Origin of the sequence: Streptomyces sp. NPDC050418 (assembly GCF_044458745.1) — a bacterium.
Classification (GTDB): Bacteria; Actinomycetota; Actinomycetes; order Streptomycetales; family Streptomycetaceae; genus Streptomyces.
Genome location: NZ_JBITIG010000009.1, coordinates 1 through 115343, shown reverse-complemented (window position 1 = coordinate 115343; position 115343 = coordinate 1). Strand labels below are relative to the sequence as shown.

Below are 115343 nucleotides of genomic sequence, written 5' to 3'. Positions count from 1 at the left end.
TGGGCCTTCGCCCGCTCGTCGAACACGTCGGGCTTCTCGTCGTAGAGATTGAGCAGCCGGGCGAAGACGACGGGGGACTTACGGGGTTCGGAGCCGTATGTGTACGCCTCCTGCAGTTCGAGCAGGGCGTCGATCAGTACGGCCGGGTCGTCGAACTGCTCGGCCAGGTCGGCGAGTTCCTCGGCCGTGACCGTGCGCGTGCGCCCGTAGGGGCGCTGGTCGTTCTCCCGGAGCGCGTCGTAGAGCGCGTCGATCGTCTGGGGCAGGGGTGCAGTCGGCATCGTCAGCTGTCCTTGCGCAGGGCGTGGGCGAGGAGGTCGAGGAAGGAGCGGTTGATCAGGCTCGATTCGGAGGGCCGGAGCGGGCGCCGCGAAAGGAGGGCCGCCTGCCCGTAGAGGGCTTCGGCGCTGGTGCGGGCGAGCTCGGGCTCCTCGATGGCCACGGCCGTGCGGACCAGCGGGTTGAGCTGGTTGAGGATCAGCTGGGCGCGCGGGGCCTCCTGGCGCAGATGGCCGAGGATGCCGCCCCACAGGCCACCGTCCTGCTCGCGGGCGAGCTGGGAGCGGGTGCGCTCGTGGCGGGCCTCGCGGCTGTCGACGAGCAGGGCGGGGGCCGAGGCCGGCTGGAAACTGCGCAGGGCGACATCGCAGTCGAAGACGGCGAGGGCGTCGCGGGCGCGGGCGAGGTAGGCCGCGGCGGCCATCTCCGTCTCCCGGTCGACGGGGTCGAGGTGCGCGGTCAGCGTCTCCGGGTCGAGGTCGGCGACGGTCACCTCGGGCCGGACCTCGGGCAGCCGGTGGACCAGGTCGCGGTCGTACGTGTAGCCGCCGTTGACGACGCCGAGTCCGGCGGCCGAGGCGATCGCGGCGACCTGCCGGAACTCCTCGACGCTGGACGTGACGAGCACGGTGCGGTGGCTGCGGGCGAACTCGTCGAGGGTGGCGTGCCCGTCGGTGGTCTCGAACGGCAGCCAGGGAAGCAGCATCCGCAGGATCTCGTCGTCGTGCACGGCGAGGGATTTCACGGCCAGGTGGTGGACCTGCAGGAAGCGGCCGAGCAGCTCCGGGTCGCTGGCGGCGGCCCGTGCGATCCACTCGCGCAGCCGGTCGGCGAGTGCGTCGCGTACGGCGGCGAGGGTGTCGTCCTCGTACAGCGCCTCGCGGGAGGCCGTCGGGCGCAGGCTCTCGGCGTCGACGACGCAGCGCACGAAGAACGCCCAGTCGGGCAGGATCTCGGGGGCCTGCTCGGAGAGCAGCATGCCCTTGACGTGCACGCGATGCCCGTGGCGGCGGCCGCTCGGGACGGCGTCCGGCAGGATGCAGGCGATGCCCTTCAACCCGACGGCGGGCAGGTCGAGTTCGATGGTGTCGAGCGGCTTGAAGCCGAAGACCTCCTCGCCGTACGCGGCGAGGGCGCGGTGGCGGGCGCCCGGCGTGGGGTGGGTCTGCGACCAGGGGGCGGGCTCGGGGTTGACGGCGGCGGGCGCGCCCGGCGCTCCGTCGTCGAAGGTCACCGGGTGGCGCAGGAGCGAGCCGAAGTGCCGGGCCAGGGAGTGCACCCGCTCGGGGCGGGTCCATTCGGCGGCGTCGGCGCGGGGCGTCAGGGTCACGGTGGTGCCGGGCCGCGGGCGGGCCGAGGCCGGGAGCGTACGGACCGTGTAGCTGCCGTCGCCGCGGCCGCGCCACTCCACGGCCGGGGCGTCCGGCGTACGGGCGCTGCGGCTGACGACGTGGATCTCGTCGGCGACGAGGAAGCAGGAGAGCAGACCGATGCCGAACTGGCCGATGAAGTCGGCGCGTTGCTCGGCGATCTTCTCGGCGCGCTTGCTGGAGCGGCCGATGGTGGCGAGGAAGGTGTGCACGTCGGCCTCGGTGAGACCGACGCCGTCGTCCTCGACGCGGACGACCGAGCCGTCCGCGAACACCCGGATGCCGAACGTGCCGTGCGGCTCCAGGGCGTGCCGGGCGGTGAGGGCGTCCACGGCGTTCTGCAGGAGTTCGCGCAGGTAGACGCGAGGGCTGGAGTAGAGGTGGTGGGACAGGAGGTCGACCAGGCCGCGCAGGTCGACCTGGAAGGTGCGGTCGGTGGCGGGGGTGCTGTCGCGCTGGGGCATGAGGCAGTCCGAGGGTGAAGAGGGGTGACGGGAGGGGTGGGGCGCGGGCCGGCGGAGGCGAGGACGGGAGGCGGTGGGGCGGGCCGCGGAGGGCGGACGGCGGGATGCGGTCCGCCGGGCCTTGTTCCGCGGTGCCGGGACCGGCCGGTGGCTCAGAAGGCCTTGCGGAAGCGCGCGTACGCCTTCTCCGGGTTGGCCATGAACGTCCAGGGCCACTCGGTGTACACGCCGTCCAGCTCGCGGAAGACGTTCGAGGCCGTGCTGCTGCCGGCCAGCGAGAGGGCCATCGCGAAGATGTTGTAGTCGCCCTGCCAGCCGAGCCGGCGCTCGTACGCGTGGTGCAGGATGCTGCGCTCGGCCGCGGTCCGCAGCTCGGTGCGGATCCGCGGGTCCTGCAGGCAGTCGCCGTCGTCCGACTCCACCCACTGCTCGACGTACGCCATGGCGACCACACAGCCGAGGCGGTGCCCGTCGGGCGCGGCCGCGAAGGCCCGGCGGGCGAAGTCCAGGGCCTGGCCCGGCTTTCCGCCCCAGCGGGGCTGCAGATGGCCCACCCATTCCAGGTGCACGTCGACGTCGAGCGGGTCACGGCGCAGACCGGCCGCGAGCCGGGCCTCCTGGATGCCGTCGTCGAGGGACATGCCCCGGCCGGAGGTCAGCAGATGGCGCCAGGGCGTGACCCAGCCGGGCCGCAGTTCCGCGGCTTCGAGCAGGTGCTCCTCGGCGATCCGCAGCCGCGCGTAGAACGTCTGCCACTGCTCGCGCGACACGTCCTTGGCGTAGGCGGAGGTGCGGGCGTCCCAGCCCCACTGGATGTGGCGGGCGCCCGAGATGAGGAGCGCGGTCGCCCGGTGCTCCTTGTCCTCGTCGGCGGCCCGGACGATCCACTCCTCGACGCCGTCGATGGCGGCGATCTGCCCGAGCACGGCCTGCTGGTGGCCGAGATCGAAGGGTGCGAGGCCCGCCTTCAGACCGGCCCAGTCCCCCGCGTCGGCGGCCTCCACGAGGGCGAGCACCCGCGGGTCGCCGAGCGCCCGCAGGGTGCGGACCCCGTGCTTCCCCTTGACCGGGGCGAGGACCTGCGCATCCCCCGCCGGTCCGCCCTCACCCCTGCCGAACAACTTCCCCAGCATGCCGCGCCCTCCCCAGGTACCGCGTGATCGTCCGCGCAGCATAAGCGGGGGGTACGACAGTGCGTCCATAGGGTATCCGCGGAAACTCCACAAGGGAGCCGGGCCGTTCCGCGGCCGGTCAGCGCCAGTAGCCGGTGAAGGTCACGGCGTCCTTGGCGAACCCGCGCTCCCCCACCAGATGCCGCCGCGTCTCCGTCGCCAGCCTGCGTCCGCCGGCCACCCACGCGTACCCGGGTCCGTCCGGCAGCGCGGCCGCCTTCACCTCGGCGAGCACGCCCTCGCCGGAGGGCGCGCCGTCCTTGCGCACGACCCAGTGCAGGGTGGTGGTGTCGGGCACGTCGAGCTGCTGCACGTCGTCCTCGTGCGGGACCTCGATATAGGCGTGTACGGGGACATCGCCCCCGGCCGTGGACGCGATGATCCCCGCGATGGCCGGGAGAGCCGTCTCGTCGCCGACCAGCAGGTGGACCCGGGCCGTCGTCGGCGGGACGAAGGTGATCCCCTCGTCGAGGATGCCCACCTCGTCCTCCGGGGAGCCGTCCCGCGCCCAGGCGGAGGCGGGGCCGAGGGAGCCGTCGGCGGACTCGTGCAGGGCGAAGTCGACGTCGATCTCCGGGCCGTTGCTGTGCAGGCCCTGCGAACGGTGGGAGCGGACCGTGTAGTTGCGGCCGACGGGCCGGGTGCCCTTGGACATCAGCATGTACTCGGCCACCCACAGGCCGCCGGTGCGGGTGGGCAGGCGCAGGCCGCGCTCGGACGGCAGGAAGAGGCGGAACCACTGGTCGTACCCCATGGGCGCGAAGGCGCGCAGGGCGTCGCCGCCGAGCGTGACCCGGACGAATCCCGGGCTGATCCGCTCGCGTGCGACGCCTCGCACGACGAGGAAGTCCCGCTGTTCCGGCTTGAGATACTTCCCGCCCTTGGCCACCGCGCCCACCCCTCACCTCGTAAAGTTAGGTAACCCTAACAAGAGCGGTGACCGGCCGGTAGCCCTTGGATGCGAGGAGGGCCGGCCCGCAGTGCGGACCGGCCCTCCTCACCCGCGAAGCGCGGTGATCAGCCGGTGATCAGTCGTCCAGCGTCAGCCGCTGCACGCCGCCTTCGTTCGTGCCGGCGTACAGGGCCTTGCCCGACGGGTCCACCGCGAGCGAGAGCACGTCGGTGTTCTGCATGCCGCGGGCCACGCTCTTCCAGGTGCGGCCGCCGTTCTCGGACGTGAGGACGCCCCGGCCTCCGAACGGGAAGCCCCAGTCCCAGCGGCTCTGCGTACCGGCGTACAGGGTGTCGCCGACCTTGACGATCTCCGAGACCTTCATGCGCAGGCCGCCCGAGTCACCGGTGCGGAAGGTCTTCCCGCCGTCGGTGGAGTACCGCAGCTCCTGGCCGCCCGCGACGATCCGCGAACCGTCGAGGAGCAGCGAGGTGGTCTCCTTGCCGTCCACCTCGGTGAGGGTGCGGCCGCCGTCGTCGGAGTACCACAGGCCGAGCGCGCCGCCCAGCCACAGCCGGTCGGAGCCGGGCTTCTTGGCGAGGGCCCCGATGAACAGCTTGTGGTTGTACGAGCGCCACTTGGCGCCGCCGTCGGTGGTGACGTACACCCCGCCGTCGGCCCGGTTCGCGTAGCCGACGGTGACCTTGTCGGGGTTCTCCGGGTCGATCATCAGCGAGGTGAGGGTGCCGTCGAGGCGGCCCCGCTCCTCCCAGGTCTTCCCGCCGTCGGTGCTCTTCTGCAGGAGGCTGCCGCCGAACTGGCTGGCGAACACCCGCCATACGACGGAGGAGTCCTTGGCGTACGACTCGATGAACGGGATGTCCGTACCGATCGAGCCCTCGTTCTCCCCGGCGCCCCAGTCAGGCCCGGCCACCGGCAGTTCGGTGCGGTACTGGCCGTGCGTGCTGCCCGCGAGGAGCGCGCCGTCGGAGTAGGCGAGCGAGGGGATGCTCGCCCCCTGGACGCCGATCCGGTCCGGCGCGCCGTCCTCGGCGCCGCGCAGGATGCCGGAGGAGGAGGCCTCCATGGTGTACGAACCGTCCGCCCAGCGGTCGAAGTCGCCGATCACGGAACCGCCGTTGGGCTGCGGGGTCTCGGTCCAGGTGCGGCCCGCGTCCTTGCTGAGGTAGATCGTGCGGGCATCGTCGTGCAGGATCTCTCCGCCGGACAGGGAGACCGAACCGTTCGGGCGGTGGCCCGTGTTGCGCCAGTTCCGGCCGCCGTCCTCGCTCACGTACAGGCCGGAGGCGCCGCCCTGCACCTGGACGGTGACGAGTTCGTCGCTGACGTCGTAGCCGAACAGCGCCTGATTGGCCTCGGCCGCGTACACCTTCTCGGCCGGCTTCGGCGAACCGGTGACGAAGTCACGGATCACGTAGATGTTCTTGCCGTGCCAGCCGTAGAGGTCGTCACCGCCGATCTGCACCGCGGTGATGTAGTCCGTGCCGAAGCCGAGGTCCTCGACCTGCCACGTCTTGCCCTTGTCGCGGCTGACCGTGTGCCGTCCCATGATGTCGGTGGCGACGAAGACGTTCTGCCCGGTGTCGGTGATCAGGTCCTCGTACGGGGCTTCTGGCGCACCGGACTTGGTCCAGGTGCGGCCGTTGTCGCGGGTCTCCATGATCATGCCGCCGTTGCGGACGGGCGGGTGCACGGAGTAGACGGACAGCCACCAGTGCTCGGCGTCGTCCTTGTCGACCACGATGACCGGGGGCCGCTTCACGCCGCCGAACGGCAGCCGGGTGCGCTGCTTCCAGGTCTTGCCCTTGTCGGTGGTGACCCAGGCGCCGCCGATGGTGCCGTTGGAGACCACCGCCTGGCCGGGGGCGGACGGTGCGAGGGTGAGCTGTCCGCCGTCGCTGTACGGGCCCACCGGCGACCAGTTACTGCTGTGCTCGCCCTCCGGGGTGACCTCGAAGGCGCCCTCGCCGTAGGTGTCGCTGCCGTAGGCGGTACGGCCCTCGACGCTCAGCTCGTACGTGCCGGGGCGAAGGTCCTTGAACGCGGCCTCGTAGTGCGTGTCCGCGAGGCGCTTCATCTTCACCTCGTACGACCGGCCGTGACGCGGGTCCACGGTCAGCGTCGGGGCGCTCGCGAACGGCGCGTCCGAGTAGGCGTAGACGGTCGCTGTGCCGTCCGACGGGTCGGGAGTGGCCTCGACCGTCACGGGCATCGCGGTCAGCTGGTAGGGGACGGTCATGTCCGGGCCGCGGTCCGGGTCGACGGTGAGGCGGCCGGTGATGTCCTGGTAGCCGGCGGGCCGGTCGGCCTCGACCTCGACGGTGACCTTCTTGCTGCCGCCGGCCGGGATCCGGACGGACGAGGGCGAGACCTCGGCCTGACCGTCGCCCTTCACGCGGGCTTCGAGGGTGCGCTTGCTGTTGTTGTGGAGCGTGACCGTACGGCGCTCCTCGACCTCGTCGTCCTCGGTGAGGTCGGGGTGGCCGAAGGCCAGGGTCGCCGGGGACGCGGTGAGCGTCGCGTCGGCGGCCGCCTCCGTGTCCAGGCGTCCGGCGCCCTGCGCGGTGATCTCCGCACCGGCCAGCGGCTTCGCGCTGCCGGTCAGCTCGTCGCGCAGCTGCGCGGCGGGCTTCTCCGGGTGCAGCTGACGCAGCAGCGCGGCCGAACCGGCCACGAGCGGGGTCGCCATCGACGTACCCGAGAGCCGGAAGTACCCGCTCTCCACAAGGGACTTGGGCACAGTGGAGCGGATCTCCACGCCGGGCGCCACGATCTCCGGCTCCAGGCCGAAGCGCGGGCTCGGGCCGCGCGAGGAGAAGGAGGCGATCTGGTCGCTGGAGTCGGTGGAGCTGATGGTGATCTCGGTGTCGGTGCCCGCCAGCGTGGCGAGCTCCTTGCCGGTCAGCGCGTCCACCCCGAGGATCGGCAGCTTGTCCATGCGCCAGTGGTCGGTGCCGAGGGTGCCGCTGGTGGGCGCCACGCGCGCCTCGCCCTTGCGGTCCTGCTCCGGCTCCTCGGCCTGCTCACGGCCGTGCTCGGCGGCCACCGGGCCGCTGTCCGAGGTCACTCCGCCGATGACGGCGAGGGCGCCGCGCTTCTCGGCCTCCGCGTAGAACTCCTGCTCGAAGTCGGTGACTCCGTCCTCCTCGGTGCGGCCGGGCGGCATCGCGTAGAGCAGCACCTTGCCCTTGACGTCGCCGGCCCGCTCCCAGTCCGCGGGCTCGCCCCAGCCGAGGTCGACGACCTTGCCGGTGCCCGCCTCGGCGGGACCGTAGGCGGTCATCAGGCCCGGGTACGTCTGGATCTCGTCCTTGCCGACGGCGGCGTGCGGCACGCGCGTACGGGAGGTGGAGGCGCCGACGGTCAGGACGCCGTCCGCGGAACCGGGCGAGCCGATCGCGTACTGCGCACCGTCGTTGCCCGCCGCGGCCACGACGAGGATCCCCGCCTCGGTGGCGGCCGTCGCGGCGAGCCCGACGGGGTCGGTTCCGTCGATGCCTTCGCCGGTCGCGCCGATGCTCATGTTGATGATGTCGGGACGATGCGGGTTGGCCGGGTCGGCGGCGGCCTCGATGGCGGCGATGATGTCGGACATGTCGCCGTAGCCGTCCGCGTTCATCGCCTTGTAGGCAAGAAGCCTGGCGTCCGGCGCGGCGCCGGTGACGCCGCCTTCCTTCGCGGGCTTGGCGGCGACGATGCCGCCGACGTGCGTGCCGTGCCCGTTGTCGTCCATCGGGTCGGCGTCGTCGTTGACGAAGTCGTAGCCGCCGACGACCTTGCAGTCCGCGCCGAGGCAGCCGCCGAGATCCGGGTGGCTGTAGTCGATCCCGGAGTCGATGACGGCGACGGTGACGCCCTTGCCGGTGGCCTTGCGCCCCTTCGCGTCCTCGCGCTGCCAGACCTCGGTGTTGCCCACGAGCCGATTCGCGTCAGCCATCGTGATCTTCATCTTCGTGTCCGGCACGACGGCCTTGACGCCCGGCAGCTTCTTGAGCGCCGCGACGTCCGCCGCATCGACGGTCATCGCGACGGCGTTGACCAGCAGTCCGAGCCTGCGTACGGACTTGCCCTCGACACCGGCGCTCCCGGCCCGCCCGAGGAAGTCCTTCTGCCGCTTCGCGATCCCGGCCTTCTCGGCCTTCACCTCGGCGACGGACGCGTCCTCGGCCTTCCCGGCAGGCGCCTGCATCGCGGAGGCACCGTCAAGCATGACGATGACCTTCTGCTTGCCGGTGCCGGCGGCGACGGACGGCTCTGCGGATGGCGCTGCGGCGGCGGTCACGGACGGCACCGATGTGAGCAGCCCGCCGAGCACCGCGGCCGACAGGCCTATGTGCACAGTTCTTCGATTCACGTACCCCATGGGGATGCACACTCGCCCCGAACCACTGCGGCGGACAACGGGGTGGGGTGACCCACCCGTGCCGGTGGCATGGTTGGGCCAGAGGTCAGGTGGGCTGCACCTGTCGCCACCGCGTCAGCGCGTTCCGGGGCCGGCTCCGTCGGGCGGCAAGGCCCATTCAGGGCTGTTGACCATGTGCCATTCGCTGCCGGAGTCCGCCGGGATGCCGGCGTCCGGCGGCAAGGTGCCCAGGAGGAAGTCGCCGACGGAGGACTCGGTCAGGTAGTCGAGGCCCAGAACGCGGGCGGACAGGTCGGCGTCGCCGTTGCCGAGTCCGCAGGGCGCCAGGTTCATGGCCGTGGCCACCAAGTACATGGTCTGGTAGAGGACTCCGGTGTGGCGCAGGGTCGTCGCATACGCCATGGCCCGGTACTTCCACGCCATCCGCTGGAACCGCGAGGTCACGGTGAACAGCACATCGGGGTGCACCTCGAAGCCGGCCGAGCGTGACGCGACGCCGAGCATCGCCCGCCGGTCGGCTTCCGCTTCGTTGACGAGGACGAGGCGGTGTGCGTACGAGTCGTAGAAGTAGATGCCGGGTGTGAGGCCTTCGCAGCGCAGGACGGTGGCATACAGCTCGAGCTCGTAGAGGGAGCCGCCGCTCGGGTAGGGCCGCGAGACGATCTCGTCGCCTTCGGCGGCGGGCGTGTGATGCACGCGGATGCGCTGGACCCGGTAGAGGAATTCCCCCAACTCGTCGGCGGTCATGGCCCGTTCGCCGAAGGTGCGGCGGGTGCGCCGGGTTTCGATGGCCGCGGTGAGGGACGGGTCCTTGCGGTCCAGGTCCGCACGCCGCGGACGGTGCAGTGGGACCGTGCGGCCCTCGGGCACGGGTTTGACCGCAGGCTGCGGGTCGATCACACCCCGGTAGGGGTAGACGGCCCCGAAGGCCGCGTCGTACCGGCCGGAACGGACGCGCGAGTGGAAGAGCAGGTCATGGAAGTCCCACTGGCGCAGCCTCGGTTCGGTGTCGGAGGCGAACGAGCCGTCGGGCAGGGCCGGTTCGACAAGCCCGGCGCCGACGAGGTGCGCCAGGGCGTCGAGCGTCTCCGCCTCGCTCAGGCGCGCGGGCTCGCCCGCCTCCGCTGCGGGGACGGGCTGCCCCAGCGCGGCCACCAACTGGCGGGCCGCGGCGTCGAGAAGCACGGCACGGAACTTCGCGAGCGGTGACTCGAGGACGAGCACGCCGTCGCGCGTACGGCAGAGCGCGAACCGCGACAGCCGCACCCGCGTGTCCGCGGCCACCGGAACGGTCCGGTGCCCGGCGTCCGGTGCGGTCGGTTCGAGCCGCAGCACCTCCCTGCGTACCGGCGGCTCCTGGTGGGTGAGAACGCTGTGCGCGAGGAAGAACCCGACCCGTTCCACCACCGCGTCGACCAGTTCGCGTTCCGTGTCGTCGAGCCCTTCGTACAGCTCCTCCTGCGGCAGCGGCCCCTCGGCAAGGCGCTGCAGCACCGTGCGCAGGGCGCCGCGTACGGGCCGCAGGACGAGGCTGCCGCCGGGGCCCCGCAGGTGGACGGCGTCCCCGGCGGCGAACACCGCCTCCGCGTCGGTACGCAGTGTGCGGGCCTTGTGCGCGGGCGGATGCTCGGCCGGCGGGGGGATCATCGGGCCTCCGGGGGGATCGCGGGAACGGGAACGGGAACGGGAACGGCAACGGTGTACGCGCACAGACTCGGCCCTCTCCGCGCTCTCCCGCTACATCTCCGGCTCCCGCAGCCGGCGTCCGGGCCCGTGGGTCCGGCCCGCGATCCGCGCCAGGTGCTCCGCCACCTGCAGGGACTGGTCGTGGTTGAGGCGCGGGTCGCAGGCCGTTTCGTAGCGCAGGGGCAGGTCGGCCTCCGTGACCGGGCCGCCGACGCACTCCGTGACGGCGGTGCCGGTGAGTTCGAGGTGCACGCCGCCCGCGTGGCTGCCCAGGGTGCGGTGGACCGTGAAGAAGCCGTCGAGTTCATCGAGTACGGCGTCGAGATGGCGGGTCTTGTGGCCGTCCGCGGCCCGTACCGTATTGCCGTGCATGGGGTCGCAGACCCATACGGGCCGCAGCCCGGCTGCCATGACCCGCTCCACCAGGGGCGGCAGCACCTCCCGTACGGCGTCGGCGCCCATACGGGCGATCAGGGTGAGGCGGCCGGGATCGCGGTGCGGGTCGAGCAGGCCGGCGAGCGCGAGCACCTCGTCGGGGGTCGTGGCCGGGCCGAGCTTCACACCGACCGGGTTGCGCACCTGGCGCAGGAACTCGATGTGGGCGCCGTCGGTCTGCCGGGTGCGCTCACCGGCCCAGAGCAGATGCCCCGAGGTCGCGTACAGCGCGCCCGTGCGCTCGTCGACGTGGGTCAGGGCGCTCTCGTACTCCAGGATCAGCGCCTCGTGGCTGGTGAACAACTGCCTTGCATCGCCGTCGGATCCGTCGAGGCTGCCGCTCGCGGTGCGCGAGCGCAGGAAGTTCAAGGTGGCGGCCGAATAGTCGTAGACGCGGCCGAGCCTGCGCGGGTCGGGGGTGCGGGCCTGCGCCGTGAAGGCACGGCCGTTGACGGCGTCGCCGCGGTACGCGGGCAGGGCGCGCGTCCCGCGGGTCTCGGTGTCCTCGGAGCGCGGCTTGGCGTACTGTCCCGCGATCCGGCCGACGGTGACGACCGGCCGCCGGACGCCTTCGGCGAGCACCGCGGCCATCTCGCCGAGGGTGCGGAGCTTGCCGTCGAGCCGGTCCGCGGTGACGGCGTCGAAGGTCTCCGCGCAGTCGCCGCCCTGGAGCAGGAACGCCTCTCCGCGGGCGACGGCCGCGAGCCGGGCGCGCAGTGCGTCGCACTCGCGGGCGGTCACCAGGGGTGGCCGGACGGTCAGTTCGTCGGTGACGGCGTGCAGTGCGACGGGGTCGGGCCAGTCGGGCTGCTGTGCCGCCGGCCGTGCGCGCCACGAGTCGGGCCTCGGGTCGGCGGGCAGCACGGCCGGCCGGGCGGCGGCAATGCGGGCGGGGGGCGTCATGGTGGGCCTCGCTCGGGTCGGGCGGCCGTCGGCGGACGGCAGTCGGCGGACAGCAGTCGGCAGTCGGCGGACCGCAGTCGAAGACCCGCTCAGGCTCGGCCCCGGTGCGTGAAAGCCGGTCAAGGCCGACTCGATACGCGGCCCGGTTCAGACGATCTTCATCGTCGCCATCATGCCCATCGCCGAGTGGTCGAGCATGTGGCAGTGGTAGACGTACTCGCCCTGATACCTGTCGAAGGTGGCCTGGAGCCTGACCGTGTCACCGGGCATCAGGACCACCGTGTCCTTCAGCCCCTGCTCGGCGGGCCCGGGCGCCGCCCCGTTGCGCTCCAGGACCCTGAACTGCACCAGGTGCATATGGAAGTTGTGCGGCACCAGCTTGTTGGCGTTGGTGACCGTCCATATCTCGCTGGCTCCGAAGCGGACGCGTGCGTCGACCCGCCCGGGATCGTAGACCTTCTCGTCCATGTACCCCTGCGGATCCGGACGCCCGTCCTCGTCCATCCGCAGCACGATGGCGCGTTCGGCGGTGGGTGCGGGCAGGCGCGGCAGCGTGCGCAGGACGGACGGTACGGACGAGGCGTCGGACGCGGTGCGCACCACGTCGAAGCGCAGCACCTCGCCTATCTCCTCCACGGGTCCGTAGCCGGTGTTCTTCAGGACGATCTGCGTGCCCACCGGGTAGCGCGAGAAGTCGATGACGACGTCGACTCGTTCACCGGAGGACAGATGGACGGACTTGGTGGTGTGCGGCCGCTCCAGGAGTCCGCCGTCGGAGCCGATCTGCACCATGTCGCCGTCGTCGGCCAGGCGCAGTTCGACAAAGCGCATGTTGGAGTGGTTCGCCAGGCGCAGCCGGTAGGAGCGCGCGGCGACCTGGAAGTACGGGTACGGCGCACCGTTGACGAGCAGGGTGTTACGGGCCCGGTCGCCCATCTGGTAGACGAGTTGGCCCGTGCCGGTGTCGAAGTGCGCGTCCCGTATCCCGATCACGACGTCGTACTCACCCTTGGGCAGCGGCAGCGCCTCCTCCGCCTCGTCGGTGAGCAGGTAGCTGCCGTGCAGACCGCGGTAGACGTTCTCGGACTCCAGGTGGTGGGCGTGGTCGTGGTACCAGAGCGAGGCGTGTGCCTGTGTGTTGGGGTACACGCACAGGCGCCGGCCGCCGGGCGCCAGGGTGTCCATCGGGGCGCCGTCGTATTCCGGAGGCAGCTCACCGCCGTGCAGATGGACGGAGGTGTCCACGTCCAGGGAGTTGATCTGGCGGACGACCACGGGCCGGCCGCGCCGGGCCTTGATGGTCGGTCCGGGGAACTGGCCGTTGAAGGTGCGCAGTTCGGTCCGCAGTCCCGGCAGGATCTCCTTGCTCGCGGTCCGCATGGTGACCGTGTAGAGGTCCACACCCCCCATGGTGGAGTCCGGCTTGAGCACCGGCACCCGGGGCATCGCGGTCGCGAACCGCGGCACCGCGGCGGCGGCCGGGCCCGCGGCGGGCCGCTCCGCGGGCTGAGCGGCGGCGTGCAGCACGGGGAGCAGCGAACCCCCTGTGAGCCCCACACCCGTGGCAGCAAGTCCGGTGCCGAGCACGCGGCGTCGGGTGACCATCGTTCCTCCTGGATACGCGAATGCCCTGCTCCGTCGCCGGGGCGGCGGGAGAGCGGTGAGCGGCGGTGCGGGGCCGAGTGCAACAGCGCCTCCTCGCGGGCCGCTCAAGCCGTCCTCGAGCGCAACTCGCTTTCCTGGAAAGGAACTTCACTACCCTGGACACTATGTGGGTTATCGGAGGTATCGGGGCTTTCGTCGTGATTGTGCTGCCGGCGCTGGTCGGGCGGCGGCTGCTCGGCATGGACGCCGGTGTGCTGCGGGTGCTGCTCGCCGCGCTGGTCGGCGTCGCCGTGTCCGGCGCGCTGATCGGCCCCGGACTGCAGAGCCCCGGAAGCGGCGTGGTGCTCCTCACGCTGATGCTCGGGGTCGGACTGCTGACCGCGATGGTCTGCCTGTTCGTCCTCGACCTCCTCGTGCCGCCGCTGCGGATCCGCCCGCTGGCCTGGGCACGGGCGGTGCGCGGCCGGATGGCGCGGGCCCGCCGCTACTCGCAGATCGTCTCGATCCTCGGCCGGCACGGCCTCGGCCCGTACCTCAACGGCCGCGCCAGGAACGGGGACACCCGGCACACGCGGCTCGCCCGTGAGCTGCGCGAGGCGCTGCAGGCGGGCGGCACCACCTTCGTGAAGCTGGGCCAGCTGATGTCCACCCGGCGCGATCTGCTGCCCGAGGCGTACATCACCGAGCTCGGTGAGCTCCAGGACCGGGTGCAGCCCGTGCCCTGGCCGCAGATCGAGTCCGTCCTGACGGAGAGCCTCGGCGCACCGCCGCACGAGGTGTTCGCCGTGTTCGACCGCGAACCGCTCGCCGCGGCCTCCGTCGCGCAGGTGCACGCCGCCGAACTGCGGGACGGCTCCCGGATCATCGTCAAGGTGCGCCGCCCCGGCATCCGCGAGACCGTCGAACGCGACCTGGACATCGTCGCGCGCCTGGCCCGGACCCTGGAGAACCGCACCGAGTGGGGGCGCAGTCTCGGCCTCACCGGCCTGGCCCACGGGTTCGCCGTGGCGCTGCGCGAGGAGCTGGACTTCCAGGTGGAGGCGCGCAATCTGACGGCCGTACGCAAGGCGGCCGAAGCCCGCCGCGACGGCAGCGTCCTGCTGCCCGCTCCGCACGAGGAGCTGAGCGGCGAACAGGTCCTCGTCATGGAACGCATCGACGGCACACCGCTCGGGCAGGCCCGCCCCGACAGTCCCGAGCACGGCGCGGACCTGGCGCGGACGCTGCTCACCGCGCTCCTCGACCAGATCATGTACGACGGGATCTTCCACGCGGACCCGCATCCGGGCAACATCATGCTGCTGCCCGACGGGCGGCCCGCGCTCCTCGACTTCGGCTCGGTGGGCCGTCTCGACGGCGGGCTGCGCTCGGCGATGGCCGAGCTGTTCCTCGCCGTGGACAGCGGCGACCCGGCCGCCCTGCGCGACGCGCTCCTCGAAGTGACCGACCGGCCCGAGGACGTGGACGAACAGCGCCTCCAGCGGGCGCTCGGCCAGTTCAGCGGCCGCCATCTCGGGCGCGGTTCGACCCCGGACGTGCAGATGTTCACCGATCTGTTCCGCCTGGTGGCGGACTTCCGGCTCGCGATCCCGCCGGAGATCGCGGCGGTGTTCCGCGCGCTGGCCACCATGGAGGGCACGCTCGGCCAGATGTCGGCCGGCTTCGACATCCTGGCCGCGTCGCGCTCGTACGCCTCGAAGCGTTTCGCGCGCCAACTGGAGCCCGAGACGGTGCGGGACGCCGCGCGCGACGAACTGCTCACGCTGCTTCCGGTGCTGCGCCGGCTGCCGCGGCGTATCGACCGGATCGGCGGCGCGCTCGAGGAGGGGCGGCTCGCGGTGAATGTGCGGCTGCTCTCGGATCCGCGTGAGCGCCGCGTCATCGGTGAACTGCTCAGCCGGGTCGTGCTGACCGGGCTCGGGATCTTCTTCGGTGTCCTGGGTGTGCAGTTGCTCGGCACCGAGGGCGGCCCCGAGGTCACCGGCACGCTGTCCCTGTACGGTCTGCTCGGCTACCACCTGCTCGTCCTGTCCGCCGCCGTGGTGCTGCGCACGCTGTATGTGCTGACCAGGCCGATTCGCTGAGGGGCGGGCCGGCCCGGTCGCGGGGATGCGCCTCGTCACCCTCGTACGGTCTGCACTTGAGGTGGCCGAGGGCTCGTCAGTTGCGGCAGGACGTCCGCCGGTGTGCCGCGGCGGATGACCCGGCCTGCGGCCATCACCAGGATCTCGTCCATCGCTTCCAGACCTTCCGTGCGATGGGTGACGAGGATCAGGGAGCGGCCCCGGGTCGAGGCGAGCACGTCCGCGAGTACGGCGTCGGCGGTGGCCCGGTCCACGCCCTCGGTGGGTTCGTCGAGCAGCAGCACGGACGGTGCGGCGAGCAGTGCGCGGGCCAGGATCAGCCGTTGCCGCTGGCCGCCGGAGAGCCGGCCGCCGTCGGCGCCGACCACCGTGCCGAGCTGCCCGGGCAGGGTGAGCACCCAGTCGAGAAGGCCCGCGCGGCGCAGTGCGTCGTGCAGTTCGGTGTCGTCCGCGTGCGGCCGGGCGGGCAGCAGGTTGTTGCGTACGGAGGTGTGGAAGACGTGCGCATCCTGCAGGGCGCCGCTGACGGTGCGGCGCAGGACGGCCTCCGGGACCTGGTTCAAGTCGGCTCCGTCAAGGAGCAGTTCACCTCGCTCGACCGCGACGAGCCGGGCGACTGCGGCGAGCAGCGTCGACTTGCCCGCGCCGCTGGCTCCGACGATGGCGACGCGGTGACCGGGCGGCAGGTCCAGGTCCACGCCGCTTACCGCGTAGGGGTCGGTGGGGCGGTGGCGTATGTGGAGGTTGCGGAGGGAGAGGTGGACCGGGGGTGGCGGGTTGAGGGTGCTGTCCGTGAAGTGCCGGTCACTGCCGGTCTGTTCGAGGTTCGGTGCGCTCGTCGGCGCATCCGTGGGTGCGCTCGTCGATGCATCCGCGGGTGCGCTCCTCGGTGCGTCCACGGGGGCCTCTGCGGGTGCCTCTGCCGGCACGTCCAGCAAGGCGCGTACGCGGTGGGCGCTCGCGGGCAGGGACATGAGCTGCTGCGCGGCCGCGGGCAGCGGAGCGAGCACCTCGAAGGAGGCCAGTGCGAGCAGCGGCAGGACCACCTGCCACACGCCGGGCGCCCGGTGCGCGCACACCAGGGTGACCGCGATGACCGTCACCCCCTGCACGACGGTCAGGGCGGCCGTCGCGCACGCGGCCGCCAGCGCCGCGCCGCGGTCGTGCGCGCGCAGGCGGTGAGCGGTGTCCGCGGCCCGGCGCACCTCGCGGCCGGCCGCGCCGAAGGCCCGCAGGTCCGCGGCTCCGTCCAGCAAGTCGACGGTTCTCACGGCGAGTTCGGCGCGGAGCGCGGCTCCGCGGCGTGCGGCACGTGCCGATGCGAGTGCGGTCAGCGCGGGCACGAGGAGGCCGCCGGCGGCCAGGCCGGTGAGCAGGACGAGGGCGGCCGGCGCGGAGACGAGCGCGGCGCAGCCGACCGTCGCGGCCGTGACGGCGAGCGCGGACACGGCCGGCAACAGCACCCGCAGCAGCGCGTCCTGGACCACGTCGACGTCGGCCACGAGCCGGGACACCGCATCCGCGTCGCGGACGGCACGGACGTCGCGGTGGGTGGCGGGGCGCCGGGCCAGTGCGCCGAACACCCTGCCGCGCAGCCTCGCCACCGTGCGCAGCGCCACGTCGTGGCCCGCGAGGCGCTCCCCGTACCGGAAGAGGCCGCGGGTCACGGCCAGGGCCCGTACCGCGACGATGGCCACGGACAGTGCGCCCATCGGGGGCATCTGCGCGGCGCGCGCGATGAGCCAGGCGGCCAGGGTCATCAGCGCCACGGCGCCCAGGTCCGCGGCGAGCGCGAGGCAGGCGGCGGGGAACAGCCGCCAGGGCGAGGCCCCCGCGGTCCGCAGGACGAAGACCAGGTCCCTCACCGCACCGCCTCCCAGGCGCGCACCCGCGCGCCGCGTACGTCGAGCCGCCGGTCGGCGCCTTGGACGAGGCGCTCCCGGTGGGCGACCACGAGGACGGTGCGGCCCGCCATCAGGCTGCGGCTCGCGGTGAGCACCTCCTCCTCGGTGCCCGCGTCGAGCCCCGCGGTGGGTTCGTCGAGCAGGACGAGGGGGGCGTCGCGCAGGAAGGCGCGGGCCAGCGCGATGCGCCGGCGCTGTCCGGCGGAGACGGTGGTGCCGCGCGCGCCGAGCCGGGTCGCGTACCCGTCGGGCAGGGCGGCGATGAAGTCGTGGGCCGCGGCGGCGCGTGCGGCGCGCTCCACCTGTTCGTCGCGGGCGTCGGGGTCGCCGAGGCGGATGTTGCCGGCGACGCTGCGGTCGAAGAGGTGGGGCCGCTGCGGCACCCATGCGGTCTGCCGCAGCCAGGCGTCCGGGTCCAGCGCCGCGAGGTCCTTGCCGTCGACGAGGATCCGGCCGGACTCGGGTCGTACGAGGCCGAGCAGCAGCGCGAGCAGGGTGGACTTGCCCGCGCCGCTGGGGCCGGTCAGGGCGATGTGCTCTCCCGGTTCGACGCCGAACGAGACGTCGCGCAGGACGGGTTCGGGGCGGCCGGGCAGACGGACGGTGACGTGCTCGAAGCGAAGCTGCGGCAGGTGGGTGCGGTGGGCGTCACCGCTCGGTATCCGGGCGTCACGGCTCGCCGTGCCGACGGTGCGGCTCGCGGCGGTTCGCGCGGGGTCGGCGTCGGCTCCCGTACGAGGCGGGCCGGAGGGCGGCGCGGAGTTCTGTGGTGGCCTCGGGACGCTCGGCTCCGGTGGTTTGGCGACGTCTCGCCGTACGCTCGACTCCCCTTCTGAAGCGGATGATTCCTCGCGCGGCGCGCCGACGCCCGCCGGAGCGTCGAGTGACGTCAGCGCTTCCCGCGCCGTCGCCATCCCCTCCGTGCCGGCGTGGAAGCGGCTGCCCAGCGCACGCAGCGGCTGGAACGCCTCCGGCGCGAGGAGCAGCACGGTCAGGCCCGTTGTCAGGTCGAGGGAGCCGCCGAGGAGGCGCAGTCCGACCGGGACCGCGATCAGGGCGATCGACAAGGTGGCCACCGTGTCGAGGACCAGCGTGGACAGAAAGGTGATCCGCAGCGTCCGCAGCGTGGCCCTGCGGTGGGCGTCGGCGACCTCGGCGACGATGCCCTCCTGGGCCGGCGCACGGCCCAGGACGCGCAGCGTGGTCAGCCCGCGCAGCGCGTCGAGGAAGTGTCCGCCCAGGCGCGCGAGCGCCGCCCACTGGCGGGCGGTGGCGTCCCGGGTGTGCAGCCCGACGAGCGCGCCGAACACCGGCACGAGTGGCAGGCTCACCAGCAGGATCAGCGCGCTGACGGGGTCGTGGACCAGCATCGCCACGAGCACCGCGGGCGGTACGAGGCCGGCCACGAGCATCTGCGGCAGATAGCCGACGAGGTAGGGGTCGAGCGCGTCAAGTCCCCTGGTGAGCAGGGTGCTTGTCTCGCCGGCCCGACGGCCGTCCGGGTCGTACGGGCTACGGCGGGCGGCCGCGTCGAGCAGACCGGTCCGCAGCGCGAGCTTGATGTCGGACGCGGCCCGCTGCGCGGCCGTGGCCTGCGCCCAGCCGGCGATGCCGCGGGCCGCGACGGCGGCCGCGGCCCAGGCGACCGCGCCGCCGTCGACCGCGTTCCCCGCGAACACCCCGCCGAGCAGCCGGGCGAGCGCCACGGCCTGGACGACGGTGCCCGCCGCGCCGAGCAGTGCGGCTGCCGTCACGAGCAGCCCGGTAGTGCCGGCGCGCGGGGTCAGGCCGAGCAGCCGACGCCGGATCGCGCGGTCACTGTCCGGATCCGCGGCGGCGCGCCGTCGGGCCGCCCGCCCGCCCGGCGGATCCGCCACCGCACGCCGGCCCGCCATCAGAAGTACACCGGCGAGCGCTCATCCGACTTGGCGCGGAAGGCCCACCACTGCATCGCCTGGAACGCGAGCAGTACGGGCAGGACGAGGAGCACCACGGGTCCGACGACGCCGAGCGTGCCGGGGTCCGCCGCGGCCTCGGCGACCGACAGGTGCTCGGCCGGACCCGCGGTGGCGACCACGGCCTGCGGGAAGTGCGCGGCGCCGATGACCAGGACCGGGGCCAAGGCGGCGAAGCCGCTGACGAGGAAGGCCCGCGGGCTCGCGGCGGACGCGAGCCGTGGCGCCCACAGCAGCGCGCCGACCGCGGCGAGGAACAGCAGCGCGGCGGGCAGCGGGTTGAGCAGGCCGTCGCGTGCGCGGCCGTCCACGAGGACCGCGAGGGCCGTGACCGTGGCGAGCCCGGCCGCCACGGCCGTGAGGCGGCGGGCCAGCTCCGCGGCCCGCACGGCGACGGGTCCGTCGGTGCGCACCGCGAGGAACACGGCCGCGTGCAGCGCGAAGACGGCCACCGCCGTGAGCGCGGAGAGCAGCGGCACCGGGCGCAGCAGCCCGCCCACGTCGATGCCGAGGTGCCCGTCCTCGGCCGGTACGGCGCCGAGCACCGCACCGCCGAGGGCGCCCCACATCAACGCGAGGACCACACACGTCAGGTGGACGAGGGTCTCCCAGCGGCGGCGTGCGCGCGCACCGGACACCCGGCGCCGGAACTGCATCGCCGCCTGCCGCACGAGCAGGGCGGCGACGGCACACACGATCACCGGGTACATGCCGCTGATGACGGTGGACTCGAGGCCGGGGAAGCCGCCGAGGACGATGCCGGCACTGGCGACGAGCCAGACCTCGTTGCCAAGGAAGAACGGACCGGTCGCGGCGGCCACGGTGTGCCGCTCGGCCTCGTCACGGGCCAGCCGGCGGCCGATGATCCCGGTGCCGATGGTGATGCCGTCGAGCAGGAGGTAGCCCGCCAGGAGCAGCCCGAGGAGCGCGTACCAGATGTTGTGCCACACGTTGGACTCCCAGTGTGTTGGCGCCGTCGAAGGGGCGGTCAGAAGGCGGGCGTCGAGGACGAGGAGGAGGACGAGGCGGCCGGCGTGGCGGGGTCGCCTTCCCTGCCGTCCCTGTCCCCGTCGCCCTGGTCCCTGTCGGCCTGGCCGGGGAGGTCCACGGACCGTGCGGCGCTCTCTCCGGGCGAGCGCCCGAGATGCGAGCCGTCAGGTCCGCGCTTGGCGAACCGGATGAGCAACGTCCAGTCCACGACCAGGAGTACGACGACCAGGAGGCCGAAGACGAGCAGCGAGCTCAGGACGGCGCCATAGGAGAGCCCGGGTGTCACCGCGTCCTCGGTCTTCAGGAGGCCGTACACCGCCCAGGGCTGGCGCCCCACCTCGCGGAAGATCCAGCCGGAGATGTTCGACAGGTAGGGCAGGAAGACGGCGGCGGTGAGCAGCCACAGCAGGACCCTGCGGCGGATCAGGTTCCGCCGGAACATGAAGAGCGCCGCGATGACGACGACGAGCATCATGAACAGCGCCGGGATGATCATGACGAATTCCGCGGTCTGCGCGAACCCGGGGGCGAAGTAGTTCCCCGGCCCGAACTGCTGGGTGAACTGGTCGGCCAACGCCTGGGCCCGGTCCGAGCGTTCACCGTATTTCGTGGGCGTCTGCTTCACCGAGTAGCCGATCTGCAGACCGCCGAGCGCGGCGGTCGCCAGGACGAGCACGGGCGTGAGGGGCAGGGCCAGCTTCATCGACGACCAGAAGAATTCCTCGTGGCCTGTGCGCCGGCGCAGATGCCAGGCGCTCACGGCGATGATGAAGAAGGATCCGGTGACGACGGACGCCGCGACGATGTGGAAGGACGCGGACAGCGCGTTGGAATTGGTGAGCAGTTCCGTGAAGTCGGTGAGCCGGATCTCGCCGTCCTTCTTCTCGTATCCCACCGGATGGTTGAGGAAGCCGTTGGCCGTGAGGACGAAGAAGACCGAGGAGTACGCCGTGAGCGCCACCAGCCAGAGCATCACGGTGTGCAGGACCCGGCCCATCCGGTTCCAGCCGAAGATCCACAGCCCGAGGAAGGTGGACTCGGCGAAGAACGCGACGAGGGTCTCGATGGCCAGCGGGGCTCCGAAGACGTTCCCGACGAAGTGCGTCAGGCCGCTCCAGGTGAGTCCGAACTGGAACTCCATCACGATGCCCGTGCCGATACCCAGGGCGTAGTTGATGACGTAGAGCTGGCCCCAGAAGCGCGTCTGCCGCCGGTGCGCTTCCTTGCCGGTGATCGCCCACCTGGTCTGCATCACCACGAGGTAGGTGACGAGGCCGAGCGTGAGCGCGACGAACAGGAAGTGCGCGATGGCGGTGATGGCGAATTGGAGCCGTGCGAGTACGAGCACGTCGTCCACGGTGGTTCCCCTCGTTCGGCCTGCGGGCCGGATGTCGGTTGGTGTCCTGCGGGCCGGATGTCGTGTGGTGTCCTGCGGTCCGGAGCGGTGGCAGACGGCCCTTCCACTCCAGCCGACGCCGGTCGCGTGCCGCTCGCGCCGTGCTTGACCGCCGCTTGAGTGCCGCGGTGTCCGGGGCGGCGGTCGCCGCCCCGGATCCGCGGGTCAGAGGTGTCCTGAGTAGGTGAGTCCGTCGTGCTCGAACGCTGTTTCGTCGGTGTAGACGAGGTCGAGGTAGCGCTCGCCGCGGTCGGCGAGGAGGGTCAGGACCCGGCTGGGTCGCGGGAGTTCGGGCATGAGTTCCTCGACCGCGGCCACCACCGAGCCGGACGAGCCGCCGGCGAAGATCGCCTCATGGCGCAGCAGCCGGTGGCAGCCGTGGATGGCGGTGGCGTCGTCGATGTGCACCACCTGGTCGATCTCGGCGGGTGTGAGCAGCTCGGGCACCCGGCTCGATCCGACGCCGGGCAGCATCCGCGGCCCGGGCGGTGTGCCGAAGATGACCGAACCGACGGCGTCGACGGCCACGACCTTCAGCGCGGGCCAGGTGCGGCGCAGTCCGCGGGCGAGGCCGTGCAGAGTGCCTGCGGTGCTGACGGCGGCCACCAGGACGTCGACGGGCTCGGGGCAGTCGGCGATGACCTCACGGGCGGTGGTGGCCGCGTGGGTCTCCCAGTTGAGGTGGTTGGCGTACTGGTTGATCCATACCGCGTCCGGGTCGTCGGCCAGGAGATCCTGGACCCGGGCGAGGCGGGTGTGCAGATAGCCGCCCGCCGCGTCGCGTTCGTCCACCATCTCGATACCGGCGCCGAACTGGCGGAGTATCCGCAGGTTGGTACGGGAGGCGTTGGGGTCGACCACCGCGGTGAAGCGCAGACCGTAGCGGACCGCGACCATGGCGAGCGCCACGCCGAAGTTGCCCGAGGTGCTCTCGACGATGCGGGTGCCGGGGCGGATCATCCCGTCCCTGATGCCCCGCTCCACGATGTAGCGCGCGGAGCGGTCCTTGACGCTGCCGCCGGGGTTGAGCATTTCGAGCTTCGCGAGTACCTCGACGCCCGGTTCGGGGAAGAGGCGGCCGAGCCGGACCAGCGGGGTGCCGCCGATGCAGTCGGTGATGGAGTCATGGATCACGTCGGCTCCTGTCGCACGGAAGGGGTTGCCTGCGGCCGGGCGCCGAACAGGGCGCGGCAGGCGTCGAGTCCGTGGCAGGACACGCGGACGCCGGCGGCCGGGCTCAGCTCCCACTGCGGGGCATCGATGCGCCAGCGGGTGAGCACCGCCGCCTCGCCCTTGCGGGACTGCACCTCGATGCCGTCCGGCTGGTAGCCGAGCTTCTTGTTGACGGCGAGTGCGGCGGCGTTGTCCTCGTACACGGCGGATGTGGCGTACTTGGCGCCGAGCCCGGCGAAGGCGAGGTGGAGCGCGGCGGCGCGCATCTCGGTGCCGAGGCCCTGGCGGTGCTTGTCGCGGACCAGCCAGCTCTCGGTGGCGGCCTCCCCCAACTGCGGGAAGCCGCGCGCCTGCAGGCCCTGCACGCCGACGGGACGGCCGTCGAGGAGGGCCACGAGGCCGAGGTTCCAGTAGTCGGGGCGGCTCAGTGCCAGACCCTTCCACAGGTACTGCATGACCCGGCCGGCCGCCGCCCTCGGCGGTACGTCGCTCCAGGCGCCGGGGAAGGGTGAGTGGCCGGGGTCGTGGATGCCGTGGGCCGCGACGTTCTCCGCGAGCGCGAGCAGGTCGTGCTCGTCGGGTACGCGCAGTTCGAGACGGGGAGTGGTCAGCCGGAGGCCGAACTGGGGTGCCCAGGCCGCGAGGGCGGCCCGGCGCCGGTCTGCCGGTCCGGCCGGGGGTCCGGGGGTTGTCTCCCGGGAGAATGCAGCAGCGTTGTTCTCAGCCATGGGGGAATGCTCCGAGGGCGTTCTCAACGAGTGGTGGAAGAGGTCTCGACGTGCGCACGGGGCCGCCGGTGCGGGGCGCGTTCCGCTCGGGCCGGGGACTTCAGCCGTACGAGAGCGATGACCAGACCGGTCAGGATCGTCACCGGCCACAGGACGTCGGGGACGGCTCCGGCGATGCCGCCGAGGCCGAGCAGCACGAACGCCGCGGCGCTCAGCCGCCGCAGCCCGGACGGTCCCGCCGCGGGCACGGCGAACAGCACACCGGCCGCGAACACGGCCCCGCCCGCCACCGGGTCGAGTCCGCTCAGCGCGTCGAACACGTCGCCGGCGCCGCCCGATACCGAGGCCAGCGGCCCCACCACCCAGAACCAGCCGAGACCGGCCACGGCGAGTGCGCCCGCGAGCCGTTCCGGGGCGGCGTGCCTGCGGCGCCGCATGGCCCGCTCGGCGAGGTCCACCGCGGTGAACGGGCCGTAGAGCAAGGGCCGTTGGCGCAGGATCAGCGCCGGCAGGGCGGCGAGTTCGATGCCGCCGTAGCCGCTCAGCCCGGCGATGAGCAAGGAGCACTCCACGTACAGGGCGACACCGAGCGCCGGCGCTTCGGGCAGCACTCCGATCGGGTAGAGGAGCATCGGCAGCAGGAAGAGCGCACCGCCCGGCCACCCCGAGAGGCCGCGGCGTGCACCCCGGGTGAGCAGCGGCCGCACCGCCGCGAGCAAAGCGGTGTACGCGGCGGCCAGGACGAGCGCCGTGCCCACCGCCGCGAGCACCTCGGCGGTGCTGTGGTCGGGGATTTTGGTGGTCAGGATGTGCGTCAGCGCGGCGGCGCCCGCCAGGACGCGCACGGCCCGTCCGGCGGGTCCCGCGTCCCGCCCGATGACGAGGGTGCGCACGGGCGCGCTCACAGTTCCACCCGTACGCCATAGCGGCGCAGCCAGTCGTTCAGGCCGAGCAGCATCTCGACGTTGGCGCGGGCCACCCAGGCGCGCATACCGCTGTCGAGGACCGACGGATCGTCGATGAGGGCCCGTACGCCCGCGGTGTCGGCGAGCGGTGCGGCCGGTGCGGCCGGGTCGGCGAGCAGGGCGGTCATGCCGTCGCACAGCGCGTGGCCGTAGGCCGGGTCCTGCGTGACGGGGTAGGGGCTCTTGGCGCGGTTGACGACGTCGTCGGGGAGCAGATCGGCGACGGCGGCGCGCAGCAGGGCCTTCTCCTGGCCGCCGAAACTCTTGAGGTCCCAGGGCACGTTGTAGGCGTACTGGACAAGTCGCCAGTCGCAGAACGGCATCCGGGTGGCGAGTCCGGTCGCGGAGCCGAGGGACTCGTCGTGGCTGAGCAGAGTTTCCAGCCAGCGGGTGAGGTGGAAGTAGGTGATCTCCCGCATGCGCAGGTCCTGGCCGCTCTCGCCGTCGAGCCGCGGCACCTTCCGCATGCTGCTCGTATAGGCGTCGCCGCAGTACGCGTTGAGGTCGAGCTTGTCCAGGAGGTCGGGCGCGAGCAGGTCGCCGCCGAGTCCGTGCCGGCCGCCGCCGAAGCGGGCCATCGCCACCCAGGGCAGGGTGGGGGCCTCGACGAGCTCCTTGTTGTGCACCCAGGCGAAGCCGCCGAACACGGCGTCGGCGATCTCGCCGAGCAGCACCGAGCCGACGTGCTCGCGCACCGCGCGGCACAGCAGGTACAGCGAGGTGTTCATGTTCCCCAGCGGGCTCGGCACGTCCTTGGCGCGCAGCACCGCGGCCCTGACCGCCGGGTCGATGATGTCGGCGGTGTCGAGCACCAGGTCGGTGTGCTCGGTGCCCAGGTGCCGTACGACGGACTGCACGAACGGTGCGTCGGGGCTGCCCCAGATCTCGTCCTGCTTGAAGTCCTCGGCCCCGCCGAAGGAGACGGTGAAGGTGCGCACGGGGCCGCCGCCGCGCCGGGCGAGCGCTTGGTGCGCGAGGGCGGTGACGGCGCTGGAGTCGATGCCGCCGGACAGCATGATGCCGGGCACGGCCCCGGTGCCGAGGGTGCGCGTGACGGACGCGGAGAGCAGGTCGCGTACGCGGGCGACGGTGTCGGCCTTGCTGTCGGTGTGCTCCTGCGCGGTGAGCTGCCAATAGCGGTGGGTGGTACGGCCGTTGGGCGTGCAGCGCAGCACGGTGCCGGGCGCCACCTGGTGGAAGCCCTTCAGGATGCCGTGGCCCTCGGTGCCCGCGTACGAGAACAGTTCACGCAGTCCGTCGGCGTCGATGACCGGCTCGACGGCCGGATGCGCGAGGATCGCCTTGCGCTCCGAGCCGTACAGGACGCCCGCCGCCAGCGGGTAGTAGAACAGCGGCTGGTTGCCGAGCCGGTCACGGGCGAGGACGAGTTCCCGCTCGCGCTCGTTCCACAGGGCGACGGCGAAGGCGCCGTCGAGGTGTGCGGCGAAGTCCTCGCCCCAGCGCAGCCAGGCGCGGCCGACGAGTTCCGCCTGGGTGACGGGTTCCGTGAGGCCGAGTTCGCCCCGCAGCGCGTCCGTGTCGTAGAGGACGCCGGTGACCGTGGCGGCGAGCACGGTGCGCCCGTCGTGCCGGTACTCCCAGGGCTGCTGCGGGGAGCCGGTGCCGTCGGCGTCGGACCAGCGGGTGCCGAGGCCGGCCTGCTCACCGAGCCACAGTTGTTCTCCGTCGGGGCCGCGCTGGGCGAGCGCCGCCGTCATGGCGAGCAGCGTGGGCCGCTCCCGCCGCAGGTCCCTCGCGTGATCGATCCATCCTGCGATTCCGGACACGGTGTGGGGCTCCTCTCGGTGGTGGAGCCACAGGCTGGCCGGTTCACCTCAAGCTTGACTGGACGGTCTCTCCAGGCGTCGTACGGACGATGCAGCGCGTACGCACGATGCTGCGCGGACCGGACCCGGGATGCACCGCGGCCCGGCATCGGCACCGGAAGGGAGAGTGGCCGTGGGCAAGGAGCCCGAGGAACTTCAGGAGCTGCCCGGACAGACGACGGATGCACAGACGACGGACGTCCTGATCGCAGGCGGCGGGATCACCGGACTGAGCTGTGCGCTGTTCCTGCGGCACCACGGCGTGCGGTGCGTGCTGGTGGAGCGGCACGCGTCGACGTCCGTGCACCCGCGGGCCTGGGGGTGGTATCCGCGGACGCTGGAGGTGCTCAGGTCCGTGGGCGTCGAGGAGGAGGTGCTGCGGGCCGCCGCGGGCTATGCGGGTCATCGCCGTCAGGCCACCGTGGAGTCGCTGACGGGCCGTGAGCTGAAGGCGGCGATGCTGCCCGAGCCGGGCGACCTGAGCGCGCTGACGCCGTCCCGGCAGATCTCCCTCGGCCAGGACCGCATCGAGCCGATCGTGCGCGAGGCCGCCACCAGGGCCGGGGCCGACCTGCGGTTCGGCAACGAGCTGACCTCGTTCGAGCGGCCCGCCGGTACGGACGGGCCCGTGATCGCCACGGTGAAGGACCGGGCGACGGGCGCGGAGCGGCGGATCGAGGCCCGCTGGCTGGTCGCCGCGGACGGGGCGCGCAGCCCGGTACGCGAGACGGTGGGCATCGCCCGCGCCGGTGCCGGAACGCTCCAGCACCAGGTGAGCATCCTGTTCCGCGCGGACCTTCAAGGGCCGCTCGGCGGACGGCGGTTCTCGATCTGCCAGATCGAGAACGGCGACATGAGCGGCGCGGTGCTCGGCCATGACGACACGCTGGGGCGCGGGACGCTCATCCTCCAGTACCGCCCCGAGAACGGCGAACTCGCCGCCGACTTCACCACGGAGCGCAGTGTGCGGCTCGTGCGCTCGGCGATCGGTGACCCCGAGGCGGCCGTGGAGATCATCGGGGTGCTGCCGTGGGAGCTGGCCGCGCTGTCGGCCGAGCGGTTCAGGGACGGTTCGGTGTTCCTCATCGGGGACGCCGCACACGTCATTCCACCGATCGGCGGCTACGGCGCCAACACCGGGGTGCACGACGCGCACAACCTGGCCTGGAAGCTGGGCGCGGTGCTGCACGGCGAGGCGGACGAGCGGCTGCTCGACAGCTATGACGCGGAGCGCAGGCCGGTCGCCGAGGCGACCATCGAGCAGGCCCGGCTGCGGCTCATGGTCCGCTCGGGGCGGGCGAGCGAGGAACAGCGCGCGGCCACCGCGGAGGTGCTCGACGTGATGCTGGGGCACACCTACCCGGCGGCGGCCGGCGCGGACGCGGCCCTGCCCCGGTTCAGGGCGCCTGCCGAGCTGACCGGTGAGCCCGGGACGCGCGCGCCTCATGTGCCCGTCCTGATCCGCGCGTGGGAAGGCGAACGCTCCGGCTCACTCCTCGACGTCTACGGAGAGACGCTGGTGCTGCTCTGCGACGCACGCAACCCGGCGTGGCGCGCGGCCGCCGACACCGCGGCGCGGCGCACCGGGGTGCGGCTGCGCACGGCCGCGTTCGGCAAGGAGCTCGGGGACCGGTCCGATGACGGCTGGCATGAGCGGTACGGGGTGACACCCGACGGGGCCGTGCTCGTACGCCCCGACGGTTTCGTCGCCTGGCGGTCGGCGGGCGCGCGCACGGACGGGGCCGCCGCCGTGGAACGGGCCGTACGGGAGACGCTGGCGCGGGCCTGAGCCCCCGGAGTGCGGACGGGCTCCCGGGAGACCTCCCCGGGAGCCCGTCACGCACGCGGGACGTCGTCCGCGAAATCCCTACGACACGCGGAAGTTGGCCATCATCGCCATGTCCTCATGCTCCAGGTTGTGGCAGTGGAAGACGAACGTGCCCGCGTGGTCGTCGAAGCGGACGAGGAGGCTGAGCTTCTCTCTCGGCTGCATCCGCGCGGTGTCCTTCCAGCCGGTGTCCTCGGGTTTGAGGTTGGTGGAGCCATCGCGCTTGTACACCTGGAAGGGCGACAGGTGGATGTGGATGGGGTGGTGCGTGGTCGACTCGAACTCCCAGATCTCGATGTCGCCGCGCCGTACGTCCGCCCAGCTGCGGTCGGTGCTGAACGGATGGCCGTTGATCTTGTAGATGTTGTGGCCGTCCTCCCGGTGCCGGGCGAGGGTGAACGAGCGGGTGCGCACCGCCTTCGCCGGGTCGAGCCGTTCGACGGTGGAGAGCCGGGACGGCAGCGAACTGTCGTCCGCGGCCTTCTCCCCCACCACGAACTGCATGATCTCGCCGGTGGAGCCGTCTCCGAGACGGTTCTCCAGGGTCACCTCGGTACCGGGTTCGTACGCGCCGAAGTCGACGATCACATCGAAGCGTTCGCCGGGTGTCATGTAGAGCGAGTCCATCGCCTGCGGCTTGGCGAGCAGCCCGCCGTCGCTGCCGATCAGGGTGAACGGATCGCCCTTGGGCGGCTCCGGGTCGAGCCGCACCCGGTAGCGGCGGGCGTTGGAGGCGTTGAGCAGCCGCAGCCGGTGGCGGGCGCCGGGCACCTTGAGCCTCGGCCAGGGCACACCGTTGACCAGGATGACGTCCCCGGTCATGCCGTTGTGCGCGTCGCCGGTGACACCGGGAGTCTTCTTCAGCGTCGGGTCGATGGACGGATAGGAGAGCGAACCGTCCTTGCCGAAAGCCCTGTCCATGATCATCACGGGGACGTCGCGGTCGCCCTTGGGCAGCGGCAGCGCGTCCTCCTCCTCGTCGGCCACCAGGTAGAACCCGGCGAGCCCGCGCCAGACCTGCGGTCCCGTGAAGTCCATGCGATGGTCGTGGTACCAGAGCGTGGCGGCACGCTGGGCGTTCGGATACGTGTAGGTCCTGGCGCCCTCGGTGGTGTCGCCCTTCATCTCCTTGCCGCCGTGGTGTGCATGGGCCGTCCAGCCCGACGTGGGCAGGATGAGGTCGGTGGGGTAGCCGTCGCTCTCGGCCGGTGTGGCGCCGCCGTGCAGATGCGTGACGATCGGCACGGGCAGGTCGTTGCGGGTTCTGACGACCGCCTTGCGGCCCTTGCGCACCTTGAAGGTGGGGCCCGGGAACGTTCCGTTGTAGCTGAAGACCTCGGTCCGCAGACCGGGCAGGATCTCGACGTGGGCGGTGTGGGCCCGTACGTCGAAGTAGTCGGTGGTGCCGTCCGACGAGGCGGGTTCGATGACCGGCGGCCTTCTGAAGTCCAGGCTGAAGCGCTCCGGGAGCTCGGCTGCGGAGGACACCGCCGCACCGTCACCGCCGCTGTCGCAGGCGGTGACGGTGGTCAGCAGGAGTCCCGTCGAGGTGACGCCGGCGGCCCTGATGAAGCCGCGTCGTGAAAGAGTCATGTGCCTTCCTGGTCGATGACGATGAGCGAGCGGTCGAGCGTCGTGAGCAGCCGGTTGCCGTCGGACGTGACGACGAACGGGTCCTCCACGTGGACGCCGCCCAGGCCGAACTCGTAGTACGGGGTCTCGGAGTTGACGACCGTGCCCTCCTCGATCACGTCCTGGTTGCCCGGGGTGATCAGGACCGGTTCGTAGATCTCCACGCCGATGCCGTGGCCGACGTGGTGTCTGCGGTAGTGCGGCACTCCGGCGTCCCTGACCGCCTCGACGGTGCGGCCGAAGAGTTCGCCGCCCGTCATGCCGGGCTTCGCCGTTTCGAGCGCCGTCTGTTCGCCGGCCAGCATCGCCCCGTACAGCGCGACGAGCCGGGGCGACGGCTCGCCGAGGACGGCGGTCCGCGCGATGTCGGACCAGTAGCCCTCGTGGGTGCAGCCCACGTCGAACCAGATGGAATCGCCGCGCCGCAGCGGCGTATCGGTGGGCCGGGTCTGGCCGAGCACCCCGCCCCGGCCGAACTTGATCAGCGTGAACCGGGGACGGCCGCCCGCGCGGGCCACCGCCGTCTCGAACTCCCGCGTCATGTCCCGCTCGGTGACCCCTTCGGCGGCGATGCCGAGCGCGGCCTTGATCCCCGTCTCGGCGATGGCGGCGGACTCGGCGATCCGGCGCAGCTCCGCCTCGGTCTTGACCTTGCGGACCTGCTGGAACACGGCGGCCGCCGGGCGCACCTCGGCGGCCGGCAGCGCCTCGGCGAGCCGGGCCAGAAAGCCGGGCGGTGCGGCGTTCTCGTCCACGCCGATGCGTGCGCGGGTGAGGCCGGCGCCGGACAGGATCCGTATCAGGGCGGAGAGCGCGTCCGGTGCGGCCGGTACGTCCACGGCGATCTGCCGGAACCGCTCCTCGCGCTCGGTGAGTTCGAGGTCCTCGGGAAGGACCCGGTGGAACGTTCCATAGGCGACGACGCCGCTGAGCGCGGTGGTGGCGTCGAGGAACTGGTCCACGTCGCCGCTCGAACTCGCGAAGTACGGGGCACCGGTGCGGTCCCTCGTCACCACCGCGAGGGCACGGCTGCTGTACGGGTGGTTCTGGCCGCCGACGCTCGAGATCCCGGTGAGATACCGGACGTTCTCCACCGACGTGGCGACCAGGACGTCCAGGCCCGCCTCGTCGAGATGGCGTGCGAGGCGCTGCGGACGCGAGGCCGCCGCGCCGGTCACAGTGCCAGCCTCACCCGGTAGTGGTCGAGCCACAGGTTGAGCTGCAGCATCAGCTCGACGTCGGCGCGGGCCATCCGGTCCTTGGTGAGCCGGTCCAGACTGGCCGCGACCGCACCGGCCGCCTCCACGTCCATGATCTGGCGCACCGGGGCGCCCGGGTCGGCGAGCACGGCCTTGATGGCCCGCTGGAGGCCGGCCGGATAGTCCGGGTGGTTGGAGACCGGGGACGCGCTGCGGTGCCGGTTGAGCACCGACTCGGGCAGCAGGTCGGCCACCGCGGCCCGCAGGATGCCCTTCTCGATGCCACGGCGGTTGTGCATCTCGTTGGGGATGTTGTACGCGTACTGCACCAGCTCGGGGTGGTTGATCGGGGTGCGCAGCTGCAGTCCCGCCGCCGAGTAGGAGCCCGCGTCGATGCCGAAGCGGGTGTTCATGAGGTAGGCGACCCGCCTCATGTGCCGCTGCCAGTCGTCCTCCTCGGGCAGGTACTCGACCTCGCCGACCGCCGTCGCGTACACGTCGCGGTAGTACGTGGGGAAGTCGAGCGCCGCGAGCGCCTCGGCGTTGAACAGACCGGTGCCGAAACCGTTGGCGGCGCCGAACTTCTGGGCGAGCGCCACCCACGGGAAGGTGCCGGAGGTCACGAGGTCCTTGTGCGTGAACCAGGTGGCGCCCTGGAAGTACTTGTCGCCGCCGTACCCGGCGAAGACGACCTTGCAGCCTTCCTGCGCGGCGCGCTGCACCGTCAAGTACTGGGCCGTGTCCATGTCGTACTGACGGGTCGGGAAGTCCTTGGACTTGAGCATGCCGAGCCGTACGAGGGGGTCGAGGATGTCCCCGGTGTCCAGCTCGACGAGCGTGTGGTCGGCGCCCATGTGCGCGGCGACCTCCTCGGCGAACGGGGTGTCGTGCGTGCTGCGCATGACGTCGGCCTGGAAGCTGCTGCTGCGGAAGTCGATGGTGAAGGTGCGCAGATTGCCGGACTGCGAACGCGCAAGGGCGTCGGCCGCGAGTCCCGCGACGGCGGAGGAGTCGGCGCCGCCGGAGAGCATCACGAGCATCTGCGTGGGGTCGTCCGTGAGGTTGTCCTCGACACTGCGTGCCAGGATCTCGCGGACCTTCGCGACCGTGGTGTCGTAGTCGTCGGTGTGCGGCTGGGTGCTGATGCCCCAGTACTTGGTGCGCTTGACGCCGTCGCGCCCGAAGCGGGCGATCTCCGCGGCGCCCACCCGGTCGAAGCCGGAGAAGATGCCGCCGTGCGGCAGCGCCTGGGAGACCGCCTCGCGCAGCCCGGCCGCGTCGACGACCGGGTCCACCTCGGGATGCGCGAGCAGCACCTTGCGCTCGGAGCCGAACACCACTCCGCTCGGGGTGCGGGTCAGATACAGCGGCTGGCCGCCGAGGTGGTCGCGCGCGAGGACCATCTCCTCGGCGCGGCCGTCCCATATCGCCACCGCCCAGGAGCCGTTGAGCCGCGGCAGGAACTCCTGCCCCCATTCCCGGTAGGCGTACGCCACGAGTGCGCCGAGGCCCGCCGTCGCGGGCACGCGGACGCCGGCCGCGGCGAGATCCGCGCGCAGGGCGGCGGTGCCGGTGGGCCAGCCGGTGACGCAGGCGACGACGTCGTGTCCGCCGGTGGACAGTACGTACGGCTGGTCGTCCCGGGCACCGCCGATGTCCAGCAACCTGGCGCCGAGCATGGCGTGTTCGCCGGTCCACACCGCCTCACCGTCGGGTCCGCGCTGCGCCAGTGTGGCGGCCAGCGCCGTGGCGACGGGGCGATGCCTGCGCAGGTCCCTTTCGAAGTCGATCCATCCCACGAGCCCGGACATGCGGCCACCTCTCGTCCTACGCCGGAAGACACAAATGCCGTGAAGCCGGTCGCAGTGTCGGACGGCACGGTCGTGCGGCGCCAGCGCGTCGCTCGAGAACCGGTCGAGGCGCGGTCGAGAGGGGGGCGGCGTCTCGCGTTCGGCGGACCGCGGCGGGCCGTGCCCCGGGCGCGAGGCGGGCGCGATGGATCCTCGAGCGGTTCTCCGCACGCGGCGGCGACAGTCGCCGCGCCGTCCGGACGGACGCGCGGACTTCGAGGAGGCGTACGTGACCACCAATTCGAGGAGGCGTACGTGACCACCAAACCGACCGTGCCGCGCAGCTCCTGGCTCGCCCTGGGCGCGGTCCTGCTCGCCGGCTTTCTGCACACCTTCGACGTGACGGTGGTGAGCGTCGCGGCGCCGGCGATCAAGGACGGGCTCGGCGCATCCGACGCCGACGTGCAGTGGCTGCTCGCCGGATACAGCCTGGCCTTCGCGGTGCTGCTCGTCACCGCGGGCCGGCTCGGCGACGCGTACGGGCGGCGGCCGCTCGTGCTCACGGGCATCGTCGCCTTCACGCTGGCATCGGCGCTGTGCGCGGCCGCCCCGAACCCCGGTGTGCTGATCGCCGCCCGGGTGTTCCAGGGCCTGTCGGCGGCGCTGCTCGCCCCGCAGATCGCCCCGGTGATCATTCTCCTCTTCCCCAAGGAACGGCGTGGTGCGGCGTTCGGTGTGCAGGCCGCCGTGATCGCCGCGGCCACCTGCGGCGGCCCGGTGATCGGCGGACTGCTCGCGCACGCCGATGTGTTCGGCCTCGGCTGGCGTGCGGTGTTCCTCGTCAATCTGCCCATCGGAGCGGTCGCCCTGGCGCTCGCCGCCCGGCGGCTGCCGGCCGAGCGTTCCGGCCAGGGCCCGGCCATGGATCCGACGGCCGTCGGTGTGGCGACGGCCGGGCTGCTGCTGCTGCTCGTCCCGCTGGTGGAGTTCCGGGAGACGGGCGGCCCGCTGCTGCTGCTCAGCCTTGCGGGCATCGCCGTGCTCGCCCTGCTCGTTCCCTTGCAGCGCCGGGCCGAACAGGCCGGGCGCACCCCGCTGTTCGCGCCGGGTCTGTTCCGTGGCCGTGCCTTCCCCACGGGCGCCGCGGTGAACTTCATGGTGCTCGGCGGGGTCGCTTCCTTCTTCCTCGTCTACGTCGTGCACCTCCAGGACGGTCTTGGCCTCACCGCGAAGGAGACAGGGTTCACGCTGCTGCCCTTCGCCGTGTCCGCGGCGCTTGCCTCGGGTGCGTCGGTGCCGCTGACCGGGCGGCTCGGCCGCCCCATGCTGGAGTGCGGTGCGCTCCTGATGGCGCTGGGCACGGGGGTGCTGCTCTGGGCGAGCGTGGCGCAAGGCGCGGAGCTGCGGCCCGCGCACATCGTGCCGGGCCTCGTGCTGTGCGGTGCGGGCATGGGCCTGCTGAGCCCGCCGCTGTACAACCTCACGCTCTCGGCCATGGCGCGCGGCGGCATCGGCTCGGCGAGCGGGGTGTTCTCCACGTTCGGGCAGGTCGGCAGCGCTGCGGGAGTGGTGCTCGTGGGGTCCGTCTTCTACGCGGCGGGGGGTGGCGGAAGCGGATCTGTTACGGGGGTGGGGTGGGCGCTCGGGTGCCAAGTTGCCTTGTATCTGGGGGCGTTGGTGCTGCTCCGGTTCGGGCTGCCCCGGCCGGCTCCCCGTGCCGCGTCTGCGGAACCGGCCCGTGAGGCGCCCGCGGCGGAGCCGGAGCGTCTGCGTCGCTGAACCGTCGGCGGAGGCGCCTCCGGCGGGGGTGCGCCTCCGGCGCGGGGGTGCCGCTGTGCCCACCCGTGCCGCCCTGCGGCACGACTGCCCACAGCTGGGTGGGAAAGAAGGCGGCACGACTGCCCACGGCTGGGTGGGAGAGAAGGCGGCACGACTGCCCACGGCTGGGTGGGAGAGAAGGCGGCACGACTGCCCACGGCTGGGTGGGAGAGAAGGCGGCGCGACTGCCCACGGCTGGGTGGGAGAGAAGGCGGCGCGACTGCCCACGGCTGGGTGGGAGAGAAGGCGGCACGACTGCCCGCGGCTGGGTGGGTGGGTTTAGCGGCTCAGCAGGCTGGTCAGTGCGGCACGCAGTGTGTCCTCGGGGAATGCGGGAGTGTCCGCGCACCGCCAGGCGACCACGCCGTCGGGGCGTACGAGGACGGCTCCCTGCGCCGTCACCCCGTACAGCTCCGGCCAGCGGTCCTCCACATCTGCCAGGTCCGTACCGATGCCGTACGTCTCCAGCGGGAGCCCCAGTTCGGCCGACACCGCGCGGGCCGCGTCACCCCACGCCCGGCCGTCGCGCCCCGTGAGCAGCACCGGCCGTGAACCGAACAGGTCGAGGACGGACAGCTCGGCACCGTCCCTGCGCAGCCACAGATGCGGGGCGCGGCTGCCCGGCCGGCCGTCGTGCTGCGCCGACCAGACGCCGTGTCCGGGCAGTACGCCCTCGTCCCAGGGCATCACGGCCGACGAGCGGTAGCGCCAGGACAGCCAGACCGTCGAGTCCTCGACGATGTCCGGGTCGACGGAGGGCCGCTCCTGTGCGGTCGCGTTGAGCCGGGGCCGGTCCTTGGAGCGCAGCGCGGCCTGTTCGACGGTGGCCCGGGAGACCGTACGGCGCTCCTCGTCATAGCTGTCGAGCAGCGCGGGGCCCGCCCACCCGTCGAGTACGGCGGCCAGTTTCCAGGCCAGGTTGTGCGCGTCCTGGATGCCGGTGCTCGAACCGAAGCCGCCGCTGGGCGGCATCACATGCGCGGAGTCCCCGGCCAGGAACACCCGGCCGGCACGGAACCGGTCCGCGGTCCTCGCTGCGCCTTCCCAGGGGGAGACGTCGAGGATCTGCGGACGGAGACCGTCAACTCCCGTGGCGGCCCGCACCAGTTCGGCGCACCGCTCGTCGGTGAAGGACGCGAGATCCGTCGTGGCCGGGTCGTACACGATGTGCAGCAGCCACTCGGACGCGTTGTCCAGCGGAAGCAGTGCACCCCGCACCCGTTCGTTGAACGTGTAGCACAGCAGGAAGCGCCTCCCGGCGAGCTGTGTCCTCAGGTCCGCGCGGAAATGCACATTGACGTAGTGCCCGAGGACCTCGCCGTCGAAGGGGATGCCGAGTGAGCCGCGGATGCCGCTGTGCGCGCCGTCGGCGGCGATCAGATAGCGGGATGTGAGGGTCCGCTCGGCCCCGGTGGCACGGTCCCTGACCCGCGCGGTGATCTCCGCGCCTTCGGGGCCGTCCTGGGTGAAGCCGAGCAGTTCGGTGCCGAAGCGCAGGGCCGCGCCCAGCCGTTCGGCACGGGCCCGCAGCACCTCCTCCATCTCGCCCTGATGGCACAGGCACCATCCGGCCGGCGTCAGCGAGCCCACGTCGGCGCCGACGTCCATCACGTATTTCTCGTCGAGCGCGCCCCGTTCGGCGCCGGTCAGCGAATCGGCCGCGATCACCCCCGAGTTGTCCGCGAGGAGGCGGGCCGACGGCAGCGACCGGATCTCCCGCTCGATCCCGGCGGCGCGCATCAGCTCCATGGCCCGCGGGTGGATACCGCGGGAGCGCGGATGTCCGGAAAGACCCTGCTGCCGTTCGATCAGCAGGCAGTCGACCCCTTCCTGTGCGAGGAAGAGCGCGGCCGTGAGCCCGGCGACGCCCGCGCCGACCACCAGGACGTCGGTATTCCTCAGCATGTTGAAGTCCGTGTTCGGCACGGCGTTCGCCTCCTCGGGGATGTCGGTGCCCGACGGGTGTTCCTCAGCGCACCAGCGCGCGGGCCGCCGCCTCGACCCGCTCCTTGATGAGGCCCATCTGCACCTTGGTGCTGCGGTTGAGGTACTCGGCCATCGCGGCGTCGGTGGCGGGGGCGATGGTCTTCATACGGAAGTCCTGGACCCAGCGCAGACGGACACCGCCGCCCGGCTCCTCCGTGTACTCCCAGTAGATGTCCATGAACTCGAACGGGCCCGTCTCGACGCGCGCGGCCCGCACCTGGCGGTTCGCCGGGTCGCTCGTACGCCGGGAGACCCAGCTCCAGACGTTGCCGGCCTCGTCGGGGGGCATGGTGAGCCGGAACAGGACGGTGTCCCCGCCCTGTTCGAGCACCTCGGCCTTGGCGTACTCACTGAACAGATTCGGCCAGTTGGGGATGTCGTTGGTCATATCCCAGACCACGTCCATGGGTGCGTCGATGACGATGTGGTTGTCGGTGCGGCCGGCCATGAGGGCTCCTCGGTGCCTGTGCGTCGATCGGTTGCTCACTGCGGGGGGTTGCCGTGCTTGCGCGACGGCAGGCCGGCGTGCTTGTTGCGCAGCATCGCCAGGGCCGCGATGAGGAGGGACCTGGTCTCGGCGGGGTCGATGACGTCGTCGACGAGGCCGCGCTCGGCCGCGTAGTACGGGTGCATCAGCTCGGCCTTGTACTCCTTGACCATGCGCGCCCGCATCGCCTCCGGGTCCTCGGCCGCCGCGATCTGCCGGCGGAAGATGACGTTGGCGGCACCCTCGGCGCCCATCACAGCGATCTCGTTGGTGGGCCAGGCGTACGTCAGGTCCGCACCGATGGACTGCGAGTCCATGACGATGTACGCGCCTCCGTACGCCTTGCGCAGAATGAGCGACACCCTCGGCACCGTCGCGTCGCAGTACGCGTAGAGCAGCTTGGCGCCGTGGCGGATGATCCCGCCGTGCTCCTGGTCCACTCCGGGCAGGAACCCCGGCACGTCGAGGAGCGTGACGATCGGGATGTTGAAGGCATCACACATCTGGACGAAGCGCGCGGCCTTCTCCGATGCCTCGATGTCGAGCACACCTGCCAGGGACTGGGGTTGGTTGGCGACGATGCCGACCACGCGTCCGTCGAGGCGGGCGAGGGCGCAGACGATGTTGCGGGCCCAGCGCTCGTGGATTTCGAGGTAGTCGCCGTCGTCGACGAGTTCCTCGATGACCTTGTGCATGTCGTACGGCCGGTTGCCGTCCGCGGGCACCAGGTCGAGGAGGACGTCCGAGCGGCGCTCGGCCGGGTCCTCGGAGGCGACGACCGGGGGGTTCTCGCGGTTGTTGGAGGGCAGCATCGCGATGAGGTAGCGGACCTCGGCGATGCAGGTCTCCTCGTCGTCGTACGCGAAGTGCGCGACGCCGGACGTCTCGGCGTGCACATCCGCGCCACCGAGCCCGTTCTGCGTGATCTCCTCGCCGGTGACCGCCTTCACGACGTCCGGACCGGTGATGAACATCTGCGACGTCTCGCGGACCATGAACACAAAGTCGGTCAGGGCGGGCGAGTACGCCGCGCCGCCCGCGCACGGGCCGAGCATCACGCTGATCTGCGGGATGACACCGGACGCCTTGGTGTTGCGCTGGAAGATGCCGCCGTAACCGGCGAGCGCCGAGACGCCCTCCTGGATCCGGGCGCCCGCGCCGTCGTTGAGCGAGACCAGCGGCGCACCGGCCGCGATGGCCATGTCCATGATCTTGTGGATCTTCGTGGCGTGAGCCTCGCCCAGCGCGCCGCCGAAGATCCGGAAGTCATGCGCGTAGACGAAGACCGTACGGCCGTCGACCGTGCCCCAACCCGTGATCACACCATCGGTGTACGGCTTCTTGCTCTCCAGACCGAAACCGGTCGCCCGGTGCCGGCGCAACTGCTCGACCTCCTGAAACGAACCGGGGTCAAGCAGCAGCCCGATGCGCTCCCGCGCCGTCAGCTTGCCCTTGGCGTGCTGCGCCTCGGTCGCCTTCTCGCTCGGCCCGGCCACCGCCTGCACCCGTACGGCGTGCAGTTCGGCCACCCGGCCGCGGGCGTCGGCGGGCTCCATCCGGACCGGAGCGATGTCATCGATAACCGTCACGACAGGTTCCTCCTCGTCACTGCCAGCTGTACGGCGCCTGGTACGGCGCATCGTGTTCCCAGCGCGCCCGGCTCTCGGGGGTGGTGCCGTCGGGCGGCTCGTCCGCGCTCCGCGCGGCACGGGCGGCGGCGAGCCGCGCCAGCAACACCGCTGTCAGCGCGGCGACTTCCCACGCGTCGGCGCTCCCGCGCTCGATCCGGATCACACCGCTGTCGTCGGCTGCATCCACGGCGCCTCCTCGGCCTGTTTCGGCCACGGTCGGCGCGGGGGCTCAACTGGCGCTCAAGAGCGCCTCACAACCGCTTCGATCACTCCGGCGTGCGGTGTGGCGTCCACGACGGACCGGACGGCGAAACCCGTCCTGTCCAGGAGCGACTCGTATTCGGCGCGGGTGCGGCCCTTGCCGTTGAGGACGCTCATCATCACCATGTCCATGGTCTTGCCGGGGTGCGGAGCGTTCCCTTCCGGGATCAGGGAGTTGATGACGTAGATCCGGCCGTCGCCGGGCATCGCGGCGCGGCAGGAGCGCAGTATCCGCAGGCAGTCGTCGTCCGGCCAGCCGGCCAGGACGTGCTTGAGCAGATACGCGTCGGCGCCGGCGGGCACGGACGTGAAGAAGTCGCCGCCCTCGACCCGCCAGCGACCCTCGAGGTCCGGGGTGTCCAGGACATGGCCGCCGACCACGGACTCCAGGTCGAACAGGGTGCCCGTCAGATGCGGCCGGCGGCGCAGCACGGCCCGCAGGAGGCCGCCGCGGCCGCCTCCCACGTCGACGACGGTGCGGGCGTCGGCCAGCTCGCAGACCTCGGCGACGTCGTTGCTCAGGGACTCGGAGAACGCCGCCATGCTGGAGTGGAACGCCGCTTCGAGCCGGGGCTCGGCCGCCAGGTGATCGTAGAAGGGGACGTCGTAGAGGGTCTCGAAGGCCGTGCGGCCGGTGCGTACCGCTTCGTGCAGCCGGCCCGCGGAGCTCCAGAAGATGTCCTCGCCGCGCACCATCACGTAGTCGCGCAGGGAACCGGGGACGCCGGTGCGCAGCGGCTCGGCGCGTGGTGTGAGGTGGAAGCGGCCTTCCGCGTCCTCCCTGAACACCTCCTTGGTGGCGAGGAAGCGGAGCATCCGGTGCAGGTGCGGGGCCTGTACGCCTGCCTCGTCGGCGAGTTCACCGGGAGTGCGCGGTCCTTCGGCGAGCAGGTCGGCGATCCGGAAGCGGGCCGCGGCGTGCAGGGCCGCTGAGTACAGATAGCCGAGGGAGAGTTCGATCAGTTCCTCGCCGGGGCTGCCATCGGTCATCGTCGGACTCTTCTCTCATGGGTGTCGGGATGGATCGGGCGGGCCGGCGGTCCCGGCCCGCCCGATCCTGTGCCGCCGTGCATCGCACCCCGGTCGAAGTCTTCTCGAGCAGCCTGCGACCGGCTGCCGAGACGCCCCGCGCACCTTTGCCGCGTATCCGCGACCGCAGGGAAGAACCCATGGACCGGAGGGAAGAACCCATGCCGGACAGTGCACCGCACGGCTTCGCCGACGCCACCGATCTGCGCCGCCGCAATCGCGCCACCGTCGAGAAGTACCTGGAGTACACCAAGGGAGAGAGCAGGCTGCGCCGCCATGAGCTCTTCGTCGAGCACGGCAGCGGCGGCCTGTGGACCAGCGACACCGGCGCGCCCATCGTCATCAAGGGCCGTGACCGCCTCGCCGAGCACGCCGTCTGGTCGCTGAAGTGCTTCCCGGACTGGGAGTGGTACAACATCCGGATCTTCGAGACGCAGGACCCGGGCTTCTTCTGGGTGGAGTGCGACGGCCACGGTCTGATCCGCTATCCCGGCCACCCCGAAGGCCATTACGAGAACCACTTCCTGCATTCCTTCGAACTCGACGACGGAAAGATCATCCGCAACCGCGAGTTCATGAACCCGGTCGAGCAGATGCGCGCACTCGGACTGCCCATTCCGAAGGTCAGGCGTGACGGCATCCCCGCCTGAGGACCACCCGAGGACCCCTGAGGACCATCTGAGGACCACCTGAGGACTTCCGCTGATGACAGGCATCCCGGCCATCGCGCCGTACCCGCTTCCCGCCACCGGCGAGCTGCCCGCCAACACCGCCCACTGGAGTTTCGACCCGGCCCGCGCGGTGCTGCTCGTCCACGACATGCAGCGCTACTTCGTCGGCGCCCTGCCGGCCGGACTGCGCCGCGATCTCCTGGGCAACGCGGCGCTGCTGCGCGCGCATTGCGCAGGGCTCGGCGTCCCCGTCGCGTACACCGCACAGCCCGGCGGTATGAGCGAGCAGCACCGTGGGCTGCTCAAGGACTTCTGGGGTCCGGGCATGCGCACCGCCGAGGCGGACCGGCAGATCGTCGCCGAACTGCGGCCCGCACCGGGCGACTTGGTTCTCACGAAGTGGCGCTACAGCGCCTTCCACCGCTCCCGGCTGCTGTCCTGGATGCGCGGACAGGGCCGCGACCAGCTGGTCCTGTGCGGCGTGTACGCCCATATCGGGGTCCTCGCCACCGCGGTGGACGCGTTCAGCCATGACATCGAGACGCTGCTCGTCGCGGACGCCGTCGCCGACTTCTCGCAGGAGCGCCACCGGCTCGCCCTGCGGTACGCGGCGGAGTGCTGCGCCACCGTGGTCACGACCAAGGAGGTGACGGCGTGAGCGGACTCCTGGAACGCGTCCTGTCCGACCCGCCGCCCGCGTACGCGCTGCTGCACCGCTCCGACGCGCCCGATCCCGACCGGATCGACGTACTGACCGGCGACATGACGCCCCTGGCGTCGCTCGGCGACCTCGCGTCCCTCGAGGCGTGCGGCGGCGGACCCCACGAGCACCTGGTCATGGTCCCCTACCGGCAGCTCGCCGAACGCGGCTACGCCTGCCCCGACGACGGGGCGCCGCTGCTGGCGATGACGGTCACCGGACAGGAGACCCGGCCCCTGTCCGAGGCGCTCGCCCTGCTCCCCCGGCTGCCGACACCGCTCACCGGCAAGCACTTCGACACCGACGACGAGACGTACGCGGACCTGGTCCGTGCCGTCCTGCGCGATGCCATCGGCACCGGCGAGGGAGCCAACTTCGTGCTGCGCCGGTTCTTCGTCGCGGACATCACGGACTACGGGCCACGCAGCGCGCCGGCGTTCTTCCGGCGGCTCCTGCTCAGCGAGTCGGGCGCGTACTGGACCTTCCTCATCCACACAGGGGAGCGCACCTTCGTCGGGGCCTCCCCCGAGCGGCACATCAGCGTCGACCGCGGCCACGCCGTGATGAACCCGATCAGCGGCACCTACCGCTATCCGCCCGGCGGCCCGACCCTGCCCGGCGTACTCGACTTCCTCGACGACCCCAAGGAGACCGACGAACTCTCGATGGTCGTCGACGAGGAACTGAAGATGATGACGAGGATCTGCCCGTCCGGCGCCCGGGTGCGCGGCCCGTATCTCAAGGAGATGGCGCGGCTCGCGCACACCGAGTACTTCATCGAGGGCGTCACGGACCGTGCACCGCACGAGATCCTGTACGAGACGATGTTCGCGCCGACCGTCACGGGCAGCCCGCTGCAGAGCGCCTGCCGGGTCATCGCACGCCACGAGCCCGGCGGCCGCGGCTACTACAGCGGTCTGGCCGCGCTCATCGGGCGTGACGAGGACGGCGGCCGCGCCCTGGACTCGGCGATCCTGATCCGTACGGCGGACATCGGCCGTACGGGACGGCTGCGGATCGGCGTCGGCTCCACGCTGGTACGGCACAGCGATCCGGCCGCCGAGGTCGCCGAGACCCGCGCCAAGGCGGCCGGGCTGCTCGCCGCGCTCGAACCCGGTGCGGGTGACACCTCACCTGCCCATGGCAGCGAGCCCGTTCCCCGTCCGTCCCTCGCGGCGCACCCCCGCGTACGCGCGGCCCTGGAGCAGCGCAACGAGCGTCTCGCCGGATTCTGGCTGCGGCCGCGGCAGCCCGGGGCAGGCCACCCGCCCCAGGCGCCTGCTCTGCCCGGACTGGACGGACTGCCCGGACTGCCCGGGCACACCGTGCTCGTCATCGACATGGAGGACACCTTCACCGCCATGATCGCCGAGCAGCTGCGCTCACTCGGGCTGCGCGTGACGGTACGGCGTTACGACGAGACGTACACCTTCGACGGGTACGACCTGGTGGTGCTCGGCCCCGGACCCGGCGACCCGGCCGCGCCCGGGCGGCGGATGACCGCCCTGCGCGCATCCGTACGCACCCTGCTCGCCACGCGAAGGCCCTTCGTCGCCGTGTGCCTGAGTCATCAGGTGCTGTGCCGTCAGCTGGGCCTCCGGCTCGTCCGCAAGGACACACCCAACCAAGGCGTGCAGCACGAGATCGACTTTTTCGGCGAGCGCGTGCGGGTCGGCTTCTACAACACCTACGCCGCGCGCAGCAGCACCGACCGGCTGCACACCGGCGGTGCCGGGGCCGTGGCGGTGTGCCGTGACGCCGCCACCGGCGAGGTGCACGCCCTGCGCGGGCCGCACTTCGCCTCGGTGCAGTTCCACCCGGAGTCGGTCCTCACCGAGGACGGGCCGCGGCTGCTCGGGCAGGCGGCGGGCGTCGCACTGGGCCACCTGTCCGAGCAGCCCGCGCTCCTCGAACCGCCCACGCGCGCAAGGCCGTCGCGGCACCCCGTCCACGCTTCGGCGCCCGGACCCGACTCGGCCTGAGGGCCGGTGCAGGAGGAAGTCACCATGCATGCGTATGTCGTCGTGGACGCGTTCACCAGGGAACGGCTGCGGGGCAACCCCGTGGCGGTCTTCTTCGACGGCGACGATCTGTCGGCCGGCACGATGCAGCTCATCGCGCGGGAGATGAACCTGTCGGAGACCACCTTCGTGCTGCGGCCCCGGCACGGCGGCGATGCCCGGATCCGGATCTTCACCCCGGTCAACGAGCTGCCGTTCGCGGGGCATCCGCTGCTCGGCACGGCCGCGGCGCTCGGTGAGCGCACCGAGAACGGCACGCTGCGCCTGGAGACGGAGATGGGCACCATCGCGTGCGCACTCGACCGCGAGGGCGGCGAGGTGACCGGCGTGCGGATGTGGCAGCCGGTGCCGACCTGGGAGCCGTTCGACCGGTCCGGTGAACTCCTCGCCGCGCTCGGTGTGACGGAGTCGACGCTGCCCGTGGAGATCTACCGCAACGGGCCGAGGCATGTGTTCGTCGGCCTGGAAAGCGACGCGTCGCTGTCCGCACTCCGCCCCGACCACCGGGCGCTCGCCGCCTTCGACGACCTGGCCACGAACTGCTTCGCGGGCTCGGGGACCCGCTGGCGCACACGGATGTTCTCCCCGGCGTACGGGGTCGTCGAGGACGCGGCGACCGGCTCGGCCGCGGGCCCGCTGGCGATCCATCTGCTCCGCCACAAGGTGCTCGCGCAGGGCCTCGGCATCGAGATCACGCAGGGCGTCGACATCCGCCGCCCGTCGTGCATGCGCGCCCGGATCGAGGCCGCCGGAAGCGACATCAAGGCGGTCGAGGTCGGCGGCGACTGCGTGATCGCGGCCCGGGGTTCCCTGCTCGTCTGACGGAGGAATGTGATGGCCACGAACCGGTCGGAGAGTCTCACCGGCACACTCGACCTGCCGTTTCCCGAGTACGCGGATCCGCCGCCCGAGCCGCTCGGCCTGCTGCGCCGCTGGCTCGCCGAGGCGGAGCGGCTCGGCGTGCGGGAGCCGCGGGCGCTGGCCCTGGCCACGGCCGACCCGCGCGGCCGCACCTCGGTACGGAGCATCGTGCTGCACTCGCTCACCGACCGTGGCCTGCTCTTCACCAGCCACGAGGGCAGCCGCAAGGGCCGCGAGCTGCGCGCGAACCCCTGGGCGTCGGCGCTTCTGTACTGGCGCGAGGCGGGCCGGCAGATCAGTGTCAGCGGTCCGGTACGCCGGGTGCCGGACGCGCTGTCGGACGAACTGTGGGCCGGACGCCCGCTGTTCACCCACGCCATGACGGTGTCCACCCGGCAGAGCGAACCCCTCGCCGACCCCGAGGAGCTGCGCGAGCGGGCCCGCGCCGTCGCCCTGGCCGGCCCGCAGCCACGCCCGGCCGCGTACATCGGTCTCGAACTGAGCGCCCAGACCGTGGAGTTCTGGTCCGACGGCTCCGACCGACTGCACGAGCGGCTGCACTACGAGCGCACGCCGCCCGGACGCTGGACCGCCACCCGGCTGCAGCCCTGACCCACGGACCGCGGGCAGGTCACACGATGAGCGATGAGGAAGGGACCGTACGCCATGACCGAGCAGATGGACGCCGTGGGGCGCACCGCGCTGATCACCGCGGCCATGAGGGCCGTCGAGTACCGCCGGGCCGACCGGCTGCACAACGACCAGTACGCGGAACTGCTCAGCGGCGAACTCGGCCCCGCCCTCCTCGAGGAACTCACGGGCGACATGACCGGGGTCCAGAAGCAACGGCTCCTGAGCGTCTTCGACCTCAACGCCGTCCGCACCCGGTTCTTCGACGACTGTCTGCTGCGCGAGGCCCGTACGGTGACCCAGATCGTGTCGCTCGCCTCCGGCCTCGACACCCGCCCCTACCGGCTCGACTGGCCCGGCCACGTGCGCTACTTCGAGGTGGACCGTCCCGCCGTCATGGCGTACAAGGCGGACCGGCTCGGCGAGGTGCCGGCCAGGGCGGAGCACCGGATGATCGCGGCCGATCTCACCGACGAGGACTGGGCCGAGCAGCTCATCGCGGCCGACTACGATCCCGGCCTGCCGTCGGTCTGGCTGATGGAGGGCCTGCTCTACTACCTGCCCGAACCCGATGCGCACTGGCTGGTGTCACGCGTCCGCGCCCTGTCCGCACCCGGCAGCGTCCTGACCGCGGACATCGCGTCGGCGGCGGCCGTGGCCGGCCAGATCGGCGCGTTCACGCGCTGGGGCTGCCCTTGGGTGTTCGGCACGGACGAGCCCGAGGCGTTCCTCGACGGGCACGGCTTCACCCCGGACGAGGCCGTCGTCCCCGGCCAACGCTCCACCGCCTACGGCCGTTCGGCCCCGGCCGGGCGCGGCGCGGCAGCGAGCGGACGCCCCGTCTATCTCGTACGGGGAAAGCGCCGGTGACCTGGTAGGTCCCCGGCGCTTTCCCCTGGTGGTCCGCTCGGCCGGCCCGCTCACACGCCAAGGCGGCGGGTGAGCGGGCCGCGGCACAGGAGCAGCACGATGCCGGTCACGAGGGCGGCCGCGCCCAGTGCGAGGAAGTAGCCGACGCCGGGTACGCGGTCGCCGGAGACCTTGAGCGCGTTGCCGCCGATACCGCCGCCCAGGGCGCCGGACAGCCAGAAGAGCGCGACCGTACGACTGACGAAGCCGGGCGGTGCGATGGCGGTGGCGGCGCTCATCCCCACGGGCCCGAAGGAGATCTCGCCGGCCGCGAGCAGCAGGAAGGCGAGGACGAGCCACAGCGGTGACACCAGGGTCCCCTCACCGGCCCTGGTCGCGGCCAGTGCCATGACGAGATACGCGGCGGCGACGGCGGCCATGCCCGAGGCGTACTTGACGGCGGTGGGCATCCGGTCGCCGGCCCGGGTCCACACCGCGGCGAGCAGCGGCGCGAGGAGCAGCACGAACAGGGGGATCGCCGCCTGGAACCAGCTGGCGGGGACGGTGTGCCCGAGGATCTCGCGGTCGGTGGCGTGCTTGGCGAAGAGCGCGAACGCGGAGCCGCCTTGCAGGAAGAGCGCCCAGAACACGGCGGAGGCGGCGAACAACGCGATGTAGGCGCGGATACGGACCCGGTCCGCGGCGGTGAGCAGCGGATTGCGCAGCATCCGCCAGAAGCAGACCAGCGGGGACACGACACACAACAGGCCGATCAGCGCCATGAGATGGGCGATACGGAAGGTGCCGGCCGCGGCGTCGGCGCCGTAGACCACCACGGCGACGGCGGTGGCGGCCAGCGCGAGACGGAACACACGGGTGCGCTCTGGACGCGGGGCGGGCTCCTTCGGGGGTCCGCCCGCGGTGCCGAAGTGGCGCTGCCCGCGCACGTATTGGAGCAGCCCGGCACCCATGCCGACCGCCGCGGCACCGAAGCCGAGGTGCCAGTTGACGCCCTCGCCGAGCACGCCCACGACGATGGGCGCGAGCAGGGCGCTGACCTGGACGCTCATATAGAAGACGGCGAAGCCCTCGTCGCGTCCCGCCCGGTCGTCGCGGTCGTAGAACTCGGCAAGGAGGCTTGCCATGTTGGGCTTGAGCAGGCCGGTGCCGGAGGCGATCAGGACGAGGCCGGGGTAGAGCGCTCCGGCGACGGGCACGGCCATCGTGGCGTGCCCGAGCGCGATCAGTACGCCTCCGTACAGGACGGCGCGGCGCGCGCCGAGCACCCGGTCGCCGAGCCAGCCGCCGGGCACGGAGGCGAGGAACACCGAGGCCATGTACAGGCCGTAGAGGAGGGCCGCGTCGCCGGATGACATGCCGAGGCCGCCGTCCGCGCGGTCCTCGGTCAGATAGAGGACGAGGATCGCGGTCATCCCGTAGAAGCTGAACCGCTCCCACATGTCGGTGCCGAAGAGCGCGGTGAACCAGCGGGGGCGACGCCAGCGGCTCGGCCGCGGCGCTCCGGCGCCGGCGGTGGGGCCGGATGCGGTGACGGGGTGCGTATGCGGGGCTGTCATGGCTCCTCCGTAGGGGCGTTCAGGACGTCGCGCGGCGCCCGGCCGGGGGAGGACCGGGCGCCGCGGGGAGAAGGGAGCGGCCGGACCGCAATGCCGCGCCGAGGTCTCGCGCGCGACGTCGGGGGGCGGCCTGGTGTCCGGACCCTCACACCCGGCGCCGTTCCCCTCACGTCCTCAGGGAACCCGGTGGCCCTCGAAGTCCGCTCGGGATGCGGTCGCCCCCCCCCGGACGCGGACTTGCCGGCGTCGTCCGCGCGGCGGGCAAGGGCGGAGCCCGGACGCTGTCAGGGGACGTCCGGGCTCCGGTCGGTCCGGCGGCCGGGGAGGTGGCCGCCGTGGCGCGGGCGGCCGGGGAGGGGGCCGCCGTGCAAGGGGAGTGCGCCAGGGGACGTTCAGTCGTGCTTCTCCAGCTCGACGTCGGGCAGGATCCGGTCGAGGCCGGCCGGGAGCCACCACGCCCTGGGGCCCATGAGCTGCAGCGCGGCCGGGACGATGAGGCAGCGGATCACCACGGCGTCGACGAGGACGGCGACGGACATGCCGAAGCCGAACTGCTGGAGCATCCGGTCGCCGCTGAGGATGAACGAACCGAAGACGGCGACCATGATGGCGCCGGCGGCCAGGACGACGGAGCCGGTGCCCGCGAGCCCTTCACGGATGGCGAGCGAGGCGTCGTGGCTACGGTTCCACTCCTCCCTGATACGGGAGACGAGGAAGATCTCGTAGTCCATGGAGAGGCCGAAGACGATCGCGAAGATCATGATCGGCAGGTAGGCCTCGATGGGGCCCGGCTCCACACCGAACAGGCCCTTCTGGAAGACCAGGGTCATGGCGCCGAGTGCGGCCCCGATGCTGAGCAGATTGAGCAGCGCGGCCTTCAGCGGCACGAGGACCGACCGGAAGACCAGCACGAGGAGCAGCAGCGAGACGCCGACCACGATCGCGATGAACACGGGCATACGGTCGGACACGGTGTCGGCGTAGTCGATGACGGCGGTCGTGGCGCCGCCCACGAGGTACTCGGCCCCGGTCTCCCGGCCGAGTGTCTCCAGGACGTCGTCGCGCAGGGTGTGGACGAGATCGGTGGTGCGCTCGTCCTGCGGGGAGGTCTCCGGGAAGGCGATGACCGTGAGCGCCTTGCCGTCCTCAGCGGGGATCGGCGGGGTCGCGGCGGCGATGCCCTCGGTACGCCCGAGCTGTTCGGTCAGCGCGGTGCCCACCTCTCCGCTGCCCTCGGCGACCACGATGAGCGGCCCGTTGAAGCCGGGTCCGAAGCCCTGGGCGAGCAGGTCGTAGGCCTCGCGGCTGGTGGTCTTCGCCGGGTCGTTGCCCGCGTCGCCGAAGCCGAGCCTGAGGTCGAGCGCGGGCGCGGCCAGTGCGCCGAGCGCGACGACGGCGACGAGGAGGGCGCCGAGCGGCCGGCCCTGCACGAGTCCGGCCCAGCGGCGCCAACGGGCCCCGCCCGCCGCCGGTTTGCCCTTCGCGGTGCGCCGGGCGGCCTTGGCCGTGAACTGCCGCGCGAAGCGCCTGCCGAACACGGCGAGCAGCGCGGGCAGCAGTGTGAGCGACGCGGCCATGGTCACGGCGACGGTGAGCGCCACGGCGACCGCGGTGCCCTGCAGGGAGCCGAGGCCGAGGGCGACCAGGCCGAGCAGGGCGACGATGACGGTGCAGCCGGCGAAGAACACGGTGCGTCCCGCGGTCTCGAGGGCACGCCGGCCGGCTTCCTCGGGGGGCGCGCCGCGGACGAGTTCGGCCCGGTAGCGGGCGAAGATCAGCAGCGCGTAGTCGATGCCGACGCCCAGACCGACCAGCATCATGATGTACGGCGTATAGCTGGCGATCTTGAAGACATGGGACAGCAGGATGATCGCACCCAGAGTGCTGCCGACCGCGAACAGGGCGGTGACGACGGGCAGTCCGGCCGCGATGACCGTGCCGAACATCAGGCCGAGGACCACGAGGGCGACCAGCATGCCGATGCCCTCGGCGCCACCGCCTTCCGCCTCGGCGAGCCGGCGCGCGGCCTCGCCGCCCAACTGCACGTCCAGGCCGTCGCCTTGAGCACTGCGTGCCGTGTCGTAGATCGTGCGGGTGTCCTGCGTGGACAGTTCCTCGGAGGTGCCGTCGAGGACGACGGTCGCGTAGCCCACGGTGCCGTCCTCGGAGACCGCCTGCCGGTCCTCGTACGGACTGCGCACCTGTGCCACGTGCGGCAGCCGGGCGACCTTGTCGAGCATCTCGGTCACGGCGCCGCGCGGACCGGCCCCGGCCAGGCCCTGCGCATCGTGCAGCACGATCTGCAGGGAATCGCCGGCCTGGGCGGAGCCGTGCCGTTCCATGGTCTGCAGCGCCTGCTGGGTCTCGGTGCCCGGCAGTGAGAAGTCGTCGCGGTAGGCGTCCCCTGCCGCTGTGGCGCCCGCCCACACACCGGCGAGCACGAGGACCCACAGGACCAGGGCGGTCCAGCGGTGCCGCTGGGCGAAATCCGCGGTACGCGTGAGGATCGGGCGCCGGCGCGGGGGCGGCGGCGACGAGGTGGGGGAATCACTCCGGACCGGGCTTGTGGTCACCATGCTCTCCTTGTCGAGACGATCGCCCCGTTGTCGGTCAGCCCGCTCGGGACTCGCTCGAAGCGGGATCGAGCCGGTGCACGATCCCGGTCACGGCCATATCGCCGCCGCGTCGGTACGGCTTGAGTTTCTGGCGGTGCAGAAGATGCCGGCTGCTGGTCTCGAAGGCGCGGAACGCGGGTTCGTCCGACCAGTCCGTCAGGACGTAGTAGAGCCCCTCCGCCTCCGTCGAACGCACCAGCGTCTGGCCGAGGTTGGCGGGTTCGCGGGCGATGGACTCCCCCACGGACAGCCATACCTTCTCGAAGTCGGCGGCCATGTCGGGATGCACCTCCATGCGCAGGATCACCCGCACGGCCCGGCTGCCTTCCATCCCGTCGGTACGCGTCATCGTGTCCTCCTCTGCGCGGGCCTGCGGTCGAGCCGGAGCACCCGCTTGCTGATACCGCGCAGGACGGTCCTGGCGAAGATGGGCGTCTCGGTGCAGCGCCAGGCCACCACTCCGTCCGGCCTGACGAGTACGGCACCCTGCGCGGTGACGCCGTACCGCTCGGGCCAGCGGTCGTCGAGATCCTCCAGGTCGGCGCCGATCCCGTAGACCTCGATCTCCGTGCCCAGTTCGGCGGAGAGCGAGCGGGCCGCGTCCTTCCAGGCCCGGTTGTCGGGCCCGGTGAGCAGCACCATCGAGCGGCCGAACAGGTCGTGCACGGATATCTCGGCCCCGCCGCGGCGCAGCCGCAGATGCGGGGCGCGGCTGCCGGGGCGTCCGTCGTTCTCCGCGGCCCACAGGCCGTAGCCCGGCAGTACGCCCTCGTCCCAGGGCATCACGGCCGTCGAGCGGTAGCGCGAGGACAGCCAGACCAGTGGGTCCTGCACGAGCTCGGGGTCCGGGGGCTCCGGCTGCGTGGACCGCAGCCTGGCCCGGTCGCCGGCCCGCAGCTCCGCCTGTTCGACGGTGGCCGCACACACCGGGCGCCGCTCCTCGTCGTAGCTGTCGAGCAGGTCGGGGTGGGCCCAGCCGTCCAGGACCGCGACCATCTTCCAGGCGAGGTTGTGCGCGTCGATGATGCCGGTGCCCGCGTCGAAGCCGCCGCTGGGCGGCATGACGTGCGCAGCGTCCCCCACCAGGTACGCCGGTCCTTCGGAGAAGCGCTCCGCGATGCCCGCCACGCTGTCCCAGGCGTGCACCGACTCGACCCGTACGGAGAGGTCCGCCACGCCGCTCGCGGCCCGTACGAGCTCGGTGCAGTGCTCCTCGGTGAAGGACTCGACAGGCTGGAGCCCGGGGTCATGCCGTACGTGCAGCAGCCAGTCCGACCCGTTGTCGAGCGGCATCAGGGAGCCGCTGACGCCGGGGTTCTCGACGTATCCCATGATGAAGCGGCGGCCGCGCAGCACTCCGGTCAGGTCGGCGTCGAAGCGGACCGTGATGAAGTGGCCGAGGGTGTGGCTGTCGAAGCCGATGTCGGCCGCCTCGCGGACGATGCCGCCGGTGCTGCCCGCGTCCACCAGGAAGCAGGTCCTGACCCGGTGTTCGTCGCCGGTGTCGCGGTCCCGGATGTGCGCGAGGACGCCCTCGTCGCCCCAGCCCTCGCGCTCGAAGGAGACCAGCTCGCCCTGGGCCCGCATCCGTACGCCGAGCCGCTCCGCCCGTGCGAGCAGGGCCTGCTCGAGCTCGCCTTCCTCGCACAGGCACCAGCTCGTGGGCGACAGATCACTCAGGTCCGCGCCGGTGTCGACGACGTACTTGGCGTCCAGGGCACCGAGTTCGAGTCCGGCCAGTGACTCCATCATGAGCACGCCCGAGTTGCGGGCGAGGGTCCGGGCCGACGGGCTGTCCCTGACGTCCTGCTCCACTCCCAGGGAGCGGAGCAGTTCCATCGCCCTGGGGTGGAGGCCGAGGATGCGCGGCGGCCGCGGCCGCTCGGGCCGCCCGCCGAGCAGATAGCAGTCCACTCCCTGCTCGGCGAGGAACAGGGCCGTCGCCAGCCCGGCCGGTCCCGAACCGGCCACCAGGACATCGGTTTTGCGGAGGGTGCTGCGCGCTGTACCGGACACTGCCCTCACATCCCTTCTGGGTCCTGCTACGACTGGTGCTCGACCAGCACGGACGCGTCCTTGTCGCCGTCGCCCGCGGCCACCACTGCCTCGAACTGCTCCCGTACGAGACCGAGGACCGGCATCTTCGTGCCGTGTCCCGCGGCGTCGTCGAGGGCGATGCGGATGTCCTTCTCCATCAGGGCCGAGCGGAAATAGGCGGGTTCATAGGAACCCTTGATCATCAGGTCCGCGCGGAAGCGCATCACGAGCGAGCTGAAGCCGCTGTTCGAGACCGCGCCGATCAGCTGGTCACGGTCGAGGCCCGCGGCCGTTCCGTACGCGACGGCCTCGGCCAGCGAGGCGACCTGGGCGCCGAGCAGCAGGTTGAGGATCAGCTTCATGGAGGCCGCGTTCCCGGGGCTGCCCAGATGGACGACCTCGGAGCCGATGGCGTCCAGGACCGGGCGTACCTCGTAGAGGTCGGCCGGGTCGCCGGCGACGAAGACGCGCAGCTCCCCCTTGCGGGCCTGCAGGGGGTTGCCGACCACGCACGCCTCCACGCGGCGCATGCCCTTCGCCTTCAGGCGCTCGGCTGCTTCCCGTGCGTACGACGGCGAGACGGTGGAGGTGTCGACGATGACGGAGCCGGTCTCGAGGACCGGCACCACACGGCCGAACAGCACCTCCTCGACGGCCTTCTCGTCGCTGAGGCTCAGCAGCACGACGCGGTGCCCCGCGGCCGCGCGCTCGGGGGCGTCGGCGAGGGTGGCCCCCGCGGCGACCAGCGGGGCGGCCTTGCTCGCGGTCCGGTTGTACACGCTGAGCCGGTGCCCGGTCTCCAGGAGACGGCGGGCCATCCCGCCGCCCATGTTGCCCAGGCCGATGAAGGCCAGCTGGGTGGTGGTCATCGTGGGGTTCTCCTCGTTCTCGGCGGGGCTGGGTGATCCGGATCAGTACGCGGCGTCGACCTCGTAGATCGCGAACGGAGCGGAGGTTCTCGTGTCGCGGTAGGGGCGCAGCGGGGCCGTGTCCGCGCGGTGTCCGGCGCCCGACTCCCACTTCTGGAAGGCCTCGAGGGACTCCCAGCGGCTCATCACCGCCAGCGCGCTCGGGTCCAGCGGGCTGCGCAGGAGCTCGTTGCCGAGCATCCCGGGCACGCCCGCGAGCCGCTCGCTGACCTCGTGGTACGCCGCCCGTACGGCTGCGAGCTGGGCCGCGTCGAGGGCCGCCTGGTAGACGACGACGCGCACCTCGCCCGCACCACGCTCACCGGGCACCGATCTCCGCCGATCCCCGTATGGAGTGCAGGACCTCCATCACATGGAAGGTGCCGCCCGTACGGAACGGATGCAGGGTCGCCCGGTGTTCGAGGTGCGCGGCGCTCTCCTCGAACTCGCGGAACCAGGGCTCGTCGACCCAGTCGCTCACGATCACGTAGGTGCCGTCGGCCTCCTTCGACAGCGACTGGCCGAGATTGGCGGGGTGGCCGGTCACGGCGTCCGTGCCGGACAGCCATGCCTTCTCGAACTCCTCCTCGCGCCCGGCCTCGATCTCGAGCCGGAGCATCACACGGAAGGTCATCAGGAGATCCCCCCGTCGACACCGATGGTGTTCCCGGTGACATAGCGCGACAGATCGCTGGCCAGCCACATGACGGCACCGGCCACCTCATCGGGCCTGCCGAGCCGGCCGAGCGCGGTCTTCGCCCCGTAGCGCTCGCTCATCATGCGCTTCTGGTCCTCGGGCAGCATGTGGAAGTTCTCGGTCTCGATGACGCCGAGTGCCACGATGTTGAAGCGGATGCCCTTGGCGCCGAACTCCTTGGCGAGGGACCGGTTGAGGCCGACGAGGGCGGCCTTCGTCGCGGTGTAGTGCGAGCGCAGCGGCACTCCCGCGTCGACGGCGCGCGAGCCGATCGAGACGACCGACGAGCCCTCGCCGAGCAGCGGCAGCGCGTGCTGGATGACGAGGTGCGCACCGGTCAGGTTGGTGGCCACGATGCGCTGCCACTCCTCGAGGCTCAGGTCGCCGTACGGAACGTGGCTGATCGCGCCCGCGTTGTTGACCACCAGGTCGAGACGGCCGCCGTGCAGCTCGCGGACCCGCTGCAGCAGTCCGGCGATCTCCTCGGGCTGTGACAGGTCGGCGCGCAGGACGTGGTGGTCGCCGCCGGTCTCCTGCAGCTCCTTCTCGAGGCTCGTGACGTAGTCGCCCGGGTGCACGTAGCAGGTGACGACGTCGACCCCGGCGCGTGCCAGGGCGAGCACGATGCCGCGGCCCACTCCTCGCGTGCCGCCGGTGACCAGGGCCTTCTTGCCCCGCAGTTCGAGATCCATTCTGTGTCCTTACGTGAAAGGTCCGGCAGATCAGGGCAGTTGCCGATGCACGGCTGTCGGTGGTTCAGAGCAGGAAGCCGAGCGCCGCGCAGTTGAGGACGAGCGCGGCGATGGTGAGCCAGCTGCGCACGCTGTTCCAGGCGCCCCACTGGCGCCTCGGGTCCTTGAAGTCGTCGGGCAGGTGGTCCGGGTCGAGCGTGCGCATCCAGCGGTTGACCGGCGCGTTCTTGGTGAGGGCGATCACCGGGGTGATGGCCGCGATCAGTCCGGCCGCGGCGAACAGCGCCCGGGCGCCGGCCTGTTGGGCCTCGAAGGCGAGGACGGCGTCGAGGACGATCGTGCCGAGCAGGCAGAGGGGCATGGCCGGGTCGTAGCGCTGACCCATGAACGCGTGGGCGTGCACATAGCGGTCGACGGGCAGCACCGCGAAGTACGGGAATCCGCCGAGCAGGGTGCCCAGCATCACTCCGGCGGCCAGGCCGTTGAGCAGCAGTACGAGAGGGGCGAGGACGGTCAGCACGTCGTCCCCTCAGCCGGTCAGGGCCCGGGCCGCGGCCTCGACCTTCTGCTTGATGAGGTCCATCTGCACCAAGGTGTTGCGGTTGAGGTGCTCGGTCATCTGCTCGTCGGTCACGGGCGCCTGCGGCTTCATGTGGAAGTCCTGCACCCAGCGCATCCGGATGCCGCCTGTGGGCTCCAGGGTGTACGCCCAGTTGATCTTCATGTACTCGAACGGTCCGGTCTCCACGCGCTCGGCGTGCACCGTGCGGGTCTCGGCGTAACTGGTGCGCCGTGAGACCCAGCTCCAGACCTGGCCGTCCTCGTCGGGGTGCATCGTGAGCCGGAAGAGGACCGTGTCGCCCTCACGCTCGATGACCTCGGCGGAGGCGTACTCGCTGAACAGTTCGGGCCAGTTGGGCACGTCGTTGGTCATGTCCCATACGACGTCCAGAGGTGCGTCGATGACTATGGCGTTGTCGGTGTGTCCGGCCATCGCCGGCTCCTTCCAGGGTTGTTGTGTGCCGCCGTGTTCAGCGGCCGAGCACCAGGGCCGAGGTGAACCCGCCGTGCCCGCGGGCCAGCACCAGCGCGTGGCGCAGGTCGCCCTCTCGCGGGTCGCCGGTCACCAGGTCGATGTCCAGGCCGGGCGCCGGTGTCCGGGTTCCGGTGGTCGCGGGGATCACGCCGTCGCGCAGGCCGAGCAGGGCGGTCGCCACGTCGAGCGGTGCGCCGCCTCCGTACAGCCGGCCGGTGAGGGTCTTGGGCGCGGTGACGGGTACGCCGCGCGGTCCGAAGAGCGCGGTGATCGCCTCCGCCTCGTCGCGGTCGTCGGCCGGGGTGCCGGCGGCGTCCGCGTACACCACGTCGATGTCGGCGGCGGTGAGCCGCGCGTCGCGCAGCGCCGCCTCGGCCGTGCGCCGCAGCGCGCGCGGCCTGCCGGTCTCCGGCGCGGGGTCGAACCCGGCCGCGTAGCCGAGGACCTTGCCGTACCCGCTGCCCGCGCCCCGCTCGGCCGCGGCCTCGGCGCTCTCCAGGACGAGGATCGCGCCGCCCTCGCCCGGCAGATACCCGGAGGCTTCCGCGTCGAAGGGCAGATAGGCGCGCTCGGGGTCCGCGACCGTGGACAGCCTGCCGTTGGTCAGCTGGGCGCTCAGTCCGTACGGGCACAGCGAGGCGTCCGTGCCGCCGGTGACCACGAGCCGCGCGCCCTTGCGGGTGAGACGGCGTGCCTGGCCGATGGCGTCGAGTCCGCCGGCCTGCTCGCAGGCGAGCACACCGCACGGGCCGCGCATCTTGTGCTTGATGGACAACTGGCCCGTGGTGGCCGCGTAGAACCAGGCGATCGACTGGTAGGCGCCCACCCAGCTCGGGTCGTTCTGGTAAAGCGCGGTCATCTCCTTCTGGCCGAACTCGGTGCCGCCCGATGAGGCGGCGGTGACCACGGCGCTCTCGTACTCGGGGATGGCGGAGATGTCGGCCCCGCTGTCCTGGATCGCCGCGTCGGCGGCCGAGAACGCCAGGTGGGTCCAGTGGTCCGTCTGCGAGATCAGCCGGCTGGGCACATCGCTGTGCGCGTCGAACCCCGGGACCTGACCCGCGTGCCGCACCGGGTAGCCCTCCGGGTCGAAGCGGGTGATCCGCGTGATGCCGGTCTTCCCCGCGAGCACCGAGGCCCAGTGGTCGCTCACGCCGATCCCGGTCGGCGCGACGACGCCGAGTCCCGTGACAACAGGGGCAGTTGACGAGGTCACCGCTCGCTCCTTCCGGCCGCCGCGGCCGCCGTCCCGGGCCGGGTGAGCAGCATCGCGGTCTGGAAGCCGCCGAATCCGCTGCCGACGCTCAGGACGGCGTCCATACGGTGCTCCCGCGCGGTGACCGGGACGTAGTCCAGGTCGCACAGCGGGTCCTTGGTGCGCAGGTTGGCGGTGGGCGGCACCACCTGGTGCTTCAGGGCGAGCGCGCAGGCTGCCACCTCGATGGAGCCGATGGCGCCGAGCGAGTGCCCGACCATGGACTTGATCGAGCTGACCGGGATGTCGTACGCGTGCGCACCGAGACTGCGCTTGAACGCGGCGGTCTCGTGCCGGTCGTTCTGCTTGGTGCCCGAGCCGTGCGCGTTGACGTAACCGATCGCGGTCGCGTCCAGCTTGGCCTGGTCGAGCGCGACGGTGATCGCCTCGGCCATCTCGCGGCCGTCCGGCTTGAGTCCGGTCATGTGGTACGCGTTGCTGCGTCCCGCGAAACCGGAGACCTCGGCGTAGATGTGCGCGCCGCGGGCGAGGGCGGCCTCGCGTTCCTCGATGACCATCACCGCGCTGCCCTCGGCCAGGACGAACCCGTCGCGCTCACCGTCGAAGGGACGGGAGGCGTGCTCCGGGTCGTCGTTGTTCGGCGTCGTCGCCTTGATCGCGTCGAAGCAGGCGGAGGTGATCGGGGAGATGGGCGCGTCGGTGGCGCCGGCCACGGCGACGTCGACGGAACCCTCCTCGACCAGCTGCACCGCGTGGCCTATGGAGTCGAGGCCGGAGGTGCAGCCGGTGGAGACCAGCGCGACCGGGCCCTCGGCGCCCACCTCCCAGCCGACCTCGGCGGCCAGCGTCGAGGGCACCATGTACCCGTACAGGTGCGGCACTCCGTACTCGTGGTCGACCAGCCACTTGCGGCCGCTGTCGGAGAGGGTGACGTACTCCTCCTCCAGGCCCATCGTGCAGCCGACCGCGCTGCCGATGGCGACACCGACCCGCTCGGGCGCGAGGGCCGCGAGGTCGAGACCGCTGTCGGCCACGGCCTCGCGGGCGCTGACGACGGCGAACTGCGCGGCGCGGTCCATGCGCCGGATCTGGCGCGGGGTCAGGCCCGCGGCCGCCGGGTCGAAGTCGACCTCGGCGGCGACCTGGGAGCGGAACGCCCCGGGGTCGAACAGGCTGATCCGCCGGGTGGCGGTGCGGCCCTCGGACAAGGTCCGCCAGAAGGCCTCCCGGCCGACCCCGCCCGGCACGACCGCACCGACGCCGGTGATGACGGCCCGTCGGGTCACGGCGCGCCACCCACGTCCGGGTTGGCCTGGTCGGGGCGCTGCGCCTGCTCGGTGTCCACGTGGCCGAGCTCGGGCCTGGGCGCGAGCGGGGACAGATGGAACGCACCGCGCGCGGTGACGTCGCCCGTGTTGACCAGGCGGTGGCGGACTCCGATCGGGACGAGCAGTGAGTCGCCGGCGGCGAGCGTCATCGTCTGGCCGTCGAGGCTCATCTCCAGGGTGCCCTCGATGATGTGCAGGAACTCCTCGGAGTACGGGTGGTAGTGCTCGGTGATCCAGTCCCCGGGCTCCAGGGTCAGCACGCCGCCGAACCCGGAGGTGCAGCCGACGGTCTTGGGGCTGAGCGTGACCCGCAGGTCACCTCCGCGCTTGGTGTTGGCCTCGACTTCCTGGGCCGCGACCTTCACGGTGCGGCTGATGGCGGTGGTCACTTGATCCGCCCTCCGTCCTTCGTCCAGATGTAGAAGGGCTCGGCCATCGCGTCCTTGGGCTCTTTCCAGTCCGGGTCGTAGGGCTCGACGCACTGGGCGAGCTTGGTGTTGATGTCGTCGTAGAGCGGGTGGCTGCGGGCCTGGTAGAGGGAGGTGTTGATGTCGTCGTCGGCCTCGACCAGGTGGAAGTAGAGGCCGTGGAACTTGAACAGGGTGCGGCGGCTGACACCGATCATGTGCGGCAGGTCGGTCGCGTCCGACTCGCCGAAGATCTTCGCGATGTCCTCGGTCTTGTCCGGCCGCAACTTGGCGACGATCAGGGTGCGATGCACGGAAACCTCCTGGTCTCGGTCGACGGCGAAAGTCCCACCGGGGACTACAGATCCGCTCGAATCGGCCTTCAGGCGGCACGGGTGCGGGTTCGAGCCGTTCTCGTGCGGTCCGTTGTCGGCTGGCGGGGAATGCAGTCCACCGGCCGGCGACCACGAGGTGAGGAATCGCGATGCCCTTCGCTGCGATCACGTATGACATCAAGCCCGGGTGCGAGGAGGAACTCGCGGAAATCTTCGGGAGTTTCAGGCGCGTCAAGTCGGCCCAGGTGCGCGACGAGGCCGGCGAGGCGGCCGGCACGATCCTGGCCACGGCCGTGTTCCTGCGCGACGACACGCTGGTCAGGGTCATCGAGTACACGGGTGACCTGGACGCGGTGGCCCGGCACATGGCGACACAGCCCGGGGTGCGTGAGGTGGAGGCCAAGCTGAAGCCGTATCTGACCCGGCCGCGGGACACGGACACGGTGGAGGGCTTCGTGGCCACGTTCCGGCGCAGCCTTCTTCGGACGGTGGCGCAGATCTCCGTACGCGACGGCGCGCCTGTCTGAGGCGGGACATGCCAGTTGGGCCGCGCGTGCTGCATGCGCGGCCCAACTCATGTGGAATCAAAGGGCGGTGACCGCCGCGGCCGTGGTCGCGAGGGCGAGCACCGAGAGGGCTGTGCGCAGATAGTGGAAGCGGCGCCACAACGGCCTCGGGTCCGACCAGTCGGCCGGGATGTCGGTGGGGTCGTCGATGGACTTGACCCGCCGGTTGATGGGCACGTTGCACAGGTGCGAGACGCCCGAGACGCCGAGGAGCAGCGCCGCGGACAGGGCGAACAGGCCGCGTGCGCCGCCGCCGGCGAGCACCGCGAGCACCACGTTGGCCAGCATGCTGCCGAGCACGATCACGGGCATGGTGGGATCCCAGTTGCGCCCGATCAGCTTGTGCGCGTACACGTACGTGCCGGTGTCCATCGCGAAGAGCGCGGGCAGCACGCTCAGGGCGACGGCGAACAGGACGCCCGCCGTCACGCCGCCGCCGAGCAGAGCGGCGACGGCGATGACCGACTCGGCGCCGCTCATGACGTGCCGACCCCCGAGGGGTGCGTCTCGGCCGTGAGCTGGGCGATGGAGCGCATGGTCGCGTCGCGGAAGTGCGCGGCGAAGCCCTCGGGCGAGGTCGTGTCGGTCGTACGCGGCGTGGCGAGGAACGGGGCCAGCTTCTCCTCCAGGATGTGCACGCCCTTCTGCCGTGCCATGTGCGCACCCACGGCGGCGAAGTCGCCCTCGTAGTGGATGACACGGACCAGGACGTCGTCCTTGATGAACACGCCGGTGCCCAGCAGCCGCCCCGCGGCGCTGCCGTCGTCACCGGCGAAGTCCGGGGTGTCCACCCGCTGGAAGCCGGCGAATATCGCGGCGATCTCCTCCTCGTACCCGGGCTTCATCCGGTAGGTGATGGCGGCGTAGGGCATCAGATTCCTCCGTCTACTTCGATGGTGGTGCCGGTGACATAGGCGGCCGCGTCCCCGGCCAGGTAGAGGACGGCCCCGGCGACGTCCTCGGGCCTGCCGAGCCGGCCGAGCGCGGTGAGCGCCGTGAGCCGGGCGGCGAGCGGCGGCGGCAGCGGGTCGCCTTCGGTCTCGGTGACACCCGGGGCGACGAGGTTGACCCGGATACCGCTCGCGCCGAGCTCCTTGGCGAGCGCGCGCGTGAAACCGACGAGGGCGGCCTTCGACGTGCTGTAGTGCACGCCGAGCGGGCGGCCGCGCAGCGCCACGGACGCGCCGATGTTGACGATCGCGGCGCCCTGCCCCAGCTGGTCGAGCAGTTCCTGTGTGACGACGTAGGCGGAGGTGGTGTTGTGGTCCATGACCCGGCGCCACTCGTCGTCGGTGAGCTTCTCGAACGGGACATGTCCGTCGACGCCGAGGTTGTTGACGAGTACATCGAGGCCGCCGAGCCGTTCCCGTACCGCCTCGGCGAGCATCTGCGCCCCGGAGCGTGCGGTCAGGTCGGTGGCGATGAGCGTGAAGTCCGCGCCGAGCGCCTCCAGTTCGGCGGTGAGCCCGGTGGCGGCGTCGCCGTCGCCGCGGTGGGCGACGGCCAGGGTGGCACCGGACCGGGCGAAGGCGAGCGCCGTCGCCCGGCCGATCCCCCGGGTTCCTCCGGTGACGAGGACCCGCCGGCCGGCGAAGCCGGTCATCGCACCGCCCCGGCCTTCGGGGCGGCGGCCACCATCTTGAGGAGCATGCGCGGGGTCTCCGCCTCGGCCACCGCGTCATCGTCGAGCGTGACGCCGTACTTGCGGTTGATCACGCTGGTGACCTGCAGGAGCGCGAGGGAGTCGTAGCCGAACTCCAGGAAGGGCGTGTCCAGGGCGTCCTCGCCCTCGAAGGCCATGCCCTCCTCCGGGGCGCCGACGCATTCCAGGAGCAGCTCGCCGAGTTCGGACAGGGTGATGTCGCTCACGGTGGATCCTTTCGTTCTTCCGGCGTGGTGTGTGGGACTGGGAGCGGAAGCGGTCATTGGGTGCCCGTGGGCCCGGTCAGGGCCGGCCCACGAGCGGCCGGCGGCCGTCGGGTGCGGCAGCGGCCAGCTCGAGCTGCGGCGAGGAGTCGAGCAGTGCGCGGTGCAGATACTCGATGCCGGGCGACGGGTCGAGTCCGAGCGTCTGGTTGAGCGCCCCGCGCAGCGAGCGGTAGGCCCGCAGGGCGTCACTGCGCCGTCCTGCCCGGTACAGGGCGAGCATCAACTGTTCGTGCAGGCCCTCGTGCAGCGGGTGACGGGCGGCGAGACCGCTGAGTTCACCGACGAGTTCACGGTGCCGGCCCAGTCGGAGGTCCGCCTCGATGCGGCCCTGCAGGACGCTCATGCGGGACTCGTCGAGACGGGTCGCCTCGACCTCCAGGAGCGCCCCGCACTGCACGTCGGCGAGGGCGCTGCCGTGCCACAGGGCGAGTGCCCGCGCGAAGTACGAGGAGGCGTCGGCCCATTCGCCCTGTTCGAGGGCCCGGTGACCGACGGAGGCGAGGGCGTCGTACTCCTGCGCGTCGATGAGGCCGCCCTGGGTGTCGAGGCGGTAGCCGCCCGGCTCCGTGATGAGCACGCTCTTGGCTCCGTGCGGCAGGGCGGCGGCCCCGTCGCCGAGCGCGGCGGCGATGACGTTGCGGATCTGGAGTATGTAGGTCTGCAGCGTGGTCTGCACACTGCGCGGCGGTTGCTCGCCCCACACCTCCTCCACCAGTGCGCCGACCGAGACGGACTGGTCCGCCTGCAGCGCGAGCAGGGCGAAGACCTTGCGCGGCTTGACCGCGGTGAGATGCACCGGCATTCCGGCGAGTGTGGCCCGGAAAGGGCCGAGGACGCTGATGTCCATCCGCAGAACTCCTTCGGGAACGATCTGGTCAGCGGGCGGGCACCGGCGTGGTGGTGAGCAACGCCTGCCCTACGGCCCGGGGCGCTTCGCGCCCGCGGACGAAGAAGTGGGCGCCGGGAACGGTCTGGAGCATGAAGCCCGCTCCCGCGCAGTACCGCCATTCCCCCACCTGTCCTGCCGGTGCGATCCGGTCCCGCCGGCCGGCGAACGCCCAGAGCGGGCTTGCCAGTCGGCGGACGGGAAGGGCGCGCAGGGCACGGGCAAGGCGCAGGTCGGCGCGGAGCGTGTCGAGGGTGGCCCTCAGCCGCTCGGGGCTGCGCAGCAGCACCGGGGGCAGGCTCTCCTCGTCGGTCATCGCCGCCATGAGGTCCGTATCGGTGAGGTCGTCCAGGTCGGTGCGGTCGAGCAGTTCCGAGCCCAGCTGCGGTGCGCTGCACGCCCCGACGAGCAGCGCGCTGGGCGGCCGTTGGCCGGTGTCGGCCCGGTACAGGGCGAACCGGTAGGCGACGAGCGCGCCCATGCTGTGCCCGTAGAACGCGTACGGTCCCTCGTCGAGCAGCGGGCCGAGGTCGTCCTGGAGGCCGGCGAGCAGCGTGCCGGGGTCGGTGAGGTGCGGCTCGCCGCGCCGCGTCTCCCGGCCCGGCAGCCGCACGGGCAGCACGTCCACCTCCTGGCCGACTCGCTGCCGCCAGCCGGCGAAGGCGAGGGCACCCGCTCCGGCGTGGTGGAAGCAGAGGAGCCGCATGCCGGCGGGTTCGGCCTGCGGCCGTACTGCGAGATAACGCTGCACCTCGGCCTCCTCGGGTCGTGCTCCGCCGGTCGGCGGGCTCCGAGCGTCACCGCACCCACTGGAAGGGCGCTCAACGCGTGCTCGAGCCTGGGTCGTGCAGGACGGGCAGCAGCGGACGGCCGGTCGAGCGGCCGCCGAATCCCGGGTCGTAGACGGCCGCACTGACCATGTAGACCTCGTCCACCAGCCAGCTGTGGAAGGTCCACTCCCAGCCCACTCCGGGGGTGCCGTCGGGACGCAGCATCTGCACCTGCCTGTCCTCGGGCGTGAAGCCGAACTCGGTGAAGCGGAATCTGAGGCCCTGTCCGATGGCCTTGCTGTAGGCCTCCTTGAGCGTCCACAGCCGCACGAGTTCGCCGTTGCGCTGCTCCTCGGGAACGCTGTGCACCGCCTCCAGTTCGTACGGGGTGCAGACCTGCCGTTCCGTGCCGAGGCCGAGCATCCTGCGGTCGGCGTTCTCCGCGTCGACCCCGATCCGGCCGGTCCGGGTGAGGCCCACGACGAGGAGGTCCTCGGTGTGGCTGAGGCTCACGTCGAGCTGGTCGACGCCCCTCAGGTGGGGGCGGCCGCCCGGCTTGTAGGCGAGCTCCAGTTCGTCGGTGGTGGTGCGCAGCACCGCGGCGGCGGCCGACTTGAGGAGCAGCCGGGAGGCCACGAACCGGGAGCGGTTGAGCGCGTGGTTCATCTGCAGGAGCCGCTGGTGGTCGCGGCCCAGGGCGGCGGCAAGGCCGGGCGCACCGAGATCGTCGGGCACCCAGTCCGCGACGGCCGCGTAGACCACGGAGACGCCCGCCGTCTCGACCTCGCGGCGGACCGGCAGCCAGGAGTCGGCGGGACCGCGGTTGCGCAGGGGCCGCATCACGCCACCGGCAGTCCGGTCACCCGCACAGAAGCTGTTGCCGGGCCCCGGCCTGGGCCCGAGGGGCCTGCCACCAGGCGCTGCAGCCGCCCGGCCAGGGCTCCGACGGTGTGGTCCCCGACGAGCAGGTCGGGCAGCGGCACGTCACGCAGGTACGGAAGGCGCGTCTCCAGGTGGCCCTTGAGCTGGAGCAGCATCACGGAGTCGAGTCCGAGGTCGTGCTGGAGGTGCTGGTGCGGGCCGATGAGTCCCGGCTCCTTGTCGAGTACCCGGGCGGTCTCCTCGATGAGCAGGGCGAGCAGTTGGGGGTCGGGGGCGGGTTTGCGCGGGCGTGCGTTCATGGTCTTCCTCACTGTTCTCCGGGTCGCGGGCCGGGTCAGCGGCCGAGCTGGGTTGCGTACAGGTCGAAGCTCCGGGCGTCGTCGAAGCGGTCGAGCACCTCGGCCAGGAGATGGTCGGTGCCCTCCTCCGGGGGGTGCACGGCCGTGCGGTCGAGGCGTCCGACGATCCGGGCCAGTGCCATGGCCGCCCACGCGGGGTCGGCGAGCAGTCCGCCGCGGCCGGGCCCCGCGGCGTGGGCCTCGTGCCAGACGCCGAGACAGGCCGCGCCCGCGGCGATGAGGGCGTAGCGGTCCACGAGGGCGTAGACGCGCGGGCTGAGCGCGGTGCCGGGCGGGCGGGCCGTGAGACGTTCGCCGTCCTCGCGCAGCAGCCGCAGTTCGCGGTCGAGCGCCTGAGCGGCCTCGCCGAGCGCGCCGCCGAACTCTCCGGGCGCACTGCGGGCTCCGGCCACCGTGACCGTCAGCGAGTCGAGGAGCGTGTCCTGCAGTGCGGTCCTGGTGAGTTCATCGGGCCGTACGGGCGGCAGTTCGTCGTGGTGCGGGCGGAACAGCGCGGCCGCACCGTCCTCGGCGCCGCGCAGCGTCGGCAGCCGTAGCAGGTGCTCGACGACGGCCTCGCGGCTGCCCGCGGTGCCCGCGCTGCCGAGGCCGATCATCGGCAGGTCACGTGCCGTCTTCTGGAACATGCCGTAACTCCCGGCCGTGGCGTACGACTCGGAGCCGAGGACCACCGACAGGTCGTACACCATCTCCGTGAGGAATGTGGGCAGCAGATACTTCACGACCGCACTGAGCGTGCCGCTCTCACGCGGCAGCAGATGGACTCCGCGGGTGGCGACCAGGGCGAGGCAGTCGCAGATCAGCAGGTCCGTGAAGGCGTCCACGAGCGCGGACCGGGTACGGGCGCTGCGCAGCGACGCACGGCTGCGGGCGCGGTGGGCTCGGGCGAAGGCGACGGTGGTGCGCAGCGCCGTGTCGGCGCAGCCGAGGGCCATCGAGGGTCCGGTGCTGCGGGTGATGGGGAAGGCGCGGCGGGCCAGGAGCGCGCCGCCGCCCTCCGGGCCGAGCAGCAGGGCGGGGTCCACGTGCCGGCCGGTGAACTCCAGGCCGTGCACGGCGCAGCCGCGGATGCCGCTGGTACGGCGCCGGGGCGACAGGGAGAGGCCGTCGCTGTGCCGCGTGGGCCCGGGGAGCAGGAACGCGGTCTGCGCGTCGGGGCCTGCCTCGGGGGTGTGCGCGAACACCACGAGGGAGTCGACCCGTGCGGCGTTGTTGAGTGCTTCCTTGCGTCCGTCGAGTCGGTGGCCGCCGGGCACCCTGCGGGCGGTGAGACGGTTGTGCAGGAAGTCGTTGCCGGGCGTGGGTTCGGGGTAGGCCCCCGCCATCCGGCCGCCGCCCAGGAGCAGTCGGGCGGTCTGCTCCTGCTGTTCGGGGCTGCCGTCGGCCCACACGAGGACCGCGGCCAGATACGAGGTCATGCCGTCGCCGAGGCCGAGGGCCGCGTCCCTTCGGAACACGGCCCTCAGCACCCGGGCGAGGACGTCGAGGCGGTCGAGCCGGCCGCCGAGAGCGGCGGGGACGAACTCGGCGTTGAGCCCGAACTCGTCGAGCAGCCGCTGCGCCGCGGGCAGCAGCTCCTGCCGGCGGTCGGCGGCGAGGAAGTGGTCGGCGCCCAGCGGGTTCCCGGGGTCATCGAGGTCGCCGAGGTCGTGCTCGAGCCGTGCCATGCGTTCCTGCGCGGCTCGCTCGCCGGCCTCCGCCCCGTTCACCGTCGTGGTCATGGCCTTCTCCGTCCTCGTTCGGGTCCCGCTGCGGCTGTGCCTATCGGGTGCGGCTCAAGACGCCCTCAAGCCTCCCGGGGCACGATCCGCAGCGTCCGGGGCGGCCGGCCAGCGCGGAACGGGGGTGCCGTCCACCGTGTAGTCCACGCCGCCGAGCCACATCGACCCGTAGGCCACGAGCGCGTTCCAGACCGGCCTGATCAGGCGGTGGTCGGCCAGGGCCGGTACGTAGGCCGCCTCCAGGGGCGGGTCCTGTCCGGGCCCCGGGCCGGGGAGCGTGCGCCCGGTGCCGCCGGGCGGTATCCCGGTCTCGTCGGTGATGGTCATGTGCGTCCCTTCTCCGGTTGCCCCGGCTTTCCGCCGGGACCCGGAGTGTGCGCACCGTTACTCGGCGGCATCTCGAGGAACTCTCGTGGGCGTCCGTTTCCGGCCCGCTCCGGCGGGACTCGAGCGGTTGTCGAGCGGAGCATGGTCGACTGGCCGGACGCGCAGTCTGCGCGCCGGACGAGCGGGAGGTGAACGTATGCCACAGCGTGATCTCGCCGGCAGCGTCACACACCTGCAGATGTTCCGTCCGGCCTCGGAGGATCCGTCGCTCGGGGACCGGCTGCGCGGATACGTCCGCGGCCAGGAGGGCAGCAAGGGCCTCACCGGAGGGACGACTCTGCGCCTGCTCGCGCCCGGGGCCGGATACGTCCGGCTCGACCGGTGGGAGGGCATGCACGCGCTGCTGCGCTCCACCCACGCCGAAAGCCATCTGCCGCGGCTCGCGGACGCGGCGGGCTCCGCCCGCGTCGACGCCCACCTCATGGTGAGCGTGGGGCGGATGCCCGCACAGGTGCCGCTCACCGACGCCGGCCTCGTCACGCTCATCCGGGCCTCAGTGGCCGAACGGGCCGTCCGTTTCGAAATGGACTTCGGCGCGCTCGTCGGCCGCTGTGTCACGTCCGCGCACTATGGCGGCAGCGAACTTCTGCGCTCGGTCACCGACCCGCGCTCCTACACGGGCCTCCTGTGGTGGCGGCCCGCCACCGGTGACCGCACGGAGTCCGGCGACGCGCAGCGGGCCGCCGGCCTGTCGGCCTCGGCGCGTGTGACGCAGGTGCACGCCGTTCCGGTGGGTGACGCCTAGGCCGCCGGACACCCCCAGGAACTGCCCTGCCACGAGCGGTTCTCAAGCCGGGCCCGGACCTCCGATTCCCTGAATTGCCCTTGCCACCCCGCCGATGGGCCGCATCCGGCCTCCTCGGCGGGTGCCGGGCCGGCCTGATCCGGCCGACGGACATCGAGCTTCTCTCTAGCACATCGGGCTTACGTTCAATTTCAGACGGGCTACGAGCGCCCGGCGAGACGCCGAACGCCCGCACGACGTCCGGACTGGGGGACCACATGCCCGAACACCGCACCTTTGTCGAACTGTTAAGCGATCACATCAAGCAGTCACCCGGCCGTCAGGCCCTGCTCCTGCTGCCGGACAGCGACGGGACCGGCCGCGCGAAGTCCGTCTCGTACCTGGCTCTCGACACGGCCGCGCGGGAACTCGCCGGGTGGCTGCAGGCCCGCGGCGCCGCGGGCGAGCGCGTGCTGCTCATGCACGCGTCCCGGCGCCAGTTCACGGTGTCGCTGCTCGCGTGTCTGTACGCGGGCGCCATCGCCGTACCGGTACCGGCCACCGGACGCGGCCGGCACCATCTGCTGCGCGTGGCGGGCCTCGTCAAGGACGCCGCGCCCTGTGCGACGTTCACCGATGCCGCCCTCGCCCCCGATGTGTCCCGCCTCCTCGCCTCCTGCGGCTACGGCTCCGTGCCCTGTCTCGCCGCCGACGCGGTGCCCGCGCACACCCCTTGGGAGAAGCCCGAGCTCACCCCCGACACGGTCGCCTACCTCCAGTACACCTCCGGCTCCACCGGCGCCCCGCGCGGCGTGGTGGTCACCCACGGCAATCTGCTCGCGAACCTGGCGGCGATCACCTCGCTGATCGGTGCCTCGCCCGGCGAGCGGATCGGCGGCTGGCTGCCGCTCCATCACGACATGGGCCTGGTCGGCCAGTTGCTGCTTCCCCTGTTCGTCGGCGGAACCTCCGTGCTGCTGTCCCCCCAGGCCTTCCTCAAGCGGCCCGTCCGCTGGCTCGAGGCGATCGGCCGGTACGACATCGGCGTCAGCGGGGCCCCCGACTTCGCGTACGAACTGTGCCTGCGCCGAGTGACGGACGAACAGGCCGAGCGGCTCGATCTGTCCCGCTGGCACACCGCGGTCACCGGCGGCGAGCCCGTCTCCGCGGCGACCTCCAGAGCCTTCGGCGAGCGGTTCGCACCGGCGGGCCTGCGGCCCGGTGCGCTGATGCCCTGCTACGGACTCGCCGAGGCGACCCTGCTGGTCTCCGGCGAGCGCCGGGACGCCGGCCCCGTGGTGCGCGGCGTGGACTCGGCGGCCCTTGAACGGGACGCACTGCGGGATGCCGGATCCGGTGAGGGCGGGCGTGAACTCGTGGCGTGCGGCCGGCCGGCCGGCGCCGAGGTGGCGATCGTCGATCCGCAGTCGTTGCGGGCGCTGCCCGAGAGACAGGTGGGCGAGATATGGGTGCGGGGCCCAGGAGTCGCCCGCGGCTACTGGCGCGAGGCGCCCGCACCGGGCGAGGTCTTCCAGGCGGCGACCGCGGACGGCGAGGGCGGTTACCTGCGCACGGGCGATCTGGGCTCCCTCGTCGACGGCCGGCTCCTTGTGACGGGCCGCCGCAAGGACATGCTGGTGGTCGCCGGACGGAATCTGTACCCGAACGACCTGGAGAACGCGGTCCAGCGGATCAGCTCGCTGTTCGGCACGGGCACGGTGTTCTCGATGCCGGGTGAGCGCGAACGCGTCGTCCTCGTCCAGGAGTTGCGCACCAACAAGCCGTACGGCCTGGATCTGACCGGGCTCACCGCCGACGTGGAACGCTGTCTGGCCGAGGAGTTCGAAGTCACGGTGGACGGGGTGCTCCTCGTGCGGCCCGGCACGATACGGCGCACGACGAGCGGCAAGGTCGAACGCGGGGCCACCCGGCGGCTCTTCCTCAACGGCGAGATCAAGCCGCTGCACCAGCGGATCGACGAGGAGCTGCTGCCCACAGGTCGCTCGGGAGTGGCGCACCGCGTCTAGCGCGTGAGAGGAGCAGAAGGTGAGCGGATCCGGACGGGAACTGCCCGACGAGCAGGGCTGTGTGGAGTGGCTCCTTGAACGGGTCGCCGAACACGTCCGCCGCGAGGTGGGCGAGGACACGCCGCTCATCGAGTGCGGTCTCGACTCGGTGGCCCTGCTCAGCCTGTACGGCACGGTCGAGGAGGAGTTCGGTCCGCTGTCGGACGAGCCGGTCGACCTGTGGCCGTATCTCACCGTGCGCACGCTCGCCCAGCGGCTGACCGGCCAGGACGAGCCGGTGGCGGCCGACGCCCGGCCACGCACCGCGCTCGTGTTCACCGGGCAGGGCTGCCAGCACCCGGGGATGACGGAAGGGCTGCACCGGCAGTGCACGGCCTACCGGCATCATCTGGCCGCCGCCGACGAGGCGCTCGCTCCGCACCTCGGGCGCTCTGTCGTCGAGCTGATCCGGGGCAAATCACCCGCGGTGGACGAGACGGCGCTCGCTCAGCCCGCGCTCTTCGCCGTCGGATACGCGCTGGCGGCGACGCTGCTCGAAGAAGGGGTGCGGCCGGTGGCCCTCCTCGGGCACGGTGCCGGGGAGTTCGCCGCGGCCACCGCCTGCGGCGCGCTCTCCCTGCCGGACGCGGCCCACCTGGTGTCCGCACGCGGCGCACTCATGCAGCAACTCCCCTCCAACGGCGGCATGATGGCCACCTGCGCCGACCCGTACGAGGCGGCGGAGGCGGTCGCCGCGGAACCCGGGGTGTCCATCGGCGCTCTCAACGCGGCCCGCGCCACGGTGCTCTCGGGCGATCTGCCGGGTCTGCGCAGGGCATCGGGACGGCTCGGGGAGCGTGGGATCTCCAGCACTTTCCTGAAGGTGACGCACGCCTTCCAGTCGCCTCTGATGGAACCGGTCGCCCCGCTCCTGGAGGAGGCCGCGCGCCGGCTGCCCGCGGCCGCGCCCACCACGCCCTTCTACTCCACGGTGTACGGGCGCCGCTACGACGCCCCGCCGGACGCCGGGTACTGGGCGCGGCACGTCACATCACCGGTGCGGTTCGCCGACGCGATGCGCGCGCTGCTCGCCGAACAGCGCCCCACGCATGTGGTCGAGGTGGGCCCGAAGGCGGTGCTCCTGCCGTTCGTACGGCGGATGGGCGGCCGCACGGGACCGCGCTGCCTGCCGATGTGCCGCGGCCCGCGCACCAACGCCGTCGACCTGGCCGGCATCCTGTCCGCACTCGACGCGGGCCCTCTGGCGGAGGACTCGGGCCACGCCCCGCGCTGGTGATGCCCGTCCACTACGAAGCCGTCTCTCCGTCTCCGTACGGCGTGGCCCGGCAAGCAGGTGCCCTACGGCACCCAGCCCGCCTCCTCCGCGATGCGGATGGCGTCGACGCGGTTTCTGGCGTGCAGCTTGTCCACGATGGCGGTCAGGTAGTTGCGCACGGTGCCCGGGGTCAGATACAGCTGCTCGGCGATCTCCTCGGCGTCCGCTCCCTGCGCCGCGAGCCGGAGCACCTGTGTCTCGCGCGGGGACAGCGGGCTGTCCGGTGCTTCCCAGGCGCTGAGGGCCAGTTCGGGGTCGATGACCCGGCCGCCGCCCGCGACCGAACGGACCGCCTGCGCAAGGCGGTCGGGCGGCGAGTCCTTCAGGAGGAAGCCGGAGACCTGCGCGGCCATGGCCCGGCGCAGTGTTCCGGGCCGGCCCAGGCTGGTGAGGATCAGCGTGCGGCACTCGGGCAGCTTGGTGCGCAGCTCCGCCGCCGCGGTGAGCCCGTCGGTGCCGGGCAGGTCGATGTCGATGACGGCGACGGCCGGGCGCACCTGCAGCGCCGTCTTCACGATGAGGTCCCCCCGGTCCACCGAGGCGACCACCTTGAGGTCCGGCTCCATTTCGAGCAGTGCCACCAGTGCACCTCTGATCATGTGCACGTCCTCGGCGAGCAACACCCGCACCGACAGCATCCGTTCCCCCTGTTTCCCGCTGACCTGTTGTCCGCTGACCTGATGAGCGGTGACCTCTTGCGCGGCGACCTGTTGCGCGGTGACCTGTTGCGGCGTGGACGGTCAGGCCGCGGCTGCGTCCGACGTCCGTACGGCGGGTCCGTCCATGGCGGGCCTGACGGGCGCCTCCGCCACGAGCCTGAACCAGCCCTTGTCGTCCGTCGACACCTGGAGAGAACCGTCGATGCCGCTGAGCCGGGTCCGCAGATTCCCCAGACCGCTACCGCTCGCGTCCGCCACCGCCGGACCCCGCTCTGCCGCCACACCGTCATTGAGCAGCGTAAGCCGCACCCGCTCCCCCTCCGTCACGGCTGTGATGGTGCACGACTGCACCTTGCTGTGCCTGAGGATATTTGTCACGCCCTCCCGAAGGGCAGTGGCGAGCACGGTATCCACCACCGGGTGCAGCCGCCCGCAGGAGATGTCCATGTCCACCCGGACATCGGCGGCCGCCATCACCTCGGCGACGGAGTCGGCCTCGGCCTCGAGCGACATCTCCCGGTAACCACTGGACACCAGGCGCACATCCGCGAGGGCCTGCCGCGAGACCCCGAGCACTCCGGCCACCTCCGCACAGGCACGCTCGGGGTTGGCGGGGATGAGGCGGTGGATGAGCTCGCTCTTCAGGGTGATCGTGGACAGGCTGTAGCCGAGCAGGTCGTGCAGGTCGCGGGCGAAACGCAGTCGCTCCTGCGTGACGGCCATCCGGGCCATCTCGGCGCGGGCGGCGTGCACTTCGAGTACCAGGTCGGTGAGCCGTGTCAGCCCGTAGATGACAAGGCCGGCCAGCGCCGTGGAGATGGTGAGGTAGGCGGTTTCGAGCGCCGCGGAGTGATCGATGGACCAGCCGAGCAGCGAAAGAACCACCAGCCCGTAGGCGGGCCAGGCCAGACGCGGGGGAAGGAGTAGCAGAATCGATCCACCGAGCGGCCCGGCCATGCTGCCCCAGGCGATACCGACCCAGAACATGGGCAGATACGTCAGCAGCGTCACGGCCGCGAGGACAAGGCCGCGACGGCGGGGCGACCAGTGGCGGGCGCCCGAGGCCGCGACGATGAGCTGCAGACCGTAGAGCACGAGGGCGGCCGTGAGACACAGCGCGAACCGCACCTCGCCGGACACTTCGTTGCGAATGTTGAGCAGGGTGATCACGCCGAAGCCCGCGATGACGGTGGCACTGATGCCCTGGGCCAGCCGGGGTGCGGGGACGTCAGGTCGGCCACCCGTGCGTTCCGGTCTCAAACGACTCCGCATCACATTCCCCCTGTGCGCCTGCCGATACCGGGACAGCGATGAGGCGCACCCGTGCCCATCGGCTCACGGATGCGCCGCAATGACGACCCCAACCCCGAAGCACCCCAAGGGGATTCGGGAGCTCTGGATTGGAACTATAGGCCGTGTCGGACCTGTGCAGGAAACATGGTGAGACCACCCATATCAGAAGCGGAATCAGGCCAGGCCGTCCTACACCGGAAGCGGAACCGGGTTGAGCTCATCGAACCGCAGGGGACGCGGCGTGAGCCCCATCCGATGCGGCACGTCGTACAGCCGTCCGGGCGCGAAGCGCGCGTAGAACGGGCGCAATCCGGGCGCCACAACCTTCACCACCGGAATGCCTACATCCGGCCGGGTCTGGTCGAGCACGAGCACGTCGAATCCGTTCCGGCCGGCCAGCGAGCGGACGTACTCGACGTCGTCGAGGAGGTCCTCGTTGTGCGGACGCGACTGCCAGGCGCCAGGCCCACGCGCCGACTCGCCCTGGTCCGCGATGAGTTGCGGCTGAGGGATGGCCGACCCGCCGGGCAACGGCCTCGGGGACGGCGCCAGTTGGGCCGCCTCGGTCACCGCCCGCCGCAGCGCGAGCCGCGGGTCGAGGTGCGCCCCGAAGCCGCAGACGAAGTCGGGCTCCGTGTCACCGGCCGACCGGGAGAGCGCCACCATGACCGGCACACCCAGGTCGTTGGTGAGATCGAGCGCCTCCAGGGTGCGGCCCGCCCGGGCGAACGCATCCCTCAGCCGCACGAGCCACGGTGCGTCGAACGCGTCGAGGTCCACGGCCGGAAGCCGCAGCCGGTTGTACCACCAGACGGCCACCGCGTCCCGCTCCACGAGTTCGAGGAAGCCCTGCACCACGGCGTCCTCGATGCTGCTGCCCGCCGCGTTGCCGTTCGAGTCGGCCCACTGCCCGTCGGCCGCGCCGCCCGAGGCGCAGTCGAAGTACAGCGTCGATGTGGGCAGCAGGCGGTGGGCCCGCTCGGTGAGCGACCACACCGGGGTCCAGTCGGTGGCGGCCGAGGTGTCGAACGGCCTGGCCACCTGGTGGAAGGGCCCGTGCGCGGCGTTCCACCGCGACCGCTCCTCGTACTGCCGCTTGTGGAACAGCTGATACGTATTGGGGTGCACGGCCCGCGCCCCGAGCCCCGTGAAGGTGTCGCGCACGGTCAGCTCATCGCCCTGACGCGCCGCACTGTGGCGTTCCACCGCCTCGCAGAGCGCGCTCGCCCGTGCCTCGACCGCGGTGGCCCCCTTGCCGCCGCTGCGGGCGCGCAGGACGCGGCGCAGGTCGGCGACCGAACTGCCGCGCAACGCAAGGTTGTGCCCGGAGTCGTAGGCGTGCATCCCCTCGGGCAGCCCCGGCAGCGGGCTGATACCCGTCACGATGCCGGTGACCTCACCGATCAGATGCCCATGACGCTCCAGCATCTGCTCCGCCGACAGGGCACGGTCGTTGCTGCCGGTCCCGGTCGCCTTGAGCCGTGACACCAGGGTCACCGGGCGCCGGGTCTGCTCGGCGACAAGTCCCGGCTCACCGCAGTCGGGACACTGCGGACGCCGGGTGACCTCGTGACCGGTGCTGCTCAGCGTGAGGCTGTCGAGGACACGCACGGACCGCTGCGCCGGCATCCGCAACCCTGCGAGCCACTTGGACACTTCGAGGACTGCGGCGTTCAGGCCGAGGGCGCGGACAGCACTCAGGGACGGGGCGGGGCGAGGCGCGGGGGCGTCGAGTCCGAGCGCCCTCTCCATCTCGGTCTCGGCCCTGCGGTGGGCGCGCAGCCGGTGCGCCAGACAGCTCCAGCAGGGGCCGTCCCCGTCCGGGGTGAACACCGGTCCCGTCCATGGCTGCGCCCCGTACGGCTTGGCGATCAGCCATGGCCGTCCGACCCGCCGCAGCCGCTCGGCCACCGCGCGCAGCCCCGGGTGCAGGTAGTCCTCGCACAGGACGAGAGCGAGGGCCGGCCCCGCCCCCTCCCCTTCCTTCCCCTCGGCGGATACGACGGTGAGGCCGGCCGTACGGCATACGGCATGCGCCTCGTCGGAGTCGACGTCGCCGACCAGGATGAGCTCGACCGGCGTGCTGCGCACGCTCCGTTCGGCCGTCGCCCCCTCCAGGCCGGCCCGGTCCCAGTAGGCCTCCGCGGACCGTCCCTCGTCTCCGGCGTCCTCCGCTCGCCGGGCCTCGGGGCGGTATCCGACCAGGTTGGCCTCGGCGAGCCGCCGCACCAGGTGCCCGGCCTCGGTCACGGGTATCGCCGTGCCGGCCTCCTGGAGAAGCTGGGAGAGCGTACGACTGCCGTCGAGGAGCGGAACCAGGGTCTCCACGGCCGCACCCCCGACTCTCGTCACGTCCGTGTCCGACCACATGAAGACGGCTTCTCCGGGCACCGCACGGGCCCGTACGTGGCGCTTGAACGCCACGTACGGACCACTCGGGCCACGCTGATCCGTTGCACTCATGCACGGAACCCGGGAACCGCGACCTCCGGCGAGAAGCAGACGCACCAGGCGGCGTCACCGGCACCCGCACCGCTGCTGAGGCTCTCGAACGCGCCCTCGCCGCCGGCCGGTATGAGGGCCGCCGTCTCGATCGTCAGACCGAACTCGCGCAGCACGTCCCCCTTTTCCCGGCCGAGGCGGACGGCGAGCTCGGGCTCGAGTCCGGCACGGGCGGTGAGCTCTGCGGAACGCATGGTCTCTTCAGTGACGTTCATGACTGCTCCTTCTGCGAACGAGTTGGGCTCGACCGGGATTCCGTCGGCCTGTGCTTCGAGAGTCTGGAGCGCGGTCCCCGACCGGGGACAGTGCGCCGGTCACAGGCGCGCCATGACATTTTCATGACGGAGCGCATGCGCAGCTCACTGGGTGTGCGGGCGGCTCGGTGGGACTCTCGGGAGACCGTCCTAGGGGAGAGACACATGGAGATCAATGTCCTGGGAGCTCTCGCCGCGCATGAGCGCGGGCTCCCGGTGGTACCCACCGCCGCGAAGCCGCGCCAACTGCTCGCCCTGCTGGCCCTGCACGCCGATCGCGTCGTCGCCGTCCCCACCCTGATGGAGGAGATCTGGGGCGAGAACGTCCCCCGCAGCGCCTCCACCACCCTGCAGACGTACATCCTCCAGCTGCGCAGGAAGATCTCCGCCGCGCTGGCGGACGACCCCACGCTCGACGCCAAGGACATCCTGGTCACCAGGCTCGGCGGCTACCTCCTGCGCGTCGAGCCGGGACAGGTCGACGCCCACGAGTTCGAGCGGCTCGCCGACAGCGGCCGAAGCGCGTTCGAGCTCGGCGACCACCGCGCCGCCTCCGACCTGCTGCGCCGCGCCCTCGCCCTGTGGCAGGGGCCTGCCCTCGTGGACGTACCGGTCGGCGCCGTGCTCGAACTGGAGGTGCTGCGCCTCAACGAGGAACGCACCACGGTCCTCGAGCGCCGGATCGAATCGGACCTGCGCCTCGGCCGCTACGCGGAGGTGGTCCCCGAACTACGGGTCCTGACCGCCCGCCACCCTCTCCACGAGGGATTCTGCGCCCAACTGATGCGCGCCCTGCACCGCACCGGCGGCAGCTGGCGCGCCCTGGAGGCCTACCAGAAGCTCCGCAATTCCCTGGTCCGCGAACTCGGCCTCGAACCGTCCGCCAGTTTGCAGGATCTGCATCAGGCGGTTCTTTCGGGTGATGCGGAGCTTGCTTTGCATCGGGTGGCTTCTGCGGAGTGAGGGGTTCGGTACGGCAGCGGGTCCGGACGACGCCAGGTGACGGCGATCCGCCAGTTCATCCAGCCGGGATCAAGCCACGGATAGGCGAACAGGGCCGACCCGAAACCGGGCCGACCCCACCTGAACTGTGCAAATGCAGATGCATCCCGAGACTTCGCCGCCGGAGGATGCGTCTCACGTGATCCGTTGGATCGATCAGTCCCTGGCGGGCTGGGATCCCAGGCGAGCGCCTGTCCGCGTCTTTGCCGAGGGCGCCCGAAGTCGTCACTCTGTTCCCTGTATCTCGTCGGTCCCTGGATCTCATCATCTCGGGGATCGGCAGAATGCAGACAGAATGCCCGCACGCTCACAAGCATGTGGGCGAACATCAACCGCGCTATAGGGGCGTAGGTCCCGACGCCGGTCGCAATAGTCCCACTGGCCCCCTCTTGCACAAATCTCATGTGCCGTACTGCCGAGCGGGAAGCCCTGCCTCGGTACAGCTCGGCGCAACCACACAGTCCTGTCCGCCGACCCAGCGGCCGCGATCTCTCAGTTGCCCAATTCCGTTGGGTCGCCGGAACATTGGCCCGGCGATAGCGCGCGCCGTGAGATACCCTCGTGACTGCTGCGCACCTTCCCGGAGGGTACGAGGCAGAGTCCATGGTCCAGTCCACTGACCGTGAGTGACGGATGGAGCGGATGCCCGGTAGGGCAATCCGGTCCTGCCATCCGAACTCACGCCATGGGATGGGCCTTTATGGAACCGGTCGAGTACAAGCCTGCGCGTCGTCCCTGGATCCGCGAGATCCTGGTCGGCGTCACCGCAAGCGTGATCTCCAACTTCGTGTGGGAGGCACTGGCGGCGGCAGCGCGCCACCTCATCTGAGGTAGGCAGTGGCGGGCCCGGCGAGCCCGCCACTCCCCCAGGGCATGGATCCTTCAGAAGAGCAGCTCCTGGCCGGGAGAGGTGTCATGCCCCTTCCTCTTCGGACTGGACCGATGCGGCTCCCGCGCCTCGGCGGGGAGGCTTTCCCATGTGGGCCGCAGGCCGTGTATCTGCACGTCGCCTACGCAGCTCTTGAGGTACGCCTGTGTCTCCTCATCCGTGGAGTACAGCACCGTCGCGCGGCTCGCCCTGGTCATGAGGACGTGGTAGGCGTGCCGGACACAGCGTGCGAACTCCTCCGCCTTCTCTTCCTTGCTTCCTGTCCCCTCGCGGAGCTTCATGTCGAACGAACCGGGCACTCGGACACGCTTGACCCCGCTCTCCGGGTCCTTGCACCACTGCCCTTTGCGGTAGACCCAGCGATCGCCGCGCCGCACCATGTCCCCGCCGAGGATCACCCCGCACCAGTCCCATTCCAGGCCCTGAGACGAGTAAACGCAGCCGATCTGGTTGATGCCGTAAGGGTGCACTGCCCATTTCGTGGACGGGGGCACCCTTCCGTTATCGCGGAAGGAGTCACCTTTGGCGTTCCACGGCCGGTGCCAGTCACCGATCCGCACGTCTGCCTCCAGGCGCGCGCCCTTGCCCTTCCCCACGGGATCAGTCCACGGCCAGCAGAAGCCGGCCACCATCCGAGCCGTCGCCCCTGCCTCCACCTCTGTCCTGATGATGTGTTCGAGTTCCTGAGGGCTCTCGGCCACCTCGACATGCATCAGACCGTCGGGCGTCCACTCGGTGGTTCCCTCCTCGATGCCAAGGACAGCCCGCACCCAACGGATGTAGGCATCGCTTCCCCCGCAGCGCCATTCCTCCCTGAGCCGGTAAGGAAGTGGCTTGATCTTTCTCGCTGCCGCGGCGTTCTCGATCAGGCTCTCCGTGCCGACTTCCTTCGGCCTTACGGACTGGCTCTCATCGAGAAAGAACACCGTGAGACGGGCAGCATCGAGCAGATCATCCACCTGAGGCTGCTTGCCCCACTCCTCCTCCGGGCGGTACCTGTCGGTGGTTCGCTCTCTCAAGCGATGTGCCTCGTCGCAAATGAGGACGTCCAGCGGAGGGTCAGGGAGTGTCACGAAGTTGCTGAAGTAGGCGAACCTCTCCTTGAACTCCTGCTCCTTGTAGCCCACTTGCTCCTGAAGCGCCCCATTGAAGGCACGGCTGCCACTGGCATATTTCACCGTTCGTCCGGCCGCCTCAAAATCGGCCCTGAGCTGCAGACCTACGGCGCTCTTTCCAGTGCCGGCACCACCCGTCACGATGAAAACGGCTCGTTCACCGTCCGGCGAGGCAGCGGGTTGACCGGGATCGCCGAGAACCATGTCGGCCCGGTGCAGAACACTGTCAGCCACCTTCTTCTGCTCTCTACGCAAAGTGAACACCGTGTCCTCCCCGCGAGATCTGATCATCGCGTCGAGCAGCGGAGTGTTCCGCAGGTTCATGGCCTTCAGGAGTTGCTCGGCCGCGGAATCCGCGCCGTTCTCGGCGAAATGCCGCCGCAGATCCAGAAGGAGCCGGTCACGGCTGTCGCCGGTGTACACCTGCTCATAGGCTCCGGTCGGCGCCAGCGTATCGAGCAGCGGCCGAACCGAGTCATCAGTGGCGTTGTGCAGATACGCGAATCCGCCGCATTCAACCGTGATGCCCCGCAGCGGCCCCTGGTCTCCGGTGAACAGTTGGAATGTTTTTCTGAGTTGCAGCGCAGGGTGCTTCTTCGGCTTCGCGATGCCCGGCACACGGACGACCTGCGCGGTGGCGGCTTCCACCCTCGTCACCATGGACCATCGCTTCAGTTCCACGAGTTGGAACGACGGTTGGCTTGTCTCCGGATGGCGGCCCACGAGCACGACGTCGATAAGGGGCGGATCCCCCTTCCTCGGCGCCTCGACCGTCGCCGCGCACTCGACAACCATCTCGACGTTGCCCCGGCCTGCCTCGACCAGGTCCTCCGCCAGCTCGACAAGGCTCTCGGCCCATGCCTCCCGTTCTGAATCGGACACATCGCGGCCTCGGAAGTAGCGGTATCTGGCGGCGAGATGCGCCACCATGTGCCGTCTCGAATTCAAAGCGAGCAGGTCCTGCGCGGACAGCCTCAGCAGGAGCATGGACACGACGTGGTTCCCCCAGGGCACGAGTGACTCGTGCGGGTGGGGGCATGTCCTTACGCGAAGGAAGCCCGTCGGGCCGCAATTGGTACGGGTGATCTTATGGATCTCAGCAGCTCACGTGCACTCCTCAAGCCGGCTCAGGGCATGCCGGCGGCAAGTTGGCGAAAAATCCGCGGTTCAGTCCGGTCGTTTACGGCGTGACGGCCATGCGCTGCCCGGAACCCACCAGTTCTCGCAGTTTCTCCTGCGTCTCCCGATCCGTGGAATAGACGACCGTACCGACCATTCCGCGGGTGAGCAGCACCTTGTACGTGTTGCGGATCAGGCGGTCCACCTCGGTATCCGGTGTCGAGCGTCTGAATACCGGGTCCTTGGACGCAGTGCGGTCCGTCACCCATCGGTCGCCGCGCCACACCAAGTCGGGGCCGATGATGACACCGGACCAGTCGTACTCGAAGCCCTGGGCGGTGTAGACGCAACCGATCTGGCCGAAGCCCGCCGGGTCCGTGGCCCACAGGGCAGACGGTGGCGCGCCGGAGACAGACCGGTCACCACGCAGGTTCCAGGGGCGCTCCCAGGCGCCGATCCTTACATCTGCCGGAAGGGGCTGTCCCGGCTTGGGTTCCGGGGACCACTGCCAGCAGTAGCCGGCTGACATGCGAGCGCTGCAGCCCTGGCCTCGGCGGTCGTCCAGGAAATCTTCCATCTCTTCCGGGCTGTCGGCCAACAGGAGTTGCATGCGGTCATCCGGGTCCCACACCACCGGGCCCCCGGGGTCAAGTCCCAGAAGCCGCACCACCCAGCGCAGGTATGCATCACTCCCACCACAGCGGAACTGGCTCTCCAGCCGGATGACAGGGCACTTCAGCCCTCTGCGTGCCGCTGCGGCTCGGATGTCCTCAACCGTGCCCATTTCACCTGGGCGCACAACTTGGTGCTCGTCGAGCAGGAAGACGGGCACTTTGGCCACGTCGATCAGTTCGTCGATCTGCTGCTTGCCGGTCCGTTGTGCGGCCGGCGTATATCGGTTGGCGGATGTCTCACGGATACGGTGGGCCTCATCACAGACCAGGACGTCGAGGCTGTTCTTCTCCGTCGCCATGAAACTGTTGAAGTACTTGAAGAGGTCCTGCACTTCGCGCTTCCTGGCACCCGCGACCTTGCGCATCGTCTTGGTAAAGGACTGGGACCCGGTCGCGTGCAGGGCCAGGACGCCTCGCCGGTACAGCTCACCGAGCAGGGAAAGCGCGATAACGCTCTTTCCGGTGCCAGGACCACCGGTGATGACCACGACCTCCTTGTGGTCGGACTGCTGGGCCTTGCGAACCGCATTGAGAACCTTGCGATAAGCGACCTGCTGTTCGTCGAGGAGCACGAACTGCTCACGCTCACGGACTTCGTCCGCAGCAACCGCCATCAGCTGCTTCGAGGGGGCCGCCTTCCCCGCGAGCAACGCGTCAGCGGCTGCGGCGCCCGGGTGCTCAGGGCTGAGCCGCGCACGAACGTAGTCGATGAATCCACCACGTCTGTCGCCCGCGAACAACTGGCCCCACTGGTCGGACTCGATCTCGCGCAGTGCGGCCACGTCGAACTCGGTTGCGTTGTGCAGAAAGGCTACTCCTGCGACCCGTTCGGGGTGGTCGGCTACAGCACCGTTGAAGTTGACGAGGTACTCGCAGTAGCGGCGTACCTGCTCGATGGGGTTGAGGACCGGCTGAGCATAGGAGGTGACGTGGCAAAGCACTGGGTCGTCCTCGTCCGGGACCACATCGCTCCACTGCTTGAGCTCCACCACGACATAGGAGGGCGCGCCCGTGCGCGGGTGGATTCCAGCGAGAACCGCGTCGGCTCTCTTGCTGTTCATCGGGAGTGCGTACTCGAGCATGACCTCCACTTCGCCCAGTCCCGCGTCATTGAGTGCGGCGGTCAGCACAGGGATGCTCCGCTCCCAGGACCGCATCTCCGAGGGGTGGGGCAGGTGGCCGTGCATATGGGTGAACTGCTCGGTGAGATGGAGGTGGAGCGAACTGTCGAACGCCATGGTGGCGGCCGTTTTCGCAGACGCACGGAACAACAAGGACTTCCCCCGGGCAGCACGAAATGGCTCGTGCGGGTGGGGGCATGTCCTTCGAGACTCCACCGGGTGGAGCGGAAGCCCGTCGGGCCGCGTTGACGATGTGTTTGAGGGTACCTGGCAGCATTGCCTGTCGTACTGATGGTCGTAGCAGCGGCAGCACGCATCGCCTTTGGGGTCTGGACTCCCCTGCGGGACCCGGCATGAAGGTACGAGCCGACTTCGGCTGAACGCACCACGCTCCCCGTCGAGCGAGCGGTCGCCCCCATCAGACTCACGGCACGGCCGGAATGCGCTTGAGGCGTTCCTCGCAACGCCTTCCGACTGCCTTCGCCTGCGTGCTTTGTCGGCAGAGGTGCCTCAGAGGCCCGCTTGGCGTACCGCCGACCTCGCACTACTCAGACATGGCTTCCCTCAACTGGTGCGTCACATAGGCCATGTGCTGGTTGTGACCTACCTGGATCCAGGCTTCCGCACTGCCCGTTCCCTCTCTTCCCGTCCCTCGCGCGCAGTGGCTGAGCCACCTGTCGCCGTCGCTGAACTCCGCCCCTCTGTACTCCTGCATCCCGACGATGCGCCGTGCGAGCGTACGGATCCCCGCTGCCCGGCGCTCGCCCTCCGTCGAGGCCTTGGCCAGCAGAAACGTCCGCTCGGTTGTGTACCGCAGGAGCCCCCACGGCGGTCCGCCGCCCCGCCTCTGTGTGGGCTGGTCCGCTCCACGTGTGTGCTGTGCTCCGTAGTCGCCGTAGACGAGAGGGGGCGCCATTGGCGCACCGGCGTGCAGCAGCATGTGCCGAATGTCCCAGTCGAAGCGATGCGGTTCGGTCATCGCCCCTTCGTCCAGGTGTGCCAGGACGCGCGGGACAGAGCCGGCGACCACCACCAGCGTGCGCCAGTGGTGGAGGCTCCCGAACAAGTCGCACGCGCGCAACGCCCATTTGTCGGCCTGATGGTGCTCATCGGTCACAGCTCCCAGGTCGATCAGCAGGTCCAACGGTTCGGCCACGGCTCGCACACGCTCGATCAGTTCCGTGACGGCTTCACTGCTGCGCTCGTCGGGCAGTTCCGACAGCAACAGACGGATGCCCAGACCGTTGCCGCTCGCCTGGGCCACCTCCATGGTCGCTGCCTGCTGCCAGCCGGGGCGCTCGATCCCAGTCACCGGCCTGAGTGGACTGGGAGGAAGGTGGTTCCAGAGGCCGACCGTGACCGGTCCCGGCTCGTCCTCCACATGAAAGGCATCCACCCAGGCCGGGTAAGCCTGCTGCGCGTGCATGATCGCGACTGTCGTGCGGCGTATGTGCGCGGCGAGAGCGTCGCAGTCCCGGTCGTGGAGCGTCGTCGGCCGGCGGCCGATGAGGCGCTCCGGACCCGTCCGCGGCGGCATAGTCCACAAAGGGGTGCTGACCGCACGGGTCCAGGGCTTCAACCGCTCGTACGCGGAGAGCGCGCTTCGACGCGCTGGCAACGCGGGCACGTAGATCGGCAAGGAATCGACCATCCTGAACAGCTCCCGTCATCCCCGCGAGAACGTCCTCGTCGTAGAGTCGCTCGCGACAGCCGGTGACGAAAGAGCGCATCATTGGCCAAGGATCATTTCGCGCCAGCAGGGATCGCCTGAAGCCCGGTTGATCTATGACGGCGCTGTGTGGCGGTCCTCCGCACTAAGCATTGTTTTGTCCCCCAACTGGAGTGCTAGTCAGGCGACTTGTCGGCCACCGCCCAAAGTCAGCCACAGAATCGACAATCACTCGCAGACCTGATCGAGCTGCCACACCACTCCAATGTCAGTGCCCCGCGCTACCAATGGAGTCGCCACAGACAGTTATCTCGGGGGAGGTTTCATGGGTGGGAGTGAACCGACAAGAAGTGCATACATCTCGGTGGCCGGCCTGCGGGCTCGCGGATGGACGGCGGGGATAGTGCGGCAGTTGCTCGGCGAACCCGACCGGCGAAGCGTAAACCCAGTCTTCCGGTCCGCGCCCCAGACGCGGCTCTATCTCGTAGAGCGGTTGAACTCATCGAGCAGTCACCGGTATTCGAAGCCGCCGCAGCTGCCGCGCGGCGGCGTTCCGACGCCGCGCGCGACACGGCGGAGCGCAAACGGCAGGAGGTGCTCACCCGGATCCGGGACGAGCCGATCGACGTTCCGCACTGGAGGCCGGACCGGCTGGTTCAGCAAGCAGTGGCTCACCGCAACCAGCGCGACGAGGAGCACTCGTACGAGCGATGGGGACACATGCCCGATCCCGCAACCGTCGAGAGCTCCGATCGCCCCGCGCTCGACCGCTGGCAGGTCAACTATCTGCGGCATCAACTCACCCACTACGACGAGCTGCTCGACGGCCTGCACGGAAAGACGGGACGCGCAGCGGCCGAGACGCTGCTGCGACAGCGGATCTACACCGCCATCGCCGAGACGTACCCCTTCCTTGCACACGAGTGCGAACGGCAACTGCGTGAACGGGAGGGCGGTCCACCGGCCTGATGAACTGCGCCGCAGAGCCCGCTGCGGCCGCCGGACCCGGATCTACGCTCCGGCGCATGGCCCCAACACCTGCCCACCGCCTGCACGAGCGACTCGCCGTCGAGGCCGGCTTCCGCCCAGTTCTCCTCGGCGAGGGGCGGCAGTTCGCACTCCACGACCTCGCTTCTCTGACCGAGGGCGCGCTTGGTGAGTTCGTCGATCCATGGTCTCTGACGGTGACGCGTGAGCGGGAGCTGAGACTGAGGCTCGGCGAGCGTGGGAGGGAGTCCAGGCACGACGAGTGGTTCAGCACGCGGTACTGGCTGGTGGACAAAGGGCTGAGCGGTCGCCCGGTCGGCACCGTGGCGGTCGACCGGCATCCCTCCGGAGGTAACGCTCTGCGGATCTCCTCGCTGTACGTCCACCCCGTCGCGCGTCGCCGGGGCCTGGCCGACGCGGCACTCAACACGGTGTACGGGGCCTGCCTCGCCGAAGGGTTGTCCGGAGTCCGGCTCGATACGCATTGGACCTGGCAGGCGAGCGTGGCGTACTACCTGCGCCGCGGTCTGTGGGTCACCTCCTGGAAGCGGGCGCTCGGGTTGGCGCGCCTCGCCTACCTGCCCCGGTACGAAGTTCAGGAGGCGGGCGACGAATTGGTCTTCGCCGTGGCGGGAACCGATGGGGCAATGGTGCCGATGCTTGCGGCACGGACCGGCGGCGTCGGTGACGGCGGGCCATGGCTCACCATGCGTGAGACAGCCCAGTACGCGGACCTCCAGTCGGAGATCCCGCGCGGTGTCATGCCCCTGTACGCACGGGCCACCCTCGCACTGCACCTCGCGGTCCGGGGATGGCCACTGGTACCAAAGGAGCTGGCAGGCAAGGAGCTGACCTGGTCGGGCGATATCGGCGGTCCCGCATCGCTCGCGTACATGATCGGAGTCTTCGAGAAGGAGGCCCGCTCGAACGGCTGGCACGCACCTGGCCGGCTCGGTCGAGCGGTAACGCACGCCCGCGACCGCTTCCTTGATTGATATCCACTCCACACGAAAGCCCCGCCCTTGCGACCGGTATCGCGGTACCATCCGATACCGGAGGTGGTACCCGTGCAGCCACAGAACGCGTCAGCGAAGCCCCGTACGTCCGCCCCGCTGAAGGTGGACCTGGAGACGGACCAGCTGATCACCCAGGGCGCCCACTTCCTAGGCGTAACGAAGAAGGACCTCGTGGCCGACGCGGTCCGCATGTACATAAAGCATCAGCGCGAGGAGATCCGGCGCGGGATGGCCGAGTCCATGCGCGTCCTGGACGGCACCACCAAGGCACGGGTCGCACTGCTCACCGAAATCTCCCCCGAGGACCTCGACCGGCTCGGCGGCCTCGGCGAGCAGAGCTGACCCGGGATGGACCGCACCCGACCCACACTGCGCTGCCTCCGCGAAGATCTCCAGTTACCGATCCCGCCCATCACCGCACCCCTCGACGACATCGACCACGCTCTGCTGACCAAAGCGCACGAACAGTTCGACCACGAAGGCGACGGGCGGCACGAACGCATCCGGGCCATCGACGACGAAGTCCTGTTCAAGGTCAAGGTGCAGCGCTGGCGCGGAGCGGTCTGGCAGTCCGGACCGCCCTGCCCCTGGCTCGTCGCGGCCGGCCTCCGCGAAGACGGCTCTGGTGACGACTTCTACGCCGCCCTGGCCACCGAGGCCACTGATGCCCGCAGCCGCTACAACGCTAGCCATTCCCGCCCGCTCACCAGCCAGACCTACACCGGCGCGCTCCTCCCCGACCGCGACGACCACCTGCGCTACCGAGCGGAAGAGGGCACCCGATTCGTCCGCCGCCTGGAAACCGCCCTGCCCAACGCCGTCCGCGCCTCTCTCAAAGACGGCACCGAACACACCCTCGCCTACGACACTTTCACCGTCGGCATCCAAGTTCGCCCCGCCCACGACCACGAGACCTACGTCGCGGTCCGCATCACCGGCTCCGTCCCCGGCAACCTCGTCAAAATCCTGCTCGACATCGTGCCCGGCTGCGACCGCGAGGCCTGGTTCCCCGAAACCACACTCCCCGACCGCGACCTCCTGCCCGCCGAACAAGCCTGGTCCAACCTCATGGACCCCACTGCCCTCCAGCCGTAGACCCGCCCCACCGACGGCTCCACATACCCACCCGGGTATCTGCCGGATCCAGCCAGAATTCCACTACGTTCGGACACGAAAAAGCCCTTCCACCTGCGATAACGCAGGCCGAAGGACTTCCCGTTCGAATCATTCACACGTTGAACCGAAACTCCACCACATCCCCGTCCTGCATCACATACTCCTTCCCTTCCATCCGCGCCTTCCCCTTCGCCCGCGCCTCGGCGACCGACCCGGTCTCCACGAGGTCCGCGAACGAGATGACCTCCGCCTTGATGAAGCCCTTCTGGAAGTCCGTGTGGATGACGCCCGCCGCCTCAGGCGCAGTCGCGCCCTTGGGGATGGTCCAGGCGCGGGATTCCTTCGGGCCGGCGGTCAGGTAGGTCTGGAGGCCCAGGGTGTTGAAGCCGACGCGGGCCAAGGTGGCGAGGCCCGGCTCCGTGGCGCCGACCGACTCCAGGAGTTCCATGGCGTCGTCCGCGTCGAGTTCCGCGAGGTCCGCTTCCAGCTTCGCGTTGAGGAAGATGGCTTCCGCCGGGGCAACCAGCGCGCTCTGTTCCGCCTTGAAGGCGTCGTCGGTCAGTTCGTCCTCGTCGACGTTGAAGACGTAGAGGAAGGGCTTGGTCGTGAGGAGGTGCAGGTCGTGGAGGGGTTCGGCGCGTTCCGAGCCCTGGACGATGCCCGCGGAGAAGAGGGTGTCGCCCTTTTCGAGGATTTCCTTGGCCGCCTCGACCGCCGCGACCTTCGGGACGATGTCCTTCTTGATGCGCGACTCCTTCTGGAGGCGCGGCAGGACCTTCTCGATGGTCTGGAGGTCGGCGAGGATCAGCTCGGTGTTGATCGTCTCGATGTCGTCCTTCGGCGAGACCTTGCCGTCGACGTGGACGACGTTCTCGTCGGCGAACGCGCGGATGACCTGGCAGATCGCGTCCGACTCGCGGATGTTCGCGAGGAACTTGTTGCCGAGGCCCTCGCCCTCCGAGGCGCCGCGCACGATGCCCGCGATGTCGACGAAGTCGACGGTCGCGGGGAGGATCCGCTGCGAGCCGAAGATCTCGGCGAGCTTGGTCAGGCGCTCGTCGGGGACGCCGACGACGCCGACGTTCGGCTCGATGGTCGCGAACGGGTAGTTGGCCGCGAGCACGTCGTTCTTGGTGAGGGCGTTGAACAGGGTCGACTTGCCGACGTTGGGCAGACCGACGATTCCGATCGTGAGCGACACGTTTGACCGACTTCCCGTGCGTGAGGTGTGAGGGCGCAGCCCCTCGCGGGCGGGCCGGTCCACCATTTTAGGGCCGCGGCGGGGTGCGTGCGGTCCCGGCCGCACGGGCGGGCCCGGACCGGGGCGTCGGGCCGTCCGGGGCGTGACGGTCCGTGGTCCGTCGTAACGTGGAGAGATGGAGATCTTCGGCGTGGACATCGGCGGGTCCGGGATCAAGGGTGCCCCGGTCGATCTGGAGCAGGGGGATCTGGCGCAGCCGCGGCACAAGGTCCTGACCCCGCAGCCGGCGACTCCGGAGGCGGTCGCCGGCTGTGTACGGGAGGTCGTGGAGCATTTCGCCTGGTCGGGGCCGCTCGGGGTGACGTTTCCGGGCGTCGTGACCGGCGGGAGCACGATCCGGACCGCCGCCAATGTCGACAAGGGGTGGATCGATGTCGATGCGCGGGCGCTGCTGAGCGAGGCGACGGGCGGGCTGCCGGTCACGGTGCTCAATGACGCCGACGCGGCCGGGGTGGCCGAGATGCGGACCGGCGCGGGCAAGGGCCGCAAGGGCACCGTGCTGCTGCTGACGTTCGGTACGGGGATCGGCAGTGCGCTGTTCATCGACGGGAAGCTCGTGCCGAACACCGAGCTGGGGCATCTGGAGCTGCACGGGCACGACGCCGAGAAGCGGGCGTCCACGAAGGCGCGGGACGACGAGCAGCTGACGTGGGAGCACTGGGCCCGGCGGGTGCAGAAGTATCTGGCGCATCTGGAGATGCTGTTCTCGCCCGAGCTGTTCATCGTGGGCGGTGGCGTCAGCCGGAAGTCGCAGAAGTTTCTGCCGTTGATCGAGGGGATCAAGGCGGAGATCGTGCCCGCCGAGCTGCTCAACAATGCGGGGATCGTCGGGGCGGCGATGGCGGCCCGGGAGGAGCATCTGCCCCGGGCCTCCTGAGAGATCCATGAGGGCATGAGGGGCCTACGAGGGCATACGGCGCCGTGGCGGCCGGTGCTGCAGCGCGCGCTGGGCCCGGCGGCGCTTCATGTCGCGGATCTTGCGGACCGTCGAGATGACGCCCGCGATCAGTGTGCCCCCGTAGAGCCATCCCGCGTTGAGGGCGAGGGCCGTGAGCAGGCCCATCAGCTGGCCGCCGAAGCCGCCGCTGCCGCCCGCGATCGGCAGCAGTCCGACGGCGAAGGCGATGGGGACGGCGACCGGTGCGGTGACGAGGTCGGCGGGCCGTACCCACAGGGCGGCCAGGGCGCTGACCGGCAGGAAGAGGAAGCCGTAGAGCGTGCCGGAGCCGTCGAGGAGCAGCCGGTCCACGCCGGCGACGCAGAGCAGGACCAGGGAGGCGAAGAGTCCGGCGCCGAGGCCCGTCAGGCGCGGGTTCGGCATGGTGCGGACGGCGGTGACGGCGCGGCGCACGGCGAGGACGGTGCCGCGGACCGCCCGCGCCGCGGGCGGGGCTGCCGTGCGCGCCCGGGCGGGGGCGGCCGCGCGGGTGCGGGCCTCGGAGGGTGCGGCCTGCGGGGGAAGCGCGGCCTCGGGGTAGCCGGCGTCGTAGCCCGGGACGGGGCGGGTCCTTTGTTGCTCCACGGGCCCAACGTAGGCGGGCCCACCCCCCGAAGCGGGCGCGGGACACGCGTCCCGCGCCAACCTTGACCGTACGAAAAGGGTGCTGAGGGCAGCCGCCCGTACCCCTACGCCTGCCCGAGCCGCTCCGCCGCCTCCGCCCGCAGGTCGCGGCGCAGCTCCTTCGGGAGCGAGAACGTGATGGACTCCTCGGCGGCCTTCACCGTCTCCACGTCCTCGTAGCCGCGCTGGGCGAGCCACTCGAGGACCTCGTCGACGAGGACCTCGGGGACCGAGGCGCCCGAGGTGACGCCGACCGTGGTGACGCCCTCCAGCCAGCCCTCCTCGATCTCCGAGGCGAAGTCGACCAGGTACGAGGCGGACGCGCCGGCCTGCAGGGCGACCTCGACGAGGCGCTTGGAGTTGGAGGAGTTGCGCGAGCCGACCACGATCACCAGGTCCGCCTCGGCGCCCATCTGCTTGACGGCGAGCTGACGGTTCTGCGTGGCGTAGCAGATGTCGTCCGACGGCGGGGAGACGAGGCCGGGGAACTTGGTCTTCAGGGCGTCGACCGTCTCCATCGTCTCGTCGACGGAGAGCGTGGTCTGGGAGAGCCAGACGACCTTCTCGGGGTCCCTGACCTCGACCTTCTCGACGTCCTTGGGGCCGTCGACGAGCTGGATGTGGTCGGGGGCCTCGCCGGAGGTGCCGATGACCTCCTCGTGGCCCTCGTGGCCGATGAGAAGGATGTCGTAGTCGTCCGACGCGTAGCGAATAGCTTCCTTGTGGACCTTCGTGACCAGCGGGCAGGTCGCGTCGATCGTGGCGAGGCGGCCGCGCTCGGCCTCGTCGTGGACGGTCGGCGCGACGCCGTGGGCGGAGAACATCACGATGTTGCCCGCCGGCACCTCCTCCGTCTGCTCGACGAAGATGGCGCCCTTACGTTCCAGGGTCTGCACCACGTACTTGTTGTGCACGATCTCGTGGCGAACATAGACAGGCGCCCCGTACTGCTCCAGGGCCTTCTCGACGGCGATCACGGCGCGGTCCACACCCGCGCAGTAGCCACGGGGAGCGGCGAGCAGGACGCGGCGGGCTTGGGTGGGTGCAGTCATGTCCCCCATCGTAAGGCCGCGCTCAACAGGTCAAAGATCGCCTCCTTGGGGAGACTGGGGCCTGAGCAGACCAGGGAGGCGCACGATGTCCGCTGAGGCCGGGCAGGACCAGCACACGGGGCTGCGGCGCAGTCTCGGCTTCCGGGATCTTGTCGTCTACGGACTCCTTTTCATCGCCCCGATGGCGCCCGTCGGTGTCTTCGGCGCGCTCGACGCGAAGTCGCACGGCGCGGTCGCGCTCGTCTACATCGTGGCGACGATCGCCATGGCGTTCACCGCGTACAGCTATGCGCAGATGGTGCGGGTCGTACCGCAGGCGGGTTCGGTCTTCGCGTACGCGCGGGCGGCGCTCGGGCGCGGGCCCGGGTTCATCGCCGGGTGGATGGCGATGCTCGACTATCTGCTGATCCCGGCGGTCGCGTACCTCTTCTGCGGGATCGCGATGAACGCGCTGGTCCCGGACGTGTCGCGGTGGGTGTGGACGGCGCTCGCGGTGCTGATCACGACCGCGCTGAACCTGACCGGGGTGCGGACGGCGGCGAAGGCCGGCTTCCTGGTGCTCGCGATGGAGATCGTGGTGCTCGCCGTCTTCATGGTGTCGGCGGTCGTCGTGCTCGTACGGGACGGGGCGCAGCGGGACTGGCTGTCGCCGCTCACCGGGGACGGGACCTTCGCGCTGTCGGCGGTGCTCGGCGCGGTGTCGATCGCGGTGCTCTCGTATCTCGGCTTCGACGCCATCGCCTCGTTCGCGGAGGAGGTGACCGGGGGCTCGGCGAAGGTGGCGCGGGCGGTGCTGTTCTGTCTGGCGCTCGCGGGCTTCCTGTTCATCGCGCAGACGTATCTGGTGGCGCTGCTCGAACCGATGTCGTCGGCGGAGCTCGCGGCGGAGCCGGTGAAGCAGGGGTCGGCGTTCTACGACGCCGTGGACGCCTCGGTCGGTACGTGGCTGCATGACCTGGTCGCCGTCAGCAAGGCGATCGGGGCGGCGTTCGCGGCGCTGGCCGGGCAGGCCGCAGCGGGCCGGCTGCTGTTCGCGATGGGCCGCGACCGGCGGCTGCCGCGGCTGCTCGCGCGCACGGACGCCGGGACGCCGCGGGTCGCGCTGTCGGTCGCCGCGGTGATCACGCTGGTCGCGGCGGTATGGGCGGCCTCGCGGGACGACGGGATGGACCATCTGGTCTCGGTCGTGGACATCGGCGCGCTGGTGGCGTTCACGATGCTGCACGCGTCGGTGGTGGCGTGGTTCGCGGTGCACAAGCGGGGCGGGGCGGTCATCTGGTGGAAGCACGTGCTGATGCCGGTCCTGGGTGCGGCCATCGCGATCGCGGTGATCGTGGAGGCGTCGCGGGCGGCGCAGGTGGTGGGGGCGTGCTGGCTGGCAGTGGGGCTGGTGGTGCTGTTCGTCCAGCGAGGGCGCCGGGGCGGGTCCGGCGAGGTGGGCGGGTCCGGCGAGGTGGGCGCGTCCGGCTGAGGCGGGCGTCCGGCTGAGGCGGGGCGCCTGGAGTGTCAGCGGGCGCGGCTACGCTCCTACGCATGGCTCTGAACACGTCCGCCGAGACCCCCCTCCCTGTGGGCGAGGTCTCGCGGCTCATCGGGGGGTGGATCGACCGGCTCGGGGCGGTGTGGGTCGAGGGGCAGATCACCCAGTTGTCGCGGCGGCCCGGTGCCGGTGTGGTGTTCCTGACGCTGCGGGATCCGTCGCATGACATCAGCGTCGGCGTCACGTGCTTCCGGGGCGTCTTCGACACGGTGGCCGATGTCGTCTCCGAGGGCGCGCGCGTCGTCGTGCTCGCGAAGCCCGAGTGGTACGCGCCGCGGGGGCAACTCTCGCTGCGGGCGACCGAGATAAGGCCGGTCGGGGTGGGCGAACTGCTCGCCAGGCTGGAGCAGTTGAAGAAGTCCCTCGCGGGCGAGGGGCTGTTCGCGGCCGACCGCAAGCGGCGGCTGCCGTTCCTGCCGCAGCGCATCGGGCTCGTCACGGGGCGCGCCTCGGCGGCCGAGCGGGATGTCCTGGAGAACGCGCGGCACCGCTGGCCCGCCGTCCGTTTCGAGGTACGGAACGTGGCGGTGCAGGGCGTGCACGCCGTGCCGCAGGTGGTGCAGGCGGTCAAGGAGCTCGACGCGCTCGACGCGGTGGACGTGATCATCGTGGCGCGTGGCGGCGGCAGCGTGGAGGATCTGCTCCCGTTCTCCGACGAGCAGCTGGTCCGGGCCGTCTCCGCGTGCCGTACGCCCGTGGTGTCGGCGATCGGGCACGAGCCGAACTCGCCGCTGCTCGACCTGGTGGCGGATCTGCGGGCCTCCACGCCCACCGACGCGGCGAAGAAGGTCGTGCCCGATGTGGGCGAGGAGCTGGACCGGGTGCGGCTGATGCGCGACCGGGCGCGGCGTGCGGTCGGCATCCTGCTCGACCGCGAGGAGCGCGGGCTCGCCACCGCGATGTCACGGCCCTCGATGGAGCATCCGCACCGGATGGTCGACGAGCGCGAGCAGCAGATCGACCACCTCGTGGAGCGCAGCCGGCGCACGCTCGGGCATCTGCTCGACCGCGCCGACTCCGAGCTGACCCACACCCGCGCCCGCGTGGTGGCCCTCTCCCCCGCGGCCACCCTGCAGCGCGGCTATGCGGTGCTGCAGCGCGGGGACGGTTCGGTGGTGCGGGCCGAGGGCGAGGTCGCGGCGGGCGAGACACTGCGGGCGCGGGTCGCCGACGGGGAGTTCACGGTCACCAGGACCGACGGGAACGTACAGGCAAGGGATGAGGAGAACGGGGCATGAGCGTGACCGAAGAGGCCCTGGGCTACGAGCAGGCGCGGGACGAACTGGTCGAGGTGGTCCGCAAGCTGGAGGCGGGCGGCACGACCCTGGAGGAGTCGCTCGCCCTGTGGGAGCGCGGCGAGGAGCTCGCGAAGGTGTGCCGGCGTTGGCTGGACGGGGCGCGGGCGCGGCTGGACGCGGCGCTGGCGTCCGAGGAGGGTGAGGGCGAGGAGTAGCCCCGCTCCCCCACCCCGCGTACACGAAAGCCCCCGGTGACAGGCCGGGGGCTTTGCGTGTACGGGTACGGGGCGGGGCGCCGGCCCCGCGGTCCGTGGGCTCAGACGGTCGTGATGACGTCCTCGTACGCGAGGCGCGGGGAGCGCGGGAACCAGGCGTCCTCGCCCGGCTTGCCGATGTTGACGACCATCAGCGGGGTGTGGTCGCCGTCCAGGAACTCCTTCTGGAGACCGGCGAAGTCGAGTCCGGTCATCGGGCCCGCGGCCAGACCGGCGGCGCGGACGCCGATGATGAAGTACGCGGCCTGCAGCGCGGCGTTCAGCGTCGCGGAGCCCTCGCGGACGGGGCGCTCGCTGAAGAACATGTCCTTGGCCTGCGGGAAGTGCGGGAGCAGACCCGGCAGCTCCTCGTGGAACTCGTTGTCCGCGGAGAGGATCGCGACGAGCGGGGCGGTGGCGGTCTTCGCCTGGTTGCCCTCGGCCATGTGCTGGACGAGACGCTCGCGGGCCTCGGGCGAGCGGACCAGGGTGATGCGCAGCGGCGACTGGTTGAACGCGGTCGGGCCGAACTTCACGAGGTCGTAGATCGCCTGGACCTGCTCCTCGGACACCGGCTCGTCGGTGAACGTGTTGGCGGTCCGGGCCTCACGGAAGAGGAGGTCCTGAGCGGCGGCGTCGAGTGCGAGGGTCATGCGAGGCAACCTTTACGAGCGGGTCGGGGTGGGGGCGCCGGTTTGATCGATCATCGATCGAATCGCTCCGACGTCTACGACCATAAACCCGTCACGTTGAAAGTTCAACCAAAACCGGATCGGGGTGATCCGGTTCACATCGCAGGGATGCGGAGGCCCGCCTCGAGGAGTGGATCAGACCTTGTCCGCGGGCGCCGGACGCAGCGACTCCGCGATCTGCGTCAGGGCCGTGAAGGAGCCGCTGCCGGTGACGACGGTGGTCGCGCCGCCCTCCTGGAGCACGAGCGCGTCGTAGGTGCCGCCCTCGTAGCGCCGCCAGTCCTTGCCGCCGATGCGCTGGGTCTTCCCGGTGTCCTCGGCCTTCTGGCTCTTGGACGCGATGAAGGGGCCGGGCTTGCCGGAGGTCTGCTCGACCGCGACGTACTTGCCGTCCGGGCCGTGGAACCCGAGGTGCCAGTGCTCATCCTCCGCGCCGTTGTAGCGCACGGAGGTCGCCTTCCAGTCGGCGTCAAGACCCTGCGGGGCCAGGAGCGGGTACGACGCCGCGCGCGACGCCGTCGCCAGCTCGACCTTGTAGTCGACCCGCTTCACGGGAGTCGCCGACTCGTCGTGCGGGATGAACACGTAGATCACCGCGACGACCGCTCCGATGACGGCCAGCGACAGCACCATGTCCCGGACCGTCTGCGCCACACTCTTGCCTCTGCTACCTGCCACGTGCCCCATGGTCGCAGGTGCCCTCGTCCGCCTTGTGCGCAGGTGTGCGGTCCTGGCCATGTCCGCTCAGACGTGACCCCCTCTGCTCAAAATGTCGACGTACCGATAGAGTCTCCGGGTACACACCCTCATCCGGCCGTCGCCGTTCCCAAGAGAGGTTCGCCCCGATGACCGAGCAGCATCACCTGCCCTCCGAGCTCGTCGTTCCTTCCGAAGCCCCCGATCGCAACCTGGCCCTTGAACTGGTCAGGGTCACCGAGGCCGCGGCCATGGCCGCCGGCCGGTGGGTCGGGCGCGGCGACAAGAACGGTGCCGACGGCGCCGCCGTGCGCGCCATGCGGACCCTCGTCTCGACCGTCTCGATGAACGGCGTGGTCGTCATCGGCGAGGGCGAGAAGGACGAGGCGCCGATGCTCTTCAACGGGGAGCGGGTCGGTGACGGAACCGGCGCCGAGTGCGACATCGCCGTGGACCCGATCGACGGCACCTCGCTCACCGCGAAGGGCATGCCGAACGCGATCGCCGTGCTCGCCGCCGCGGACCGCGGCACGATGTTCGACCCGTCGGCCGTCTTCTACATGGACAAGCTGGTCACCGGCCCCGAGGCCGCGGACTTCGTGGACATCGACGCTCCCGTGTCGGTCAACATCCGCCGGGTCGCCAAGGCCAAGCGGGTCGCGCCCGAGGACGTGACCGTGGTCATCCTCGACCGTCCCCGCCACGAGGGGATCATCAAGGAGATCCGCGAGACCGGCGCCCGGATCAAGCTGATCTCGGACGGCGACGTGGCCGGCTCGATCCTCGCGGTGCGCGAGGGCACGGGCGTGGACCTGCTGCTCGGCATCGGCGGTACGCCCGAGGGCATCATCTCCGCGTGCGCGATCAAGTGCCTCGGCGGTGTGATCCAGGGCAAGCTCTGGCCGAAGGACGAGGCGGAGCGTCAGCGGGCGCTCGACGCGGGCCACGACCTCGACCGTGTGCTCAGCACCAACGACCTGGTCTCCGGCGAGAACGTCTTCTTCGTCGCGACCGGCATCACGGACGGCGAGCTGCTGCGCGGCGTGCGCTACCGGCCCGAGACCGCCACGACCTCGTCGCTGGTGATGCGCTCGAAGTCCGGCACGATCCGCCAGATCGACTCGGAGCACCGGCTCGCGAAGCTGCGTGCGTACAGCGCGATCGACTTCGACCGCGCCAAGTAGGCGGATTCGGCGCCGGTTCGAGGCGTACGACGACGGGGCGTCCCTTGTGCGGAGGGGCGCCCCGTCGGCGTATCGGAACGTCAGCCGCACTTCTTGCAGTGGACGTCTCCCGGTGGGTCGTCGCCGGCCGAGGCGAGATCCGCGACCCAGTCGGCGAGCCGGACCCCTTCGACCTCGATGCCGTAGAACTTGTCCCACTCCCAGATGCCGTGGTCGTCGGTGGGTGCCGTGTAGCTGTGGACGGTCACCCCGGCCCGTTCGATCGCCGTCTCGTTGGCGTCGATCTCGGCGAGGAGGTCCGGCGGGTCGGAGGTCATCCACTCGGTCACCTCCACCGCCGCGTTCGGGTCGTGGGCGAAGTCGAAGCGGGACAGGACCAGGTCCTTGTCGTGCCGGCCCGCGCTGACCCAGAAGTCCGGCGGGCCCCACTGCTCCGGCCGGTTCCCCTCGACCGCCCAGGACGGCATCGCGTCGTACGCTCCCCAAGTGGCGTCCAGGATCCGCGAGTTGAAGTCCGGGTGGTCCGGCCAGGCGCCCGACTGGCCGCCGAGGACGGTGACCTTCGCATCCGGGAGCCGGTCGGAGACGAGCCCGCCGTACAGGGGTGCGGCGGCCGAGCCCGCGGTCTTGCCGACGATCACGACCTCGGTGGCGTCGGGGTACTGCTTCGCCAGGTGGTCCAGGGCGGCTGTGCCGTTGACGTAGCCGCGGTGCTGGACGGTGAGCCCGGGGCCGTACTCGTGGGCGGCGTTGCCGAGGTGGGCGTCGCCCGTGCAGGACGTCACGAACATGTAGGAGTACCCGGTGAACGGGTTCCTGGCGGCGGAGAAGTCGAAGATCCCCTCCATCGTGAAGTTGCCCGGGCCCTCGTCCCTCAGGTTCCTGTCGTACTCCTCGTCCTCCTTGTCGTCCCGGAAGGCGCAGGTCTCCGCGGACCAGCAGACGCCGCCGCCGTTCAGGAACAGCATCACCTTCTTCGCGTCGGCCCGCCGGTCCCAGAAGGCGAACTCGCTGCCGTCGGCGCACTGGCAGTCGCCACCGGGCACGATCTTCTTCCAGTCGGCGGCGGCCCACTCGGCGTCACGGCCGCCGAGGACGAACACGAGGGCCGTGCCGAGGAGCGCCAGGGCGATGAGCACGACGGCGAGCGTGCCGGTCGTTCTGCGTTGTGTCCTCATACGGGCAGCGTGGGCCGCTCCCCGTACGCCTGTCGTCTGCCTGTGGTCAGGGATACGGGCATGACCACAGGCGGGTCCGCGGCGGACCGCTCTGCCCTACTCTCAACCGGGATGAACGGGTGGGGAGTTCGGATATCCGCGTGGACGGGCAGGCCGGCGGTCCAGGACGCCGGTCTCGTGGCGCTGCTCCTGGGCGGAACGGTCGCGTGGCGCGGATCGCCCCTGGAGCCGACCCCGTGGTGGGCGGTCACCGCGGTGTGTCTGCTCTCGGTCCTGGCCCGCCACCGGTGGCCGGTCGCGGCGCTGGCCGCCGCGCTGACCGGGTCCTTGGTGCACATGGCGATCGTCACCGGGCCCTCCTTCGCCGATCTGGCGGCACCGCTCGCGCTCGCCGCCCTCGCGGGCCGGCACGGGCGCCGCGCCTCGCTGGCCGCGCTGGGATGCACCCTCCTCGTGGCGGCCGGCTGGTCCCTGTTCGTGGCCCTGGACGGGAAGGTGGACGGCTGGGCTCTCGAACAGGTGCCGGGGGTGGGCGGCGACACGCTCGGCGGCACACGCGGCGGGACCGAGGGCTCCGGCCGGGAACCGGGCAGAGCCGGACCGGGCGGGGCGTTCGACCCCGGGCCGACCGACTGGGGCACGCTGCCGCTGTTCGGTGCGCTGATCGCGGGCTGGGCCGTCGGCTCGGGAGCCCGCAGCCGCCGCGAGTATCTCGACGCCCTCGCCACACGGGCCCGCGATCTGGAGCGTGAACGCGACCAGCGGGCGGCGCTGGCCGCGGCCGCCGAACGCGACCGGCTCACCCGCGAGTTGCACGATGTCGTGGCACACGGCCTGTCGGTGATCGTGATGCAGGCGCAGGGCGCGGGTGCCTCGTTCGACAAGCGGCCGGAGCATGCGCGCAAGGCGCTGGAGACCATCGTCGGCACCGGCCGTGCCTCCCTGGCCGACATGCGCCGCGTCCTGGCCTCCGACGCGGCGCCCGACGCGTCCCGCCACCCGGCGCCCGGGCTCGACCGGCTGCCGCAGCTCGTCGACACGGTGCGGGAGTCGGGCACACCGGTGCGGCTGCGGGTCGAGGGGCCGCCGGGGGTGCTGCCGGGCGTGGTCGATCTGTCGGCGTACCGGATCGTGCAGGAGGCGCTGACCAATGTCATGAAGCACGCGGGGCCGTCCGCCCGCGCCGAGGTGCTCGTGTCCCGCACGGGCCGCGGGCTGGTCATCGAGGTCGCCGACGACGGGGGCGCCGGTGACGGGGACAGCGCCGCGGTGCCGTCGGCCGACGGCACCGGCAACGGGCTGCGCGGCATGCGCGACCGGGTGGCGCTGCTCGGCGGCGAGATGTCCGCGGCCCGCGCACCCGGCGGCGGCTTCGCCGTGCGGGTGCTGCTCCCGCTGAACCGCGGTGGTGCCGAGTGATCCGGGGAGGTGCCGAGTGATCCGGGTCCTGCTCGCCGACGACCAGGTGTTGTTGCGCGAGGGCGTACGGATGATCCTGGAGAACGCCGAGGACATGGAGGTCGTCGGCGAGGCCGGTGACGGTGCGCGGGCCGCGGCCCTGGCGGCCGAGCTCGCGCCCGACGTGGTCCTGATGGACATCCGGATGCCCGATGTGGACGGCGTGGAGGCGACGCGGCTGATCCGCGGCGCCGGACCGGACGGGCCGAAGGTGCTGGTGCTCACCACCTTCGACCTCGACGAGTACGTCTACGCCGCGCTGCGCGCGGGCGCCTGCGGCTTCCTCCTCAAGGACACGCTCGCCCCCGACCTGCTCTCCGCGGTCCGGGCGGTGGCCCGGGGCGACGCGATGGTGGCGCCCGCCGTGACCCGGCGGCTGATCGAGCGCCACATCGGGTCGGACGGCGATCCGCTCCCCCGGCCCGACATCGAGCTGAGCGCCTTGACCGGCCGGGAACGCGAGGTGCTCGTGCTCGTCGCCCGCGGTCTGTCGAACACGGAGATCGCCGGCCGGCTGTTCCTCACGGAAGGCACGGTGAAGGGGCATATGAGCCGGATCCTCGCGAAGCTCGGGCTGCGGGACCGGGTGCAGGCCGTCGTCCTCGCCTACGAATGCGGCCTGGTCCGCCCCGGCCTCGACTGAGACCGGGGGCGCCCCTTGCGCAAGGGGCGCCCCCGGTCACGTACGGCCAAGCCCTACCCGGCGGCCGCTATCCGCGTCACCGAGAGAGCCGACTTCTGGAGCTCCACATCGCGGCGCCTGCGGCGGGCGAGGACCACGCGCCGTTCCGCCGCGGTCAGGCCGCCCCACACCCCGTACGGCTCCGGCTGGAGCAGGGCGTGCTCGCGGCACTCGACCATGACGGGACAGCGGGCGCAGACCCGCTTCGCGGCCTGTTCGCGGGAGAGACGCGCGGCGGTCGGTTCCTTGGAAGGGGCGAAGAACAGGCCTGCCTCGTCACGCCGGCACACAGCTTCCGTGTGCCATGGGACTTCCGAATCGCGCGTCGGCACCCTCTGTGTCGGGATCGCGGGGATCGCGGTGACCGGAAGGGACTGATGCGGAGGGTGCAGCACGGTCTACTCCTGACGACGGATTCGCAAGCGAGTGACGATGCAGCAGCCCTACCCGCTGTGCGCGGGCCTATGCACTGAGTTCCCATGCCGGAGTTCCGAAGAGCGGAAGTTCCCGCTCTGCTCAGTCGAGGTGCTTGCGCATATGGCGGGCCACCGAGCGCCCCACATACTTGTGCAGGTCCTCGATGAACTTGCCGCGCTTGGGCTTGGCCTCGATGTTGCCGAACACCGAGTAGCCGTCGACGAAGACGACGGGGGCGTCCGCCTCGGCGGAGTCGACCGCCTCGACCTCGAAGTTGCCGAAGATGCCGCTGCCGCTGCCGCGCAGCGAGATGTTCTCCGGGACGCGGACCTCCACGTTCCCGAAGACCGAGTACGCCTTGATGACGACCTGGCGGTACTCGAAGACCGCCTCGGTCAGGTCGATCTCCACATTGCCGAAGACCGCGTACGCGTGGGTCCTGCGGCTCACGCGCCAGCGGCCCTTGCGGGTGGAGGAGCTGAAGACCGCGACGAGGTTCTCGTCGGCCGTGGCCGGTACCGCGCCGGGCGTCGGCTGGTCGGCGACGGGGGCGGCGGGGCGCGCCTGGTGTGCGCCCGGCAGGTCCGCGACGTACGGCTCGAGCTCCGCGACGGTTTTGGCCTGATACACCCCCTCGATCCGCTCGGAGTGCTCCTCCGCGGTCAGCCGGCCCTCGGCGAGCGCGGCCGCGAGGATCTCGGCGGTGCGGTCGCGGTCCGCGTCCGAGGCGCGCAGGCCCACGGGCGCCGGCGGGGCGTCGGCGGCCGCGGGCGCCGGCTTGGTCAGGTCCGGCTTCGGCTGGGAGTGCTTTTCGAGGTCCACGGATTCAGCATACGAAACGCGATAGATCGCGACTACCCCGTGAGCGCCGGAACTGAGCCTTACCTCACAAGTTCAGGGACGCTCCCGGGTCCTACCCTTAAGGGTGCTTGCCAACAGGACGTCAAGCCGCTGTCTGCTGAAGTAGAGGAATGGCCCGAGATGCCGGAGTTCGCGTACACCGACCTGCTGCCGACCGGTGAGGACACCACCCCGTATCGGCTGGTGACCTCGGAAGGTGTCTCGACCGTCGAGGGGCCGGACGGCCGGACGTTCCTGAAGGTCGAGCCGGAGGCGCTGCGCAAGCTCGCCGAGGAGGCGATCCACGACATCCAGCACTACCTGCGCCCGGCCCACCTCGCGCAGCTGCGGCGGATCATCGACGACCCGGAGGCGAGCGGCAACGACAAGTTCGTCGCCCTCGACCTCCTCAAGAACGCGAACATCGCCGCGGCCGGTGTGCTGCCGATGTGCCAGGACACCGGCACCGCGATCGTCATGGGCAAGCGCGGCCAGAACGTCCTGACCGAGGGCGGCGACGAGAAGGCGCTCTCCAAGGGCATCTACGACGCGTACCAGAACCTGAACCTGCGCTACTCGCAGATGGCCCCCCTGAACATGTGGGACGAGAAGAACACGGGCTCGAACCTGCCGGCGCAGATCGAGCTGTACGCGACCGACGGCGGCGCGTACAAGTTCCTCTTCATGGCCAAGGGCGGCGGCTCGGCCAACAAGTCGTTCCTCTACCAGGAGACGAAGGCCGTCCTGAACGAGGCCTCCATGATGAAGTTCCTGGAGGAGAAGATCCGTTCACTGGGTACGGCCGCTTGCCCGCCGTACCACCTGGCGATCGTCGTCGGCGGTACGAGCGCCGAGTTCGCGCTGAAGACCGCGAAGTACGCCTCCGCGCACTACCTGGACGAGCTGCCCGCCGAGGGCAGCGAGCTGGGCCACGGCTTCCGTGACAAGGACCTGGAGCAGAAGGTCTTCGAGCTGACCCAGAAGCTCGGCATCGGCGCGCAGTTCGGCGGCAAGTACTTCTGCCACGACGTACGCGTGGTGCGCCTGCCGCGGCACGGCGCCTCCTGCCCGGTCGCCCTCGCGGTGTCCTGCTCGGCGGACCGCCAGGCCCAGGCGAAGATCACGGCCGAGGGCGTGTTCCTTGAGGAGCTGGAGAAGGACCCGGCGCGCTTCCTGCCGGACACCACGGACGAGCACCTCGACGAGGCGAGCGATGTCGTGAACATCGACCTCAACCAGCCGATGGACGTGATCCTCGCCGAGCTCACCAAGTACCCGGTGAAGACCCGCCTCTCGCTGACCGGCCCGCTGGTCGTGGCGCGCGACATCGCGCACGCCAAGATCAAGGAGCGGCTCGACGCGGGCGAGGAGATGCCGCAGTACCTGAAGGACCACCCCGTGTACTACGCGGGTCCGGCGAAGACCCCCGAGGGCTACGCGTCCGGTTCGTTCGGGCCGACGACGGCCGGGCGGATGGACTCGTACGTGGAGCAGTTCCAGGCGGCCGGCGGCTCGAAGGTGATGCTCGCGAAGGGCAACCGCTCCCAGCAGGTCACCGACGCGTGCGACGCGCACGGCGGCTTCTACCTCGGCTCGATCGGCGGTCCGGCGGCGCGGCTCGCGCAGGACTGCATCAAGAAGGTCGAGGTCGTCGAGTACGAGGAGCTCGGCATGGAGGCGGTGTGGAAGATCGAGGTCGAGGACTTCCCGGCGTTCATCGTCGTGGACGACAAGGGCCATGACTTCTTCCAGGAGCCGGCCCCCGCGCCGACCTTCACGTCGATTCCGGTACGGGGTCCCGGGCTCGCGTAACGCGTCAAGGGCTCTTCCCTCCCGGTCACCCGTTCGGGGCGGCGCGGAACATCCGCGCCGCCCCGAACGCTGTACCGGGTATGAGCGAATACCGGATCGAGCACGACTCCATGGGCGAGGTGCGCGTCCCCGCGCACGCGAAGTGGCGGGCGCAGACGCAGCGCGCCGTGGAGAACTTCCCCGTCTCCGGGCAGCGCATCGAGCGCGCCCACATCCGGGCGCTCGCGCAGATCAAGGGCGCCGCGGCGAAGGTGAACGCCTCGCTCGGCGTCATCGACAAGGACATCGCGGAGGCCATCGAGTCCGCGGCGGCCGAGGTCGCCGAGGGGCGGTGGGACGAGCACTTCCCGGTGGACGTGTTCCAGACCGGGTCCGGCACCTCGTCCAACATGAACACCAACGAGGTGATCGCGACCCTGGCCACCGAGCGGCTCGGGCGCGATGTGCACCCCAACGACCATGTGAACGCCTCCCAGTCGTCCAACGACGTCTTCCCGTCCTCGATCCACATCGCCGCGACCGAGGCCGTCACACGGGATCTGATCCCGGCCCTGGAGCACCTCGCCGCCTCGCTGGGGCGCAAGGCCGAGGAGTACGCGGAGGTCGTGAAGTCGGGTCGTACGCATCTGATGGACGCGACACCCGTCACGCTGGGCCAGGAGTTCGGCGGGTACGCGGCCCAAGTCCGGTACGGGGTCGAGCGGTTGACGGCCTCGCTCCCCCGGCTCGCGGAGCTGCCGCTCGGCGGGACCGCGGTGGGCACCGGCATCAACACCCCGGCCGGCTTCTCCGCCTCGGTGATCGCCGAGGTCGCCGCGGCCACCGGGCTCCCGCTGACAGAGGCACGCGACCACTTCGAGGCGCAGGGCGCGCGGGACGGGCTCGTGGAGACCTCCGGGCAGCTGCGGACCATCGCGGTCGGCCTGACGAAGATCGCCAACGATCTGCGCTGGATGGCCTCGGGGCCGCGCACCGGGCTCGCGGAGATCAACCTGCCGGATCTGCAGCCGGGTTCGTCGATCATGCCGGGCAAGGTCAATCCGGTGATCCCCGAGGCGGTGCTGATGGTCGCCGCGCAGGTGCAGGGCAACGACGTGACGGTGTCGGTGGCGGGCGCGGCCGGGAACTTCGAGCTCAATGTGATGCTGCCGGTGCTCGCCAAGAACGTCCTGGAGTCGGTACGGCTCCTCGCGAACGCCTCGCGGCTGCTCGCGGACCGCACGGTCGACGGGATCACCGTCAACGCCGAGCGGGCCCGGGAGTACGCCGAGTCCTCGCCGTCCGTGGTCACGCCGCTCAACAAGTACATCGGGTACGAGGAGGCGGCGAAGGTCGCCAAGAAGTCGCTCGCCGAGCGGAAGACGATCCGGGAGGTAGTGCTCGAATCGGGCTATGTCGAGCGCGGGTTGCTCACGGAGGCACAGCTGGACGAGGCGCTGGACGTGCTGCGGATGACGCGGCCGTAGCCGTCCATCCGTAAGATCTGTTCATGGAAGAGCACGGGATCACCGCAGGCCGGGACGGAGCCGGGCGCTGGGCGCCGGGCAGCCACATCCTGTGGCGCTATCGGGAGAACGGCGGCGACTCCATCCACATCTGCCGTCCCGTGACCGTCGTACGGGACAGCGCCGAGCTGCTCGCCGTGTGGATGGCCCCCGGCACCGAATGCGTACGGCCCGTGCTCGCCGACGGGACGCCCGTGCACCATGAGCCGCTGGCCACCCGCTACACGAAACCGCGGTCCGTGGTGCGCGACCGCTGGCACGGCACCGGGGTCCTGAAGCTCGCGCGCCCCGGGGAGCCCTGGTCGGTGTGGCTGTTCTGGGAGCAGGGCTGGCGGTTCAAGAACTTCTACGTGAACCTCGAGGAGCCGCTGGCCCGCTGGGCGGGCGGTGTCGACTCCGAGGACCACTTCCTCGACATCTCCGTACAGCCCGACCGCAGTTGGCACTGGCGCGACGAGGACGAGTTCGCCGAGGCGCAGCGCGTCGGACTGATGGATTCCGGCCAGGCTCGCGGGGTGCGTGCGGCGGGTCGGGCGGCGCTCGATGTCGTACGGGAATGGGGTCCGCCGTTCTCCGACGGCTGGCCAGGCTGGCGTCCCGATCCCGCCTGGCGCAGGCCGGTTCTGCCGGAGGACTGGGATCGTACGCCCGCGCGTGTGTCCACATGAGACCCTTGATGCGCCCCCATGGTCCAAACGTAGGATCAACGTCCGGAAGTGTTAACTCGCGGGGCTTGCGCACAGCTTGACGGAGCGTCACTGAGGGGTGGCAAGGACGTGAACCAAGAGAACGCGCGGGGCTCGATCGACGGACGGATTCGACACGCGTGACGGAGCACCCCACCTCCCACGACGACGGCCGTACGAAGGCCTCCGGAGCGGCCGGCCCCGCGGAAGCACGCGGGGCGATGCTGCGTTCCCAGGAAAGCGCTGCCATGGGGTTACCCGCACAGGGTGACCGCGGCGGCGATCCGCCGTGCCCCGAACCCTCGCGCACGGATCCGTCGCGCACGGATCCCTCGCGCACCGAGCCGCCGCGCGCCGAGCACGCGCAGGTGCCCGAGCAGCCCACCGGGTCGGAGGCGCGGCCCGGCGCACGGGCCGGTACCGGGGCCGGGCGCGCGAAAGGCGGCGCGAAGAGCGGCGCCAAGGGTGGCGTCGGTGCGGCCCCGCGCGGCGGTGACAAGGCGCGGCGCGAGGGCGAGCGGCTGCGGTTCGTGGGATCAGCGACCCGGCGGATCGCGCGCGGCATGGACCTCGACGAGATCGTGATGGGCCTGTGCCGCTCGACCGTGCCCACGTTCTCCGACTCGATCCTCGTGTATCTGCGGGACCCGCTGCCGGTGGGCGAGGAGCGCCCGGTAGGGCCCGTGGTGCTGCGGCTGCGCCGCACCGACCGGATACCCGACGCGCCCGACGACAGCGACGACACTCTCACCGACGGCGTCCTGCAGCCCGTCCTGCAGCTGCAGCCGGACGCCGGACCGGCCGCCGAGCTGTGCCAGGTCCGGATCGGCGGGGCGCTCGCCGAAGTGCTCCGCGGGGTGCGGCCGGTGTTCGGGGAGTCCGAGACCGCGCGGGCCGCGCTGCCCGAACTGCTCGGCGACGAGCGCTCGTTGCCCGGGCCGCGGCGCGTGATCCTCGCCCCGCTGCGCGGACGGCGGCGGGTCATCGGGGCCGCGGTGTTCCTGCGGCGGGCCGAGCGGGCCGCGTTCGACGGCGAGGACCTGCTGGTCGCGGCGCAGCTCGCGACGCACACCGCGCTCGGGATCGACAAGGCCGTCCTGTACGGGCGCGAGGCCTATATCGCGGACGAGCTGCAGCGGACGATGCTGCCCGAGACGCTGCCGCAGCCGACCGGCGTGAAGCTCGCCAGCCGCTACCTTCCGGCGGCGGAGACCGCGCGGGTGGGCGGCGACTGGTACGACGCGATCCCGCTGCCGGGCAGCCGGGTCGCGCTCGTCGTGGGCGACGTCATGGGCCAGCTGCGGACCACGGCCCAGACCCTGGCGGGCCTCGACCTGCCGCCGCAGGAAGTCCTCCACCACCTCGACGAACAGGCCCAGCGGCTCGGCTCCGACCGCATGGCCACCTGCCTGTACGCGGTGTACGACCCGGTCGCGCACCGCATCACCATCGCCAACGCGGGGCATCCGCCGCCGGTGCTGCTGCACATCGGCGGGCGCGCGGAAGTGCTCCGGGTGCCCGCGGGTGCGCCGATCGGGGTCGGCGGGGTCGACTTCGAGGCCGTCGAACTCGACGCGCCCGCCGGGGCGACGCTGCTCCTGTACACCGACGGGCTCGTCGAGTCCCGGCTGCGGGACGTGTGGACCGGTATCGAGCAGCTCCGCGAACGGCTTGCCGCCACCGCGGAGTTGACCGGCCCGGACCACTCGCCTCCCCTGGAGGCGCTCTGCGACGACGTGCTCGACATGCTCGGCCCCGGCGACCGCGACGACGACATCGCGCTCCTCGCGGCCCGTTTCGACGGGATCGCGCCGAGCGATGTCGCGTACTGGTACCTGGAGCCCGAGGACTCCGCTCCCGCGCGTGCGCGGCGGCTTGCTCGGCGGGCGCTGGAGCGGTGGGATCTGTCCTCGCATACGGATGCGGTGGAGCTCTTGGTGAGCGAGGTCGTCACGAACGCGGTGCGGTACGCGTCCCGGCCCATAACGCTGCGGCTGCTGCGGACGGATGTGCTGCGGTGTGAAGTCGTGGACGACGTGCCGCAGTTGCCGCGGTTGCGGCAGGCGCGGGCCACGGATGAGGGTGGGCGTGGGTTGTATCTGGTGAACCGGATGGCTCGGCGGTGGGGGGCTACTCGGTTGTCCACGGGGAAGGTGGTCTGGTTCGAGCTGAACCGATGACCTTTCCCCCACCCCGCCCCTTCCCGAAACCGGGGCTTCGCCCCGGACCCCGGATCCGAACTTCGTTCGGATGTCCTCAATCGCCGGACGGGCTAAATATTTAGCCCGTCCGGCGATTGAGGACGAGCGCGTTCAGCGCGATTAGGGGGTCTGGGGGCTACGCCCCCAGTTTCGGGAAGGGGCGGGGTGGGGGAAGAAGGCCCGCCGCAGGCGCCCCCCTACAGCAACGTCAGCTGGAGCGTTGCCTTGTACTCGCCCGGTGGGACGAAGCCCGGGACCGAGAGGGACAGGGACGCGTCCGCCCTGAACTCGCCCCCGGTGAACGGGGTCCGCAGCTGGGACCCCATCGTGCACAGCGAGGAGGCCCGGGAGCCGAGGGCCCCCGGGGAGCCCGCCGTGGGGCGCCCCACACTGCCCGGCTCGGCGACGCACACCGGCGTCCACGTGACCGCCGACGCCGGGATCACACCGCCGTGAGACGTACGCAGGTCCGTGAGGGTCGCCGTCAGGGACCACCCGATGTTGTGGCCGCGCCCGTCCGAAACCGTGACCGTGTTCAGCGAACTCGTCGCCGTCGCCTGCTCCCCCAGCTCGAAGGCGCCGAAGTTGACCGCCTTGCCCGACTGCTTCATCGAGAGCGGCCCCGGGGTGACGTAGGTCGCCGGCCGCTGCTGGGACCGGGTCAGGCGCGCGCCGTCCGGGGACTCCCCCGGCCGCGGACTCGCCTCCACCTCGCCCGGCACGTCGCCGCCGGGCTGAGCAGCGGGATCGGCCGGCGTGAGGTGCGACGGCGAAGGCGAGCCTGAAGGGGAGGGCGAGGGCCACGACGGGGACTCCCCGACCGTGACCGTGAGCGAAGTGCCCGCCTCGCGAGAGCCGTCGAAGACACGGAGTCGGTGCTCCCCCGGGCCGACCAACTCCGGCCCGGCCAACGTCAACGCGCCCCGGAGGCGCCCCTCCGCGTCCACGTCCAGCGAGGACTCCGCGAACCGGGCGGGACTGCACCGCGTCCCGTCCTCCGCACACAGCAGCGCCCGCGGCCGCGCGTCCGGAGTCCAGCGCGCGCCCTCGACCGGGACGGTGGCACCGGGCGAGACCGCACGGTCGGCGGTCGCGAGCGTGGGGGCCGGACGGGCCGCCCCCTCGACGTCCACCGAGCCGACGGACTTCGTACCGGACCGTGCGGCACAGGCCGTCTCGTGATCGCGGTCGAGCACGCGCGTGACGGTCAGCGTCCGCGTGGGGATGAGCGAGACAGGGCCGCGCGCGTCCGTCGGCATCATGAAGTCGCCTTCGTACGAAGGGACTTGGATCCGGTCCGGCGCGAGCGGCACGTCGATCGTGGTGCGCTTGCCGAAGACCGTGACCGTTCCGTCCGCCCCGCCCGCCAGCGCGAACTCGATGCCCGCGGTGAACGGCGCGTCCTCGAGCGCCATGGGGCTCGTCGCGGGCGTCGGACCGAGGTCGACGGAGACATGGACGGTGCCGCCGGGGGCGACGGTCGCGGGGCTGAGCCGGACCGTGATCTTCTGCGGGCCGGTCCGTTCGCCCTGCCCGGCGGGGAGTTGGCAGACGACGGACGGCTCCACCACCCCGCCGACGCCTTCCGCCGAGGGGCCGGAGGATTCCTCGGGGGGCGGCGGCTCCGCCGCGCCCGCCGTCCCGGACGCGAGCAGCAGTCCGACGGCGGCGGCCGCGGCGATACGGCGTCGTCGGCGCGGGACGGGCACGGGAGCGGGCGTGCGCCCACCCTGTCTTCGCGGTCGAAGTCTTCGCGGACGCCGCATCCCGAGCCCCCTCGCCCTCACCGGCCGCCGGGCGCACACCCCCTGCACGCCCGGCACACATCTGACGCACATTCAGATACGGGTGGGGTGAGATGTCAAGACAAGGGGCGCCCGGCGTGTGCCGGGCGGGCCCTAGGTCCTGGGTTTCCCGTTCCCGTTCTCGGCCCCTCCGGAGTCGTCCGGATCAGGGTCGAGGGTGATCGGCGGCTGGATCGTCGTCGGACCGTCCGTCGGCTCCTCGGTCCCGGGGTCCGTGGGATCGGTGGTCGGCGGGGGCGTGGTCGCCGGCGGTGCCTCCGTCGGGTCCTGGGGATCCGGGTCCTCGGTCTCGGGCGCCTCGGTCTCCGGCGCCTCGGTGCTGGGCGGCGGGGCGACGCCCACGCCCATGTCCGTATCGAGTTCGAAGCGCGCGTCCGAGCCGCCGTTCAGGGCGCCGAGGGTGTACGCGGCCCAGATCTCGGACGGGAAGCCCGAGCCGTGGGTGGTGGGGCGGCCGCCGGCGCCGTACAGGGGGACGTGGTTGCCCGCCTTGGCCTTCTTGCCCTCGGGCGTCTTGAGACCGCCGCCGCCTTCGGGTGCCTCGCCGTAGAGTCCGACGACGGTGACGAGTTCGGGGGTATAACCCGCGAACAGCGCCGACACGTTGGCGTCCGTCGTACCGGTCTTGCCCGCGGCCTTGTACTTGCCCGCGTACGGGCCCCTCAGCACGGCCGCACCCGTACCGTCGTTAGTCACGCCCTGGAGGACCGAGGTGATGGTGTCGGCCGTCTGGCGGCTGATGACCTCGTCACCGATGGGCTCGGGAACGTAGTCGCCGTCCTTGTGCGTGGCCTTCTTGATGATCGAGGGCGTGACCTTCTTGCCATGGGCGTCGAAGGTCGCGTAGACCCCGGCCATGTCGAGCGGGCTCGCGCCCATGGAGCCGAGCGTCATGGCGGCGACGGGTTCGAAGTCCCTCATGCCGAGATCGCTTGCGGTCTCCTTGACCTTGTCCATGCCGACGTCCGCACCCATGGCCGCGAACACCGAGTTGACGGACTTGTCCATGCCTCGCTGGACGGTGATGGGGCCGAAGTCGTCATCGCCTTCGTTCGGCGGGGCGTACGTCTGGCCGTTGCCGAACTCGATCTTCGTCTCGCTGTCGCCGTTGTAGATCGTCTTCGGCGTGATCGGCTCGTCGTCCTCGTTCACTGCCTCGTTCTCCAGAGCCGAGGCCAGGATCACGGGCTTGAAGGTCGAGCCGGGCTGGTAGTCGTAGCGCAGCGCGTTGGATGTCGTGTGCTTCAGGTAGTCCTCGCCGCCGTACATGGCGACGATCTTCCCGGTCTTCGGGTCGACCGAGACGGCACCGGCCTGTACGGCCGCATCGACCTTGCGTGTCTTCGGGTCGAGTTCGGAGGTCAGCTCCTGGTCGACGGCCTTCTCCAGCGCCTTCTGCTTCTTCGGGTCGATGTTGAGGTCGATGGTCCAGCCGCCCTGGTCGATCGTGGCGTAGGCCTGGTCGACGCTGAGCGTGTCGTCCTCCTTCATCAAGTGCCGGGCGAGTTCGTTCTTCGCGGCCTGGATGAAGTAGCCGTTCTGTCCCTCCAGACCGGCGGCCTGCTTGGGCTTCTTGGGATCCACGAACTTCTGGTCGGCACGCTCCTGCGGCGTCAGCCAGCCCATCTCGACCATGTTGTCGAGCGCGTAGGCCCAGCGCTGCTTGGCCAGCTTCTTGCCGGTCTCGGAGGCGATCGCGAAGTCGTACTGGTTCGGGGCCTGGAGCAGGGCGGCCAGATACGCGCCTTCGGACAGCGTGAGGTCCTGCGCGTCCTTCTCGTAATAGGCCTGGGCAGCGGCCTGGATCCCGTACACGCCCCGGCCGAAGTAGCTGGTGTTCAGGTAGCCCGCGAGGATCTCGTCCTTGGACACCTGGCGGTCGACCTTGAGGGCGATCACCAGTTCCTGGACCTTGCGGCTGACCGTCTGCTCCTGGGACAGGTAGTAGTTCTTCACGTACTGCTGGGTGATCGTCGAACCACCCTGCTTGCCCTTGCCCATCAGGGTGTTGAGGACACCGCGGGTCGTGCCCTTGATGTCGACGCCGGGGTCCTTGTAGAAGGTCTTGTTCTCGGCGGCGACGACTGCCTGCCGCACGTTCTCCGGGATCTTGTCGAGCCCGATGATCTCGCGCTTGGTCTCGCCGACGTTCGCGATCGTCTTGCCGTTGACCTTGTAGACGTTGCTCTGCTGCGTCGCGTCGATGTTCGCCGTCGGAATGTCGACGTACCAGTACAGCCCGACCGCCGCCGCCATCCCGAGGAGGATGAAGCCGAAGAAGGTCCCGAGGATCTTCTTCCACGTGAATATTCGGCGCAGCAGACTGCGGTCGTCGTGCCGCGACGCGGACCGGCGCCGGTCGGCGCGGCCGCCGCCACCGTAGCTGCCGCGATCGTCGTAACCGCCACGGTCGTGCCCCATGCGGCGCGCGCCGGCCGACGGCGAAGTCTCTGCCCGGCGGACACCGCCGCCGCGCTGCCTCGCTCGCCTTTCTTCCGCTCGGCCCATGGTTCGCGTAGCTCCAGTCGTGTCTCGGCTTCCCCCCGGGTCAGCTCAGAAAGCTAACACCGCAGCTGGGGACAAAGGGATGACGATCCGGTCTTTTACGGACGTGACAATCAGCACCTGTCCTACAGGAACCGACTACCCGTGGGCTCGAACGGTTGCTCCTCCGGATGTGAAGGATCGGTTCCGGTCGCACTTTCCGTCCGTTTTGCAGGAGTTGGTGGGGTTTCGCGAAGCCTCACAGCGATGTGGCGCCGCTCTCACCCATGGGTTAAAGTGATAGCAGTTTGCTAAGCCGGTGGAATCAGCCACCGGCATGGACAGATACGGGGAGCCCGCCATGAGCGCACAAGACGCCACCGTCACGACGCCAGATGTTCCGCAGATGCCGGAGCCGCGCGTACGCGAATTCCAGGCGCAGTCGATCGGGGGCGGGCTCGCGCTGCTCTTCGGGCTGGTCGGACTGCTCGCCGGCACCGGGCTCGTGGTCGCCGCCACCGGGGTGGACTCGGGCGGCGCGAAGGCGGGGCTGATCATCGGCGGGATCCTCATCGGGATCGCCGCGTTCCTCGCGATGTGCGGTCTGAACATGGTCGCGCCGGGCGAGGCCCGGGTCGTGCAGCTCTTCGGGCGCTACCGCGGCACGATCCGCACGGACGGGCTGCGGTGGGTGAACCCGCTGACGTCGCGCACCAAGATCTCGACGCGTGTACGGAACCACGAGACGGCCGTCCTGAAGGTCAACGACGCCTACGGCAACCCGATCGAGCTGGCCGCGGTCGTGGTGTGGAAGGTCGAGGACACCGCACAGGCCTCCTTCGAGGTCGACGACTTCGTGGAGTTCGTGTCGACGCAGACCGAGGCGGCCGTGCGGCACATCGCGATCGAGTACCCCTATGACGCGTACGACTCGGAGCAGCTGTCCCTGCGCGAGAACGCCGAGGAGATCACCGAGAAGCTCGCCGTCGAACTGCACGCGCGGGTCGAGGCGGCGGGCGTGCGGATCATCGAGTCCCGGTTCACGCACCTCGCGTACGCACCGGAGATCGCCTCGGCGATGCTGCAGCGGCAGCAGGCCGGCGCGGTGGTCGCGGCGCGGCAGCAGATCGTCGAGGGCGCGGTGGGCATGGTCGAGTCGGCCATCGCGCGGATCACCGAGCAGGACATCGTCGAGCTCGACCAGGAGCGGAAGGCGGCGATGGTGTCCAACCTGATGGTGGTGCTGTGCGGGGACCGGGCGGCGCAGCCCGTGCTCAATACGGGGACGCTGTACCAGTGAGCCCCGATCCGGAGCCCGAATCCGGGCGGCGTCCGGCCGGAGCGGCCCGCAAGCAGGTGCTGCTCCGGCTCGACCCGCTCGTCTACGACGCGCTGGCCCGGTGGGCCGGGGACGAGCTGCGGTCGGCGAACGCGCAGATCGAGTTCCTGCTGCGGCGGGCGCTGAAGGATGCGGGGCGGCTGCCGGGGGCGGCGGGGCCGATGCCTCGGCGGGGGCGGCCGCCCAAGGGGGATTCCTAGCGGGAGCGCCGCAGGCCGCGGGCTATACACGAGGGCTATACACGCCATGTATACGTGGTGTGTATAGTCATGCCGCATGAGCATCGGACACACCCTCCTCGGCCTGCTGGAAAGCGGTCCGCGCCATGGTTACGACCTGAAGCGCGCCTTCGACGAAAAGTTCGGGCACGACAAGCCCCTGCACTACGGGCAGGTCTACTCGACGATGTCGAGGCTGCTGAAGAACGGGCTCGTGGAGGTCGACGGGGTCGAGGCGGGCGGCGGGCCCGAGCGGAAGCGGTATGCGATCACCGAGGCCGGGATCACCGACGTCGAGCAGTGGCTGGCCGCTCCCGAGAAGCCCGAGCCGTATCTCTCCTCGACGCTCTACACGAAGGTCGTGCTCGCGCTCCTCACCGGCCGCGACGCCGCCGATCTGCTCGACACCCAGCGCGCCGCGCACCTGCGGATGATGCGGATGCTCACCGAGCGCAAGCGGAAGGGTGATCTCGCGGACCAGCTGATCTGCGACCACGCCCTGTTCCACCTGGAGGCCGACCTCCGCTGGCTCGAACTGACCGCCGCCCGCCTCGACAAGCTCGCCGTGGAGGTGGCCGCCCGATGAAGGCGCCCGCAGGCTCCCTGCTCACCGCGCACGATCTGCGCAAGGCCTACGGGCCGACGAACGCGCTCGACGGCGCGCACTTCTCCATCCACCCCGGCGAGGTCGTCGCCGTCATGGGCCCCTCCGGCTCCGGCAAGTCGACGCTGCTGCACTGCCTCGCGGGCATCGTGACACCCGACTCCGGGACCATCACGTACAACGGACGCGAGCTGAGCGCGCTCGGCGACAGCGAGCGCAGTGCGCTGCGGCGCTCCGAGTTCGGCTTCGTCTTCCAGTTCGGGCAGCTCGTACCGGAGTTGAGCTGTGTGGAGAACGTGGCGCTTCCGCTGCGGCTCGCCGGCGCCAAGCGCAAGGACGCCGAGCGCACCGCCCTGCAGTGGATGGAGCGCCTGGAGGTCGACGATCTCGCGAAGAAGCGTCCCGGTGAGGTCTCGGGCGGACAGGGGCAGCGGGTCGCGGTGGCCCGTTCGCTGGTCACCGGGCCGCGTGTGCTGTTCGCGGACGAGCCGACCGGTGCGCTCGACTCGCTCAACGGCGAGCGGGTGATGCAGCTTCTGACGGAGGCGGCCCGTTCGACGAACGCCGCGGTCGTCCTCGTCACGCACGAGGCACGCGTGGCCGCGTACTCGGACCGCGAGATCGTCGTGCGCGACGGCAAGTCCCGTGACATGGAGCCCGCCCTGTGAACATGTGGTTCAGGGATCTCGCGATGGGCGCGCGGTTCGCGGTCACCGGCGGGCGCGAGGGCTGGGTGCGGACGGTTCTGACGGCCGTCGGCGTCGGGCTCGGGGTCGCGCTGCTGCTCGTGACGACGGCGATCCCGCATGCGCTGCAGGCCCGCGAGGCCCGTGGCGTGGCGCGCAGCGACATCACGTTCAGCGACAAGATCAAGCCGAAGGCCGACAACACGCTGATCCTCGCCCAGGTCGACACGGTGTTCCGCGGCGACGACGTACGCGGCCGGATCATCCGGCCCGAAGGGCCCAAGGCCCCGCTGCCGCCCGGGGTCCCGGCCTTCCCCGGTGACGGCGAGGTGCTCGTCTCGCCCGCGCTCGCCGAGTTGTTGAAGTCCGGTGACGCGAAGCTGCTCGCCGACCGGATCGACGGGCGGATCACCGGCACGATCGGGGACGACGGGCTGATCGGGCCGCATGAACTCTCGTACATCAAGGGCTCCGACACGCTTCAGCCGACCGGCTACCGCATCCACCGCCTCGACGCGTACGGCAGCGAGTCGACGGTCGAGGAACTCGATCCGCGGCTGCTGCTGCTCACACTGATCATCTTCATCGTGCTGCTGATGCCGGTCGCCGTGTTCATCGCGACGGCCGTGCGCTTCGGCGGCGAGCGGCGCGACCGCCGGCTCGCGGCCCTGCGGCTGATCGGCGCGGACGGGCGGATGGCGCGCCGGATCGCGGCGGGCGAGGCCGCGATGGGGGCGCTGCTCGGGCTGCTCGTGGGCGGCGCACTGTTCATGGCGGCGCGGGAGCTGGCCTCCCGGATACGGGTCATGGACATCAGCGTCTTCCCGCACGACCTGTCCCCCGCGCCCGCCCTCGTGGTCCTCGTGGCGCTCGCGGTGCCGGCCGCCGCGGTCGTGGTGACGCTGTTCGCGCTGCGCGGCGTGGTGATCGAACCGCTCGGTGTGGTCCGTACCGCCAAGCCCGCGCGGCGCAGGCTGTGGTGGCGGCTGCTGCTGCCGCTCGCCGGACTCGCGCTGCTCTACCCGATGATCGGGCAGGGCAACGACAACGGCGAGTTCAACCAGTGGATGGTCACCGGCGGTGTCGTCCTGCTGCTCATCGGCATCACGGCGATCCTGCCGTGGCTCGTCGAGGCGGTCGTGGCGCGGCTCGGCAGGGGGCCGGTCTCCTGGCAACTGGCCGTGCGCCGACTGCAGTTGAGCAGTGGTTCGGCGGCCCGGCTCGTCAACGGGATCGCCGTGGCGGTGGCCGGGGCAATCGCGCTGCAGATGCTGTTCGCGGGCGTCTCGGACTACTACACGACGGACACCGGCCAGGACCCCGCCCGCGCGGACCTCAGCATCTACATCCCGCAGTCCCCGGACACGTTCGAGCACCTCGACGAGGAGCGCCGGGTCCTGGAACGCACGCCGGGTGTCACCTCGGTGACCGCGCCGGTCGTGCAGACCACGATGGGCGAGCGGCGCGCCGATCCCTCGCTCAGCGCGAGTGTCACGAGCGGCAGTTGCGCGGCCCTGCGCGAGGTGGCGACGCTGCCCTCCTGCAAGGACGGCGATGTGTTCCGGGTCGAGGGCGCCTCGTACGACGAGGACACCGCGAGGCTCGCGAAGGCCGGCGGCACGATCTTCCTCGAACCGTCGTACGGGCCGTACAAGGGCCTCGCCGTGCGGTGGAAGCTGCCGGCGGACCTCAAGAAGGCGGACGCGCGGACCTCGCCGACCGGCGGCGACACCGGTGGCCTCCTCGTCACGTCGAGCGCGCTGCCGACGGCGGTACGGGGTGCGATGACGGGCAGTCTGCACCTCAAGACGGACCGTTCGGTGGCCGATGTGAGCGACGAGGTGCGCACCGCCGTGGCGCGGATCGCCCCGCTCACGGAGGTCAACCAGCTGACCGCGACCGAGCGTTCACGCCGCTTCGACTCGATCCGTACGGGCCTGTTCGTGGGCGCGACCTGCGTCCTGCTCCTCATCGGCGCCAGCCTTCTCGTCTCGCAGCTGGAGCAACTGCGCGAACGGCGCAAACTGCTCGCGGCACTCGTCGCGTTCGGCACCCGGCGCAGGACGCTGAGCCTGTCGGTCCTGTGGCAGACGGCCGTCCCGATCGCCCTCGGCCTGCTGCTCGCGGCAGTGGTCGGCCTCGGCCTCGGCCTGGTCCTGCTCGGCATGGTCGCGTCCGAGACCACGGTGGAGTGGTCGTCGGTCCTGATGATGACCGGGGTGGGGGCGGGGGTCGTCCTCGCGGTCACCCTGCTGAGTCTGCCGCCGCTGTGGAAGCTGATGCGGCCGGAGGGGTTGAGGACGGAGTAGGGCGGGGGTTCTGTCTCGCGATGGGGCGGGCCGGTGGGGGCTGGTGGGAGGGCGCCTGCGGCGGGCTTTCTCCCCCCCCCCCCCCCCTCCCCAAAACCGGGGGGGCCCCCCCCCCCCCCCCCCCCACCCCCCCCCCACCCCCCCAAAAACCCGCCGGGGGGGAAAAAGGCCGGCGCAAGCCCCAAAAACACAACACACCCCACCCAA

General features: G+C 71.1%; 100 protein-coding genes (1 of these 100 running past the window's edge). 35 read left to right on the top strand and 65 right to left on the bottom strand.

The genetic code is table 11. The features are described 5' to 3' along the window. From ACIBI4_RS22780 to ACIBI4_RS22745, 8 genes are all read right to left on the bottom strand, one after another. Positions 1-281, bottom strand: the beginning of a protein-coding gene (locus ACIBI4_RS22780; RefSeq protein ID WP_399205821.1) for a hypothetical protein. It extends 2710 nt beyond the left edge of the window; only the first 281 of its 2991 coding nucleotides appear in the window; it begins with the start codon at positions 279-281; its stop codon lies off the left edge, out of view. Positions 282-283: 2 nt separating this feature from the next. Then, positions 284-2113 (bottom strand): HSP90 family protein, encoded by a 1830-nt coding sequence (locus ACIBI4_RS22775; RefSeq protein ID WP_399205820.1) that lies wholly within the window; start codon positions 2111-2113, stop codon positions 284-286. A 152-nt stretch (positions 2114-2265) separates the two neighbouring features. Then, a complete protein-coding gene (locus ACIBI4_RS22770) occupies positions 2266-3246 on the bottom strand; it encodes a hypothetical protein (protein WP_399205819.1) in 981 nt (326 codons plus the stop codon). 118 nt (positions 3247-3364) lie between these two features. Continuing rightward, positions 3365-4174, bottom strand: coding sequence for a siderophore-interacting protein (locus tag ACIBI4_RS22765; RefSeq protein ID WP_399205818.1), 810 nt, complete (start codon positions 4172-4174; stop codon positions 3365-3367). A 139-nt stretch (positions 4175-4313) separates the two neighbouring features. Beyond that, positions 4314-8552, bottom strand: coding sequence for a S8 family serine peptidase (locus tag ACIBI4_RS22760; protein ID WP_399205817.1), 4239 nt, complete (start codon positions 8550-8552; stop codon positions 4314-4316). A 123-nt stretch (positions 8553-8675) separates the two neighbouring features. Next, complete coding sequence (locus tag ACIBI4_RS22755) at positions 8676-10208, bottom strand: SagB family peptide dehydrogenase (protein WP_399205816.1); 1533 nt, start codon at positions 10206-10208, stop codon at positions 8676-8678. A gap of 90 nt (positions 10209-10298) precedes the next feature. Then, a complete protein-coding gene (locus tag ACIBI4_RS22750; RefSeq protein WP_399205815.1) occupies positions 10299-11585 on the bottom strand; it encodes a 3-deoxy-7-phosphoheptulonate synthase in 1287 nt (428 codons plus the stop codon). A gap of 147 nt (positions 11586-11732) precedes the next feature. Beyond that, positions 11733-13190 (bottom strand): multicopper oxidase family protein, encoded by a 1458-nt coding sequence (locus ACIBI4_RS22745; protein WP_399205814.1) that lies wholly within the window; start codon positions 13188-13190, stop codon positions 11733-11735. 164 nt (positions 13191-13354) lie between these two features. On the opposite strand from ACIBI4_RS22745, the gene ACIBI4_RS22740 reads away from it, so the two are divergent. Beyond that, positions 13355-15274: an ABC1 kinase family protein gene (locus ACIBI4_RS22740; protein WP_399205813.1), complete on the top strand. Its 1920-nt coding sequence runs from the start codon at positions 13355-13357 to the stop codon at positions 15272-15274. A 35-nt stretch (positions 15275-15309) separates the two neighbouring features. Here ACIBI4_RS22740 and cydC read toward each other — a convergent pair whose 3' ends face one another. The 8 genes from cydC to asnB form a co-directional block, all read right to left on the bottom strand. Further along, a complete protein-coding gene (gene cydC, locus ACIBI4_RS22735) occupies positions 15310-17139 on the bottom strand; it encodes a thiol reductant ABC exporter subunit CydC (RefSeq protein WP_399205812.1) in 1830 nt (609 codons plus the stop codon). Next, positions 17136-19073 (bottom strand): ABC transporter ATP-binding protein/permease, encoded by a 1938-nt coding sequence (locus ACIBI4_RS22730; protein ID WP_399205811.1) that lies wholly within the window; start codon positions 19071-19073, stop codon positions 17136-17138. Before ACIBI4_RS22730 ends, cydC begins: the two co-directional genes overlap by 4 nt. Beyond that, positions 19073-20083, bottom strand: a complete 1011-nt coding sequence (locus tag ACIBI4_RS22725) for a cytochrome d ubiquinol oxidase subunit II (protein ID WP_399205810.1) — start codon at positions 20081-20083, stop codon at positions 19073-19075. The genes ACIBI4_RS22730 and ACIBI4_RS22725 overlap by 1 nt, the downstream gene beginning before the upstream one ends. A gap of 38 nt (positions 20084-20121) precedes the next feature. Beyond that, positions 20122-21471: a cytochrome ubiquinol oxidase subunit I gene (locus ACIBI4_RS22720; RefSeq protein ID WP_399205809.1), complete on the bottom strand. Its 1350-nt coding sequence runs from the start codon at positions 21469-21471 to the stop codon at positions 20122-20124. A gap of 213 nt (positions 21472-21684) precedes the next feature. Beyond that, on the bottom strand, positions 21685-22653 hold the full coding sequence (gene sbnA / locus ACIBI4_RS22715; RefSeq protein ID WP_399205808.1) for a 2,3-diaminopropionate biosynthesis protein SbnA: 969 nt from the start codon (positions 22651-22653) through the stop codon (positions 21685-21687). Then, the gene (locus ACIBI4_RS22710) at positions 22650-23420 is read right to left on the bottom strand and encodes a GNAT family N-acetyltransferase (protein ID WP_399205806.1); all 771 of its coding nucleotides are present in this window, start codon (positions 23418-23420) and stop codon (positions 22650-22652) included. The genes sbnA and ACIBI4_RS22710 overlap by 4 nt, the downstream gene beginning before the upstream one ends. Positions 23421-23443: 23 nt before the next feature. Then, on the bottom strand, positions 23444-24325 hold the full coding sequence (locus tag ACIBI4_RS22705) for a DUF6410 domain-containing protein (protein ID WP_399205805.1): 882 nt from the start codon (positions 24323-24325) through the stop codon (positions 23444-23446). Further along, positions 24322-26172, bottom strand: a complete 1851-nt coding sequence (gene asnB / locus ACIBI4_RS22700) for an asparagine synthase (glutamine-hydrolyzing) (protein ID WP_399205804.1) — start codon at positions 26170-26172, stop codon at positions 24322-24324. The genes ACIBI4_RS22705 and asnB overlap by 4 nt, the downstream gene beginning before the upstream one ends. A gap of 172 nt (positions 26173-26344) precedes the next feature. On the opposite strand from asnB, the gene ACIBI4_RS22695 reads away from it, so the two are divergent. Further along, positions 26345-28000, top strand: coding sequence for an FAD-dependent oxidoreductase (locus tag ACIBI4_RS22695; protein ID WP_399205803.1), 1656 nt, complete (start codon positions 26345-26347; stop codon positions 27998-28000). A 78-nt stretch (positions 28001-28078) separates the two neighbouring features. Here ACIBI4_RS22695 and ACIBI4_RS22690 read toward each other — a convergent pair whose 3' ends face one another. The 3 genes from ACIBI4_RS22690 to ACIBI4_RS22680 are packed head-to-tail and all read right to left on the bottom strand — an operon-like array spanning position 28079 to position 32681. Continuing rightward, on the bottom strand, positions 28079-29632 hold the full coding sequence (locus tag ACIBI4_RS22690; RefSeq protein ID WP_399205802.1) for a multicopper oxidase family protein: 1554 nt from the start codon (positions 29630-29632) through the stop codon (positions 28079-28081). After that, positions 29629-30849 (bottom strand): M24 family metallopeptidase, encoded by a 1221-nt coding sequence (locus ACIBI4_RS22685; protein ID WP_399205801.1) that lies wholly within the window; start codon positions 30847-30849, stop codon positions 29629-29631. The genes ACIBI4_RS22690 and ACIBI4_RS22685 overlap by 4 nt, the downstream gene beginning before the upstream one ends. Further along, a complete protein-coding gene (locus ACIBI4_RS22680; RefSeq protein ID WP_399205800.1) occupies positions 30846-32681 on the bottom strand; it encodes an asparagine synthetase B family protein in 1836 nt (611 codons plus the stop codon). The genes ACIBI4_RS22685 and ACIBI4_RS22680 overlap by 4 nt, the downstream gene beginning before the upstream one ends. Before the next feature lie 294 nt (positions 32682-32975). Between ACIBI4_RS22680 and ACIBI4_RS22675 the strand changes: the two genes are divergently transcribed. Continuing rightward, positions 32976-34439: an MFS transporter gene (locus tag ACIBI4_RS22675; RefSeq protein WP_399205799.1), complete on the top strand. Its 1464-nt coding sequence runs from the start codon at positions 32976-32978 to the stop codon at positions 34437-34439. A 318-nt stretch (positions 34440-34757) separates the two neighbouring features. Here ACIBI4_RS22675 and ACIBI4_RS22670 read toward each other — a convergent pair whose 3' ends face one another. Genes ACIBI4_RS22670 through ACIBI4_RS22650 form a run of 5 tightly spaced genes read right to left on the bottom strand, consistent with a single transcriptional unit; the run spans position 34758 to position 39833 of the window. Continuing rightward, entirely contained in the window at positions 34758-36404 is a 1647-nt protein-coding gene (locus ACIBI4_RS22670) for an FAD-dependent oxidoreductase (RefSeq protein ID WP_399205798.1), read from the bottom strand. A 43-nt stretch (positions 36405-36447) separates the two neighbouring features. Then, positions 36448-36912, bottom strand: a complete 465-nt coding sequence (locus ACIBI4_RS22665; RefSeq protein ID WP_399205797.1) for an SRPBCC family protein — start codon at positions 36910-36912, stop codon at positions 36448-36450. Positions 36913-36947: 35 nt separating this feature from the next. Next, positions 36948-38507, bottom strand: coding sequence for an acyl-CoA carboxylase subunit beta (locus tag ACIBI4_RS22660; RefSeq protein ID WP_399206078.1), 1560 nt, complete (start codon positions 38505-38507; stop codon positions 36948-36950). 49 nt (positions 38508-38556) lie between these two features. Next, positions 38557-38769, bottom strand: a complete 213-nt coding sequence (locus ACIBI4_RS22655) for an acyl-CoA carboxylase epsilon subunit (protein ID WP_399205796.1) — start codon at positions 38767-38769, stop codon at positions 38557-38559. A 53-nt stretch (positions 38770-38822) separates the two neighbouring features. Next, complete coding sequence (locus ACIBI4_RS22650; protein WP_399205795.1) at positions 38823-39833, bottom strand: methyltransferase; 1011 nt, start codon at positions 39831-39833, stop codon at positions 38823-38825. 200 nt (positions 39834-40033) lie between these two features. Between ACIBI4_RS22650 and ACIBI4_RS22645 the strand changes: the two genes are divergently transcribed. Genes ACIBI4_RS22645 through ACIBI4_RS22620 form a run of 6 tightly spaced genes read left to right on the top strand, consistent with a single transcriptional unit; the run spans position 40034 to position 45625 of the window. Beyond that, positions 40034-40522: a PhzA/PhzB family protein gene (locus tag ACIBI4_RS22645; protein WP_399205794.1), complete on the top strand. Its 489-nt coding sequence runs from the start codon at positions 40034-40036 to the stop codon at positions 40520-40522. A 55-nt stretch (positions 40523-40577) separates the two neighbouring features. Beyond that, positions 40578-41201: an isochorismatase family protein gene (locus tag ACIBI4_RS22640; RefSeq protein ID WP_399205793.1), complete on the top strand. Its 624-nt coding sequence runs from the start codon at positions 40578-40580 to the stop codon at positions 41199-41201. After that, on the top strand, positions 41198-43225 hold the full coding sequence (locus tag ACIBI4_RS22635; protein WP_399205792.1) for an anthranilate synthase family protein: 2028 nt from the start codon (positions 41198-41200) through the stop codon (positions 43223-43225). The genes ACIBI4_RS22640 and ACIBI4_RS22635 overlap by 4 nt, the downstream gene beginning before the upstream one ends. 24 nt (positions 43226-43249) lie before the next feature. Further along, positions 43250-44086, top strand: a complete 837-nt coding sequence (locus ACIBI4_RS22630) for a PhzF family phenazine biosynthesis protein (protein WP_399205791.1) — start codon at positions 43250-43252, stop codon at positions 44084-44086. A gap of 12 nt (positions 44087-44098) precedes the next feature. Continuing rightward, positions 44099-44737, top strand: coding sequence for a phenazine biosynthesis FMN-dependent oxidase PhzG (gene phzG / locus ACIBI4_RS22625; protein WP_399205790.1), 639 nt, complete (start codon positions 44099-44101; stop codon positions 44735-44737). A gap of 54 nt (positions 44738-44791) precedes the next feature. After that, positions 44792-45625, top strand: coding sequence for a class I SAM-dependent methyltransferase (locus tag ACIBI4_RS22620; protein WP_399205789.1), 834 nt, complete (start codon positions 44792-44794; stop codon positions 45623-45625). A gap of 50 nt (positions 45626-45675) precedes the next feature. Here ACIBI4_RS22620 and ACIBI4_RS22615 read toward each other — a convergent pair whose 3' ends face one another. The 14 genes from ACIBI4_RS22615 to ACIBI4_RS22550 form a co-directional block, all read right to left on the bottom strand. Then, the gene (locus tag ACIBI4_RS22615) at positions 45676-47181 is read right to left on the bottom strand and encodes a peptide MFS transporter (protein WP_399205788.1); all 1506 of its coding nucleotides are present in this window, start codon (positions 47179-47181) and stop codon (positions 45676-45678) included. 392 nt (positions 47182-47573) lie between these two features. Next, a complete protein-coding gene (locus ACIBI4_RS22610; RefSeq protein ID WP_399205787.1) occupies positions 47574-49757 on the bottom strand; it encodes an MMPL family transporter in 2184 nt (727 codons plus the stop codon). A gap of 34 nt (positions 49758-49791) precedes the next feature. Continuing rightward, the gene (locus tag ACIBI4_RS22605) at positions 49792-50145 is read right to left on the bottom strand and encodes an antibiotic biosynthesis monooxygenase family protein (protein WP_399205786.1); all 354 of its coding nucleotides are present in this window, start codon (positions 50143-50145) and stop codon (positions 49792-49794) included. Beyond that, positions 50142-51812, bottom strand: a complete 1671-nt coding sequence (locus ACIBI4_RS22600) for an FAD-dependent monooxygenase (RefSeq protein ID WP_399205785.1) — start codon at positions 51810-51812, stop codon at positions 50142-50144. Before ACIBI4_RS22600 ends, ACIBI4_RS22605 begins: the two co-directional genes overlap by 4 nt. 26 nt (positions 51813-51838) lie before the next feature. Then, positions 51839-52702 carry an NAD(P)-dependent oxidoreductase gene (locus tag ACIBI4_RS22595; RefSeq protein WP_399205784.1) on the bottom strand — a complete coding sequence of 288 codons (864 nt, stop codon included), beginning with the start codon at positions 52700-52702 and terminating at the stop codon, positions 51839-51841. 42 nt (positions 52703-52744) lie between these two features. Next, positions 52745-53071: an antibiotic biosynthesis monooxygenase family protein gene (locus tag ACIBI4_RS22590; protein ID WP_399205783.1), complete on the bottom strand. Its 327-nt coding sequence runs from the start codon at positions 53069-53071 to the stop codon at positions 52745-52747. Further along, on the bottom strand, positions 53061-53375 hold the full coding sequence (locus ACIBI4_RS22585) for an antibiotic biosynthesis monooxygenase family protein (protein WP_399205782.1): 315 nt from the start codon (positions 53373-53375) through the stop codon (positions 53061-53063). Before ACIBI4_RS22585 ends, ACIBI4_RS22590 begins: the two co-directional genes overlap by 11 nt. Further along, on the bottom strand, positions 53375-54130 hold the full coding sequence (locus ACIBI4_RS22580) for an SDR family NAD(P)-dependent oxidoreductase (protein ID WP_399205781.1): 756 nt from the start codon (positions 54128-54130) through the stop codon (positions 53375-53377). The genes ACIBI4_RS22585 and ACIBI4_RS22580 overlap by 1 nt, the downstream gene beginning before the upstream one ends. Before the next feature lie 64 nt (positions 54131-54194). Beyond that, complete coding sequence (locus tag ACIBI4_RS22575) at positions 54195-54650, bottom strand: anthrone oxygenase family protein (protein WP_399205780.1); 456 nt, start codon at positions 54648-54650, stop codon at positions 54195-54197. A gap of 9 nt (positions 54651-54659) precedes the next feature. Then, positions 54660-55124, bottom strand: coding sequence for an SRPBCC family protein (locus ACIBI4_RS22570; RefSeq protein WP_399205779.1), 465 nt, complete (start codon positions 55122-55124; stop codon positions 54660-54662). A 37-nt stretch (positions 55125-55161) separates the two neighbouring features. After that, entirely contained in the window at positions 55162-56382 is a 1221-nt protein-coding gene (locus ACIBI4_RS22565; RefSeq protein ID WP_399205778.1) for a ketosynthase chain-length factor, read from the bottom strand. After that, positions 56379-57668 (bottom strand): beta-ketoacyl-[acyl-carrier-protein] synthase family protein, encoded by a 1290-nt coding sequence (locus ACIBI4_RS22560; RefSeq protein ID WP_399205777.1) that lies wholly within the window; start codon positions 57666-57668, stop codon positions 56379-56381. The genes ACIBI4_RS22565 and ACIBI4_RS22560 overlap by 4 nt, the downstream gene beginning before the upstream one ends. Further along, the gene (locus tag ACIBI4_RS22555; RefSeq protein ID WP_399205776.1) at positions 57665-58099 is read right to left on the bottom strand and encodes a cupin domain-containing protein; all 435 of its coding nucleotides are present in this window, start codon (positions 58097-58099) and stop codon (positions 57665-57667) included. Before ACIBI4_RS22555 ends, ACIBI4_RS22560 begins: the two co-directional genes overlap by 4 nt. Beyond that, complete coding sequence (locus ACIBI4_RS22550) at positions 58096-58431, bottom strand: TcmI family type II polyketide cyclase (protein WP_399205775.1); 336 nt, start codon at positions 58429-58431, stop codon at positions 58096-58098. Before ACIBI4_RS22550 ends, ACIBI4_RS22555 begins: the two co-directional genes overlap by 4 nt. A 170-nt stretch (positions 58432-58601) precedes the next feature. Between ACIBI4_RS22550 and ACIBI4_RS22545 the strand changes: the two genes are divergently transcribed. Continuing rightward, positions 58602-58979, top strand: coding sequence for a SchA/CurD-like domain-containing protein (locus ACIBI4_RS22545; RefSeq protein WP_399205774.1), 378 nt, complete (start codon positions 58602-58604; stop codon positions 58977-58979). Between the two features lie 57 nt (positions 58980-59036). Here ACIBI4_RS22545 and ACIBI4_RS22540 read toward each other — a convergent pair whose 3' ends face one another. From ACIBI4_RS22540 to ACIBI4_RS22495, 10 genes are all read right to left on the bottom strand, one after another. Then, positions 59037-59498 (bottom strand): DUF1772 domain-containing protein, encoded by a 462-nt coding sequence (locus ACIBI4_RS22540; protein WP_399205773.1) that lies wholly within the window; start codon positions 59496-59498, stop codon positions 59037-59039. After that, positions 59495-59890, bottom strand: coding sequence for a SchA/CurD-like domain-containing protein (locus ACIBI4_RS22535; protein ID WP_399205772.1), 396 nt, complete (start codon positions 59888-59890; stop codon positions 59495-59497). The genes ACIBI4_RS22540 and ACIBI4_RS22535 overlap by 4 nt, the downstream gene beginning before the upstream one ends. Continuing rightward, a complete protein-coding gene (locus tag ACIBI4_RS22530) occupies positions 59890-60621 on the bottom strand; it encodes an SDR family NAD(P)-dependent oxidoreductase (protein WP_399205771.1) in 732 nt (243 codons plus the stop codon). Before ACIBI4_RS22530 ends, ACIBI4_RS22535 begins: the two co-directional genes overlap by 1 nt. Then, positions 60618-60887 carry an acyl carrier protein gene (locus ACIBI4_RS22525; protein ID WP_399205770.1) on the bottom strand — a complete coding sequence of 90 codons (270 nt, stop codon included), beginning with the start codon at positions 60885-60887 and terminating at the stop codon, positions 60618-60620. Before ACIBI4_RS22525 ends, ACIBI4_RS22530 begins: the two co-directional genes overlap by 4 nt. A 76-nt stretch (positions 60888-60963) precedes the next feature. Then, a complete protein-coding gene (locus ACIBI4_RS22520; protein ID WP_399205769.1) occupies positions 60964-61794 on the bottom strand; it encodes a BTAD domain-containing putative transcriptional regulator in 831 nt (276 codons plus the stop codon). 28 nt (positions 61795-61822) lie between these two features. Beyond that, the gene (locus tag ACIBI4_RS22515) at positions 61823-62584 is read right to left on the bottom strand and encodes a thioesterase II family protein (RefSeq protein WP_399205768.1); all 762 of its coding nucleotides are present in this window, start codon (positions 62582-62584) and stop codon (positions 61823-61825) included. A gap of 70 nt (positions 62585-62654) precedes the next feature. After that, positions 62655-63443 (bottom strand): 4'-phosphopantetheinyl transferase family protein, encoded by a 789-nt coding sequence (locus tag ACIBI4_RS22510; protein ID WP_399205767.1) that lies wholly within the window; start codon positions 63441-63443, stop codon positions 62655-62657. Next, positions 63443-63784 (bottom strand): acyl carrier protein, encoded by a 342-nt coding sequence (locus tag ACIBI4_RS22505; RefSeq protein WP_399205766.1) that lies wholly within the window; start codon positions 63782-63784, stop codon positions 63443-63445. The genes ACIBI4_RS22510 and ACIBI4_RS22505 overlap by 1 nt, the downstream gene beginning before the upstream one ends. 35 nt (positions 63785-63819) lie before the next feature. Next, a complete protein-coding gene (locus tag ACIBI4_RS22500; RefSeq protein ID WP_399205765.1) occupies positions 63820-65565 on the bottom strand; it encodes an acyl-CoA dehydrogenase in 1746 nt (581 codons plus the stop codon). Positions 65566-65619: 54 nt separating this feature from the next. Further along, positions 65620-65892, bottom strand: a complete 273-nt coding sequence (locus tag ACIBI4_RS22495) for a hypothetical protein (RefSeq protein WP_399205764.1) — start codon at positions 65890-65892, stop codon at positions 65620-65622. 196 nt (positions 65893-66088) lie between these two features. On the opposite strand from ACIBI4_RS22495, the gene ACIBI4_RS22490 reads away from it, so the two are divergent. The 3 genes from ACIBI4_RS22490 (at position 66089) to ACIBI4_RS22480 (ending at position 69979) form a co-directional block, all read left to right on the top strand. Next, the gene (locus ACIBI4_RS22490; protein WP_399205763.1) at positions 66089-66697 is read left to right on the top strand and encodes a hypothetical protein; all 609 of its coding nucleotides are present in this window, start codon (positions 66089-66091) and stop codon (positions 66695-66697) included. A 257-nt stretch (positions 66698-66954) separates the two neighbouring features. Next, on the top strand, positions 66955-68703 hold the full coding sequence (locus ACIBI4_RS22485) for a fatty acyl-AMP ligase (protein ID WP_399205762.1): 1749 nt from the start codon (positions 66955-66957) through the stop codon (positions 68701-68703). Between the two features lie 19 nt (positions 68704-68722). Then, positions 68723-69979: an acyltransferase domain-containing protein gene (locus ACIBI4_RS22480; protein WP_399205761.1), complete on the top strand. Its 1257-nt coding sequence runs from the start codon at positions 68723-68725 to the stop codon at positions 69977-69979. A 62-nt stretch (positions 69980-70041) separates the two neighbouring features. Here the strand turns inward: ACIBI4_RS22480 and ACIBI4_RS22475 are convergent, their stop codons facing one another. The 4 genes from ACIBI4_RS22475 to ACIBI4_RS22460 form a co-directional block, all read right to left on the bottom strand. Beyond that, positions 70042-70656 carry a DNA-binding response regulator gene (locus ACIBI4_RS22475; RefSeq protein ID WP_399205760.1) on the bottom strand — a complete coding sequence of 205 codons (615 nt, stop codon included), beginning with the start codon at positions 70654-70656 and terminating at the stop codon, positions 70042-70044. Positions 70657-70758: 102 nt separating this feature from the next. Beyond that, complete coding sequence (locus tag ACIBI4_RS22470; protein WP_399205759.1) at positions 70759-71937, bottom strand: sensor histidine kinase; 1179 nt, start codon at positions 71935-71937, stop codon at positions 70759-70761. A gap of 222 nt (positions 71938-72159) precedes the next feature. Beyond that, positions 72160-74433, bottom strand: coding sequence for a TOMM precursor leader peptide-binding protein (locus ACIBI4_RS22465; RefSeq protein WP_399205758.1), 2274 nt, complete (start codon positions 74431-74433; stop codon positions 72160-72162). Then, entirely contained in the window at positions 74430-74687 is a 258-nt protein-coding gene (locus tag ACIBI4_RS22460; protein ID WP_399205757.1) for a hypothetical protein, read from the bottom strand. Before ACIBI4_RS22460 ends, ACIBI4_RS22465 begins: the two co-directional genes overlap by 4 nt. A gap of 204 nt (positions 74688-74891) precedes the next feature. Between ACIBI4_RS22460 and ACIBI4_RS22455 the strand changes: the two genes are divergently transcribed. Together ACIBI4_RS22455 and ACIBI4_RS22450 are read left to right on the top strand one after the other, a co-directional pair. After that, positions 74892-75689 (top strand): BTAD domain-containing putative transcriptional regulator, encoded by a 798-nt coding sequence (locus ACIBI4_RS22455; protein WP_399205756.1) that lies wholly within the window; start codon positions 74892-74894, stop codon positions 75687-75689. A gap of 724 nt (positions 75690-76413) precedes the next feature. Then, on the top strand, positions 76414-76557 hold the full coding sequence (locus ACIBI4_RS22450) for a DUF6408 family protein (RefSeq protein ID WP_399205755.1): 144 nt from the start codon (positions 76414-76416) through the stop codon (positions 76555-76557). 53 nt (positions 76558-76610) lie between these two features. On the opposite strand, the gene ACIBI4_RS22445 is transcribed toward ACIBI4_RS22450, so the two are convergent. The 3 genes from ACIBI4_RS22445 to ACIBI4_RS22435 form a co-directional block, all read right to left on the bottom strand. Continuing rightward, a complete protein-coding gene (locus ACIBI4_RS22445) occupies positions 76611-78719 on the bottom strand; it encodes a DUF2075 domain-containing protein (protein ID WP_399206077.1) in 2109 nt (702 codons plus the stop codon). Positions 78720-78912: 193 nt separating this feature from the next. After that, on the bottom strand, positions 78913-80799 hold the full coding sequence (locus ACIBI4_RS22440) for a DUF2075 domain-containing protein (protein ID WP_399205754.1): 1887 nt from the start codon (positions 80797-80799) through the stop codon (positions 78913-78915). A gap of 391 nt (positions 80800-81190) precedes the next feature. Further along, on the bottom strand, positions 81191-82297 hold the full coding sequence (locus ACIBI4_RS22435; RefSeq protein ID WP_399205753.1) for a hypothetical protein: 1107 nt from the start codon (positions 82295-82297) through the stop codon (positions 81191-81193). 738 nt (positions 82298-83035) lie between these two features. Between ACIBI4_RS22435 and ACIBI4_RS22430 the strand changes: the two genes are divergently transcribed. The 4 genes from ACIBI4_RS22430 to ACIBI4_RS22415 all read left to right on the top strand — a co-directional run bounded on the left by ACIBI4_RS22430 (position 83036) and on the right by ACIBI4_RS22415 (position 85413). Further along, complete coding sequence (locus ACIBI4_RS22430; RefSeq protein ID WP_399205752.1) at positions 83036-83284, top strand: hypothetical protein; 249 nt, start codon at positions 83036-83038, stop codon at positions 83282-83284. A gap of 56 nt (positions 83285-83340) precedes the next feature. After that, positions 83341-84297 (top strand): GNAT family N-acetyltransferase, encoded by a 957-nt coding sequence (locus ACIBI4_RS22425; RefSeq protein ID WP_399205751.1) that lies wholly within the window; start codon positions 83341-83343, stop codon positions 84295-84297. 72 nt (positions 84298-84369) lie between these two features. Beyond that, positions 84370-84660, top strand: coding sequence for a hypothetical protein (locus ACIBI4_RS22420; protein ID WP_399205750.1), 291 nt, complete (start codon positions 84370-84372; stop codon positions 84658-84660). A 6-nt stretch (positions 84661-84666) separates the two neighbouring features. After that, complete coding sequence (locus ACIBI4_RS22415; protein ID WP_399205749.1) at positions 84667-85413, top strand: hypothetical protein; 747 nt, start codon at positions 84667-84669, stop codon at positions 85411-85413. Positions 85414-85546: 133 nt separating this feature from the next. Here the strand turns inward: ACIBI4_RS22415 and ychF are convergent, their stop codons facing one another. Next, on the bottom strand, positions 85547-86635 hold the full coding sequence (ychF, locus tag ACIBI4_RS22410) for a redox-regulated ATPase YchF (protein WP_399205748.1): 1089 nt from the start codon (positions 86633-86635) through the stop codon (positions 85547-85549). 175 nt (positions 86636-86810) lie between these two features. On the opposite strand from ychF, the gene ppgK reads away from it, so the two are divergent. Next, the gene (ppgK, locus tag ACIBI4_RS22405) at positions 86811-87572 is read left to right on the top strand and encodes a polyphosphate--glucose phosphotransferase (protein WP_399205747.1); all 762 of its coding nucleotides are present in this window, start codon (positions 86811-86813) and stop codon (positions 87570-87572) included. A gap of 24 nt (positions 87573-87596) precedes the next feature. On the opposite strand, the gene ACIBI4_RS22400 is transcribed toward ppgK, so the two are convergent. Both ACIBI4_RS22400 and ACIBI4_RS22395 read right to left on the bottom strand, forming a co-directional pair. Further along, a complete protein-coding gene (locus tag ACIBI4_RS22400; protein WP_399205746.1) occupies positions 87597-88217 on the bottom strand; it encodes a DUF6542 domain-containing protein in 621 nt (206 codons plus the stop codon). Between the two features lie 104 nt (positions 88218-88321). Beyond that, positions 88322-89317, bottom strand: a complete 996-nt coding sequence (locus ACIBI4_RS22395; protein ID WP_399205745.1) for a 4-hydroxy-3-methylbut-2-enyl diphosphate reductase — start codon at positions 89315-89317, stop codon at positions 88322-88324. Positions 89318-89393: 76 nt separating this feature from the next. Between ACIBI4_RS22395 and ACIBI4_RS22390 the strand changes: the two genes are divergently transcribed. The 3 genes from ACIBI4_RS22390 (at position 89394) to ACIBI4_RS22380 (ending at position 92301) form a co-directional block, all read left to right on the top strand. Further along, positions 89394-90779 (top strand): APC family permease, encoded by a 1386-nt coding sequence (locus ACIBI4_RS22390; RefSeq protein WP_399205744.1) that lies wholly within the window; start codon positions 89394-89396, stop codon positions 90777-90779. A 62-nt stretch (positions 90780-90841) separates the two neighbouring features. Further along, entirely contained in the window at positions 90842-92086 is a 1245-nt protein-coding gene (xseA, locus tag ACIBI4_RS22385; RefSeq protein ID WP_399205743.1) for an exodeoxyribonuclease VII large subunit, read from the top strand. After that, on the top strand, positions 92083-92301 hold the full coding sequence (locus tag ACIBI4_RS22380) for an exodeoxyribonuclease VII small subunit (protein ID WP_399205742.1): 219 nt from the start codon (positions 92083-92085) through the stop codon (positions 92299-92301). The genes xseA and ACIBI4_RS22380 overlap by 4 nt, the downstream gene beginning before the upstream one ends. 101 nt (positions 92302-92402) lie before the next feature. On the opposite strand, the gene ACIBI4_RS22375 is transcribed toward ACIBI4_RS22380, so the two are convergent. Together ACIBI4_RS22375 and ACIBI4_RS22370 are read right to left on the bottom strand one after the other, a co-directional pair. After that, the gene (locus ACIBI4_RS22375) at positions 92403-92993 is read right to left on the bottom strand and encodes a malonic semialdehyde reductase (RefSeq protein ID WP_399205741.1); all 591 of its coding nucleotides are present in this window, start codon (positions 92991-92993) and stop codon (positions 92403-92405) included. Positions 92994-93167: 174 nt separating this feature from the next. Further along, on the bottom strand, positions 93168-93710 hold the full coding sequence (locus tag ACIBI4_RS22370) for a DUF4245 domain-containing protein (RefSeq protein WP_399205740.1): 543 nt from the start codon (positions 93708-93710) through the stop codon (positions 93168-93170). Positions 93711-93877: 167 nt separating this feature from the next. Between ACIBI4_RS22370 and glpX the strand changes: the two genes are divergently transcribed. Beyond that, complete coding sequence (gene glpX / locus ACIBI4_RS22365; protein ID WP_399205739.1) at positions 93878-94912, top strand: class II fructose-bisphosphatase; 1035 nt, start codon at positions 93878-93880, stop codon at positions 94910-94912. A gap of 80 nt (positions 94913-94992) precedes the next feature. Here glpX and ACIBI4_RS22360 read toward each other — a convergent pair whose 3' ends face one another. Continuing rightward, positions 94993-96090, bottom strand: coding sequence for a pectin acetylesterase-family hydrolase (locus tag ACIBI4_RS22360; RefSeq protein WP_399205738.1), 1098 nt, complete (start codon positions 96088-96090; stop codon positions 94993-94995). 111 nt (positions 96091-96201) lie between these two features. Here ACIBI4_RS22360 and ACIBI4_RS22355 point away from each other — a divergent pair, with 111 nt between their 5' ends. Both ACIBI4_RS22355 and ACIBI4_RS22350 read left to right on the top strand, forming a co-directional pair. After that, a complete protein-coding gene (locus ACIBI4_RS22355) occupies positions 96202-97509 on the top strand; it encodes a sensor histidine kinase (protein ID WP_399205737.1) in 1308 nt (435 codons plus the stop codon). A 16-nt stretch (positions 97510-97525) separates the two neighbouring features. Continuing rightward, entirely contained in the window at positions 97526-98191 is a 666-nt protein-coding gene (locus ACIBI4_RS22350) for a response regulator (protein WP_399205736.1), read from the top strand. A 53-nt stretch (positions 98192-98244) separates the two neighbouring features. Here the strand turns inward: ACIBI4_RS22350 and ACIBI4_RS22345 are convergent, their stop codons facing one another. Then, on the bottom strand, positions 98245-98625 hold the full coding sequence (locus tag ACIBI4_RS22345) for a WhiB family transcriptional regulator (protein WP_399205735.1): 381 nt from the start codon (positions 98623-98625) through the stop codon (positions 98245-98247). Between the two features lie 121 nt (positions 98626-98746). After that, a complete protein-coding gene (locus ACIBI4_RS22340) occupies positions 98747-99469 on the bottom strand; it encodes a DUF1707 domain-containing protein (protein ID WP_399205734.1) in 723 nt (240 codons plus the stop codon). Between the two features lie 159 nt (positions 99470-99628). Between ACIBI4_RS22340 and ACIBI4_RS22335 the strand changes: the two genes are divergently transcribed. The 4 genes from ACIBI4_RS22335 to ACIBI4_RS22320 all read left to right on the top strand — a co-directional run bounded on the left by ACIBI4_RS22335 (position 99629) and on the right by ACIBI4_RS22320 (position 105670). Beyond that, a complete protein-coding gene (locus ACIBI4_RS22335; protein WP_399205733.1) occupies positions 99629-101299 on the top strand; it encodes a fumarate hydratase in 1671 nt (556 codons plus the stop codon). Positions 101300-101379: 80 nt separating this feature from the next. Next, entirely contained in the window at positions 101380-102765 is a 1386-nt protein-coding gene (locus ACIBI4_RS22330) for a class II fumarate hydratase (protein WP_399205732.1), read from the top strand. A gap of 23 nt (positions 102766-102788) precedes the next feature. Next, on the top strand, positions 102789-103472 hold the full coding sequence (locus ACIBI4_RS22325) for a DUF402 domain-containing protein (RefSeq protein ID WP_399205731.1): 684 nt from the start codon (positions 102789-102791) through the stop codon (positions 103470-103472). Positions 103473-103630: 158 nt separating this feature from the next. Continuing rightward, complete coding sequence (locus ACIBI4_RS22320) at positions 103631-105670, top strand: SpoIIE family protein phosphatase (RefSeq protein WP_399205730.1); 2040 nt, start codon at positions 103631-103633, stop codon at positions 105668-105670. A gap of 218 nt (positions 105671-105888) precedes the next feature. Here the strand turns inward: ACIBI4_RS22320 and ACIBI4_RS22315 are convergent, their stop codons facing one another. After that, positions 105889-107400, bottom strand: coding sequence for a hypothetical protein (locus ACIBI4_RS22315; protein WP_399205729.1), 1512 nt, complete (start codon positions 107398-107400; stop codon positions 105889-105891). Between the two features lie 189 nt (positions 107401-107589). Continuing rightward, the gene (locus ACIBI4_RS22310; protein ID WP_399205728.1) at positions 107590-110004 is read right to left on the bottom strand and encodes a transglycosylase domain-containing protein; all 2415 of its coding nucleotides are present in this window, start codon (positions 110002-110004) and stop codon (positions 107590-107592) included. A 337-nt stretch (positions 110005-110341) separates the two neighbouring features. Between ACIBI4_RS22310 and ACIBI4_RS22305 the strand changes: the two genes are divergently transcribed. From ACIBI4_RS22305 to ACIBI4_RS22285, 5 genes are all read left to right on the top strand, one after another. Further along, entirely contained in the window at positions 110342-111280 is a 939-nt protein-coding gene (locus tag ACIBI4_RS22305) for an SPFH domain-containing protein (RefSeq protein WP_399205727.1), read from the top strand. Continuing rightward, positions 111277-111519, top strand: a complete 243-nt coding sequence (locus tag ACIBI4_RS22300) for a hypothetical protein (RefSeq protein ID WP_399205726.1) — start codon at positions 111277-111279, stop codon at positions 111517-111519. The genes ACIBI4_RS22305 and ACIBI4_RS22300 overlap by 4 nt, the downstream gene beginning before the upstream one ends. Positions 111520-111595: 76 nt before the next feature. Next, positions 111596-112123: a PadR family transcriptional regulator gene (locus tag ACIBI4_RS22295; protein ID WP_399205725.1), complete on the top strand. Its 528-nt coding sequence runs from the start codon at positions 111596-111598 to the stop codon at positions 112121-112123. Continuing rightward, on the top strand, positions 112120-112809 hold the full coding sequence (locus ACIBI4_RS22290) for an ABC transporter ATP-binding protein (RefSeq protein ID WP_399205724.1): 690 nt from the start codon (positions 112120-112122) through the stop codon (positions 112807-112809). The genes ACIBI4_RS22295 and ACIBI4_RS22290 overlap by 4 nt, the downstream gene beginning before the upstream one ends. 2 nt (positions 112810-112811) lie before the next feature. Next, complete coding sequence (locus ACIBI4_RS22285) at positions 112812-115136, top strand: FtsX-like permease family protein (RefSeq protein ID WP_399206076.1); 2325 nt, start codon at positions 112812-112814, stop codon at positions 115134-115136. Positions 115137-115343 lie beyond the last annotated feature (207 nt).

What these genes read in the sequence shown, in the direction of transcription:
- ACIBI4_RS22775 (WP_399205820.1), bottom strand. Translation starts at nt 2,113, where the DNA reads ATGCCCCAGCGCGACAGCACCCCCGCCACCGACCGCACCTTCCAGGTC.
- ACIBI4_RS22770 (WP_399205819.1), bottom strand. Translation starts at nt 3,246, where the DNA reads ATGCTGGGGAAGTTGTTCGGCAGGGGTGAGGGCGGACCGGCGGGGGAT.
- ACIBI4_RS22755 (WP_399205816.1), bottom strand. Translation starts at nt 10,208, where the DNA reads ATGATCCCCCCGCCGGCCGAGCATCCGCCCGCGCACAAGGCCCGCACA.
- ACIBI4_RS22750 (WP_399205815.1), bottom strand. Translation starts at nt 11,585, where the DNA reads ATGACGCCCCCCGCCCGCATTGCCGCCGCCCGGCCGGCCGTGCTGCCC.
- ACIBI4_RS22745 (WP_399205814.1), bottom strand. Translation starts at nt 13,190, where the DNA reads ATGGTCACCCGACGCCGCGTGCTCGGCACCGGACTTGCTGCCACGGGT.
- ACIBI4_RS22740 (WP_399205813.1), top strand. Translation starts at nt 13,355, where the DNA reads ATGTGGGTTATCGGAGGTATCGGGGCTTTCGTCGTGATTGTGCTGCCG.
- ACIBI4_RS22730 (WP_399205811.1), bottom strand. Translation starts at nt 19,073, where the DNA reads ATGGCGGGCCGGCGTGCGGTGGCGGATCCGCCGGGCGGGCGGGCGGCC.
- ACIBI4_RS22710 (WP_399205806.1), bottom strand. Translation starts at nt 23,420, where the DNA reads ATGGCTGAGAACAACGCTGCTGCATTCTCCCGGGAGACAACCCCCGGA.
- ACIBI4_RS22690 (WP_399205802.1), bottom strand. Translation starts at nt 29,632, where the DNA reads ATGACTCTTTCACGACGCGGCTTCATCAGGGCCGCCGGCGTCACCTCG.
- ACIBI4_RS22680 (WP_399205800.1), bottom strand. Translation starts at nt 32,681, where the DNA reads ATGTCCGGGCTCGTGGGATGGATCGACTTCGAAAGGGACCTGCGCAGG.
- ACIBI4_RS22665 (WP_399205797.1), bottom strand. Translation starts at nt 36,912, where the DNA reads ATGGCCGGCCGCACCGACAACCACATCGTCATCGACGCACCCATGGAC.
- ACIBI4_RS22660 (WP_399206078.1), bottom strand. Translation starts at nt 38,507, where the DNA reads ATGGAGCCCGCCGACGCCCGCGGCCGGGTGGCCGAACTGCACGCCGTA.
- ACIBI4_RS22650 (WP_399205795.1), bottom strand. Translation starts at nt 39,833, where the DNA reads ATGACCGATGGCAGCCCCGGCGAGGAACTGATCGAACTCTCCCTCGGC.
- ACIBI4_RS22645 (WP_399205794.1), top strand. Translation starts at nt 40,034, where the DNA reads ATGCCGGACAGTGCACCGCACGGCTTCGCCGACGCCACCGATCTGCGC.
- ACIBI4_RS22640 (WP_399205793.1), top strand. Translation starts at nt 40,578, where the DNA reads ATGACAGGCATCCCGGCCATCGCGCCGTACCCGCTTCCCGCCACCGGC.
- ACIBI4_RS22630 (WP_399205791.1), top strand. Translation starts at nt 43,250, where the DNA reads ATGCATGCGTATGTCGTCGTGGACGCGTTCACCAGGGAACGGCTGCGG.
- phzG (WP_399205790.1), top strand. Translation starts at nt 44,099, where the DNA reads ATGGCCACGAACCGGTCGGAGAGTCTCACCGGCACACTCGACCTGCCG.
- ACIBI4_RS22620 (WP_399205789.1), top strand. Translation starts at nt 44,792, where the DNA reads ATGACCGAGCAGATGGACGCCGTGGGGCGCACCGCGCTGATCACCGCG.
- ACIBI4_RS22615 (WP_399205788.1), bottom strand. Translation starts at nt 47,181, where the DNA reads ATGACAGCCCCGCATACGCACCCCGTCACCGCATCCGGCCCCACCGCC.
- ACIBI4_RS22610 (WP_399205787.1), bottom strand. Translation starts at nt 49,757, where the DNA reads ATGGTGACCACAAGCCCGGTCCGGAGTGATTCCCCCACCTCGTCGCCG.
- ACIBI4_RS22605 (WP_399205786.1), bottom strand. Translation starts at nt 50,145, where the DNA reads ATGACGCGTACCGACGGGATGGAAGGCAGCCGGGCCGTGCGGGTGATC.
- ACIBI4_RS22595 (WP_399205784.1), bottom strand. Translation starts at nt 52,702, where the DNA reads ATGACCACCACCCAGCTGGCCTTCATCGGCCTGGGCAACATGGGCGGC.
- ACIBI4_RS22585 (WP_399205782.1), bottom strand. Translation starts at nt 53,375, where the DNA reads ATGACCTTCCGTGTGATGCTCCGGCTCGAGATCGAGGCCGGGCGCGAG.
- ACIBI4_RS22580 (WP_399205781.1), bottom strand. Translation starts at nt 54,130, where the DNA reads ATGGATCTCGAACTGCGGGGCAAGAAGGCCCTGGTCACCGGCGGCACG.
- ACIBI4_RS22570 (WP_399205779.1), bottom strand. Translation starts at nt 55,124, where the DNA reads ATGGCCGGACACACCGACAACGCCATAGTCATCGACGCACCTCTGGAC.
- ACIBI4_RS22545 (WP_399205774.1), top strand. Translation starts at nt 58,602, where the DNA reads ATGCCCTTCGCTGCGATCACGTATGACATCAAGCCCGGGTGCGAGGAG.
- ACIBI4_RS22540 (WP_399205773.1), bottom strand. Translation starts at nt 59,498, where the DNA reads ATGAGCGGCGCCGAGTCGGTCATCGCCGTCGCCGCTCTGCTCGGCGGC.
- ACIBI4_RS22535 (WP_399205772.1), bottom strand. Translation starts at nt 59,890, where the DNA reads ATGCCCTACGCCGCCATCACCTACCGGATGAAGCCCGGGTACGAGGAG.
- ACIBI4_RS22530 (WP_399205771.1), bottom strand. Translation starts at nt 60,621, where the DNA reads ATGACCGGCTTCGCCGGCCGGCGGGTCCTCGTCACCGGAGGAACCCGG.
- ACIBI4_RS22520 (WP_399205769.1), bottom strand. Translation starts at nt 61,794, where the DNA reads ATGGACATCAGCGTCCTCGGCCCTTTCCGGGCCACACTCGCCGGAATG.
- ACIBI4_RS22510 (WP_399205767.1), bottom strand. Translation starts at nt 63,443, where the DNA reads ATGCGGCCCCTGCGCAACCGCGGTCCCGCCGACTCCTGGCTGCCGGTC.
- ACIBI4_RS22505 (WP_399205766.1), bottom strand. Translation starts at nt 63,784, where the DNA reads ATGAACGCACGCCCGCGCAAACCCGCCCCCGACCCCCAACTGCTCGCC.
- ACIBI4_RS22500 (WP_399205765.1), bottom strand. Translation starts at nt 65,565, where the DNA reads ATGACCACGACGGTGAACGGGGCGGAGGCCGGCGAGCGAGCCGCGCAG.
- ACIBI4_RS22495 (WP_399205764.1), bottom strand. Translation starts at nt 65,892, where the DNA reads ATGACCATCACCGACGAGACCGGGATACCGCCCGGCGGCACCGGGCGC.
- ACIBI4_RS22490 (WP_399205763.1), top strand. Translation starts at nt 66,089, where the DNA reads ATGCCACAGCGTGATCTCGCCGGCAGCGTCACACACCTGCAGATGTTC.
- ACIBI4_RS22485 (WP_399205762.1), top strand. Translation starts at nt 66,955, where the DNA reads ATGCCCGAACACCGCACCTTTGTCGAACTGTTAAGCGATCACATCAAG.
- ACIBI4_RS22475 (WP_399205760.1), bottom strand. Translation starts at nt 70,656, where the DNA reads ATGCTGTCGGTGCGGGTGTTGCTCGCCGAGGACGTGCACATGATCAGA.
- ACIBI4_RS22465 (WP_399205758.1), bottom strand. Translation starts at nt 74,433, where the DNA reads ATGAGTGCAACGGATCAGCGTGGCCCGAGTGGTCCGTACGTGGCGTTC.
- ACIBI4_RS22460 (WP_399205757.1), bottom strand. Translation starts at nt 74,687, where the DNA reads ATGAACGTCACTGAAGAGACCATGCGTTCCGCAGAGCTCACCGCCCGT.
- ACIBI4_RS22455 (WP_399205756.1), top strand. Translation starts at nt 74,892, where the DNA reads ATGGAGATCAATGTCCTGGGAGCTCTCGCCGCGCATGAGCGCGGGCTC.
- ACIBI4_RS22450 (WP_399205755.1), top strand. Translation starts at nt 76,414, where the DNA reads ATGGGATGGGCCTTTATGGAACCGGTCGAGTACAAGCCTGCGCGTCGT.
- ACIBI4_RS22445 (WP_399206077.1), bottom strand. Translation starts at nt 78,719, where the DNA reads ATGCTCCTGCTGAGGCTGTCCGCGCAGGACCTGCTCGCTTTGAATTCG.
- ACIBI4_RS22435 (WP_399205753.1), bottom strand. Translation starts at nt 82,297, where the DNA reads ATGGTCGATTCCTTGCCGATCTACGTGCCCGCGTTGCCAGCGCGTCGA.
- ACIBI4_RS22430 (WP_399205752.1), top strand. Translation starts at nt 83,036, where the DNA reads ATGCCCGATCCCGCAACCGTCGAGAGCTCCGATCGCCCCGCGCTCGAC.
- ACIBI4_RS22425 (WP_399205751.1), top strand. Translation starts at nt 83,341, where the DNA reads ATGGCCCCAACACCTGCCCACCGCCTGCACGAGCGACTCGCCGTCGAG.
- ACIBI4_RS22415 (WP_399205749.1), top strand. Translation starts at nt 84,667, where the DNA reads ATGGACCGCACCCGACCCACACTGCGCTGCCTCCGCGAAGATCTCCAG.
- ppgK (WP_399205747.1), top strand. Translation starts at nt 86,811, where the DNA reads ATGGAGATCTTCGGCGTGGACATCGGCGGGTCCGGGATCAAGGGTGCC.
- ACIBI4_RS22395 (WP_399205745.1), bottom strand. Translation starts at nt 89,317, where the DNA reads ATGGGGGACATGACTGCACCCACCCAAGCCCGCCGCGTCCTGCTCGCC.
- ACIBI4_RS22390 (WP_399205744.1), top strand. Translation starts at nt 89,394, where the DNA reads ATGTCCGCTGAGGCCGGGCAGGACCAGCACACGGGGCTGCGGCGCAGT.
- xseA (WP_399205743.1), top strand. Translation starts at nt 90,842, where the DNA reads ATGGCTCTGAACACGTCCGCCGAGACCCCCCTCCCTGTGGGCGAGGTC.
- ACIBI4_RS22380 (WP_399205742.1), top strand. Translation starts at nt 92,083, where the DNA reads ATGAGCGTGACCGAAGAGGCCCTGGGCTACGAGCAGGCGCGGGACGAA.
- ACIBI4_RS22375 (WP_399205741.1), bottom strand. Translation starts at nt 92,993, where the DNA reads ATGACCCTCGCACTCGACGCCGCCGCTCAGGACCTCCTCTTCCGTGAG.
- glpX (WP_399205739.1), top strand. Translation starts at nt 93,878, where the DNA reads ATGACCGAGCAGCATCACCTGCCCTCCGAGCTCGTCGTTCCTTCCGAA.
- ACIBI4_RS22360 (WP_399205738.1), bottom strand. Translation starts at nt 96,090, where the DNA reads ATGAGGACACAACGCAGAACGACCGGCACGCTCGCCGTCGTGCTCATC.
- ACIBI4_RS22355 (WP_399205737.1), top strand. Translation starts at nt 96,202, where the DNA reads ATGAACGGGTGGGGAGTTCGGATATCCGCGTGGACGGGCAGGCCGGCG.
- ACIBI4_RS22335 (WP_399205733.1), top strand. Translation starts at nt 99,629, where the DNA reads ATGCCGGAGTTCGCGTACACCGACCTGCTGCCGACCGGTGAGGACACC.
- ACIBI4_RS22330 (WP_399205732.1), top strand. Translation starts at nt 101,380, where the DNA reads ATGAGCGAATACCGGATCGAGCACGACTCCATGGGCGAGGTGCGCGTC.
- ACIBI4_RS22325 (WP_399205731.1), top strand. Translation starts at nt 102,789, where the DNA reads ATGGAAGAGCACGGGATCACCGCAGGCCGGGACGGAGCCGGGCGCTGG.
- ACIBI4_RS22310 (WP_399205728.1), bottom strand. Translation starts at nt 110,004, where the DNA reads ATGGGCCGAGCGGAAGAAAGGCGAGCGAGGCAGCGCGGCGGCGGTGTC.
- ACIBI4_RS22305 (WP_399205727.1), top strand. Translation starts at nt 110,342, where the DNA reads ATGAGCGCACAAGACGCCACCGTCACGACGCCAGATGTTCCGCAGATG.
- ACIBI4_RS22295 (WP_399205725.1), top strand. Translation starts at nt 111,596, where the DNA reads ATGAGCATCGGACACACCCTCCTCGGCCTGCTGGAAAGCGGTCCGCGC.
- ACIBI4_RS22290 (WP_399205724.1), top strand. Translation starts at nt 112,120, where the DNA reads ATGAAGGCGCCCGCAGGCTCCCTGCTCACCGCGCACGATCTGCGCAAG.
- ACIBI4_RS22285 (WP_399206076.1), top strand. Translation starts at nt 112,812, where the DNA reads ATGTGGTTCAGGGATCTCGCGATGGGCGCGCGGTTCGCGGTCACCGGC.